The organism is Hymenobacter humi (assembly GCF_042665855.1).
Taxonomy (GTDB): Bacteria; Bacteroidota; Bacteroidia; order Cytophagales; family Hymenobacteraceae; genus Hymenobacter; species Hymenobacter humi.
The window spans coordinates 1,405,923-1,518,988 of record NZ_JBHTEK010000001.1 but is presented as its reverse complement, the minus strand read 5'-3'; the positions used below and the strand labels follow the sequence as shown (position 1 = coordinate 1,518,988).

Genomic DNA, 113,066 nt, shown 5'->3' with positions numbered 1-113,066 from the left:
CGCCCGTCTTCAGGCCGGCAGCCGAGGCGGCGCTGCTCTCGCTCAGGCCCTGCACGTACACCCCGTTCAGAGTGGGCAGTTTCTTCTCCGAAGCCAGCTTGGCGTCCACTTCCTGGATTTGCACGCCGAGCAGGGCGCGCTGCACCACCTTGTACTTCAGCAGGTCGTCGACTACTTTGCTGGCCAGCGAGCTCGGGATGGCGAAGGCATAGCCCTCAAAAGAGCCCGTGTGCGAGGCAATGGCCGAGTTGATACCAATCAGGTCGCCGTTGAGGTTCACGAGGGCGCCGCCCGAGTTGCCGGGGTTTACCACGGCGTCGGTCTGGATGAACGACTCAATGCCCATGTTGTCCTTGCGGCGCAGGATGTCAATGTTCCGGCCCTTGGCCGAGATGATACCGGCCGTCACGGTCGAGTTCAGGTTGAAGGGGTTGCCCACGGCGAGCACCCACTGGCCCACTTTCACGTCGTCGGAGTTGCCGTACTTCACAAACGGCAGGTTGTCGGCCTTCACTTTCAGCACGGCCAGGTCGGTGTTGGGGTCGGCGCCCACCAGGCTCGGCCTCGAACTTGCGCTTGTCGTCGAGCACCACCTCAATCTTGGAGGCTTTCTCGATGACGTGGTTGTTGGTCACGATGTAGCCGTTGGCGGCGATAATCACGCCCGAGCCGGAGCCCTGGCCGCCGCCCCGCCCCTCGCGCTGCGGCGACTGCCCGTGGAACTGCTCGAGCTGGTCGCCAAAGAACTGGCGCAGGAAGGGGTCCATCTGCATCTGGCGCTGGTCCACGGCCGGCGCAGCGTATTCGGTCATTACGTGCACCACGGCCGGGGTTACGGCCGCGGCGGCCGCCACGAAGTTGAGGCCCTCGGGCACGGCATACGTGCTGCTACGCATCTCGGAGGTGTACCGCACCTGGGGGTCGGCAGCTACGGCCTGGGGCACCAACGGAGCCGGCTCCAATAGCTTGTACCCCCACGGCCACGCCTCCACCGAGGATGGCGGAACCGAGCAGGCCGAGCATCATTTGTTTTGCTTGCATGGGTAAGGGAAAAATGAGAAGGATGATTTAGTTGAATGAAGAACCTAATTTAACGAGCCGGAAATAAAAATCAACCGCACAGAACCGACGTTATTTCCAGCAACGTGGGAAGGATTCAATTTCGTGTCCCGGGGTTGCTTTCCGCAGAAAATAGGCCAATTGAAGCTTCTGAAGTCTTAACAGCAACAACTGCAAAAAAGGCACCCGGTGGGGCGCCTTTTTTTGCAATGCCAGCTGCGCTTAGCGGATTTCAATGTGCTGCTTGGTCACCTTCTCCACGTCGAAGGGCAGCGTCAGGCGCAGCAGGCCGTCGGTCAGCTCGGCGCTGATGCCCTTCACGTTCACCGTATCGGGCAGGCGGAAGCTGCGGGTGAAGGAGCCAAAGTTGGTTTCTACGTGGCGGAACCGGGGCGCGGCCGGCGCTTCGGGGCTCACCACGGCCGGCTTGTTCTCGTCGGAAGTTTCGGCTTCGGTGGCGGTAGCGGCGGCTTCCTTGGCAGCGGCGGCGGGGTTGGGGCGGTCGCCGGAGATAACCAGGCGGCCGTCGAGGAATTCAATGTTGATGGCTTCTTTTTCACACCGGGCACGGCCAGGTGCAGCTCAAAGCCTTCGGCCGTTTCCAGGATGTCGGCGGCCGGGGTGAAAGCGGGCGTGGGTTGTGCAGGAGCTGCTTTCTGGTCGCGCAACATGTCGGCAAGCATCACGCTCAAAGCACGGCTGGGACGCAGGGAAGGGCGGGTGTTATACAGCAAAGTTGCCATGGTGTTGGTAAGAATTGTAAGGTTAGTAAATGAAGCGTACCGCACTGCAGCACACCAGCCCTTCCTTAAATTTTATACCAACCCACTCAGGAAATAAAATAACGACATTTTGTCTTCATTTACGGAACGAGCTATTCCGGAATCAATTACTCAAAGAAACAAAATGTCATTCCCGCTATTTCAGGACATATTTCAGCCCAATTCAGCCGCGGCCATTATGGCATTAAACAACCAAACCCCCTAGTGCTGGGTGGGCAGCTGCTGGCGCTCAAACACCTCCTGGCCCTGGAAGAGCGTGAACCTGACATCCAGCCCAACCACGGGCGCCACCACGTTGAACCGACCGCCCGGAATGGTCACCTTGCCGTTGATATCGGTTTGCTGGAGGGTGAAACTGTACTCGGTTTGGTAAGCAAACCACGGGGTGATATCGAAATGGTCGCTGACCCGGTAGCCCAACTCGCCGCGCAGGCTCGTGAACTGCACGGTCCGCTCGCGGGCGTCGGTGTCGGCTTTCAGCAGGCGCACGTGGGTGGCGGCTTCGTAGCTCAGGCGCGGGCGGAGCGCCGCCCCGCGCGGGCCAGGGGCAGCACTTTTTCCAGGTCGACGCGCAGCCGGGCCCACGTTTGGCCATCGGGGCCGGGTCCGCCCACGTAGCCGGCGTTGTTGGGAAAGGTGCGCTCCAAGCTCAGGCGCTGCCCAAAGGTGAGCGGCCCCACGGCGCTGCGGTGCCGAAGCAAAACCTCGGGCACCAGCACTAGATTTCTGTATCCCGTAGCCTCCAGCCGGGCCGTGCCGCCGCCGCTCCAGTGCTCGTTCCAGAAATGCTCGTAGCCCATCGTCAGGCGGCGCTCGTCGAAGCCCAGGCGGCGCCGGCTGGCGTCGTAGCTGTTCGTCTGGGCTTCGCGCTGCCCGCGCAAAGCCATAAAGAAATAGCCACCGCTCTTGAGCGCCAGGCTCGGCTTGCAGCTCGGGCCACAACTGCAGGTTTTGGGTGGCGCGGCGGGATTGAGCACCAGCCGGTTGAGCCAGCACCAAACCGAAGCCCAATAGCGCCGCCCCGGTCCGAGCAACAGAATACCAGTTTTTCATAATCAGGAAGAAATTAAAAGCCACTGGAGCTACTGACGCGCCAGCTCCTGAATGGCCAGCCACGCCATCAGGCCCGGGCCGGTGGCCAGTGCTTTTTCGTCGATGTCGAAGGTAGGCGTGTGCACGGAGGACGCAAAGCGCCCGTCTTCGTGCCGGGTGCCGAGGCGGTAGAAGCAGGCCGGCGCCGCCTGGGAGAAGTAAGCAAAGTCTTCGGCGGCCATCCACTGGTCGAGCTCCACCACGTTTTCGGGGCCCAGGTACGCCTCGGCGGCCGCTTTCACGCGGGCCGTCACCAGGGCTCGTTTTCGAGGTAGGGGTAGCCGTGGCGGATTTCGAGCTCGCACACCGCGCCCATGCTGTCGGCCAGGCCTTCGCAGAGGCGGCGCAGGTGCTGGTGGGCTTCGGCGCGCCACTCCTCGTTCAGGGTCCGGAAGGTGCCTTCGATATAGACCTCGTTGGGAATAACGTTGGTGGCCCCGTTGGCGATGACCTTGCCGAAGCTGAGCACCGACGGAATTTTGGGGCTGGCGCGGCGGCTCACGATTTGCTGCGCGGCCACAATGATGTGGGCAGCTACCAGCACGGGGTCGAGGTTCATTTCGGGCATGGCGCCGTGGCCGCCCTTGCCCCGCACCGTGAGGTATAGCTCGTCGGTACTGGCCATGTAGCGGCCGGCCCGCACGCCAATCTTGCCCGCCGGCAGGTGCGGAAATACGTGCTGGCCTAGCACATTGGAAACATGGGGGTTTTCCAGCACGCCTTCCTTTATCATCAGCGAGGCGCCGCCCGGCAGCCGCTCCTCCCCGGCTGAAACATCAGCTTGACGGTGCCCCGAAACTCCCCTTTCAAGTCATTGAGGATGCGCGCCGCGCCCAGCAGCGAGGCCGTGTGCACGTCGTGCCCACAGGCGTGCATCACGCCGGGGTTGGTGGATTTGTACGGAATGTCGTTAGCCTCGAGAATCGGCAGGGCGTCCATGTCGGCCCGCAAGGCGATGGTGGGCCCGCCGGGCTGCCCTTCAATCAGGGCCACCACGCCGGTCTTGGCAATGGGGCGCGGCTGCAGGCCCAGCTTCTCTAGCTCCCGTGTCACAAAAGCCGCGGTGTTGGTTTCCTCAAACGACAGCTCGGGGTGGGCGTGCAGGTGGCGACGTATAGCCACGGTATCGGCCGCGTACTGGGCAGCGAGGCGCTGAATTTGGGGAATCAGGTCGGGCATGAAATTGAGCTGAATGTTGGGTCGTAGAACAACAAACTCCCCTCCTTTTTTAAGGAGGGGATGTTCGAGCTTTAGCTCAAACGGGGGTGGTTGCCCTCGTTGAACGATGGGCGAACAACTCGCGTGTGAATCGTTCAACGATTTAACCACCCCAGTTGCCGCTTGCGCGGCAACATCCCCTCCTTAAAAAGGAGGGGAGTTTGTTGTTCTGCTTTCCTTATGGGTTCTTATTCAGGAGCACCTGGGTGGCTTCCAGCTCCAGCTTGGGCGAGAGGCCGCGGAGCTTGGCCAGGCCGCGGGCCGCTTCCAGCTTGGTGACATAATCGCCGATGTACAGCCGATAAACCGGCGATTTGAAGGTAATGTAGTCGGTTTCGTCCGGGTAGCGGCCGATGATGTTGCGGCGGATGGCCATCACCTGGTCGCGCTCCAGCCCCAGATACACCAGGATGCGGTAACCCTGGGCATACTTCACGTTCTGGTTGGTGTAGGCCTGGTCGCGCAGACGCTGCTCGACTTGCGCAGTCACGTGGTTGGTGGGCGTTACCGTGGTTTTGCTGCTTACCGCTGGCGTCGCAGGCGTCGTTTTGGGCGCGCTGAAAACGGGGCGGTACTTCGTCACGTCTTCGGCCGGCATGGTGGCCGCGCCAGTGGCCGGGGTACCGGTTTTCTTGAGCGTGGTATCGGCCGGGGCGCTGGCCCGCGGCGCTTTTGTGCTGGCGCTGCCGCAGGCAGCCAGCGTCAGCAGCAGGGAGGCCAATAGCATCTTAGGCAGCAGTCGTTTCATTGTTTTCAGCAATCAGGGCCACACTATTGGAAGAGCCGATGCGGTCGGCGCCAGCCACTACCAGGGCCAGCGCGGCCTCGCGGGTGCGGATGCCCCCGGATGCTTTGATGCGGACGTTTTCGGGCAATACGCGGCGCATGAGGGCAATGTCTTCGACCGAAGCGCCGCGGGTGGCAAAGCCGGTGGAGGTTTTTACAAAGTCGGCCTCGCCGCCCACGCACAGCTGGCAGGCCAGCTCAATTTCTTCCGCGCTGAGCAGCGCGGTTTCGATGATGACTTTCAGCAAGGCCTGATGCACGTGGCATAAATCGGCCAAATCCAGGATTTCGGCCTGAATGGCCTCGCTCTTGCCCGACTTCAGCGCCGAGATGTTGATGACCATGTCCAGCTCGGTAGCGCCGTCGTACAGCGCCACTTCGGCTTCTTTGAATTTGACGCTGCTGGCCGCGTAGCCCAACGGAAACCCAATCACCGTGCAGATGCCCACGGCCGTGGCGGCAAGCTGCTCGGTAGCAAAAGCCACGTAGCAGGGCGGCACGCACACGCTGGCAAAGCCATGGGCGGCGGCCTCCTGGCACAACTGCGCAACCTGCGCTTCGGTACAGTCGGGGCGCAAAAGAGTGTGGTCAATTCGGGCGGCAAGGGTCATGGGGCAAAGGTAGGGGGAATGAACCATGCTTACGGCGCTGCCTGCGGGGTGGTCGGGCCCGGCTGTTCATATGCTGCCAGGGATTATGAGAGCAGCGCCAAGCGTGCTTGTTTTAGCAATTGAGCTAATCAGGCTTAACCAGCTTTCGCATCGGAGTAGCAACGAGTTGTTTTTTCAAACGGGCAGCCAGACGGGCTTACATTTACTGACTTTATTATCAGAGCCATGCCCACGGTACTTTCCGATGTTTTTTCGCTCAACTACGAGCCTCAGCCCAACTTGCTGATGGGCCGCTGGCTGAAGAACGTGCCCGACCACACCCTGCACCCACCCCAACAGGAGCTGCTGAACGCGGCACTGAAGCACAACCGCTGCCGCTTCTGGCTGCTCGACATGCGCAGTCAGGACGAGTTCTCCCCGCCCTGCTGGACTGGCTCAAGGAACTGCTGGCCGAGCAGGTCGTGATGGTGCTGGGTTCGCCCGTGTTCCTGGCCTGCGTGGCCAGCGAAAGCCACCGCGCCGAAATCGAGAGCATCGGCACGGAGACGCTGTTGCGCCAACAGGCCCAGCACGAGTTCTATCCCTACTTCTTCAACGACGAAGGCGCCGCCCGCGAGTGGCTGGCCGATAGCCAAGTGCACGACCACCGCCCGCCCCGCGCCTAACGGTGTACTGCTTCTCATCGGTGATGTTTAGCAGGATTGAAAGAAAAAGCCCCTCGCTGAAAAGCAAGGGGCTTTTTCTTTATCAGTTGTGTTGCTCAGTCCCGCTTGAATACGAGAATGGCCCTACGCACTTAGTCGACCAGCACGCAGCGGTTTTCCAGCACGTCCTGCTCTACGGTCTTGTACTTCACGTCGCGCACCACGCGGCCGTCCATGTACTGCACGCTCACCTTGTCGTTGCGGTTGGCTACTTTCTGGCTGCGCACGGGGGTTTGCTTCACGGCGGGCTGGTCGTCGGGGCCCATGTCTTCGGGACCGGCGCCGAGCGAGTCGAGCATGGACTCGTGCTCCACGGTGAGCTGGGGCGCGGGCTCTTCGTCTTCGAGGTAGTACTCGGGCTCGTCGTTGGTGCCCACCATGCCTTGCTGCACGGGCACGTCGGCATGGAACAAGAACGAAGTAGTCTCCTCGTTCACCTTGCCAATCATGCGCTTGAATAGCTCAAAGCTCTCGAACTTGTACACCAACAGCGGGTCTTTCTGCTCGTACACCGCGTTTTGCACCACCTGCTTCAGGTCGTCCATCTGGCGCAGGTGCTGGGTCCAGGCCGTGTCAATCACGGAAAGCACCACCACCTTTTCCATCTGGCGCAGAATGTCGTGTCCGCCGCTGGCCTGGGCCTTGCGCAGGTTGGCGATGGCCTGCACCTGCTTCTTGCCGTCGGTGAAGGGCACGGCGATGTTTTCGTAGGGCGCGCCGTTGTTGAGCAGGTCGTTCACCAGCGGCAGGGCGTTGGTGGCAATGTGCTCGTTCTTGCTCTGGAAATAGCCCAGGGCTTCTTCGTACAGCTTCTGGGTGAGGGGAGCAACCTGCAGGCTGGTCAAGTCCTGCGCCGTGAGGTAGGTGTCGTAGCCGAATACCCGGATAACGGCCAGCTTGAAATCCTCGAAGTCGCCCGTGATTTTGTGGCCGGCGGCGATGTCCTCGCTCACGTCATAAATCATGTTGAGGATATCGACTTCCATGCGGTCGCCGTGCAGGGCGTTGCGGCGGCGCTTGTACACCACTTCGCGCTGGGCGTTCATCACGTCGTCGTACTCCAGCAGGCGCTTGCGCGTGCCGAAGTTGTTTTCCTCCACTTTCTTCTGAGCCCGCTCGATGGAGTTGGTAATCATCGAGTGCTGAATCACTTCGCCCTCTTCCATGCCCATGCGGTCCATCAGCTTCGCAATCCGGTCGGAGCCGAACAGGCGCATCAGGTTGTCCTCCAAGCTCACGAAGAACTGCGAGGTGCCCGGGTCGCCCTGGCGGCCGGCGCGGCCCCGCAGCTGGCGGTCCACGCGGCGGCTTTCGTGGCGCTCCGTGCCGATGATGGCCAGACCACCCGATTCGCGCGAGGTTTCGCGCAGCTTAATATCGGTACCACGGCCGGCCATGTTGGTGGCAATGGTCACGGTGCCGGGGAAACCAGCGGCGGCCACAATCTCAGCCTCGCGCTGGTTCTGCTTGGCGTTCAGCACCTGGTGCTGGATGCCGCGCAGCTTCAGCATGCGCGAAACCAGCCAGAAATTTCAACCGAGGTAGTACCTACCAGCACCGGGCGGCCGGCTTCCACCAGCTTCTGGATTTCCAGGGCCACGGCGTTGTATTTCTCACGCACCGTTTTGTACACCTGGTCGTCGGAGTCTTTGCGGCTTATGGCGCGGTTAGTGGGAATCACCACCACGTCGAGCTTGTAGATTTCCCAGAACTCGCCGGCTTCGGTTTCGGCCGTGCCGGTCATGCCGCACAGCTTATGGTACATGCGGAAGTAGTTCTGCAGCGTCACCGTGGCGTAGGTCTGGGTGGCGTCTTCCACGCGCACGTTCTCCTTGGCCTCGATGGCCTGGTGCAGGCCATCGGAGTAGCGGCGTCCTTCCATTACGCGGCCGGTTTGCTCGTCCACGATTTTCACCTTGCCGTCCTCGGTCAGGATGTACTGGTCGTCCTTCTCAAATAGCGTGTAGGCCTTCAGGAGCTGGTTTACGGTGTGCACCCGCTCGCTTTTCTCCTGGTAGTCGCTCATCAGTTTTTCCTTCTGATGCAGCTTCTCTTCGGCCGAAAGCGTGGCGTTTTTCTCGATGTCGGCGATGGCCATGCCGATGTCGGGCATGATGAACAGCTTGGGGTCTTCGCCCTGGGCCGTAATCAGGTCGATGCCTTTTTCGGTTAGCTCAATTTGGTTGTTCTTCTCGTCGATGGTGAAGAACAGCGGCTCGTCGGCCTTGGGCATCTGCCGGGAGTTGTCCTGCAGGTAGTGGTTCTCAGTGGCCTGGAGCACGGCGCGGATGCCGCTTTCCGAGAGGAACTTGATGAGGGCTTGCTCTTGGGCAGGCCGCGGTGGGCGCGGAACAGCATGAGGCCGCCCTCGCCGTTTTTGTCGCCTTCCTCCACACCGGTTTTGCCTTCGGCAATGAGCTTGCGGGCCTGCACGAGGTAGTTCTGCACCACCTTCTTCTGCTCGTCTACCAGGCGCTGAATGCGCGGCTTGAGCTGATAAAACTCGTGCACGTCGCCGCGGGGCACCGGGCCGGAGATGATGAGCGGCGTCCGCGCATCGTCAATGAGCACGGAGTCAACTTCGTCGACCATGGCGAAGTGGTGCTTGCGCTGCACCAGGCTCCTCGGGGTCGCGCGCCATGTTGTCGCGCAGGTAGTCGAAGCCGAATTCGTTGTTGGTGCCGTAGGTGATGTCGGCCTGATAGGCAGCGCGGCGCTCAGGCGTGTTGGGCTGGTGCTTGTCGATGCAATCCACGGTGATGCCGTGGAACTCGAACAGCGGCGCGTTCCATTCGGAGTCGCGCTTGGCCAGGTAGTCGTTGACGGTTACGAGGTGTACGCCGCGCTTCGACAGCGCGTTGAGGAACGACGGCAAAGTCGAAACCAGCGTTTTGCCTTCGCCCGTGGCCATCTCGGCAATTTTGCCCTGGTGCAGCACCACGCCGCCAATCAGCTGCACGTCGTAGTGCACCATGTCCCAGGTGATTTCGGCACCGCCGGCCAGCCACTTGTTGCTCCAGATAGCCTGGTCGCCCTGAATGGTACAGTTGGGGTGGGTGGCGGCGTATTCGCGGTCGTGGGCGTTGGCCGTAACTACCAGGCTGGCCGTTTTCCTTGTAACGGCGGGCGGTTTCCTTCACAATGGCGAAGGCCGGCGGCAATACCTCCAGCAGCACGGCTTCGAGGTCCTTGTTGCGCTGCTTTTCCAGCGCGTCAATTTGCTCAAACAACACCTCTTTTTGCGCCACATCGAGTGGGGCTGGCTGTCGATTTGCTGGTGCAAGCCGGCAATCTGCCCGTCGAGGCCGGCGAGGCGCTCGTCGATGCGGGCCCGGACACTTTGGGTCTGCTCGCGCAGCTGGTCATCGGTCAAGCCGGCCAGTTTGGCATATTCGGCATTAATCAGCGCCACGTAGGGCACGATTTCCTTTAAATCGCGCTCCGACTTGGAGCCAAATATTTTGGCGACGGTCTTGCCTAGGAATTCAAACATCAGGTAGTTTTTTAGCGAATAGCGCCGGGGCGCACCCCAAATTTACGGAGCCTTCCGCTAAAACCGTCCCAAAACAAAAATTACGACACCTTGGCAGAAGGGTAAGTGGTGTAACAGCAGCTCAACCAAGGCAGTTCGCAGCGCGAAGCGGCTTGCATTTCCTTGATAAAAACATGTAGGAACGCGCCATGGCGCGTTCAATCGTTAAACGGTCAGGCGTTGTGGGCGAACCACAAGGCGCGACCGCTGAACGCGCCAAGGCGCGTTCCTACAAATTGCCGCCGAACCATCCAACGATTGAACGCGCCATGGCGCGTTCCTACATCCTTGGTTAGCCCGCTACAATGGGGTGGTGCTCCATTTCCCGCACGCATTGGTCGAGGGCATGCTCCAGCGAGCGCAGCACTATGCCTTTCTCGCTTACCAGCACGCTTTGGCGGGGCCGGGCGGCTGCCAGGCCAAAGCCGGCCATGGGACGCGGCACTACCAAATCCGGCGACAGGCCGGCGCGCGCAATGGCCATGCGCGCCAGCTCGGCCCAGGTGCACGAGCCGTGGTTGGTCACGTGCCAGATACCAGCGGCATCATCCAGTAACAAATCCAGCGAGGCATTCACCAGGTCGGGCACGAAGGTGGGCGAAATGCGCACGTCGTCGGCTGCTTCAAACTGCTCGCCGCGGCGGGCGGCCTGCACCGCAAAGTGCACAAAGTTGAACTCGTCCCAACTGCTGAAAAACGCACTGGTGCGCACCACCAAGGCCTGGGGATGCACCGCCAATACGCGCTGCTCGGCAGCCAGCTTGCTGCGGCCGTACACGTTCAGCGGGTTGGGCTTCGACGACTCCGTGTAAGGCTCGTCCTGCTCGCCATCGAACACCAGGTCGGAAGAAAAGGTGAGAAACGGCAGCTGGCGGGCGGCGCAGGCGGTGGCCAGCACCGACGGCCCGGTAGCGTTTTCGCTGAAGCACTGCCCGGCATCGGTTTCGGCGGCATCTACCCGCACGTAGCCAGCCACATTGACGACTGCCCAGGGACGAACTTTATCCAGCACGTTTTCCACCGAAACCGGGCTGGTAATGTCCAGCTCGGCCCGGCCCATGGCCACCGCCACCAGGCCGCGGGTGTGGCAGATGCGCTCGAGGGCCCGGCCCAGCGTGCCGTGGGCGCCCGCGATGAGCAGGGGCCGAATGGCACGCTCGGAGATGTGGTCAGGAACGAAATCAGGCCGCATATTCCAGGTCTTGTTGTTGGTCATGGGGAGCAGCATAAGTTGCTTTCACTCCTGTTTTAACGGCTTTGAGTACGCGCGGTTGAGCCGGAGCGGTACTGGGCTGGAACTGCACCCGACCGGGGCGCTGCCACCAGCCCAGGCTTTGCAGCACGGGGTGCTCGAAGGGCTGGTTGTGGGCCAGGTGGCGCACCAGCTTGGCCAGCATGGTGGGCCGGAGCTGGCCGCTGCGCACATCGAAAACGCCGGTTTCGTAGCTGTCGGCGTTGCGGGTGAGCAGGCTGTCCCAGTCGAACGTGCCAAACAACGACCAGACCGTGACGGCGCGCACGTCGGCGCCTTGCTCTTGGGCGGCCCTGGCCTCGTTCCATACATAGCTCAACCAGCGCACCTGCTCCTCACGGGTACAGTTGAGATGGGCTTCCGTGATGGCCACCGGCAGGTTGTAACGCTGCCAGGCTTGCAGCAGCAGGCTGCACACGCCGGTCATTTTCAGGTTGCCTACGCGCACGGCCTCCACATCAGCGTAGCGCTGGCGGCCATTGTCGGCGACGTGACATTCCCAATAATTATTCAACCCTTCATCCAAAAACCGTTCGCTGGTGAGGTAGTGGTTCAGGCCCATGATATCGGGCGGGCAAGGGTCGTCGAGCCACGTTTGCAGCTCAGCTTCGCTGGCGCCGTGCTCGGTGAGGTAACCCCAAAATAGGTGCTCGGGCGTAACGTGGCCGCACAGCAAGTCGAAGCTGAGCCAGCGGCGCAGGTTTTCGAAGTCGGCCTGGTAGCGCAGGGCAGGTGTGCTGTGCACCTGGGCCAGGTCCTCGGTTTGCACCAGCCTGGGCGTGCGGGATGATTTCCCGGATGGCCTTCATCGAGAGCCGCGTGGCGTCGAGCTGGTTGAGCAGGGCGCGCACGAAGGTGCGGTCGTCGGCGGTGTGGGGGTACCAGTGGCCGTAGAGCGCGCTGAAGCGGGCCGTGGTTAGGGGCTCGTTTACGGGGGTGAAGTGGGTGAGCCAGGGGTAGCGGACGGCCACTTTGGCCGCGTGCTGGGCCAGGCCGGTGGCAAAGTTGTCTTCGTGCAGGGCCGTGTAGCGGGGGCCGCTGCCGTGGTGAACCAAGCCAATGATGGGGTTGATGCCCAGTTCGCGCAAACGCGGCAGGCGAATGTCGGGCCATGCCCAATCGCAGATATCCGGACTATCGGGGCAGGTGTGCTCCCACAGCAGCGGGTAGCGCAGGGTTTTCAGGCCAAGGTCGGCCAGTGCGTCCAGGTCATCGAGCCGATGCCAGTGGCCATTGCGGGTGAGCTGGTCAGAATAAGTATCGCCCACGCGGCAATGGCTGCATTCGATGCCGCCCCAGATATCTAATTGGTTCATAAATAATATAGTCGGTGGAATAATGGTCCAGCCAAGCGCGCAGCTTAACCTGGACTTAAATCAAACTGCCACCCCGACGCAGGCGCGCAAGGGTGGCAGCTGAATAGGTGACAGAAACCCGTGGGCGCTATTCCTGCTTGGGAGAGCGGCTCACCAGCTTGTCGACCAGGGCCGTGCTGCCCGTGATGGCGGGGCGGGCGGGCTTGGTGGCGTTCTCCTTTTCCGTCAGCTTTTTGTAGAGCGTCAGGGCCTGGGCCACCACCTGGTCCATGTTGTAGTACTTGTAGGTGGCGAGGCGGCCCACGAAGTGCACGTTGGGCGTTTCATCGGCCAGCTTCTTGTACTTGTTGTACAGCTCGGCGTTCTCGGGCATCGGGATGGGGTAGTACGGGTCGCCCTCGGCCTGCGGGTACTCGTACACGATGGCCGTTTTGGGGTGGTCCTGGCCGGTGAGGGCCTTAAACTCGGTGATGCGCGTGTAGGGGTGCTCGTTGGGGTAGTTTACCACGGGCGCGGCCAGGTGCTTCTCCTTGCTCAGCGTCTCGTGCTTGAACTCGAGCGAGCGGTAAGGCAGCTTGCCGAACTGGAAGTCGAAGTACTCGTCTACCGGACCCGTGAAAATCATCTCCTTGAAGGGAATGAAGTCCATCACCTCGTGGTAGTCGGTGTTGAGCATCACCTTGATGTTGGGATGGTCGAGCATCTTCTCAAACATCCGGGTGTAGCCGTGCAGGGGCATGGCCTGGTAGGTGTCGGTGAAGTAGCGGCCGTCGCGGTTGGTTCGGGTGGGCACGCGCGACGTCACGGATTTGTCGAGTTGCGAGGGGTCGAGGCCCCACTGCTTGTTGGTGTAGTTCTTAAAGAATTTATTGTACAGCTCGCGGCCCACTTTGCTCACCACCACGTCTTCCGACGTTTTGATGACATCTACTTTCTCGGCCACCGACTCAAAGAACTGCTCAACTTCAAAGCTGGTCAGGTTCAGGCCGTAGAGCTTATTGATGGTATCGAGGTTGATGGGCATGGGCACCATCTGGCCGTCGACCGAGGCCAACACGTGGTGCTCGTAGGGGCGCCAATCGGTGAAGTTGCCGAGGTAATCAAATACGTCCTTCGAATTGGTGTGGAAGATATGGGGGCCGTACTTGTGCACCAGAATGCCGTCCTCGTTATAGTGGTCGTAGGCATTGCCCGCAATGTGCTGGCGCTTATCGATAACAAGGACCTTCTTATTGCTGCGGGTGGCCAGCCGTTCGGCGAGCACGCTGCCGGCAAAACCGGCCCCAACGATGAGATAATCGAACATGGTGCGTAGGGGTATGGAAGTATGGAGACTAACGAGGATAATTAGGACTAATGGCGTGGAGCCGAATCGGGAAGGGGCACTTCCGAGACTTTGACGGCTGGTTGGGTGCCGGCGGCCGTGGCCGCATCAGGGGTTTTCGCAGCGAGGCGCTGCAGCATTAGGTCCACCATGTCCTGCCAGGTTTGGTCCCAGGAGATGGTGGCCAGGTAGTCGTCGGTACGCTGGCGCCAGTCGGCGTCTTCGCGCTGGGTGAGGGCCGTGGCAATGGCGGCGCCAAAATCAGCGGCGTTGTCGGCAATCTGCACCAGCTTCAGGTCGCCGTACGGGCGCACCACGTCGCGAATGGGGGTGCTTACCACGGGGTTGCCGGCCGCCAGGTACTCGGGCGTTTTGGTCGGCGAAATAAACTTAGTGCTTTCGTTGTCAGCGAATAGCAGCGTGGCTACCTCCCAACCCTTGAGGTAAGCAGGTAGTTCCTTGTAGTCCTTGCCGCCGAGGTAATGCACGTTGGAAGTGCGGGGCAGAATGGCCGGGTCAATCTTGACCACCGGGCCGATAATGACGAACTGCCAATTGGGGTGGTTCTGGGAAAGCTCGCGCAGCAGCTCAATATCGAGTCGCTCGTCGACCACGCCAAAAAAGCCAATCCGGGGTGCGGAATGGCGGCCTGGTCGGCCGGCTCGGCCAGCGGACCGCGGGCCTGCCCAAAGTGGGCCTTATCGATGCTGCTCGGGAAAGCGTGGGCATCGGGGTGCTGCTCCCGCTTGGCTTCGTAAAGGGTGTGCCCGCCCGTAAACACGAGGTCGGCCTTGCGGAACAGCTCCTGCTCGCGCTTCTTCAGCTCGGGATGGGCAAACTTGAAGTTGGCTAGCTCGTCCATGCAGTCGTACACGGTGAGCACGGGCTGGAAATGCCGCGATTTGGCCAGCGCCATGGGCGTGTAGTACCAGAACGCGTAATTGGTAATGCTTTGCTCGCTAAAAAATTGGCTGAGAAGCTCGAATTGGGCCTGGTCGCTGGCGGCTTCGTCGAGGCGGTGGCGCTGGGGCAGGTGCGCCACCACCACTTTTACGCCGTTGTCCCGCTCTTTTATTTCAATGTGCGGCTCAACCAGGTCATCGGCGTGATAAAAGGCATCTTCTACATAAAACACCCGGCCGACTTGCGCAAAGCGCGAAAGCAAATGCTGCGGGCGCTGCCATACGAAGTCCCAGTGTAAATGCGCAAAGCAAACCAGGTCGGGCAGGGTATATTCAGGAGTATTTTCGGCAGCTGATGCGCTGGGCCGGACAGCGGTGGCGGAGGCACGCAGAGGTACTTCCGCCGTCGACGATGGTGGCATGGATAACGGCAAGAAGATAAGGTTTCGCGCCGCATCGGGACAACACAGATAGACAACCCGGGCGCTTGGCACACTATACGGCCCCGCCTGCCGGAAGGATATGGTTGAGCTTACTCTGCTAAACAACCCAATCCAGTGCCATCTAGTAGCATCAACCGGTATGAATATTTAAATCCTTACATACCTATTAGCTCTGCTCGGCTTCGAGCAGGCATTGCCACTCCACGGCATCCTGCCAGCCGGTGGCGGTGCGCAGCCACGCCTGACGGGTGCCCACCCGCCGAAACCCCGCGGCCCGAAACAGCCTCATACTTGGGGCATTACCCATTCCCACAGTGGCATACACCTGGTGCAGCCGCAGCACGTGGCGGGCGTGGTTCTTCATCAGTTCCAGCGCCTGGCGGGCGTAGCCGTGGCGCCGCTCGCTGGCCAGAATGGTGATGCCGATGCCGGCGCGCTGGTGCAGCGGGTCGTACTCAAACAGGTCGACCACGCCCACGGGCGCGCTGCTAATTTCAGTAGTAACCACAAGCCTTAGCTGCCGAACTACGTATAAGTCGGCGCTTGCGTGCAGCAAATACTCACGCAGCGCTGTGCGCGAGACCGGAGCCAGCGTGTCGGACACGCCCCAAATGTCCGGGTCGTTCTCCAGCGCAAAAAGGAACTCCAGGTCCTCAGGCTCGAGTGCGCGCAGAAACACGGCGTTTCGTTGGGCTGGTTGCGGGGCGCTGGCGGTGGGCATAGGAAGCGAGAAACGAAGACTCCGAAGCTAGATTTTTCCTTCGAATACGCGCACGGCCGGGCCGCTCAGCCACACGTTCGTGAAGCCGCCGTCGGGCCGCGTGTCAAAGGATACTTCCAGCTCACCGCCCGGCGTGTGCAGGCGCACGGGCGAGGTGGCGCCGCGGCGGCTGGCAGCCAGGGCCACGGCCGTGACGCCAGTGCCGCAGCTCAGGGTTTCGTCTTCTACACCGCGCTCGTAGGTGCGCACGGGCCAGGGCTGCGAGAGGTCGGCGGGTACTTCCACGAAGTTGACGTTGGTGCCGGCGGGGTCGTAGGCCTGGTCGTAGCGGATGTCGTGGCCGGCGGCAAACACGTTGAACTCGGCCAGTCTGGGCGACTCCGTCGGGTCGAGGAAATGTACATGGTGGGGCGAGCCGGTGTGCAGAAATACGTCGTCCTCCCCTACCGCTGCTTCCTGCGGAGGGGCCACGTCTATCATCTTCAGGCGCACGGTGCCGTCGGCTTCCACGCGGGCATCGTGGGGGCCGTCCACAGCCAGGAAATGGGCCCGGTCCTGGATGACGCCCAGGAACTTAGCAAAGGCCACCAGGCAGCGGCCGCCGTTGCCGCACATGGAGCTGGGCCGGCCGTCGGCGTTGAAATACACCATTTCGAAATCGTAGCCGGCACGCTCGCGCAGCAGCATCAGCCCATCGGCCCCGATGCCGAAGCGGCGGTGGCAAAGGTGGGCAATGCGGGCCTGGTCGGTTTCGTCGAACTGCCGGGTTCGGTCGTCGATAATCACGAAGTCGTTGCCGGTGCCCTGGTATTTGTGGAATTGCATGAGAATAACCTGTGGCTACTAAAAGAACGTCATGTCGAGCGTAGCCGAGACATCTTGCGTGCAACACTAACTCAATCGTTGAACGATGCGAGCCAGATGTCTCGGCTACGCTCGACATGACAGACTGCAAAGAAACCGGTTTGCCAGCTCAATTTCCCTAATGCCCTTGCTCAGCCAGGTTGCCGCAGCGTAGCCACCCCTCCCAGCGCTTGCGCTTGGGGGCGATTTTGCCGCGCAGGTATTTCTCCATAATCAGGGCTGCGCAAGGGGCCGCCGACAGCCCACCGTAGCCCGCGGCTTCGATGTACACGGCCACCACAATTTTCGGCTGGTTGGCCGGCGCAAAGCCGGCGAACGTGGCGTGGTCGTCGCCCTCATCGTTTTGCACCGTCCCTGTTTTGCCGGCCACACTGATGCCTACGTCAGTCAGGCTGGCCAGGTCGGCGGTGCCGCCGCGGCCCAGTGCAGCCACCATGCCTGGAATGAGCGCGGCGAAATGCACGCTGTCGACCAGCGTGCGGTGCTTCTCCCGAAACTTGGGCAGCGGGGCGCCCGAGCTGCCCACGGCCCGCACAAAATGCGGCGTGTAGTAATAGCCGCGGTTAGCAATGGTGGCCAGTACGTTGGCGGTTTGCAGGCCGGTGAGGTTGATTTCGCCCTGCCCCACGCTCAGCGAGTAGATGTTGCCATAAGTCCAGTTGCAGGGGCCCAGGCGGCGGTCGTAGTAGGCCGCGGTGGGAATGAAACCGGGGCTCTCGCGCGGCACGTCCACGCCGAGCAGGGTGTCGAGGCCGAACGACTTCACGTGCCGCGTCCAGGCCATCAGATTCTGGCGCTGCACGGCGCAGGTATCGGCCGGCTGCGCCAGCGAGTCGGGCACTTGCTCCACCACGGTTTGCAGCACCCGGTAGAAGTACGGGTTGCAGCTGTACTTCAGGGCCTGGGTCAGGCTGCGGGCCCTGGGGTGGTGGTGCACGCAGTTCATAAGCGACTGGTCGCAGGCAAACGATGCATCGGCCCTGATGGCGCCCAGCCTGCAGGGCCACGGCTGCGTTCACCAGCTTGAACACCGAGCCCGGCGGATTGGCCTGCGTGGCGGGCCGGTTGAGCAGCGGCATGTCGGGGTTGAGCAGCAGCGCGCGGCGCTCCCGGCCACGGGTGGGGGCCATTATCACGGCGGGGTCGTAGGTCGGGGCCGATACGTAGGCCAGAATTTCGCCGGTGGCAGGCTCCAGGGCTACGATGTAGCCGCGGCGCTCGCCCAGCAGGCGCTCGGCGTAGGCTTGCAGCTTGGAATCGAGGCTCAGGTGCAGGTCCTGGCCGGGGCGGCCCGCGGTATCAGTAGCCCAGGAGCCGTGCCGCTGGCCCAGCGCATCGAGCAGGGGTGGGAGGCGCCGCGGCGACCGGTGAGCAGGCTGTTGTAGTAGCTTTCCACGCCGCCGTTGCGCAGGCGGTAAAAGCGGCCGCGGCGGAGGCGTTGGGCCTGGTACAGGAAGGGTTGGGCTGAATTGTAAGCGTAGCCCAGCACGGGCGCGGCCACGTTTTTGGGGAAGATGCGGGCCGTGTACTCGCGCACCCAGAGGTGCGGCCACTCGCGGCGGTGGCGGCGCAGGGTGTCGGCCTCCGAAAGGGTCAGCTCAATTTGCAGGGGCAGTTCCCGGCGGCGCATATCGGCCACCCGCGCCTGCAACGCACTATCGGGCCAGCCCAACAGTCGGTTGAAGCGAGTGGAGTCGAGAGGCTGACGCTTGGGCAACGTAAGCAGGTAGCGCTGCCCGGTATAAGCCAGCAGGGAATCGTGCCGGTCAAAAATCTGCCCGCGGTGTGGCCGGAATACATCCCGGCGCTGGGCATAGGTTTCGGGCGAAAGCAGCGGGCGCAGCGCGGGCGTGCGGGGCCACCACAGCACCAGCGCCAGCCCGGCCAGGAGCGCTACAATTGCGCCCGCCCACATCTTCCGGTTTGCAGTAAGCATCCGGTAAAGCTAAGTGCTAGTCTTCAGCTTAGCGGATACTCTTCGATAAACCGGACTTACTGCACCATTAAGAGCATTAATTATCTGACATTCATGCCCAAAATGCCGGCATCTACTCCTGCGTTGCCCTTAGTAATCTCCACACCTCGCAATTATGGCGGCGATGATTGCCACAGCCAATAGCGAGCCGATGCGCAGGGCCAGGAACACCCACGCTGGCAATTCTGGGTCTTTGCGAATCTTGAACATCTCACCTTATACGAGGCTGCCACTTCGCCGCTCCGGCCCGGGCGCCGGCCAAATCGGCCCTCCCTGCCGGGCACGGCCCCTACCTTTGCATTCTCTATGTACGACTTCCTCACCACCTCGCCCTGGCCCGATTACGAACTCATCGACAGCGGCAACTTCCAGAAGTTGGAGCGCTTCGGCAAGTATGTGCTGGCCCGGCCCGAGCCCCAGGCCATCTGGGACCCGCACCTTTCCCTGAAGGAATGGGAAAAGGCCGATGCCGCCTTCGCCCGCGCCCCCGGCTCCACCGAAAAAGGCCAGTGGCGCCTCAAGCCCGCCATGCCCGAACAGTGGCTGATTGCCTACGAGCGGCCCGACGGCCTCAAGCTGAAGTTTCGGCTGGGGCTCTCGTCGTTCAAGCACGTGGGCCTGTTTCCGGAGCAGGACCCCAACTGGCAGTTCATTTACAACCAGACGCGCAAGCGCCGCGCCGCCCTACCGCGCGTGCTAAACCTGTTTGCCTACACCGGCGCGGCCACGCTGGCCGCCCGCGCCGCCGGGGCCGACGTCACCCACCTCGACTCGGTGAAGCAGGTCAATTTCTGGGCCCGCGACAACATGGAAGCCAGCCAACTCGACGGCGTGCGCTGGCTGGTGGAAGACGCCATGAAGTACGTGCGGCGCGAAGTGAAGCGCGGCAGCAAGTACCAGGGCCTCATCCTCGACCCGCCCGCTTACGGCCGCGGCCCCAACGGCGAAAAGTGGCGGCTCGAAGACGAGCTCAACGAAATGCTCAAGCTCAGCCAGCAGCTGCTCGACCCCGAAGACCATTTCTTCGTGGTGAACCTGTATTCACTCGGCTTCTCGGCGCTAATCCTCGACAACCTGACCACGGCCATCTTCCCCGGCAAAAAAGCCGTGCGGGAATTGGGCGAGATTTATTTGCACGATTCCGGCCAGCGCAAGCTGCCCCTGGGCACGTTCTGCCGGTTTGCAACTTAAGTTTGATTGAACAACAACTCCCCTCCTTTTTTAAGGAGGGGATGTTCGAGCCAAGGGCTCGGACGGGGGTGGTTGCCTTCGTTGAACGATACCCGCACAACTGGCGGCAGAACGGCGCAGCAACCATCGTTCGTCCATCGTTCAACGACTTCACCACCCCAGGCTCAACTTAGCAGTTGAGCATCCCCTCCTTAAAAAAGGAGGGGAGTTTTTCCAACCTTTCCTTCTGCTTCATGCATACGCCGCACGCCCATCGCCGCCTTGCGCTCATTGACCTGGGCACCAACACCTTCCACCTGCTCATTGTAGAGATGCCCACCGCCCATGGCGAAAAGCCGCTGGTGCTGCTGCGCACCAAAGCCGGCGTGCGCCTGGGCGAAGGCGGCATCAGCCAGGGCATCATCGCGCCGGAGCCTTACGCCCGCGCCCTGCACACGCTGGCCGGCTTCAAGGAGGAAATTGAGCTGCACGAAGTGACCGAAACCCGCGCCACGGCCACCAGCGCCATGCGCGTGACCAGCAACGGCCCCGACCTGGTGCGCGACATTTATGAGCAGACCGGTATCCAGGTCGACGTCATTGCCGGCTCCCGCGAGGCGGAGCTCATTTGTGCCGGCATCCGCCAAGCTGTGCCGCTGGGCAACGAGCCGCATCTGCTAATGGACATTGGCGGCGGCTCGGTGGAGTTCATCATAGCCGACGAGGCCAGCATATTCTGGAAGCACAGCTTCGAAATCGGCGCCCAGCGCCTGCTCGACCAGTTTTTCCCCAACCCCGAAGGCATCATGCCGGCCGCTGCTGTAGCTGCCGAACAGGAGTATCTGGGCACAGTGCTGGCGCCACTCATTGCAGCCATCGACTACTACAAGCCCGTGAGTCTGGTGGGCGCGTCGGGCAGCTTCGACAGCCTAGCCGACATGCAGTTTGGCGAGATTCGCGCGGAGGCAAATTTGCCGCCTTCCACCGAATTGCCGCTGGAAAGCTTCCAGACCAGCTACCGTCACCTGCTCAGCTCCAACCACGAGCAGCGCATGGCCCTGCCGGGCATCCTGCCCATGCGCGCCGATATGCTGGTGGTAGCTGCCATCCTGATTGACTATGTGCTGGGTATCTCGGGCATTACCCGCATCCGCACTTCGGCCTACGCCCTCAAGGAAGGCCTGCTGGCCGAAATGCTCGCCGCCTAATTCAACCCCATGACGTTTACTTACACCCAGCTTTTCGCCTTCACCGAAGCCATCTTCCGCAGCATGGGCTGCCCGGAAGACGATGCTATTCTCGCCACCGAAACCCTGCTCTCGGCCGACCTGCGCGGCATCGACTCGCACGGCGTGGCCCGGCTGGTGGGCTACGTGCGGCTTTGGGAAGCCGGCCGCATCAATCCCACGCCGCGGGTGGGCGTGACCTACGAAACCCCCAGCACTGCCGTGGTAGATGGCGACGGCGGCCTGGGCCTGGTGGTGGGCCCCAAAGCCATGCGCGTAGCCATCGAAAAAGCCCAGCAAGTAGGCACCGGCTGGGTTTCGGTAAAGAACTCCAACCACTTCGGTATTGCCGGCTACCACGCCATGCTGGCCCTGGCCCACGACATGATAGGCGTGGCCATGACCAACGCCTCGCCCCTGGTGGCCCCCACTTACTCCCTGGACCGTCTGCTGGGCACCAACCCCATTGCCGTGGCCGTACCCGCCGGCGAGCAGCCCGATTTCGTAGCCGACCTGGCCACCACCACCGCCGCCAACGGCAAGCTCGAAATCGCCCAACGCAAGCAGCTGCCCGTGCCCGAAGGCTGGGTGCAGAACGCCGACGGCAGCAGCTCAACCGATGCCAATGCCGTGAAGAACGGCGGCGCGCTGCTGCCCTTGGGCGGGGCCACCGGCTCGCACAAAGGCTACGCGCTGGGCAGCATCGTTGACATATTTTCGGCAGTGCTCTCGGGCGCAAACTACGGGCCGTGGGTTCCGCCCTTTGTGGCGTTCCTGCAGCCGCCCACCGACCCCGTGGGCCAGGCTTGGGCCACTTCTTCGGGGCCATGCGCGTGGATGCCTTTCGGCCTGCCGACGAGTTCAAAGCCCACATGGACAACTGGATTACGACTTTCCGCAACGCCCACGCGGTGGAAGGCAAGAAGGTGCTGATACCGGGCGACCCGGAACGCGAAACGGCTGCCCACCGCCTGCTCGACGGTATTCCGCTACTCGAAGCCGTGGTACGGGACCTGGAAGGCGTCGGCCAGAAGTTCGGCGTGAAGCTACAGTAACCCCAGTAGCTGCCACGCACAAACTGCTGCTTAGAGCCTATCCAAAAAGGCAGTAAAATAAGAACGTCATGCTGAGCCTGTCGAAGCATCTTTATCGCAGTAGTAATTCCAATCAACAGGTTTTTGCTATTGCGGTAAAGATGCTTCGACAGGCTCAGCATGGCGTTACCTATTGGGATAGACTCTTAACCAGTGGACAGAAATTGAGCTAAACGGAAAAAGCAGAAGGCCCGAATGCATATGCATTCGGGCCTTCTGCTTTTTTATGTGATTCTGGTGCTTAGCTCTGATTTGCAGTTGCCTGGGGCACTAGCGCGGCAACGGCCGCCTCCAGGTTCAGGTACTTCGAATCGTAGCCGGCATCCGACTTGTTGATGAACAGGCAGGTGCCGCCGTTCACTGCCTCGATGATTTCATCTTTCATATCCATAGGCAGGGCGGGGCAGCCGAGGCTGCGGCCCAGGCGGCCGTTCTGCTTGATGAAGTCTTCGCTAACGTAATCAGCCCCGTGCATCACCACCGAGCGGGCGGCGGCGTTGGTGTTAAAGCCCTCATCGAGGCCTTCGAGGCGCAGGCTGCGGCCGTGCTTGCCGGTGTATTCGCTGCTGGTGGCGTAAAAGCCCAGGCTGCTCATGTTGCTCTGGTCGGTGTTTGAGAAGTTGGTGGCTTCGTTCTCGCCGGAGTTGTGGCCGTGGGCCACCAGCGTATGAAACAGCGTTTTATTGCTGGCCAAATCGAAAACCCACAGACGCTTTTCCGTCGAAGGAAGGTCGAAGTCAACTACCGTCAGTAGCTGCTTGTCTTCGGCCAGGTGGCCGCTTGCCCGCAGGTTGAGGTAGCCAGTCATGGCTTTAGCGAAGGTTTCGAAGCGCAGGCCCTGTTGCTCAGCGCCAAGAGCTGTGTAGCTGGCGTGCAGCTTCTGGTCGAATACGGCCGTGGCCGAAAAGGCTCCGGAAGGCATACGCAACTCGCTGCTCGTGCTACCGGCCATGGACTTGGTCACGGGCGCAGCCAAAGGGGTAGCCAAAAACAGGGACGCCAAAAAAGGCAGTACCCGGCGAGCTAACCGAGCCCTTTTCTGGGCTTTGCGTTTCCGCTGAACGACGCTGGGCTGATGCATATTCATATGATTTTGGCTGATGACTAGTGGAACCAAGGCTCCAAAAACAACAGTTGATTTACAAGCCTATACGGAAGTCGCTGGCTTAGTGGCTCGTTTCTGAACGACCAAAGGCCCCAAAAGATTCCTTTTAGGCCGTGCGGGTCCCGGGTAATGGTTTCAAAACAGAGGAATTAGTCCCACCCGCGCGCCAGAAACCGCCGTCCTGCCGCCCGGCCATCGAGCCAGCGCGAAGCCAGCCCCGGCCCGCTGATGAGCAGCATGCTGCCCACCCGCACGGAAGCGATAATCGCCTTAAACTGCTCGGGCGGCAGTGCCGGGCAGCCGCGGCTGTAGCCCAGGCGGCCGTGCTGCGCTATGTATTTGGGGCTGGCGTAGTCGGCGGCGTGCAGCACCACATACCGGTCGTAGGCATTGGCATTCTGGCCCTTGTCGAGGCCTTCGATGCGGCGCGAATAGCCGTGAATGCCGTCGTAGGTGTCGGCCGTGCGGTAGAAGCCCAGCGAAGTACAAGCCGACTTTTCCAGATTGGAAAACCGCGTGGCCCGTAGCCGTCCCGAGCCCTCGCCGTGCGCCACCAGGCTGTGGTGCACCACCTTGGCCTGGCGCAGGTCGAGTACCCACAGGCGGCGGCTGGTATTGGGCAGGTCCATGTCGGCAACGGCCAGCAGCCCGGCGCGCTCGATGCGGCCGGTGGGGTGCAGGGTGAGGTAGCCCACGCAGGCCTGTTCCAGCACCTCAGGGCGCAGGTCGGCCGCGGCCGGGCCCAGGGCCGTGTGCAGGCGTCGGATGGCCTGGCGCAGGGTGTCGGGAACTTCGGGTACGGCCGGCACGGGCGTGAGGGCCAGCGAGTCGGGCACCGGGGCGGCGGACGCTGAGGGAATGCTGGCGGTGTCTTCCCGCGCCGGAACGGCAACAAGGGCCTTCTGCAAGGCACTGGGCAATGAACGGGCTTCATCGGCCCGGACCTGGCAGCCGCCCAACGCAAGGGCCAACGCTGCCAGCTTAAAAAACGAGGTAAACCGCACCCCCTCAAAACCGACTTAGCCCGTGGGACTGCAGTGAACTCAACCATGCGCTGAAATTACGGCTCCAGGTAAAAATTCATATGCTTTCAACTCAATTCAGGGAAAGTATTTCCTATTTCTCGAACCTCGATGAGCTGCCGCCACGGGGGCTTTTTGGCTCAACTCCCTGAGCGCAAGCAGGCGCCTGATTCAACAAAGTCAATCTTGATAAAATCAAAATAATTTTTCTTGATTTATCTACAAACCAAGCAAAGTGAACGAATATAACATTATGTGCTTCCTACCGTATTGAGCCGAAAAAAATCTATCTTACCTCGGTATGAATTGGATGTCACGCGGGGCTGCATAGCCATTTTTTACGCACACTATTTTCTTCTTTTTTCATAAAATCCCACACATGAAACACACCCCTACCCAATCTATCTTTCACCGGGCTTCCCGTTTACTCCTGCTGCTGGTCCTATTGCTAGGACTGGGCCAGCAGGCGGCCCGCGCCCAACAAGTCGTGCTGCAAGGCTTCTGGTGGGACTACTGGAACTCCAACTACCCCAACGGCTGGGCCAACTACATTGCCGACCTGGCCCCCGCCTGAAGGCTATGGGCATCGACGCCGTGTGGATGCCGCCGAACATCAAAGGCCCCAACCAGGGCAACGGCTACTCCCCTTTGATAATTACGACCTGGGCGACAAGTACCAGAAAGGCTTCCTGAACACCCGCGTGGGCAACAAGGACGAGCTGCTGCGCGGCGTGGCCATTTTGCACGCCAACGGCATCAACGTGGTGCAGGACATTGTGCTGAACCACAACGACGGCGCCGGCTCGGCCAACGGCTCGGGCGGGCAAGACCCGGCGGCCTGGGAAGACTACTCGACGAGCAAGTACAAGAACTTTCGCTACGTGAGCTACGCCACGCCGGCCACCGACGAAACCGCCGCCAACTACCTGGCCCGCAACGGCCGCTTTTCCAAGAACTGGCAGAATTTCAACCCCAACCCGGGCAACAACTCCACCAGTGGCGACTGGAACCAGATTCTATTCGGGCCCGACATCAGCTACTACAGCGGCTCGTACGGCCAGAGCTCCAATGCCACCTTCAACCCCGCTCAGAGCGCCGACTACATGCGGAACAAGAACCGCGAGTGGCTGATTTGGTACAAGAAGCAGGTGGGCTTTGACGGCGTGCGGCTCGATGCCGTGAAGCACTTCCCGGACTTTGCCACCGAGGACTTTCTCTACAACCTGCAAAGCAGCGCCGGCTGGGCCAACGGCGGCGCCACCATGTTTGCCGTGGGCGAATGGGTGGGCTCATCGGGCCAGATGGACGGCTGGGTGGCCAACGTGCAAAACCGCGCCGGCACCTTCGACTTCTCGTTGCGCAACGGCCTCTACAGCATCGTGAGCGGCGGCGGCAACTTCGACCTGGGTAGCCTGCCCGGCTACCAGCAGGGCACGCGGGTAGTGAACATCGGCGGCACGTACGTGCACCGCACGGTGCCGTTTGTGAACAACCACGACACCTTCCGGCCCCAGGTAGACGCCACGGGCAACTACACGGGCTGGAACACCGGCTCGGAGTTGGCCCCGCACATCGACCCGTTCGACCCGCGCCTGTCGCCCACCTATGCCGCGGCCCTGGCCCTCGACGGCTCGCCCCAAATATTCTTCGAAGACCTCTTCAACGTGGGCAATACTGGCAAGCGCTACTCGCACAGCCCCAAAAGCACCGTGGACCTGCCCGTGCGCGCCGACCTCGAAAACCTGATTTGGTGCCACCAGAACCTGCACTTCAAGGACGGCGCCTACAAAGTGCGCTGGCAGGCCGCCGACCACCTCGTGATTGAGCGCAGCACCAAGGCCATCATCGGCATCAACGACAATTTCAGCGCCTGGCAGAACAGCACGGTGAGCTGCGACTTCGCGCCCGGCACCGTGCTCAAGGATTACTCCGGCGCCAACGGCACGGCCACCGTCACGGTGAGTGCCTCGCAAACGGTGGCCATCAACACGCCGCCCTGCAACGGCACCGCCGCCAGCGGCCGCCGCGGCTACTCGGTGTGGGCGCCCACGGGCATCGGTACCAACTACGTGAAAACGGCCCGCACCACCACCCAGGAGTGGGAGCTGGCCGACGACCTCGGCGACAAAGACAGCCGCTCGCTGGGCCAAGGCGGGCAATTGCCGGCGGCCTCTACGGCCGTGCGCAAGGCCGGCCGCATCTACGTAGCCTCGGGCAAGACCATTTCCTACGTCCTCTACCCCACCGACGCCACCCGCAGCCTCAGCGTGGCCGTGGTGAACAGCGCCGGCACCGTGGTGAGCAGCCTCACCGGCACGGGCACCCTCACGGGCTCTTACACCACGCCGGCCGAAGGCTGGTACACGCTGCGCGCCAACAACGCCTCGACCACCAACCCCGCCCAGCGCTGCTTCATCAAAGCCACCTACATGCCGCCCGCCGTGGTGACGGGCACCATGACCGGGCGCCGCGACGCCCTGGCCCCCGCCGCCACGCCGGAGGCTTTGGTTGATGAGGTGAGCGTATTCCCCAATCCAACCACTTCCGAACGCATCGACCTGGTCCTGCAATCGGGCCGTCAGCAGAACGCCACGGTGCGCCTCCACGACCTCACCGGCCGCCTGGTGCACGAAGAAACAGTGCGCCTCTACCCCGGCTCCAACGAGGTGCGCCTGGCGGTGAAGCGCCCCTGGTCGCGGGCATGTACCAGCTCTCGGTACCCGAGTTCAAAATCAGCCGCAAACTGGCCCTGCGATAGCATTAGCCAGCGTCCGTTGGGCTAATAAAAAGCCTCTCCAATTCTTTGGAGAGGCTTTTTTGCGCTCGTGCTTGACTGTGATTTGGGTTGAGGAAGCCAGCGGGCGGGTTCCTCTTAAGCTGGCAAGGTATTGAATGGCTCAATTTGCCGTTGGGCAAAAGGAAATAGTGGCGGGGATACGCAACAGGTTATTAATCTATTTTTTAGCCAGTCAATCCAATCGCTCTTTTCGTACAAGCGCTATTGTAATCTGGCTTTGAAACGCAGCTCAACGCTCTTCAACAAGTAGAACGCGGGGAACCTCTTTGGCTGTAAATCGGTGTTTTTACGTACCCGGGCGTGTTTAGCAGCTACTTTTGCAGGACGAGGCCGGCCGTTTTTGTATCATTTTTCCAGGCTGCTTTTAGGCGCAGCATCGAATATAAACTATGGCTACTGTAGCTATCAACCTAGCCACTGGCACGTTCCAGCAGGAAGAAATCATCGTCGGCATCGACCTGGGCACCACCAACAGTTTGGTGGCCTACGTGCACCCCGACACCCGCCAGCCCGTGGCCATCAACGACCTGGGGCGCGGCGCCATCGTGCCTTCGGTAGTGCACTTCCCGGCCGATGGCGGCGAGCCCGTGGTGGGCGAGGAAGCCCGCGAGTTCCTGCTCACCGACCCGCAGCGCACCATCTACTCGGTGAAGCGCCTGCTGGGCAAAAGCTACCGCGACCTGGGCAACCACGCCGAGCAATTGGGCTACAAGGTCATCGACGACAACTCGGAAGGCCTCATGAAAATCCGGGTTGATGACCGTTTCTACTCGCCCATTGAGCTGTCGGCCGACATTCTCAAAGAGCTGCGCGCGCGCGCAGAGCACGCCCTCAAAACGCCGGTGAACCGCGCCGTGATTACCGTGCCGGCCTACTTCAACGACTCTCAGCGCCAGGCCACCCGCGACGCCGGCCGCCTGGCCGGCCTCGAAGTACTGCGCATTGTGAACGAGCCCACGGCGGCGGCCCTGGCTTACGGAATCGGCCTCGACCCCAGCGACGAGAAAACCGTGGCCGTGTACGACCTGGGCGGCGGCACCTTCGATATCAGCATCCTGCGCATTCAGCAAGGCATTTTTGAGGTGCTGAGCACCAACGGCGACACCTACCTCGGCGGCGACGACCTTGACCGCGTGGTGGCCGAGCACTGGACCGCGGCCTTCCAGCCTGCCCGCCGCTTTCCAAACCAACCCGCACCTGCAGCAGCAGCTACGCCTGGCCGCCGAAATGGCCAAGAAGTACCTAAGCCAGCACGACGACTTCACTACCCAGCTCACCGACGAAGCCGGCCAGAATATGACCGTCACGCTCACCCGGGCACAGTTCGACGACCTGATTCGCCCGCTGGTGGAGCGCACCATCGCGGCCTGCCGCCAGGCCGTGGCCGATGCGAAGCTGGAAGCCTTTGGTTCCTCGTCTCTGGTTTCTGGTTCGGACAACAACCAGAAACCAGAGACGAGGAACCAGAAACCACCCTTGGATGCCGTGCTGCTGGTGGGTGGCTCAACCCGCGTGCCGCTGGTGTACGACTCGGTATCGGAATTCTTCGGCCAGCCGGCTAACAACTCCCTCAACCCCGACGAAGTGGTGGCATTGGGCGCGGCCATTCAGGCCGATATTCTGGCCGGCAACCGCCGCGACGTGCTGCTGCTCGACGTAACTCCGCTCACCCTAGGCATCGAAACGCTGGGCGGCCTGCTCGACCCCATCATTCCGCGCAACTCCAAGATTCCCACCAAAGCCGGTCGCCAGTATACCACCAGCGTCGACGGCCAGGTAAACCTGAAAATTGCCGTGTACCAAGGCGAGCGCGACCAGGTGAGCCAGAACCGCAAGCTGGGCGAGTTCGTGCTCAGCGGCATTCCGGCCATGCCGGCGGGCTTGCCCAAGGTCGACGTCAATTTTCTGCTCAACGCCGACGGCATCCTCAAAGTGGAAGCCATTGAGCCTGCGCTCGAACACGCGCCAGCAGGTGGAAATCAAGCCGCAGTACGGCCTCACCGACGAGCAGGTAGAGCAAATGCTCATGGACTCGCTGGTGCACGCCAAGGAAGACGTGGCTGCTCGCCTGCTGATTGAGGCGCGCACCGCCGCCGAGCAGCCTGCTCTACCAGGTGGCCAACTTCACCAGGAAAAACCGCCAGCACCTCACCACCGAAGAGCTTACCGCTACCGAAGCTCAGGTGGAGCAGGTGCGCGCGGCCCTGGCCGGCACCGAGCGCGACCCCATCCTCAAGGCGATGGATGAGCTGGACGAACTAACCCAGCCCTACGCCGAACGGGTGATGAACATTTCTATTCAACAAGCTATGGCAGGTAAAAAAATCAGCTAAGTACTCCGCACTTCCTTTCCGCATGAATCCTTCGCGCTATCGCTCGTGGCTGCTGCTGCTATTCTACAGCTCGCTGTTCAGCTTGCCACTTTCCATCAACTGGGTCTCCAGCCAGTTGCATTTCGGCATGATGCTGGTTTCCGAGCCCCTCATGGTTCTGACCGTGGGCGCGCTCGGGCTGGGCTTGCTGTTGGGCTGGGTGGCCCGGCCCGATGCCCTGCTCCGGCTCGATAAACTTATTGGGCTGCACTTTGCCACCTTGCTGGTGGCCACCGCCTTTTCGACGGACCCGCTGGTATCGGCCAAGTTTGTTATTACCCTGCTGCTGTACGTCACGTTTGGCTACGGCGTGCCCCGGGTGCTGGGCCTGAAAAAGAACGAATGGCTGCTCTCGCTAAGCGCGCTGATGCTGGGCACGGGCCTGCTGGTGGGCTACGTGCTGGTGCGCCAGGCCCTGACGGGGATTTCCTACCAGCTGTCCTATACCATTGCCAACCCCTTCCTGCACCACGGCCACACCAACCTCACCGTGATGCTGGAGCCCTTGATACTGGTCCTGAACCTGGTGCTGCTCTACCATCCGCTAGCACAGCGGTTCCGCATTCGCTTCCTGACCACGGCGGTCCTGACGGGAGTGCTCATGGTGGTGGCGTTTTCTTACTCGCGCGCTTCCTACGCCTCGCTGCTGGTGCAGGCGACGCTGCTGCTCGTGACGGCCGGCTGGACGGTGGGGCGCCGGCTGCTGCTGCCATGGGGTGTGGCGGGCCTCCTGATTCTGACGGCCTGGCAGCTGGTTGAGGGCGCGCACCCCGATGCGGCCAAGGCCAGTGAGCCCGAGCTCATGCACGAATTGAAATCGGTAGGCGACTTTTCGCCGGCCAACGAATCGAACGCCGAGCGCAAGAGCCGCTGGATGTTCAGCCTCGAGCTCTTCCAGCAGTCGCCGGTGGTGGGCGTCGGTCCCGGCACGTTTCCCGACCGCTACCTCGAGTTTGTGCGGCGCTCGCCCGACCACCCCACCTACACCACCACGCTGCGCCGCATGAATGCCCACAACCTGTACCTGAGCTGGCTGGTGGAGTCCGGCGCCCTGGGCCTGGCCACCGGGCTGCTGCTGCTGGGAACGGTGCTGTGGCAGCACGCGCGCTGGGTTTTATCCGGACCGTTCTCACCCGAGCGCGTGGGGTTCACGGTGTATTTCCTGTTCTTCCTGCTACATTCCCTCACGCAGGACTTCTGGCAGGAGCCCCGCGTGATGGTGGTGTTTTGGCTGGCGGTGGGGCTGCACCGCTTCTGCGAGCGGCCCGTGGCCCTAGCGCCGCGCCCCGTGGCGGCCTGACGCCGGCGTGGAGGCTGGCTTGGGTTTAGGCAAAGCAGAGCGCCCACCCCGCAGCCCAAACCCCAGCACCGCCCGCGCCGTGGTGTCGCGGAACGTCACTTCCAATACTGCCGGCGGCGGGACTTTGCCCGAATCCGTCGCAAACGTGAAGGAATAAAACAGCCTCGACGAGCCGCCCGCACCCAGCCGCACACCAAGCTTGTACAGCTCAATCTGCTGACCACGGCGCTGTCCGCTTCGCCACAGGGGCCGCGCCGCTTCTTCGAAGTGCGCGAGGCTGACGGCCCGCCGCACTTCCGGGGCCAGACGCGCATAAGCCGCCGTATAATCGGCGCGGAGGATGGCGCGCAAAAACTGCCAGGCCACCTGCCCTTGGCTCAACTTCACAGGTTTTGCAGGCGGACTCGGTAGTGGCTGGCTTCCTGCGCCCATCGTTGCCGCCCCCATCACCAGGAGTACCGTAAGTTTTTTCAGCCACGGCCGCTCCCCTAGCCATCGGCTGATTGTTACTCGCATAGCCAAAAATACGGCGGAGCAACTAGCCGGCCCTAGCTGCTGATACCGGCTATTCGATTACCACGCGGCGCGATGCGTTCAGGCTGGGGCCGGTGAGGCGCAGGGTGTACACGCCGGGGGCGAGGTTTTGGGTGGCTACTTCGGCTTGATTTGCCCGGGCGGCGCTCAGCGGGAGTGGCTGGGTGCGCACGCGCTGGCCCAGCGCATTGTAGAGGTCGAGCGCGCTGCGCAGGCAGCTCCGGCACCGCTGAGCTCCACTTGGAGCGGTTGGCCGCTGGCCACGGGATTGGGAGCCACGGCTACGGCATAGCCGGCGGTTTGCTCGCGGCTGGCCAAAGCCTGCGTCACCGTCACGGCCAGGGCTGCGAGGTTGTTGGCTTCGTTGGTTTCACTCAGGGCATTCAGCGGGTCGGCCACAAACAGCACGTAATACGCGCCGGCCGGCACATTGCCGGGCACGGCGGCCAGCAGCTGGCCGGTGTTGGTGAGGTTGGCCGCGAGGGCACTCCCGGTGCTGGTGCCCAGCAGCCGGTCGCTGGCGTCGAGCACCTGGTTGGTGGAGAGGTAATAGCCCACGGGCGCATTGGCGGCGGGCCCCGCGCCCTGGTTGGCCACGGTGGCGCTCAACGACAGGCTACCGCCTGCTGGCACCCGCGAGGGCGAAGCGCCAATCTGGGTAAGCAGCAAATCCGGCAGCGGGGCCGTGCCGCAGCTCACCGTGGCATCGAAACCCGCCGAGGCAATGGCAGCATCGCTGACAAACTCTACGGTGAGGGCGCCCGCGGCATTGGTGGCCTGCACGGGAAAGGGCAGCTGGTAGCCGGTATAAGAACCCAGCAATGGCGCGTTGGCGCTGGTGCCGTCGTAGATGCGCAAGTAGTCGTAGCCCGACTCCAGCGAAAACGAATTGAACACCAGCCTGCACCATGGCGCCGGGAGTGGCCGGCAAGATGGTGAGCAGGCCCTCCGAGTCGTTGGCGTAGCTGTTGAAGCCGCCGTTGTCGTATATCGTGGTGGCACAAGTCGTGACGGTAGCCGTCCCGGCGAAGGGCACAAGCGTCCCGGTAAAGGGCCCCAGCACCGTCAAGGCCTGCGCATTGAGGTTGTTATTCTCATTGGTTTCCGCAATGGCGTTCTGCGGGTCTACCATCACCAGCACGTAATGGGTACCGGCGGTAGTGCCTGCCGGAATCAGCAGACTGGCGGTGCGCCCCTGGCTGCTGCCCGCCGGTATGCCCGGGCCCGTGGTAGTGGTCAACAGCACGTCGGCGCCGTCCAGCAGTTGGTCTGTTGAGAGATAATAGTTGAGCGTGTTGCTGGGCGAAATGACGTTGCCGGTATTCTGAATGTAGGAGTAACAACTAATGGAGAAGCCAGGCGTCACGCTGGTGACCGCCAAACCCACCTGCTGCACCAGCAGGTCGATGCCCGGCGCCACGACCAGCAGCGTCTGGTAAGCCACGTTGTTGTTCTCGTCGGTTTCGGTTACGGCGTTCAGCGGGTCGGCTACTATCAACACGAAGTAGTTGCCTGGTGCCGTTCCCGGGGGCACTACCGGCATTTCGTAGCGCGATGCGTACTGCCCGGCGCCCAGGCTACCACCCGGGGTGGTTTTCAGGAGCACATCGCTGGCATCGAGCGTTTGGTTGGTCGACAGGTAATAGCCCACTGCGCTGCTGGCCGCAGTCGAGTTGCCCAGGTTGAGCACGGTGCAGTTGGCATTGAATGCCGCACCGGATGCGGCCGTGGTGGAGTACACGTAGCCCTGGTAAATGGACAGGTCGACACCCGCCGGCACCACTTGCAGCGGGGCCGTCGCGACGTTGTTGGTTTCGTTGGTTTCAGCCACCGTGTTCTGCGGGTCGGCCACAAACAGCACGTAATACGAGCCGGCCGGCGTGCCCGCGGGCACCACCGGATAGTCGTAGCGCGAGTAATACTGGTTGGCGTTGAGCTGGCTACCGGGCGAGGTCGTCATCAGCACATCGGCGGCATCCCACACTTGGTTGGTCGACAAATAATAGCCCACCGTGCTGCTAGCCGCCGCCGTGTTGCCCAGGTTCTGGATGTAGCAGCTCACGTTGACGGCGTTGCCCGCCGCTGTCGTGGCAGGCGTCACGTTGGGCTGCGAAATGGTCAGGTCGACGCCCGGCGCCACCACCTGCAGCGGGGCGCTGGCCACGTTGTTGGTTTCATTGGTCTCGCCTATTTGCTGGAGATAATCGGCCACAAACAGGACGTAATAACCGCCCAGCGCCGTTCCTGCGGGTACGGTCACGTTCAGGTAGCGCAACGAGGAATTGCCCCCACCAATGAGCCGGTGGTGTTGCCCAGGAGCACATCGCCGGCATCCCACACCTGGTTGGTCGACAAGAAGTAGCCCACCGTGGCCGGATTGGCCAGGGCATTGCCCTGGTTGTAGAGGTAGCACGTGGCCGTGGTGCTACCGCCCGCCGCTACCGAAGCCGGCATGAGTGAGGTGCTTTGCAAAACCAAATCCATGCTCGGCGCCATCAGGGTCAACGGCAGGCTGCGCACGTTGTTGGCTTCATTGGTTTCGGCCACGGCGTTCGCGGGGTCCGCCACAAACAGCACGTAGTAGCTGCCCGGCGCCGTACCAGCAGGTACGGTGGGGTACGCGTAGCGGTAGCTGCTTTGGTTACTGGGCAGGGTCCCGCCCGGCGAAGTACCCATCAGCACATCGCTGCCGTCGAGCACCTGGTTGGTGGACAGGTAAAAGCCCATGGTGCTGCTGCCGGCAGTGGTATTGCCTTGGTTAGCCATGTAGGCGTTTAGCTGCAGCGAATTGCCCGCTACCGTCGCGCTCGGATACATTTGCTCTTGCTGCACTACCAGGTCGACGCCGGGCGGCGCGACCGTGATGCTAACGGCCGCCACGTTGTTGCTCTCGTTGCTCTCGGGTACCTGCTGGAGGTAGTCGGCTACAAACAGTACGTAGTAAGTGCCCGGGGCTGTGCCCGCCGGCAGCGAGAAGTAGCCGTAGCGGTACGACGACTGCCACGCGGCCAGCGCAAAGCCCTGGGAGTAGCTCAACAGTTGGTCGGTGCCGTCCCACGTCGCATCGCTGGACAGGTAATAGCCCACGCTGCTGCTGTTGGCCAAAGCGCCCGATTGGTTGTAAATGGAGCTGTTAGCCGTGAGGGCGCCGCCAGCCGCTATGCTCAGCGCTGAGAGCGTAGCCCCTTGCACCAGCAGGTCAGCCTGGACCGGGGCGGGCACGGTCGTCACGCACTCAATGGTGGCCGCAAAGCCGCTCAGGTTCACGATGCCATCCGAAGTCAGCCGCACCGTGAGCGCACCTGAAGTTGAGCTGCCATACACCGTGGGCGGCGGGTTATTGGAGTTATAAGTACCAATCAACGGCGCCGCCACGCTGGTTCCGTCGTAGATGGACACGGCATCATAGCCCGTTTCCACCACAAACGCCGTGAACTGCAGCTTGACCTTGCTGCCCGCCGTCGCCGGCGTAATGGTCACCGCCCCGGTGGCATTGGCGGAATAGGTCCCACTGGCGCCCCCATTATCGTAGAGCGTGCCCGAGCAGGTTGTAATAGTAGAGTTGCCCGTAGCCGGCAGCAAGTAGGTTTGGGCGCGCAGTTCCCCGGGCACCGCCACTCCCAGCCATACCCACAAAATCAGAATCCCGGTAACCAGCCGCGAAGCGACAGGGTAGATGTGCTTCATAGAAGAGCAAAAACAAATAAATAGAGGCCTATGCAGATGCTTAAAACAATAAAAGCTCGCATTCCATCATCATGAAATGCGAGCTTAAAAGACCGTTAAATACTATTCAGCCGTAGCGGGCACCAGCACAAACACGTCCTCGCCAGGGCGTTTCATCAGGTACTTTTCCCGCGCAAACTTCTCCAGCAGGTCCGGCGAACTCATTAGCTCCGCCCGCTCGCGCTTCACCACCTCAATGTTGTCGAGGTAGTACTGCTTCTCGTTGCGCAGCTCTTTCCACTTCTGGTAAATGTCGAATTGCTTGCCCAAATCGTTGGCGTCGAACACCAGCATCCAGACCAGAAACCCCATCCCGGTGAGGAAATAAAAGCTGCGGACCACCCGCAGTATTGGGCTAATATAGGAAGGTAGTTGCATCAGAGTAAAGGTAATAGAAACGGCCGGTTTCGCTCACGCAAAACCGGCCGTTTCTATTCTGGCTCAAGTTAACTACATCTTCTTCCCGGGGTAGTAAGCTACTTCGCCCAGCTCTTCCTCGATGCGGAGCAGCTGGTTGTACTTGGCCATCCGGTCCGAGCGCGAAGCCGAGCCCGTCTTAATCTGGCCGGTGTTCAGGGCCACGGCCAGGTCGGCAATCGTGCTGTCCTCGGTCTCACCCGAGCGGTGGCTCATGATGCTCTTGTAGCCGTTGCGGCGGCCCAGGTTTACGGCCGCGATGGTCTCGGTCAGGGTACCAATCTGGTTTACCTTGATGAGAATGGCGTTGGCGATGTTCTCGTCGATGCCGCGCTGCAGGCGGTCCACGTTGGTCACGAACAGGTCATCGCCCACCAGCCTGGATTTTGTTGCCCAGGCTCTCGGTGTGCAGCTTCCAGCCCGTCCAGTCGTCCTCGTCCATGCCGTCCTCGATGCTGATGATGGGGTACTTGCTCACCCAATCAGCCCAATAAGCCGACATCTGGGCCGAAGTCAGCCGGTCGCCGGTGCTCTTCTTGAAGTGGTACATGCCATCCTCGTAGAACTCCGATACGGCGGCGTCCATAGCAATCATCACGTCCTCACCCGGCCGGTAGCCGGCCACTTCAATCGCCTGCAGCACCACCTTGATGGCTTCTTCATTCGATTTGATGTTCGGAGCAAAGCCGCCTTCATCGCCCACGTTGGTGCTCAGCCCTTGCTTCTTCAACACCCCTTTCAGCGTGTGGAAAATCTCCGAGCCCCAGCGCATAGCCTCCGTGAAGGACGAAGCGCCCACCGGCATAATCATGAACTCCTGAAAGTCGATGGAGTTGTCGGCGTGCGAACCGCCGTTCAGGATGTTCATCATCGGCACCGGCATAGTGGAGGCCCCTACCCCGCCCACGTAGCGGTACAGCGGCATGTTGGCGTCCAGCGCCGCCGCGCGGGCGGCCGCCAGGCTCACGCCCAGAATGGCGTTTGCACCCAGGTTGGCTTTGTTGCTGGTGCCGTCCATCTCCAGCATAATCTTGTCGAGCAGCGCCTGCTCGTACACCGAGAAGCCCACCAATTCCTCCGCAATGCGGGTATTGACATTGTCCACGGCCTTCAGCACACCCTTGCCCATGTACATGGACTTATCCTCGTCGCGCATCTCTACAGCCTCGTGTTTGCCCGTGCTGGCTCCGGAAGGAACAGCCGCACGGCCCATTACGCCTGAGTCTAGGGTCACATCTACTTCTACCGTGGGATTACCGCGGGAATCAAAAATCTGGCGGGCGTGAATTTGCGAAATGAAGCTCATAGCGTCTCGGTTTAAATCAATGTAAGTTGACACAAACCTACGGGAATCAGCCGGCATAAGCGCAATCCCACTTCAGAGCGAAGAAAAACAACGTTAGGCCAAGCGTAACCGAAGCATCCCTCGAGAACCTCGCCCCCTAACCCCCTCTCCAAAAAGAGGGGGCACCGGTCTTGCTCTAACGTCAGGCTCCCCTCTCTTTTGGAGAGGGGCCGGGGAGCGATACCCCAACTGCGCCCGGTATGACGTTCGAAAAGCCAAAACGAAAAAGGGACGCACCTCACGGCGCGTCCCTTTCAATTGCAGTGGTTAAGATTAATTAAGCACCAGCTTCGTCAGCCTTAGCTTCATCGCGGCTTTCGCCTTCCTTAACGGTTTCAGTTGCGGTATCAGCCGGAGCCGAAGTCTCAACTACAGCAGCAGGAGCAACAGCTTCGCCTTTCACTTCGGTGGCCGAAGTAGCAGCGTCGCCAGCAGCTTTCTTACCACCACGGCTGCGCGAACGACGGGTAGTGGTCGTCTTCTCAGCAGCGGCCGATTTAGCCTCGAGTAGGGTCTCGTTGAAGTCAACCAGGCTCGATGATGCACATCTCGGCGTTGTCGCCCAGACGGGTATCGCTCAGCTTCAGGATACGGGTATAGCCACCGGGACGGGTTGCAATTTTGCTCGAAATGTTACCGAACAACTCCTTGATGGATTCTTTGTCCTGCAAAGCAGCGAACACCATACGACGCGAGTGCGTGGTGTCTTCCTTCGACTTAGTCAGCATTGGCTCCACGTACTTGCGCAAGGCTTTGGCTTTGGCAACCGTAGTCGTGATGCGCTTGTGGAGGATTAGCGACGAAGCCATGTTCGACAGCATCGCGTGACGGTGGGCGGTAGTCCGGCCCAGGTGGTTGATTTTTTTCCGTGTCTCATTGGACGTTTGAAAAGATGTGCGCTTGCGGGCGGCGACCACGGCGGGCCGAAGCCTCATTAGAACCGCTGCCCCTGGGGCGCACTAGTAAAAAAGATAAAATGATATAAAAAGCGAATGGCTGAACCGTTGGCTGCCGACTGCAACACAGTCAACTTTCCGACGGTTCAGCCATTACGACTAGTCTTCTTCGAGGCGATACTTGCCCAGGTCCATGCCGAACTCCAGGCCGCGCTCCTCAACGAGGTTTTCCAGCTCGGTGAGGCTCTTCTTGCCAAAGTTGCGGAACTTCATCATGTCGGCGATTTCGAGTTGTACCAATTCGCCCATCGTCTTGATGTCGGCAGCCTTGAGGCAGTTCTTGGCGCGTACGCTGAGCTCCATGTCCTCCAAGGGAGTCTTGAGCATCTTGCGCATCTGCATGGTTTCCTCATCAATCGGCTCGTCTTCGGTCACGCGAGGACCTTCGAGGGTCATCGTGTTGTCCGAGAACAGCATGAAGTGCTGAATGAGGATGTTGGCCGCACCTTTCAGTGCTTCCTCCGGGTGAATCGAACCGTCGGTCTGAATCTCGATAACGAGCTTCTCGTAGTCGGTCTTCTGCTCCACACGGGTGTTCTCGATGCTGTACTTCACGTTCTTGATAGGCGTGTAGATAGCATCGATGGCAATCTGACCGAAAACCTGGTCAGCCGGCTTGTTCTCATCGGCGGGCACATAGCCACGGCCACGGGCAATCGTCAGCTCAAACTCCAGCTCAGTGCTCGGGTCGAGGTGTGCAATTACGTGGTCGGGGTTCAGTACCTCGAAGCCGCTGGCAAACTTGCCAATGTCGCTGCCCGAGAAGGTCTCCTGACCTTTCACGCGCACCGTAATTTTATCAGCAATGGCGTCGCTGGTCTTCTTGAAGCGGACCATTTTCAGGTTCAGGATGATTTCGGACATGTCCTCAATCACACCTTCGATGGTCGAAAACTCGTGCAGCACGCTGTTCGTGCGAACCGACGTGATGGCGAAACCCTCCAGCGACGACAACAGAATGCGACGGAGCGCATTGCCGATGGTGACGCCGTAGCCCTTCTCGAGCGGCTTAAATTCAAACGTCCCGGTGAAGTCGTCGGATTTCTCCATCACCACTTTCTCCGGCATCTGAAAAGCTAAGATTGACATATGTGGGGCGTAAAAAATTTGAAAAAATTAGGTGAAGTATAAGCACAAGAGCGGCCCGACAAACTGCCGGGCCGCTACCAGTAGCGTTACTTACTTCGAATACAATTCGACGATGAGCCTGCTCCGTGATTTTCTCCGGAATCAGCTCGCGGGCCGGGGCGTTGATGAACTTGCCAACCATCTCCTTGCCGTCCCACTCCAACCAGGAGAACTGGCGTGAGTTGCGAACAGACAGGCTAGTAGCAATGGCTTCCAACGACTTCGACTTCTCGCGAACACCCACCACGTCGCCAGCCCGGAGGTGGTACGAAGGAATGTTTACAACTTCGCCGTTAACGGTGATGTGCTTGTGGCCCACCAACTGGCGAGCAGCGCGACGCGTCGAGGCAATGCCCAAACGGTACACGGCGTTGTCCAGACGGGCTTCCAGCAGAGCCAGCAGGTTGTCACCGGTGATGCCGGGCATGGTGGCTGCTTTGTGGAACAGGTTTTCGAATTGCTTCTCCAACATGCCGTACATGTACTTCACCTTCTGCTTCTCCATCAGCTGGACAGCGTACTCCGACTGCTTCTTGCGACGGCCGCGGCCGTGCTGGCCCGGAGGATAGGCTTTCTTGTTGAGCGCTTTGTCGGGGCCGAAAATCGGCTCGTTGAAGCGACGGGCAATTTTTGAGGTAGGGCCGGTATAACGTGCCATCTTAATCTACTATCTGAAGTTAAAAACTAAACGCGACGACGCTTGGGCGGGCGGCAGCCGTTGTGGGGCAGCGGCGTTACGTCGCGGATGGTGGTCACCTCAATACCCACGTTGCCGAGGGCGCGGATGGCCGACTCACGGCCCGAACCCGGGCCCTTAACGAATACTTCGGCTTTGCGCATGCCCAAGTCGTGGGCTACTTTACCGCAGTCGCTCATCGCCATTTGGGCAGCGTAGGGCGTATTTTTCTTCGAACCACGGAAGCCCATTTTGCCGGCCGAAGCCCACGAAATAACTTGACCGTTATTATTGGTGATGGAGATGATGATGTTGTTGAACGAGGCACGGATGTGTACCTGGCCAACCTGCTCCACCACGACAACGCGCTTCTTGGCTTTGTCTTTTCTTTTTTGTGCCATTTGGTTATCGCAAAAAATGCGGGAGGTGTTGGCGCTGGCAGCGCAAGTACATTACTCGCAGCCGCCAGCGCCGATTCCCGTGTGAGATTATTTGGTTGCCTTCTTCTTGCCGGCTACCGTCTTGCGCTTGCCCTTACGGGTACGCGAGTTGTTCTTGGTGCGCTGACCGCGAACTGGTAGACCTTTGCGGTGACGCAAGCCACGGTAGCAACCAATGTCCATCAAACGCTTGATGTTGGTGGTTACTTCCGAGCGCAGAACGCCTTCCGTCTTGTGCTCAGCAGCAATGATGGCACGGATAGCACCCGACTCCTCGTCGGTCCAATCCTTTACCTTTTTGTTGATGTCAACTCCGGCTTTCACCAGAATCTTCTGAGAATTGCTCCGGCCAATGCCGAAGATGTAAGTCAGGGCGATTTCGCCGCGCTTGTTGTCCGGGATATCAACCCCTGCGATACGAGCCATTTTGTGTGGTTATGTGTTTGCGGACAGAAACCCGGCAACTGCTTGGAAGGCGGGAAGCTGGACTAACCAACTCCTCAGTACCCAAGGTTCCGGGAATCTAAAATAGGATTAACCCTGGCGCTGCTTGAAGCGGGGGTTTTTCTTGTTGATGACGTAGAGCTTGCCATTACGGCGGACCAATTTGCAGTCCACGCTACGCTTTTTCACCGAGGTTTTTACTTTCATGACCTGTGAAGGAAAACGGGTTTACTTATAACGATACTTTATTCGGCCCTTCGACAAGTCGTAGGGAGACATTTCCAGCTTTACCTTATCGCCGGGCAGAATCTTAATGTAGTGCATCCGCATCTTGCCCGAAATGTGGGCAATCAGGCTGGTGGCCGTTTTCCAGTTCCACGCGGAACATGGCGTTGGAAAGGGCTTCGAGGATGGTACCGTCCTGCTCAATCGAGGCTTGTTTTGCCATAAGGGCTACTGCAATGCTTTTTCTATGTACTCAAAGGAGGTGAGAATCTCCGCCTTATCTTTTCTAACTACTACGGTATGCTCAAAGTGAGCCGATGCTTTGCGGTCTTTGGTGCGAATGGTCCAGCCATCTGCCTCCTGCACCACATCTTTCTTGCCGAGGTTAACCATTGGCTCAATGGCTATCACCAACCCCGTTTGCAAAAGCGGCCCGGAACCCCGTTTGCCGTAATTCGGCACCTCGGGCTTCTCGTGCAGCTTGGCACCAACCCCGTGACCAACCAACTCACGCACCACCCCATAACCCAAAGGGCCTACATGGTTCTGGATTGCGAAGCTGATATCACCGACGCGGTTGCCGCTAACGGCTTGTTCAATGCCTTTGTACAGCGATGCTTTGGTTTCCCGCAGCAGCGTCAGCACTTCCGGCGCCACCTCCCCTATTGGGTAAGTGTAGGCACTATCTGAATGAAACCCATTCAGGAAAACCCCACAGTCCACTGATAAGATATCACCACTCTTCAGTGGTTCATCGGTGGCAAACCCGTGCACAACCACCGAGTTCGGCGAGAGGCACAAGCTATAGGGAAACTTATTATAGCCCTTAAAAGAAGGTACTCCACCATGGTCCCGGATGAATTCCTCCGCGCGCTTATCGAGCCTGGCGCGTTGTCACTCCTTCTTTCACCATACCCGCGACTTCGCCGTGGGCCTTGGCCAGCACTAAAGCACTGGCACGTATGAGGTCAATCTCCTCTTCGGTTTTATATTGAATGCTACCGCTGGCCATTTCTGCTTACGAGGCTATCGAAATAGGCTGTGCCGTGCGACCGCGCAACTTGCCCGATTTCATCATGCCGTCGTAATGCTGCATGAGCAAGTAACTCTGAACCTGGTTCACCGTGTCCAACACGACGCCCACCATGATGATGAGGGACGTGCCGCCATAGAAGGCAGAAAAGGGACGGGTTACGCCAAGTAACAAAGCAATAGCCGGGAAAATAGCAATCAGGGCTAGCGCAATAGCACCTGGCAAAGTCACTCGAGTCAGAATCTCATCAATAAATTCGGAGGTATCACGACCAGGCTTTACACCAGGCACGAAACCGCCACTCCGTTTCAGGTCATCAGCAATCTGATTAGGATTGACGCTAATAGCCGTATAGAAGTAAGTGAAAATGATGATGAGCAAAGCAAAAGTAAGGTTGTACTGCCACGAGGTGTAGTCCGAGAACTTCACGCCGATATAAGTAGCCAGGTCACTCTGGTTCTGCCACACAGAAGCCACAATAGCCGGCACGAACATCAAAGATTGGGCAAAGATGATGGGCATTACGCCAGCTGCATTCACTTTGAGGGGAATGAACTGACGTTGTGCGTCCAACTGAGTGGTACCACCTACCTGCTTAGCATACTGCACCGCGATGCGGCGAACCGCTTGCGTCAGCACGATAACCGCCATTACTACCAGGAACAACACTACCATTTCCAGAAGGAAGATGAGCGACTTGTTCACGCCTTTGGCCGCAGCTTCACCGATGATAGCACCAGGCAAGCGCGACACGATACCAATCATGATGAGCATTGAGATACCGTTGCCGATACCCTTATCCGTGATTTTCTCACCCAGCCACATACAGAACAAAGTACCTGCGGTGATGATAATCATCGTGGACACAGTAAAGAAAGTGCCTGGATTGATGATGGCATCCGCGTTAATCGTGGCTATGAAGCCAACAGATTGAGCCAACACAATCGGAATTGTGAGGATACGCGTGTATTGGTTGATTTTCTTGCGACCCGACTCCCCTTCTTTCTGTAGCTTTTGAAAGTAAGGAACTGCAATCGTGAGCAGCTGTAATACGATACTGGCTGAAATGTAGGGCATGATGCCCAACGCGAAGATCGACGCGTTGCTGAATGCACCACCAAGGAGCGTATCCAGAATGCCAAACAAACCCTCAGCACCCGTCTTCAGGCGCGTTGGGTCTACACCTGGCAGCACCACGTAGGAACCGAGGCGATAGATGGCAATGAAAAAGCGTATTGAGGATTCGCGTACGCAAATCCTCAATCGCAAAAATGTTCTTTATCGACGTGATAAACTTATTCATTGCCGAAGTTAGGCTTTAGAGCGTTACCGCTTTGCCGCCGGCCTTCTCGATGGCTTCAACAGCCGACTTCGAGAATGCGTGAGCGTGAACTTCCAGGGCCGTGCTTACTTCGCCGCGGCCAAGGATTTTGATTTTAGCGTTTTTCGAAACCAGACCGTTGGCGATGAAGTAGGCGGCATCCATGGTGGTGGCGCTGTTCTTCTCGAGCAGGGTGGCAAGTACATCAAGGTTGATGGCTTTGTACTCTACACGGTTGATGTTCGTGAAGCCGAACTTAGGCACACGACGCTGCAGGGGCATCTGACCACCTTCGAAGCCGGACTTGCGCTTGTAGCCCGAACGCGACTTGGCGCCTTTGTGACCACGGGTCGACGTGCCACCGCGCGTGGAGCCTTCGCCCCGGCCAATCCGCTTCTCGTTTTTTGTCGAGCCGTAGGCTGGCGATAGATTGCTGAGATTAAGCATGACGATATATAGTCTTACAGTTCGGTTACTTCTAGCAGGTGCTTCACGCTGTTCACCATGCCCATGATGGACGGGTTTACTTCGTGCTGCGCGGTGCTGTTCATTTTGTTCAGGCCCAGGGACTGAACGGTGCGCTTCTGACGCTCGGGGCGGTCAATGGCGCTGCGCACGAGCTTTACTTGAATTTGTGCCATATCAATTAACCGTTAAAAACGCGGGCAAGAGAGATACCACGTGCCTGTGCAATTTGCAACGGGTCACGCATTTTGGCCAAGGCAGCAAAGGTAGCCTTTACCACGTTGTGGGGTTCGACGAGCCTTTCGACTTCGCCAACACATCCTTGATACCAGCGCTCTCGAACACAGCGCGCATAGCACCGCCGGCGATTACGCCCGTACCAGCCGCTGCCGGCTGGATGAGCACGAAACCACCACCGTAGCGGCCTTCCATGAGGTGAGGAACGGTGTGCTTGTACATGGGTACTTTTACCACGTTCTTCTTGGCGTCGTCAATGCCTTTGGCAATGGCGTCGGTTACTTCGTTGGCTTTGCCGAGGCCGTAGCCTACGTTGCCGTTGCCATCGCCTACTACCACGATGGCAGAGAAGCTAAAGCGGCGACCGCCTTTCACCACCTTCGCTACGCGGTTGATGGCTACTACTTTTTCTTTGAAGTCGGAGTCAGCACCCATGCGGGAGTTGTCCTTGTTCCGGTCGCGGTCGTTGCTGCGCTGACGGTCTCCGCCAGGACGATTGTTGTCGCGTTCTTGCGCCATGATAGTTTAGAAATTGAGGCCGCCTTCGCGGGCTCCTTCAGCCAATGATTTTACGCGACCGTGGTAGAGGTAACCGGAGCGGTCGAACACCACCTTCGTGATGCCTTTCTCCTGGGCGACGGCGGCAATCTGCCGGCCTACGGCAGCAGCGAGAGCTACACCGTTGCCACCCTCGGCGGTTACTTTTTCGACGTGGCAGCAGCCAGCGTGCGGCCAGTGGTGTCGTCGATAATCTGAGCGTAGATGCCCGTATTGCTACGGAACACCGACAGCCGGGGCCGCTCGGAGGTGCCAGCCACCTTGGTACGGATGATGCGCTGAATCCGCTTGCGGCGAGTTGCTTTATCAAAAGCCATGATGCGAATTTATTTAGAGGCCGTTTTACCAGCTTTGCGACGGATGATTTCGCCCACGAAGCGTACACCTTTGCCTTTGTAAGGCTCGACTTTACGCAAGGAACGAATTTTAGCGGCTACCTGACCCAGGAGCTGATTGTCGATGCTATTCAGCGTAACAATCGGGTTTTTGCCTTTTTCAGTAACAGCTGTAGCAGTTACTTCTTTCGGCAGGGCAATGTAGACGTTGTGCGAGTAGCCCAGGGCCAGCTCCAGCGTACCACCAACCAGGGAGGCTTTATAACCTACACCTACCAGGCTCAAGCTGCTTGGTGAAGCCATTGCTCACGCCTTCTACCATGTTGTTGATGAGCGAGCGGTACAGGCCGTGCATGGCCTTGTGGCGCTTCTGCTCGGTGGGACGGGATACCGTGAGGGTGCCGTCTTCGATGGCAACGTTGATGTCGCGGTCCACTTGCGTGGTTAGCGTGCCCTTGGGGCCTTTCACCGTTACCACGTTGTCTTTCTCAACCGAGATAGCGACCCCAGCAGGGACGGAAATCGGGAGTTTACCAATACGTGACATAATTGAGTTAGCTAAAGCGGTTCCGGATTAGTACACGTAGCACAGCACCTCGCCGCCCACGTTCTCGGTTTTGCACTCTTTCTCCGTCATCACGCCCTTCGAGGTCGAGATAATGGCGACACCCAGGCCGCTGAGTACGCGGGGCAGGTTGTCAGAAGACACATACTGACGCAAGCCAGGCGTCGAAACGCGCTGCAGCTTGGTGATAGCAGGAGCCTTAGTGGTCGGGTTGTACTTCAGAGCAATTTTGATGGTGCCCTGAACCGATGAATCATCAAAACGGTACGACTGAATGTAGCCCTTGTGATAGAGCACCTTCGTGATTTCCTTTTTGATGTTGCTGGCCGGGATTTCTACCACCCGGTGGTTCGCCTTGATGGCGTTGCGTACCCGGGTCAGGTAGTCGGCAATGGGGTCAGTATTCATTGATTATTAAATGCGTCCGCTTTTTTCGGAGCGCAAAGATAAGAAAATTTCGCCGGGTGCCCAACGGGACCAACGAAATTTCGGTTAAGACTACTTGGCTTGCCCGGCGACGGTGCAGCCAATGGTTTCTTTTGGCAACCTGCCAAATGTCTGGGGCCTTCCCCAAGTTTTCGGAGTGCAAAGGTAACGGAAAACGTGACACTTATGCAAGCGCAGTGCGTAAATCGCGCTTAAACTTTCCGCCTTTTGCTCCTCTGCCCTATTAGGGAACGCCATTGTGGGTAACGGTCCAAGTCCTTTCCACAAAAAAGCCCCCAATTGCTTGGGGGCTTTTCTAATTTGGCGAAAGCCTGACTGGACTACCACTCGACTTTGTCACACCAGGAATCTTCCCGGCGAGAGCCATTTCGCGGAAACGCACGCGGCTGATGCCAAACTTGCGCATGTAACCACGGGGGCGGCCGTCAATCATGTCGCGGTTGTGCAGGCGCACGGGCGAAGCGTTTTTGGGCAGCTTGTCGAGACCTTCGTAGTCGCCGGCAGCTTTCAGAGCCTTGCGCTTCTCAGCGTAGCGGGCCACGGTGGCAATGCGCTTGCGCTCCCGTGCTTTGATGGATTCTTTAGCCATGAGTTCGGGAGATTAAGCTTCTTTTTAGCGTTGGCGAAAGGCATACCGAAAGCTTTAAGCAGGCTCGTAGCTCTGCTCGTCGTTTTCGGCGGTGGTCACGAACGTGATGTCCATGCCCGAGATGCCTTTGATTTTGTCAATCGAGATTTCGGGGAAGATGATTTGCTCCTTCACGCCGAGCGTGTAGTTGCCACGACCATCGAAACCTTTGTCATTGATGCCTTTGAAGTCACGTACGCGGGGCAGGGCCACCGTCAGAAGACGGTCCATGAACTCGTACATTTTCTCGCCGCGCAGGGTCACTTTCGCACCGATGGGCATGCCTTCCCGGAGCTTAAAGTTCGACACCGAACGCTTAGCGATGGTAGCAATGGCTTTCTGACCGGTGATGGTCGTGAGCTCTTCCACGCCGTTGTCCACCAACTTCTTGTCGGCAACAGCAGCACCAATACCGCGGTTGATGCAGATTTTGGTGATGCGCGGTACCTGCATGATGCTCTTGAACTGGAATTTCTCCTGGAGCGCGGGTACTACGTCTTTGTTATAAATGTCTTTGAGACGGGCCATGGTGCAGGGGGCTGATTAAGCCGTTTTCTTGGCAGTGGCACGCTTGGCTTTTGCAGGAGCAGCAGCCGGAGCTGCGGCGGCTGCGGCGCCTTTGCGCACACGCTCACCGGTGGTGGGGTTAATAGCCTGCACATTGCTCACGTGCATGGGCGCCTCCATCTTGGTGATGCCGCCCTGGGGCGATTTGGCGCTCGGCTTGTTGTGTTTCGTCACCAGGTTCAGACCTTCAACGGTTACGCGCTGGGTCACCCGGTTTACCGACTTGATAACGCCGGTCTTGCCACGCTCGTCGCCAGCAATCACCTTAACGGTGTCGCCCGACTTCACGTGCAGTTGTACGGGGGCTGCTTTCTTGATAGCCATAGCTTAGAGTACTTCGGGGGCTAAGGATACAATTTTCATGAACTGGCGCTCACGCAGTTCCCGGGCCACTGGACCGAAGATGCGCGTGCCGCGGGGCTCGTCGTTGTTGTTGAGCAACACGGCAGCGTTGTCGTCGAAGCGGATGTACGAACCGTCCTTGCGGCGTACTTCTTTCTTCACGCGAACTACTACGGCCTTGCTCACGGTGCCTTTCTTGGCGTTGCCGGAAGGGATAGCCGACTTGATGGCTACCACAATCTTGTCGCCAACGCTGGCGTATTTCTTGCCCGTGCCACCCAAAACGCGGATGCAGAGGACTTCCTTAGCGCCGCTGTTATCGGCCACCGTCAGGCGGGATTCTTGCTGTATCATCGAATTAGATTATTTAGCGCGTTCAATAATTTCCACCAGGCGCCACCGCTTGGTCTTGCTCAACGGGCGGGTGCTCATGATGCGCACCGTATCGCCTTCGCCGCACTCGTTGTTCTCGTCGTGTGCGTGGAATTTCGTGGTTTTGGTCACGAACTTGCCGTACATGGGGTGCTTTTGCTTCTGCACCACAGCCACGGTGATGGACTTGTCCATCTTCGAGCTCGTTACCGTGCCGGTGATTTCCTTGCGCATGTTGCGCGAGTCTTCAGCTACGGCCTGGTCTTGGGTTGTTACGTCGGTTGCCATCGGTTATTGAGCGGGATTAGTGGCCTGCTCGTTGTTCCGACGAGTCTGCTCGGTGAGCAAGCGGGCGACGTTTTTACGGTTGGCCTTGAGACGGGCAGGGTTCTCTAGGGGCGAAATCGCATGAGCGAAACGCGCCTGCTGGCCCTGGGCCTTCTCGGCGGTGAGTTGCTCCTTCAGCGCTTCGGCGGAAAGGCTTTTGAGGTCGGTCTTGTTCTTCATGACTTAAGCAGCGTCGGTATAGTCGCGGCGAACCACGAATGAAGTCCGTACGGGCAGCTTCTGAGCCGCCAGACGCAGCGACTCCTTGGCCACTTCCAGCGAAACACCGTCCGACTCGAACATGATTTGACCGGGCTTTACGCAGGCCACCCAATACTCGGGCGAGCCTTTGCCCTTACCCATCCGCACTTCAGCAGGCTTCTTGGTAATAGGTTTGTCGGGGAAAATGCGAATCCATACTTGCCCTTCGCGTTTCATGGCGCGGGTCATGGCGATACGAGCTGCCTCAATCTGGCGGGCCGTAATCCAAGAAACCTCAAGCGACTTGATAGCGAACGAACCGAAGTCTATGGAGCTGCCGCGGTAGGCGAGGCCTGTTACGCGACCCTTTTGCATCTTGCGATACTTGGTCCTTTTCGGTTGTAACATTTGATTTTAATAAAAGAGAGTGTTCTGTAAGAAAGGGGCGAACAGTCGGACATTTCACTTCGTTCACCGGCCGGCGAACGAAGTGAAATGCACTTGACTTGTTCTAGCGACGCGGGCCGCGGGCAGCACCACCGGCTCCACCACCAGCGGCGGGGCCATTGCGACGAGGACCGGCGTTGTCGCCGCGGGGAGCACCACCGCCGGCGTTGCCGCCACGGTCGTTGCCACCACGGCCACCAACACCACCGTCACGACGGGGGCCGCGGTCGCCTTCACGACGCTCGCCACGAGGGCCACGGTCGTCACGACGTCCACCAGCGTCGCCACCTGGGTTGGTAAGCTGCTGGTTCGGCGAGAGGTCGGGCTTGCCGAATACCTCACCGCGCATTACCCACACCTTGATGCCGATTTTGCCATACACGGTCTGAGCTTCCGACAAAGCATAGTCGATGTCAGCGCGCAACGTGTGCAGCGGCGTACGGCCTTCTTTGTACTGCTCCGAACGGGCAATCTCTGCACCGCCGAGGCGGCCACCGCACTGAATCTTGATGCCTTCGGCACCAACACGCATAGCAGCCTGAATCGACATTTTCATGGCGCGACGGAAGGAGATACGAGCGGCCGCCTGCTGGGCGATGCTCTCGCCAACCAGCTTGGCATCCAACTCCGGACGCTTGATTTCGAAGATGTTGATTTGAACGTCTTTGCTGGTGATTTGCTTCAGCTCGTCCTTAATCTTATCTACTTCCTGGCCGCCTTTACCGATTACCACACCCGGACGAGCCGTGTTGATGGTGATGGTGATGCGCTTCAGGGTGCGCTCAATCACAATGCGGCTGATGCCGCCTTTCTGAATGCGAGCGTTGATGTACTTGCGGATTTTCTCGTCCTCCACCAATTTCTCGGCGAAGTCCTTGCCGCCGTACCAGTTGGAGTCCCAGCCCTTGATAACTCCCAAGCGGAAGCCAACCGGATTTACTTTCTGTCCCATATTAACTTAGGATTTGGCGTCGGCCTTAGGTTTTTCGGTAGTACCAACTTGCTTGGCGTGCTCGGTGGTTTTCTTGCCGAGCTTCTCCACTTTCGTGTCGATTTTCAGCGTCACGTGGTTGCTGCGCTTGCGGATGCGGTGACCACGACCCTGAGGGGCGGGGCGCAGGCGCTTGGTGGCGTCCTTCGTCCACGAAGATTTCGCTGATGTAGAGGTTTGCGTCCTCAATCCGCTCTTCTTCGTTGTGCTGCTGCCAGTTGGCCAAGGCCGAAAGGAGCAGTTTCTCAATCTTCTCGGCGCCGATGTTGGCTTCGAAGCGCAACAGGCCGAGGGCCTGGGTCACTTTCTTGCCGCGCACGAGGTCGGCCACCAAACGCATCTTGCGAGGCGAGGTCGGCACATTGCGGAGTTTTGCTACTGCTTCCATCTTAGCGCTTGCCTTTATCTTTTTTGGCGACGTGACCACGGAAGTTGCGCGTCGGGGCAAATTCGCCCAACTTGTGCCCTACCATGTTCTCGGTCACATACACCGGGATGAACTTATTGCCGTTGTGAACAGCGAACGTGTGGCCAACGAAATCCGGGGAAATCATCGAGCGGCGCGACCAGGTCTTCACCACCGATTTCTTACCAGCCGTTTCGAGTGCCGTGACTTTCTTTTCCAGCCGGAAGTCAATGTACGGCCCTTTTTTGAGTGAACGTGCCATATATTACTTCTTGCCTTTGCGGCTCACAATCAGGTTCTCCGAATACTTGTTCTTGTTACGGGTCTTCTGGCCCTTAGCCAAAATACCGTTGCGGCTACGTGGGTGACCACCCGACGATTTGCCTTCGCCACCACCCATGGGGTGGTCGACAGGGTTCATGGCTACACCACGAACGCGAGGACGACGACCAGCCCACCGGTTACGGCCAGCCTTACCCATCCGGGTGTTCATGTGGTCACCATTCGAAACGGTACCAACCGTGGCCATGCAAGTCACGAGGACCATGCGCATTTCGCCGGAAGGCAATTTCAACGTGGCGTACTTCTCTTCGCGGGCTACGATTTGAGCGTAGGTGCCAGCCGAGCGAGCCATTGCCGCGCCCTGGCCGGGCTGCAGCTCAATGTTGTGGAGGATGGTACCGAGGGGAATCTCGCGCAGCGGCAAGGTATTGCCCACTTCGGGAGCCACACCCGTACCCGATACTACGGTCGTACCTACCGTCATGCCGGCAGGCGCGATGATGTAGCGCTTCTCGCCGTCAGCGTAGCTGAGCAGGGCGATGCGGGCGGTACGGTTGGGGTCGTACTCGATGGTCTTCACGGTAGCCGGAACACCGGCTTTGTCGCGCTTGAAGTCCACGATACGGTACTGGGTTTTATGACCACCGCCGATGTAGCGGTTGGACATTTTACCGGAAGAGTTCCGGCCACCCGATTTGGGAAGGGAAGTCATCAAGGACTTCTCCGGGGTCGACGTGGTAATCTCGTCGAACGCCGGCGCAACGCGGAAGCGTTGCCCTGGGCTGGTTGGTCTGAGTTTTTTAAGTGCCATTACTAGCTAGTTGTGCTTTTGCGGCGGAAAAATATGAGGCGAAGCTTGCGGCCTACAGGTTGCCGTAGAAGTCGATTACGTCGCCTTCTTTCACGGTAACAATGGCTTTCTTGCCGTGGGCGCGACGGCCGGAAACCTGGCCGCCTTTGGTGCCTTTCGACTTCATTTTGCCAATGGTGCGCATTGTGTTAATCTCGGTCACGGTCACGCCGTACAGCGTTTCAATGTCCTTCTTGATTTGCACTTTGTTGGCCGTGCGCTCCACTTCGAAAGTGTAGCGACCTTTTTCGTTGAGGCCAGTGGCCTTTTCGGTCACGATGGGGCGTTTCAGCGTGCTCATTATTCGGCGGTGCTATAGAGTTCAACCAATGAAGCCATGCCGTCTTCCGAAATCAGCAGCGTGTCCGTATTCAGCAGGTCGTGGGTGTTGAGGCCGATGGGCGTCGACACGGTCACTTTCTGCAGGTTGCGGGCGCTGAGAACAACGTTCTTGTTTACCTCACCGGTAACAAGCATGGTCTTTTTGCCATTGTTCAGCTTGAGGCCGTTCAGGATGGCGAGGAAGTCCTTGGTGCGGGGAGCATCCATGGCAATGTTCTCCACGAGGGAGATTTTGCCATCTTTCGCCAGGCTCGACAGAGCCGAGAGGCGAGCTACGCGCTTGGTCTTCTTGTTCAGCTTGAAGCTGTAGTCGCGGGGCTGAGGACCGAACATCCGGCCACCACCTACGAACACACCCGACTTCATGCTGCCGGCGCGGGCACCGCCCGTACCTTTTTGTTTCTTGAGCTTCTTCGTGGTGCCGTGCACCTCGTTGCGCTGCTTGGACTTGTGCGTGCCCTGGCGCTGGTTGGCCAGGTACTGCTTTACGTCCAGGTACATCACGTGCTCGTTTACTTCGAGACCGAAGATGGCGTCAGACAGGGTCACTTTGCGGCCGGTGTCTTCGCCTTTGAGGTTATATACTGCGAGTTCCATCGTACTAGTCTATTTCTCGATTACCACGTAAGAATTCTTCGCGCCGGGAATCGAGCCGCTCACCAGAATCAGGTTCTTGTCGCCTACTACGCGCATCACCTTCAGGTTCTGCACTTTCACGCGGTCATTGCCCATCCGGCCACCCATGCGCATTCCTTTGAATACGCGCGAAGGCCAGGAGCAGGCACCGATAGAACCAGGGTGACGCAGGCGGTTGTGCTGACCGTGGGTCTGGCCACCAACACCCTGGAAGTTGTAACGCTTTACAACACCCTGGAAACCCTTGCCTTTAGAAGTGCCAACTACGTCAACAAACTCGCCTTCCTCGAAGAGGGTAGCATCGATGGTTGCGCCAGCGGCGTAGGTCGATTCAGCATCGAGGCGGAATTCAACCAGCTTTTTCTTGGGGGTGGTACCGGCTTTAGCGAAGTGACCTACCAAAGCTTTGGTGGTGTTCTTGGCTTTTTCTCGCCGTACCCAATTTGAATGGCGGTGTAGCCGTCATTCGCGATAGTCTTAACCTGCGTCACTACGCACGGACCCGCTTCGATGAGCGTGCAGGGAATGTTTTTCCCATCCGGAGTGAAGAGGCTTGTCATACCGATTTTTTTACCGATGATGCCAGGCATTCTGTTATTGATTAAATGACACAAAAAGAAAACGACCGAATGCCGTTTTCGCTAAGGGAGTGCAAAGATAGGAAAAAAGGCTTGGGAATCACAACCGCAGGTAGAAATATTTTCTAGGTGAGGCTGTTAGCTAACCTTAAGGTTGTTTTCTGGCCTGGCTAAGCAGGTCGCCATTCAGGGTCTTCCTCAGTGGCTGGAAGTGACCCTTGTAAGGCTAATAGCAGGAAGAATACCACATACGCTAGCCCAATCTGCGTTTCCAAGGTGTATTCAACCAGGAACGACAGGGCAATGCTGATATATTGAGCCAGCAACAGTGGAGCATGTTTGCGGCGGGCCCACCACGCTGGATAGAATATGGCAATGCAGAATACCAGCAGGCCTAGCGCGCCATATGCTGCTAAGTTGTAGAGATACTGGTTGTGGGGCTGGATATAAAATTCTGGCGTTAGCTCAGGATACAAAATGGCGTATTGCTTTGCCATCTCCGTTTTCAGGTCTGGCTTGCCCACTCCTATTAGCTTGTTTTCCTTCCAGACCGCAACAGCGGCTTTGTACGAATACACGCGGGATGAAATAGAGTACGTTTTACCAATGGAGCTCCGGTCGACGCTACTCACATCGTCCTGTGTATTAAAAATCTTGTTTCGGAATGTGGGTAAGGCTATAAAGCTAATGGCAGGAAGAGCAAGCAGTAATACTGCCAGCGCCGCTGCGCGCTTCCACTGCTTCGCCCGGGTTATCAGCCGCAGCACCGCCAGCCCACCCAAGACGTAAAAGGTCATCTCCCCGCTCCGTACCGCTAGCAAGTGCAGAAAAAGTGCGAGCAACACAATAGTTGCCATAAGCCAAGGGCGCCAAAGGGTACGCACGGCCTGATGCACCAGCAACAGCACTCCTGCTGCTATCGCCAAGGTAATAATCAGGCTAAAGCGGATATGGTCCGGCTCAGTGGGCATCACCTTCGAGTGCAGGTACATCTCGTTGATTTCACCAACATTCATCAGGTAGTTCACCGTCGCACCTAGGGCGGCTGTCAGTGTTACTGCTATGAGAAGAAGCCACAAAGCCCGCAGGTAGCGACCAGGCAAGGCGGGCAATAACCAAAAGCCGACCACCAACGCCAGGAAGGGCAATTGCAAAACGATGTCTTTCCAGTACTCCCCGTAATTCGCAGCATCCGTGTTCAACCCCTGGACGACGTGCAGCATAAACACGAGAAACAGGCTACCAAACACTGGCCATTCGTCCCAATTAGCTACGCGACCATGCACCCAAGCATAAATCAATCCGGTAAGGGCAATGCCAGCCATGCCAATACTGGGCAAAACGCGAAACCAGTGGGCGATGAAAATGCCAACGATAATGCAAATGCAGAAGAACATAGCTGCCCGGTGCAAGCGGGCGAGGGTGAAAACAGATTGCATGAATAGGTAGTAGTGGGGCAGCAAGTTCCAAAGAAAAAGCCCCACCGCGACGAATCACGGTGGGGCTTTCCTCAATTAAGATTGAAATCGAATCCTCAGACTTTGATTTCTACGTCAACGCCGCTGGGCAATTCCAGCTTCATCAGGGCATCTACGGTCTTAGACGAAGTCGAGAAAATGTCCACAAGGCGCTTGTAGGTGCAAAGTTGGAACTGCTCCCGGCTCTTCTTGTTCACGTGGGGCGAGCGCAACACGGTGAACTTCTCTTTGGGTCGGCAAAGGAATCGGGCCGCTTACGATGGCACCGGTGGCCTTCACAGCTTTCACGATTTTCTCGGCCGATTTGTCCACGAGGTTGTGGTCGTATGACTTCAGCTTAATGCGAATTTTCTGGTTCATTGGGGGTTTTGGTCCGATTGACCAAGTTAGTGACCGGTATTATTTATTTCCTTTTACTTTGGCGATGATGCCTTCGGCCAGGTTCTGGGGCACTTGCTCGTAGTGCGAGAACGTGAGCGAAGCCGAGGCGCGACCCGACGAAATCGTGCGGAGCGCGGTTACGTAGCCGAACAGCTCCGACAGCGGAACGTCGGCCTTAATCAGCTGAGCACCGCCTTTTGTGTCCATGCCTTTCATCAAACCGCGACGACGGTTCAAGTCACCGGTTACGGGACCTGTGTACTCGTCGGGGCAAACAACTTCCACGCTCATGATGGGCTCGAGCAATTTCGGGCCTGCCTGGCGGGCAGCTTCGCGGAAACCACCACGGGCGGCGAGTTCAAACGACAGGGCGTCCGAGTCAACGTCGTGGAAGGAACCGTGGTACAAACGCACCTTCATGCCTTCCACCGGGAAGCCGGCCAGCGGACCTTGCTTCATGGCCTCTTCGAAGCCTTTCTGGATGGGCTGGATGAATTCGCGGGGAATAACACCGCCCACGATGGCGTTGTCAAACTCGAAGCCGGGCTTTTCGGGCTCGGTCTCTTTCGGGCCGAGTTCGAACACGATGTCGCCGAATTTACCGCGGCCACCGGTCTGCTTCTTGTAGGTTTCGCGGTGGTCGACTTTCTTGGTGAGAATCTCCTTGTAGGCCACCATAGGGGCGCCCTGGTTGATTTCCACTTTGAATTCGCGACGCATGCGGTCGATGATGATTTCCAAGTGCAGCTCACCCATGCCACGGAGAACGGTCTGGCCCGTTTCGGGGTCGGTGTTCACTTTCAGCGTGGGGTCTTCCTCGATGAGCTTGGCGATGGCCATGCCCATTTTATCAACGTCGGCCTGCGTCTTTGGCTCGATAGCGTAGCCGATTACTGGCTCAGGGAAGCTCATCGACTCGAGGACGATAGGATGCTTCTCTTCGCTCAGCGTATCGCCGGTTTTGATGTCTTTGAAACCAACACCTGCAGCAATGTCGCCCGCCTGAATTTTGTCAATTGGGTTCTGCTTGTTGGAGTGCATCTGCATGAGGCGCGAGATACGCTCCTTTTGCCGGTGCGGTTGTTGAGCACGTACGAACCAGCGTCCAGCACGCCGCTGTAGCAGCGGAAGAAGCACAGACGGCCTACGAACGGGTCAGTAGCAATTTTGAACGCCAGCGCGGTGAAAGGCTCCGAGTTGTCGGGGTGACGCTCGATTTCTGCGCCGCTCTCCGGGTCGGTGCCCATGATAGCAGGCATGTCGAGGGGCGACGGCAGGTAAGCCATAACGGCATCCAGCATGGTCTGTACACCCTTGTTTTTGAAGGCTGAACCGCACAATACGGGCGAGAACTTCATGTCGATAACCGCCTGGCGGATAACAACCATCATTTCCTCTTTCGTAATGGAATCGGGGTTGTCGAAGAATTTCTCCAGCAACGCGTCATCGTACTCGGCTACGCTCTCAACGAGCTTCTGACGCCATTCGGCAACGGTCTCAACCAAGTCCTCGGGAACGGGGATTTCGTCATACGACTTGCCTTCGGTTTTGTCATCCCATACGATGGCTTTGCCAGTCAATAGGTCAACTACGCCTTTGAAGGTGTCTTCAGCACCAATCGGAATCTGCAACGGAATTGGGTTAGCACCCAATTTGTCTTTGATTTCGGTAACAGCTTTGAAGAAGTCAGCACCGGCACGGTCCATCTTGTTGACGAAGCAGATGCGGGGCACTTTGTACTTGTCAGCCTGACGCCATACGGTCTCCGACTGCGGCTCAACGCCCGAAACCGCGCAGAACAGGGCAACGGCACCGTCCAGTACGCGGAGCGAGCGCTCCACTTCCACCGTAAAGTCTACGTGGCCGGGGGTGTCAATCAGGTTGATTTTGTACTGCTTGGTGTCCGGAGTCGGGTCACCCTTGATGTCGGTGGGGTAGTTCCAGAACGTAGTCGTGGCAGCCGAAGTAATCGTGATGCCGCGCTCCTGCTCCTGCTCCATCCAGTCCATCGTGGCGGCACCGTCGTGCACTTCCCCGATTTTGTGGGTTTTACCCGTGTAATACAGAATACGCTCCGACGTCGTGGTCTTACCGGCGTCGATGTGCGCCATAATCCCGATGTTGCGGAGGTAATAAAGTTCTTTGTTAACGGCCATTTTACAATGAGTGAATTAGTGAATAAGCGAATGAGTGAATCAGTGATTAGGTTCCGTTAAGGTTAAATCACTCATTCACTCATTCACTCATTCGCACTTGTTTAGAAACGGAAGTGCGAGAAGGCCTTGTTGGCCTCAGCCATGCGGTGGGTGTCGTCTTTCTTTTTAACGGCAGCACCTTCGCCTTTGGCAGCAGCAATAATTTCGCCAGCTAGCTTGTCCTTCATGGTCTTCTCACCACGACGACGAGCGTACTGAATCATCCATTTAGCACCAACCGAAATGCGGCGGTCGGCGCGCACTTCAATCGGAACCTGGAAGGTGGCACCACCTACACGGCGGCTCTTTACTTCCACGGTGGGCATCACGTTGTTCAACGCTTTGCGCCACATTTCGAGGCCGCTCTCCTTGGTGCGCTGCTCCACGAGGTCGCAGGCGTCATAGAAGATGGTGTACGCTAGGTTTTTCTTACCGTCGTACATCATGTAGTTCACGAAACGGGTTACCAGCGTCTCCTTGTACTTAGGGTCCGGCAGCAAGATGCGCTTCTTTGGTTTAGACTTTCTCATTTTGAATATAGTTTCTGGTTTCTGGTTGCTAGTTTCTGGTTGCTGGCTTCGTTGATGAACAAGAAACCAGCAACTAGAAACCAGAAACCTTACTATTTACTTTTTCTTAGCGGGTGCGCCTTTGCCACCCTTGCCAGCTGCTGCTGCGGGTTGACCGGGCTTCGGACGCTTGGCACCGTACTTCGAACGACGCTGGGTCCGGCCGCTTACACCGGCGGTGTCCAGGGCGCCACGGATAATGTGGTAGCGAACACCTGGCAAGTCTTTAACCCGGCCACCACGAATCAGCACAATGCTGTGTTCCTGGAGGTTGTGGCCTTCACCGGGGATGTATGCGTTTACTTCCTTACCGTTGGTAAGGCGCACACGGGCCACTTTGCGCATAGCCGAGTTCGGCTTCTTAGGCGTGGTGGTGTACACACGGGTGCACACGCCCCGACGCTGCGGGCACGAATCAAGGGCGGGCGACTTCGACTTGGTAGTCAAAGCCTCACGGCCTTTCCGTACTAACTGATTGATGGTTGGCATTTAGCGAATGGTTTGTTTGGAGCCGTTTGCCCCTAAAATTTGGCTTGCAAAGGTAAGATTATTTCGGCGCAATAGCAAACAGACTGAGGATGTTAATTTTTAGACAGCTGGATTGAGCAAAAAAAGAAAGCGCCTCTTTGGTTATGGAGACGCTTTCGCAAGTTGAGCTGAATAAAAGCCTTAGGCCTCCCCTACTGCACCACCAAAGTTCATCGGGTAGCTCGGGGCTTCGTTCTGCATTTTGATGGGGCCGAAGGCAGCTTCGAACCGTTCGATGTTTTCCGTAAGGGCCTGTAGGAGGCGCTTGGCGTGCTCGGGGGTAACAACAATGCGTGCCTTCACCTTGGCCTTGGGCAGGCCGGGCATCATGCGGATGAAGTCAATCACGAACTCGCTGTTGCTATGCGCAATCATAGCAAGGTTTGCGTATTCGCCCTCGGCCATGGCTTCGGAAAGCTCGATGTTGATGGCGTTAGGGTCTGGGTTTTGGTCGGTTGGTTGCATGTAAATAGATTAATAGTACATTAAATCAGAACGTCATGCTGAGCTTGCCGAAGCATCTTTACCGCTTCGTTGTTAGCCCTGCCACGTTTCTAAATCAATCTCAATCCAGTCAGGATTGAAGGTATTGATTAACGCATCTTTCTTAGCTCGGGTCCATCTTTTTGAATTGCTTTTCGCGGGCAATGGCTTGGGTAGCATCGGGCAGAACCTCAAAGTAAACCAGTAAATCGGCTTGGTAGCGACCAGTGAACTTGCTGGCATCTCCATTGCTGGAACGGTGCTCGTACAAGCGTCGGGTGAGGTCGTTGGTTACACCGATGTATAGTACGGTACGGCCGGTGTTGGTGAGAATACCGTGTGGACATTCCTTCAACGAAGCGGTAAAGATGCTTCGGCAAGCTCAGCATCACGTTCTGATGAGTTCAGTCTCATCCAAGGAAAACAAAAAAGCCGACCGGGTTACCCCAGTCGGCTTTTCGATTACAAACCTACGGCGGATTACTCTGCCGATACTTCACGCTTGCCAGCGCGGCTGGGCCGCTTGGCGGGAACGGCTTCTTCGGCGGCTTTGGCGGCTTGTGCAGCCTCCATTTCCTCTTTCGAGCCTACTACCTGACGCGTGTACTCGCGCAAGCCAGTACCGGCCGGGATGAGGTGACCAACGATTACGTTCTCCTTCAAGCCCAGGAGCTGGTCGGCTTTGCCACGGATGGCGGCTTCGCTCAGCACCTTGGTCGTCTCCTGGAAGGAAGCGGCCGAGATGAACGAGGCCGTACCCAACGAAGCCTGCGTGATGCCTTGCAGCGTCGGACGCGAAACGGCAGGTTGGGCATCGCGCACTTGCACGAGGGCAAGGTCACGGCGCTTCAGGCTGCTGTTCTCGTCGCGAAGCTTGCGGGCGTTCACAATCTGACCAGGCTTCATGTTGGTCGAATCACCGGCTTCGGTCACGACTTTCATGTCGATAATCATGTCGTTCTCGGCCATGAAGATGATTTTATCAATCACCTGATTTTCGAGGAACGACGTGTCACCGGCATCCAGAATCACAACTTTCTGCATCATCTGGCGAACTACCACCTCGATGTGCTTATCGTTGATTTTCACACCCTGCAAGCGGTACACTTCCTGAATCTCGTTCACGAGGTATTCCTGCACGGCGCCGGGGCCCTGAATGCTCAGGATGTCCGAAGGCGTGATGGCACCATCCGACAGCGGCATGCCGGCGCGGATGAAGTCGTTGTCCTGCACCAGAATGTGCTTCGACAGCGGCACCATGTACTTCTTCTTGACACCGTCTTTCGACTCCACGTAGATTTCGCGGTTACCACGCTTCACGGTACCGTAGGTTACTACGCCATCGATTTCCGATACCACGGCGGGGTTCGACGGGTTACGGGCTTCGAATAGTTCGGTAACACGCGGCAGACCACCGGTGATGTCACGGGTTTTGCCAACGGAGCGAGGAATCTTAGCCAGGATGTGACCCGCCTTGATTTTGTCGTTGTTCTCCACGTTCAAGTGCGAACCCACCGGAATGCTGTACGCCTTCTGGCCTTCGGCATCGCCCTTCTTACCGGGGCGGATGATGATGGAGGGGTTCTGATCCTTGGCCTTCGATTCGATGATTACCTTCTCGCGGTGACCGGTCTGTTCGTCCGACTCCTCACGATACGTAATGCCTTCGGTGATGGCATCAAACTGAACGGTACCGTCGAACTCGGCCAAAATAACGGCGTTGTAGGGGTCCCAGTTGTTCAGTTCCTGGCCTTTCTCCACCTCCTGACCTTCCTCTACCAGCATGAAAGAGCCGTAGGGAACGTGGTTGGTGGTAAATACTTTGCCAGTGCCTTTCTCCACGATGCGAATCTCGCCCGAGCGACCCATTACCACGGCACCCTTCACGCCTTCTGGCGTGGTGGTAGCCACGGTACGTACGTCTTCGAACTCAACCACACCGGCGAACTTCGACTTGATGTTGGCTTCCACTGCAATGTTGGAAGCCGTACCACCTACGTGGAAGGTACGCAGGGTCAGCTGCGTGCCGGGCTCACCAATCGACTGAGCGGCGATAACACCAACGGCCTCGCCACGCTGCACCATACGGCCCGAAGCCAGGTTACGGCCGTAGCACTTGGCGCAGATACCGCGCTTGCTTTCGCAAGTCAGCACCGAGCGAATCTCCACCGACTCGATGCCGGTGGCATCGATACGACGGGTCGTGTCTTCCTTGATTTCCGAACCGGAAGTCAGGATTACTTCGTCCGTGATGGGGTCAACAATGTCGTGAACCGTTACGCGGCCGAGGATACGCTCGGACAGTGGCTCAACGATGTCCTCGTTGTCTTTCAACGCGAAGGTCTCGATGCCACGCAAGGTACCGCAATCCGGCTCGTTCACGATTACGTCCTGCGAAACGTCTACCAGACGACGGGTCAGGTAGCCGGCGTCAGCCGTCTTCAGAGCCGTGTCGGCGAGACCTTTCCGGGCACCGTGGGTCGAGATGAAGTACTCGATTACGTCCAGGCCTTCTTTGAAGTTAGACAGAATCGGGTTTTCGATAATCTCACCAATCGAGCCCTGCAGCGACTTCTGCGGCTTGGCCATCAGACCACGCATACCGCCCAGCTGACGAATCTGCTCGCGCGAGCCACGGGCTCCCGAGTGCATCATCATGTAGATGGAGTTGAAGCCCTGGTTTTCGCGCTCCAAACGACCCATCAGCGTTTCCGTGATTTGGTTGTTGATACGCGTCCAGATGTCGATAACCTGGTTGTAACGCTCGTTGTCGGTAATCAGACCCATCTGGTAGTTCTGAGTTACGGCCTTCACGTCGTTCTGGGCTTGCAGGACCAGCTCGTCCTTCTCTTTCGGAATCTGGATGTCGCCCAGACCCATGCTCAAGCCGCCTTTGTAGGCCGACTGGAAACCAAGAGTCTTGATGTCGTCCAGGAATTGAGCCGTACGAGCCATGCCCGTGCGCTTGAATACCGTCGAGATGATTTGCTGCAGCTTCTTCTTGGTCAGAAGCTCGTCGATAAAGCCAACTTCCTCAGGAATCATCTGGTTGAACAGCACGCGGCCAGCCACGGTGTCCACGATTTTGGTTACCAAGTCGTCGTTCTCGTCGCGCACCTGCGTACGGACCTTGATGTAGGCGTGCTTCGAGAGCTGGCCTTCATTGAGGGCAATCACGACCTCTTCATCCGAGTAGAACACACGGCCTTCGCCCTGAATCGTCTCGTTTTCGGTGCTGCGCTTGCCTTTGGTTACGTAGTACAGACCAAGAACCATGTCCTGCGACGGTACCGCGATGGGCGCGCCGTTGGCCGGGTTCAGGATGTTGTGCGAGGCCAACATGAGCATGGAGGCTTCCAAGATAGCGGCCGGTCCAAGGGGAACGTGCACAGCCATCTGGTCACCGTCAAAGTCAGCGTTGAAGGCCGTACAAACGAGTGGGTGCAGTTGGATAGCCTTGCCCTCAATGAGGCGCGGCTGGAATGCCTGGATACCCAAGCGGTGCAGCGTAGGAGCACGGTTGAGCAATACTGGGTGGCCTTTCAGCACATTTTCCAGGATGTCCCACACCACAGCGTCCTTACGGTCCACGATTTTCTTAGCCGACTTCACCGTCTTCACAATGCCGCGCTCGATGAGCTTGCGGATGATGAACGGCTTGAACAGCTCGGCCGCCATGTTCTTGGGCAGACCGCACTCGTGCAGTTTCAGCTCAGGACCCACCACGATTACCGAACGACCCGAGTAGTCGACACGCTTACCGAGCAGGTTCTGACGGAAGCGGCCCTGCTTGCCTTTCAGCATGTCGGACAGCGACTTCAGGGCACGGTTGCCTTCGGCGCGCACGGCGTTCACCTTACGCGAGTTGTCGAACAAGGAGTCAACAGCTTCCTGCAGCATGCGCTTCTCGTTCCGCAGAATCACCTCGGGCGCTTTGATTTCAATCAGGCGCTTGAGGCGGTTGTTGCGGATGATAACGCGACGGTACAGATCGTTCAAGTCGGAAGTAGCGAAACGGCCACCATCCAACGGAACAAGGGGACGCAGTTCCGGCGGAATCACCGGTACCATGCGGATGACCATCCACTCGGGGCGGTTCTCCACGCGGGTAGCGGCATCACGGAAAGCTTCTACTACGCGCAGACGCTTCAAGGCCTCAGCCTTACGCTGCTGCGAAGTTTCGTGAGCAGCCGAGTCACGCAGCGAGTAGCTCAACTCGTCCAAGTTGATGCGCTCCAGCAACATGTGCAGGGCATCAGCACCCATGCGGGCGATAAACTTGTTGGGGTCCTCGTTGGGCAGCATCTGGTTCTCCCGGGGAGTTTGTCGATGATGTCCAGGTACTCGTCCTCGGTGAGGAAGTCGAGAATCTGCACGCCTTCTTCCGCCAGAGTACCGGGCTGAACAACGACGTACCGCTCGTAATAAATAATCTGGTCGAGCTTCTTGGTGGGCAAGCCCAGCAGGTAGCCGATTTTGTTGGGGAGCGACTTGAAGTACCAGATGTGAGCAACGGGCACCACCAGTTCGATGTGGCCCATGCGCTCACGCCGCACTTTCTTCTCGGTCACCTCCACGCCGCAACGGTCGCAGATGATGCCCTTGTAGCGAATGCGCTTGTATTTGCCGCAATGGCATTCCCAGTCCTTAACCGGACCGAAAATCCGCTCACAGAACAAGCCACCCATTTCGGGCTTGTAGGTGCGGTAATTGATGGTTTCAGGCTTCACTACTTCGCCGGTGCTGCGCTCCAGAATTGCTTCGGGCGAGGCCAGGGAAATGGTGACTTTGGAGAAGTCCTGTACCAGTTTCTTGTTTTTTGCGAAAGCCATTTGATTGGTTTTAAGCTGTTAGCTGTTGGCTTTGAGCTGTTGGGCGCCTCATCCTTCGCCAGAAGAATGCAAGAGTTCCCAACAGTTTGACTCTTAGAAAAGTGCCGCTACGGACCAGATAGGTATGATGCGCAAAAGCCTTTTAGAAAGTCGGGTAATCCAATTGCCGGGTTAGCGGACGGATGGGAAGGCCTTCGGTTAGGAAACTCAGAGAGTGAATTGCTGTCCTGACCATATCTCGGAACAACCTCTCCTTTATCTGTCACCGAAGCGTTTTCGCACCCTTCGTTACATGAGCTGCTCTAGTAGCCGCTCGTATGGCTTGCCGGCGAGTTGGTTTCTAGTTGCTGGTTGCTCATTTCCAGTAATCTTAACAAGACCAGAAACAAGCAACCGGCAACTAAAAACCTATTTACTATTCCAGGGTGATTTCCAGTGCCAGACCACGGAGTTCGTGGAGCAACACGTTGAACGACTCGGGGATGTTCGGCTTGGGCAGAACGTCGCCTTTTACAATGGCTTCGTAAGCTTTAGCACGGCCCACCACGTCGTCCGACTTCACCGTCAGGATTTCCTGGAGAACGTTGGAAGCACCGAAGGCCTCCAATGCCCACACCTCCATCTCGCCGAAGCGCTGGCCACCGAACTGCGCCTTACCACCCAGCGGCTGCTGCGTGATGAGCGAGTACGGCCCGATGGAACGAGCGTGCATCTTGTCGTCAACCAAGTGACCCAACTTGAGCATATAAATCACGCCCACGGTTACCGGCTGGTCGAAACGGTCGCCCGTCAAACCATCGTGCAGGTAAGCACGTCCCCAGTCGGGCAAGCCAGCCTCGGTCAGCTCACGAGCAACTTCGTCTTCGGTAGCTCCGTCGAAAATGGGGGTAGCATAGGTGCGACCCATTTTCAGACCAGCCCAACCAAGTACGGTCTCGTAAATCTGACCGATGTTCATCCGGCTTGGTACACCGAGCGGGTTCAGCACGATGTCCATCGGCGTGCCGTCGGGCAGGAAGGGCATGTCCTCATCGCGCACGATGCGGGCTACCACACCCTTGTTACCGTGGCGGCCGGCCATTTTATCACCCACCTTCAGCTTGCGCTTCTTGGCGATGTAAACTTTGGCAAGCTGCACGATGCCAGCGGGCAGTTCGTCACCTACTTCCAGGGTAAAGCGCTGACGCTTGAATTTCGCGGTGATGGTGTTGCGGCGCTTGGCGTAGTTACGCACCAGCTCCAGTACCAGGCCATTCACGCGGGCATCAGCCGTCCAGCCTTCCAGAATCAGGTCCTTAAACAGGTTCACTTCTTCCGGAACGGCGTAGTTGCTTTCGTCCTTGTAAGGATTCTTCTCGGGGAACATCCCCTCGTTGATGTTCTTACGGTTGAACTTCACGCCCTTGGCAATCATCTCCTCGCCAAAGCGGTGTTTGATGCCCTGCGACGTTTTGCCTTCCAGCAATTGCACCAGCTTGTCAATCATGATGGCTTTCACACCACGCAGTTCCTGCGCGTAGGTCGCCTTCAGGTCTTCCACTTCCTTCTTCGACTTAGCCCGGAGGTTTTTGTCTTTCTTAGGGCGCGAGAACAGTTTGGTGCCGATAACCACACCCTGCAGGGAGGGCGGCGCCTTAAGCGAAGCATCTTTCACATCGCCGGCCTTGTCGCCGAAGATGGCCCGGAGCAGCTTCTCTTCCGGAGTGGGGTCCGTCTCGCCTTTCGGCGTGATTTTACCAATCAGAATGTCGCCTTCTTTCACCTCCGCACCGAGGCGAATGATGCCGTTGTCGTCGAGGTTGCGCACGGCTTCTTCGCTCACGTTCGGAATTTCCGAGGTCAGCTCTTCTTCGCCGCGCTTGGTCTCGCGCACTTCCAGCTCAAACTCCTCAATGTGAATCGAGGTAAAGATGTCATCGCGAACCACACGCTCCGAGATGACGATGGCATCCTCGAAGTTGTAGCCCTGCCACGGCATAAAGGCCACCTGCATGTTACGGCCCAGGGCGAGTTCGCCCTGGTTCGTGCCGTAACCTTCGCAAAGCGCCTGGCCCTTGGTCACCCGCTCGCCACGCTTCACGAGCGGCGTTAGGTTGAGGCAGGTGTCCTGGTTGGTGCGACGGAACTTGATGAGGTCGTAGGTAATACGCTCGGCGTCGAAGCTCACCATGATGTCGTCCTCCGTGAGGTCGTACTTCACCACGATTTTATTGGCGTCAACGTAGTCAATCACGCCTTCACCTTCCGACATAATCAGGGTACGCGAGTCGCTGGCAATGCGGCCTTCCAGACCCGTGCCCACAATCGGAGCCTCGGGACGGAGAAGGGGAACTGCCTGGCGCTGCATGTTCGAGCCCATCAGTGCACGGTTGGCGTCGTCGTGTTCCAGGAACGGAATCAACGAAGCAGCAACCGATACAATCTGGTTCGGAGCCACGTCCATGTAGGAGTACTCCGAAGGATTTACTACGGGGAAGTCGCCTTCGAAACGACCTTTCACCAGCTCCTGAGTCAGGTTACCGTTGGCATCGAGCAGGGAGTTGGCCTGGGCGATGTGGTGGGTATCTTCTTCCTCAGCAGTCAGAAACTTCACGTTCTCGCTCATGTCCACCTTGCCGGCTTTCACGTCGCGGTAAGGCGTCTCGATGAAGCCCATGGCGTTCACGCGAGCATGCACGCACAGCGACGAAATAAGACCAATGTTTGGTCCTTCCGGCGTTTCGATGGTGCACAGACGGCCATAGTGGGTGTAGTGTACGTCACGTACTTCGAAACCAGCGCGCTCACGCGACAGACCTCCTGGCCCCAGAGCCGATACGCGACGCTTGTGCGTTACCTCGGCCAGCGGGTTGGTTTGGTCCATGAACTGCGACAGCTGGTTCGTACCGAAGAACGAGTTGATAACGCTGGACAAAGTCCGGGCATTAATCAAATCAACCGGCTTGAAGTCCTCGTTGTCGCGCACGTTCATGCGCTCCTTGATGGTACGCGCCATACGGGCCAGACCCACGCCAAACTGAGCGTAGAGCTGCTCCCCTACCGTGCGCACACGACGGTTGCTCAAGTGGTCAATATCATCGACAATGGCCTTCGAGTTGCTCAAACCAATCAGGTACTTCACAATCAGAACAATGTCCTGGTTGGTCAATACCCGCGACTCCTGGTCCATGCCAATCTGGAGCTTCTTGTTAATCCGGTAGCGGCCCACTTCCCCGAGGTCGTAGCGCTTGTCCGAGAAAAACAGCTTCTGGATGATGTCACGAGCGGTTTCTTCGTCAGGAGCCTCCGTGTTCCGGAGCTGGCGGTAAATCTGCTCAACGGCTTCCTTTTCCGAGTTGGAGTTGTCCTTCTGCAGCGTGTTGTAGATAATTGCGAAGTCCGCAATGTTCACGTTCTCACGGTGCAGGATTACCGACTTGGCGCCGGCCTCCAGAATCACGTCAATGTCAGCTTCCTCAATGGTAGCGTCACGCTCGAGCAACACTTCGTTGCGGTCGATGGATACTACTTCGCCGGTGTCTTCGTCCACGAAGTCTTCCGTCCAGGTGCGGAGCACCCGGGCAGCCAGCTTGCGACCAACGGCTTTCTTGAGGTTTTTCTTGTCAGCCTTCACTTCCTCCGACAAACCAAACAGGTCGAGAATGTCTTTGTCGGTGCCGTAGCCGATGGCGCGAAGCAGCGTCGTCACCGGGAATTTCTTCTTCCGGTCGATGTACGCGTACATCACGTTGTTCACGTCCGTGGCAAATTCAATCCACGAGCCTTTGAACGGGATAATCCGGGCCGAATACAGCTTGGTGCCGTTAGTGTGCTTACTCTGGGCGAAGAATACGCCCGGCGAGCGGTGCAGGCTGCGATACGATAACCCGCTCGGCGCCGTTGATAACGAACGAACCCTTTACGGTCATGTAAGGGATGTTCCCGAGGAACACCTCCTGCTCAATCGTCTCGAAGTCCTCGTTGTCCTTATCATTGCAAATCAACCGGAGCTTGGCCTTCAGGGGAACCGAGTAGGTCAGGCCGCGGTCGATGCACTCGTCAACCGAATATTTCGGCGGGTCGACGTGATAGTCGATAAAGTTGAGCACGAAATTTTCGCGCGAATCCGAAATCGGAAAGTTCTCGGCAAACACTTTGAACAATCCTTCGTTAGAACGACGCTCAGCAGCGGTTTCCAACTGAAAGAATTCCTGGAACGAGCGAACCTGCACGTCCAGGAAGTCCGGATATTCAATAACCTTCTTAATCTTGGCGAAATTGATTCGCTCGGCGGCCGTTTTCTTCAGGGCGGCCGTCTTTGCTTTCGGTGTAGCCAATGCGATGGGGATTAAAAGATGGACACAGAAGCGTAAATAAAGGAAGCCATGAAAGTGGCTGGCCAGCGGTGCGAGGCAGAACCTGGCACTCCCTAAAGCACACATTTATAGTGGCATTAGCTGACGCAAAGAAGCGCGAACTAGAAAGCTCGCGCTTTTGACACACTACAAACAGGAAAAGACCTGGCTAAGTTGCCAGGTCTAATCCTTATTCGAAGCGGGTCCGGAGATGCTTCAGGAGCAGAAATTACTTAACCTCTACTTCAGCACCGGCTTCCTCGAGCCTGCTTCTTCAGCGACTCAGCCTCGTCTTTGGTTACGCCTTCTTTCAGGGGCTTGGGAGCACCATCAACCAGTTCTTTGGCTTCTTTCAAGCCGAGACCGGTCAGGTCCTTCACCAGCTTAACTACAGCCAGCTTGGCACCACCGGCAGCCTTCAGGATAACGTCGAACGACGTCTTCTCCTCGGGAGCCTCGTCAGCGGCAGCAGCGCCACCACCGGCCATCATTACGGGAGCAGCAGCAGCGGGCTCGATGCCGTACTCGTCCTTCAGGATGGTTGCCAATTCGTTTACTTCTTTCACCGTCAGGTTTACGAGCTGCTCAGCGAATGCTTTCAAATCTGCCATTTCTGTAGATTGTTAAAAAAATGTGTTGTTGAAAATTTATTGTTGAAGTCGAAAAAGGAGCGTGGCGCTTAGGCGGCCTCTTTTTCGGAAAGCGTTTTGAGGATACCGGCCAGTTTGTTACCACCGCTCTGAAGAGCCGAGATAACATTTTTGGCTGGCGATTGCAGCAGGCCGATGAGTTCACCGAGCAGTTCCTGCTTGCCTTTGATAGTGGTCAAACCTTCGAGCCTGGTTCGAGCCAATGTAGATGCTGGCATCAACATAAGCGCCTTTCAGCACGGGCTTGGGCTCAACACCGCGGGGATAAGCCTGCGCTTTGTAGAAGTCGCGCAGCAGCTTTGCGGGAGCCGAGCCGCTCTCCGTAGAGAACAACACGCCCGAAGAGCCTTTCAGCGCAGCATCCATCTCCGAAGTATCGTGGCCGAGGGTGTCCAGCGCCTTACGGATAAAGGTGTTTTTATACACCTTGTATTCCATACCGCGGTTGAAGCACAGACGACGGAAATCGTTGATTTTCGCTACCGACATTACCGAAGCATCGACAATGTAGAACGAGTTGTGCGATTGGAATTTTCCGCTCAACTCATCCACGAGGGCTTGTTTTTCTTCCCTGGTCATGTTTGGTTGGGTTAATTAGTTAGCGGAGTTTACTTGGCTGTCCACCGGAACGGCAGGCGACATCGTGCTGCTGAGCGTGATGCTCTTGATGTAGGTGCCTTTCGAAGAAGAAGGCTTCAGGCGACCCAACGTCTGGATAATCTCCAGGGCGTTTTCGGCCAGCATCTTCTCGTCGAACGATACTTTACCCACCGAGCAGTGAATGATACCGGTTTTGTCAACTTTGAAGTCGATTTTACCAGCTTTCACTTCCTGCACAGCCTTAGCTACGTCGGTCGTAACGGTACCAGACTTCGGGTTCGGCATCAGACCACGGGGACCGAGCACACGGCCCAGGCGACCTACCTTAGCCATTACAGCGGGCATAGTGATGATTACGTCGATGTCGGTCCAGCCTTTCTCGATTTTCGAGATATAGTCGTCCAGACCCACGAAGTCGGCGCCGGCGGCCAGAGCTTCGGCCTCCTTGTCGGGAGTAACCAGAGCCAGAACACGAACGGTTTTGCCGGTGCCGTGGGGCAGGGTGGCCACGCCACGAACCATCTGGTCCGCTTTGCGGGGTCCACGCCGAGGCGAACGTCGATATCTACCGAGGCGTCAAATTTGGTGTAGGTAATGTCCTTCACCACTTTGGCCGCCTCCAGGAGGGTGCGCACTTCCGTGAGGTCGTGCTTGGCAAGGGCTTCCTTGCGCTTTTTGCTAATTTTTGCCATCTGTCGTTTTTCCTTTTAATTATTCAGCAAAAGGAGAGTCGCCCTTGATGGTAATACCCATGCTGCGGGCCGTACCTGCCACCTGCTTCATAGCTGCTTCCACCTTGAAGGCGTTCAGGTCAGCCATTTTGGTTTCGGCGATGGTGCGGACTTGGTCCCACGTCACGGAGCCCACCTTGTTGCGGTTAGGCTCTTTCGAGCCGCTCTGCAGCTTGGCAGCTTCCATGAGCAGCACCGGAGCCGGTGCCGTTTTCACCACGAAGTCAAACGACTTGTCGGTGTACATGGTGATGAGTACAGGACAAACTTGGCCGGCTTTATCTTGGGTGCGAGCATTGAACTGCTTGCAAAATTCCATGATGTTCAAGCCTTTGCTACCAAGTGCAGGTCCTACCGGCGGCGAAGGATTCGCGGCGCCTCCTTTATCTGCAGACGCAGATAACCTCTGATTTCTTTGGCCATTTGATTGTGTTGGCTGTGGCTCCTGCGTCGTAACTCGCGCTTGCCTCAGTACATATAAACTCCTGTTTGGAAGCCCCGCCGACCCGGAGCAATTAGCCGGCGTGGTATAATCGAGAGAGGGTTACACCTCTTTTTCTACTTGGGTATAGCTGAGTTCTACCGGCTGCGAACGGCCGAAAATCTTCACGACTACATTGAGCTTCTTACGCTCTTCAAATACCTCGTCCACATTACCGGAGAAGCCATTGAACGGACCGTCTACCACTTTCACGAGTTCGCCTACTACGTAAGGCTTGTCTAGGGTAGCGGTGGTCTGCTGCTCGGCTTCGTCCACGATGCCGAGGATGCGGTTTACTTCGGAGATGTGCAGCGGTACGGGCTTGTTGTTAGCCGCGTCCTTCTTGTCTTTATCGCCGAGGAAGCCAATTACGCCAGGCGTGCTGGTGATGATGTGGTCAACTTCACCGTGGCCGAGGTCGGCGTGGATGATGATGTAGCCGGGGTACAGGTTGCGCTCGCGCACGCGCTTCTTGCCGTTGCGCATCTCGAATACCTTCTCTACCGGAATCAGCACCTGCGGCACCACTCGGTCAGGTTATGCCGGCCGAGCTCCGTTTCGAGGTAGTTTTTGGCTTTTTTCCTGGCCGCTCACAGAGCGTACCACGTACCATTTCAATTCGCCCATCTTAGTTGTTGATTAGCGAAACGAGTTGTAAAAGGCTTTGAGTATCGACTCGAAGCTTACGTCCATGACGCCTACCACGATGGCAAACACGAGCGAACCAATCAGCACGAGACCGGCGCTTTTTTGCAGTTCCGTCGTCGAAGGCCACGTTACGTTGTAGCGCATTTCCTCGATGGTAGTGCGGAAATAATTGCTCAGTTTGTCCATTGGTTGAGGAAAAAACAGCGTTGCCGCTGAAACGACATGGAGCGGGCCAACTGGCCCAAATTGCACGAGTGGAGAGATTCGAACTCCCATCAAAGGTTTTGGAGACCTCTATTCTACCCTTGAACTACACTCGTTTATTGGCATTCCCGCTTAGCGCATTTCGCCAAAGGGAGTGCAAAGGTAAGAGAAACAGCGGACAAAACAAATATGCCCTTCTGTTTCAGCGTAAAAAAGCCGCCCCCGAGTTGTCGGAAGCGGCTTTTTTACTGTTAAGCCGGAGCTTAGTCAAGAACTTCGGTTACCTGACCAGCACCTACCGTACGGCCACCCTCACGGATAGCAAAACGGAGGCCTTTCTCCATTGCCACCTTGTTGATGAGCTCAACCGTGATGGTGATGTTGTCGCCGGGCATTACCATTTCAACACCTTCTGGGAGGGTGATGATGCCGGTAACGTCGGTGGTGCGCAGGTAGAACTGCGGACGGTAGTTGTTGAAGAACGGCGTGTGACGGCCACCTTCCTCTTTCGAGAGAACGTAAACTTCAGCCTTGAACTTCTGGTGAGGAGTTACCGAGCCGGGCTTGCAGATAACCATGCCGCGACGGATGGCTTCTTTTTCAATACCGCGGAGCAGCAAACCTACGTTGTCACCAGCTTCGCCACGGTCGAGGATTTTGCGGAACATTTCCACACCCGTAACCGTCGACTTCAGGCCGGCAGCAGCACCCATACCCAGGATGTCAACTTGCTCACCCGAGTTGATGATGCCGCGCTCGATACGACCGGTAGCAACAGTGCCACGGCCAGTAATCGAGAACACGTCCTCAACAGGCATCAGAAAGGGCAGGTCGGTCAGACGAGCAGGAATCGGAATGAACGAGTCAACCGCGTCCATCAGCTCTTCGATTTTGGGGACCCAGTTGGCATCGCCGTTGAGGCCGCCGAGGGCCGAACCCTGGATAACCGGAATGTTGTCGCCGTCGAAGTCGTAGAACGAGAGAAGCTCGCGGATTTCCATTTCCACCAGGCTCGAGGAGCTCGGGGTCATCCACCATGTCTACTTTGTTCATGAATACCACCAGTTGGGGAACACCTACCTGACGGGCGAGCAGGATGTGCTCACGGGTCTGGGGCATCGGGCCGTCGGTAGCAGCTACCACGAGGATAGCACCGTCCATCTGGGCAGCACCGGTTACCATGTTCTTCACATAGTCGGCGTGACCGGGGCAGTCAACGTGAGCGTAGTGACGGTTAACCGTCGAGTACTCTACGTGCGAGGTGTTGATGGTGATACCACGCTCTTTCTCTTCGGGGGCGTTGTCAATCGAACCGAAATCGCGCTTTTCGGCCAGGCCCTTGTTGGCCAGCACCTGCGTGATAGCAGCGGTCAGGGTCGTTTTGCCGTGGTCGACGTGGCCGATGGTACCGATGTTTACGTGCGGCTTGGACCGGTCGAAATTTTCTTTAGCCATTGTAAAGAGTAAAAAAGAGGTGGTGAAGTGAATTTGAGGATAAATCGGACCCTACAACAAGAAAGCGAGACTCAGCCCCTACGAAATAGAAAACTGTGCGTCGCTTACCTGAGAGAACCGTGCCCGCAGCCCGGAAATATGGGCCGAAGGACTTGTAATGTAATCTGAGCCATTTATGGGATTTGAACCCATGACCTCTTCCTTACCAAGGAAGTGCTCTACCACTGAGCTAAAACGGCTTATGCTATAAAATGAGCGGGAGACGAGGTTCGAACCCGCGACCTGCAGCTTGGAAGGCTGCCGCTCTACCCTGAGCTACTCCCGCAGTTGGCCTCAAAAAAGTGGGGAGAGAAGGATTCGAACCTTCGAAAGTTTACACTAACAGAGTTACAGTCTGTCCCATTTGGCCGCTCTGGAACCTCCCCAATTTGTGGCTTGCCGGCCGATTGCCAGAAAGCGAATCCCTTTCGTTTCACCGGCTACCGAAGTAGTAGTGTTTCGTAAGGAGTCGCAAAATTAGGGCTTTTCTGACACCAGGCAAGCACTCAGGCAAAAAAAGGTGTGACTTTTTTCTAAAAACTGCCTTTGGAGGCTGCTACATAAGGTTATAGAATGCCTTGAGGCGGTCGTCGGTTTCTTTGTCGCGGATGTTTTGCAGCACCGCCTTCAAGGTGGGGGTAGTGGGTACCAGTAGGGCCAGGCCCCGGTAGGCACCCAGCCGGACCTCATAGCGCGGGGCATTCCGAGCGTAGTCTTCCAGCACTTTGAGGCCCTTGTCGCGCTCTACGGGCGGGATGTGCGTCATGAGGGTTCCGAAAGACTGGAAGTAGGCGTACAGGTCGTTTTCGGGAACATCGGGCAGGCGGCGCAGAAACCAGGTGTATTGCTCCAGCCCCCGTTGGTGCTGTAGTAGCTGGCCAGGGCCAGAATAAGCGGACTGCTGGTAGTGTTATCCAACGTCGCTATCTGCTGCCCCGTGGTTACGTCGGGCTTCTTGGCTAGGGCCTGGATGGCGGCGGCGGCTACCAGGGCGGAGCTGTCGCCAATGGCCGCCGCGTAAATGGGGCCAAAGGTGCCGTCGGGGAAGGTGGCGAGGGTGGTGATGGCCTGGGCCCGGACGCGGGGGTTGGGGTCGGTGGTGGCGAGGCGCTGGATGTCTTTGCGCATGCCCTCAGGCTCGGGGCCGCGGTAGCGACGGAGGTGGTCGAGGGCGGCGCGGCGCACGGCCCAGAATTTATCGTTCAGGGCATTGCGCAGCATACTGCTCACCGGCATCTCGGCGGCTTTGTTGTGAAGCAGCTCCATGGCTTCGGCTTTCTGCTGGTAGCCGCGGGCATGGTAGAACTGAAATATCAGCTCGTCCTGGGTGCGCTCCTCGTCAAATTGAGCCAGCAACTGCACCTGGCTATCGAGCTTAACCAAGTTGGGCTTCTGGCTGGCGGGCAGCACGAAGGTCTGGCTGGCTTTGGTGACGACGATGCGGTGTTCGGTGGGCTGGTTGTTATTGGTCCACACGTCGACGGTGACGGGCAGGCGGAAAACGGGCTGGAACAGGGTATCCTGCACCTGCTGCACGCGCAGCGTCACCTGGCCGTTGGCGTACGAATGGGTAATGCGCAGCTCCGGATGGCCACGCTGCATAAACCACTGGTTGAAAAACCACGTGAGGTCTTCGCCGGTGGTTTCCTCAAAAGCCGTGCGCAGCTTGGACACTTCCACCGCGGTCTGCTTATTCTGGACCAGGTAGCGGTTCAGGGAAGCGAAGAAGGCTTCGTCGCCCACGTACTTGCGCAGCATATGCAGCACGCGCCCGCCCTTGTCGTAGGAATGGCGGTCGAACATGTCCTCCCGGTTGGCGTAGCGGTAGCGAATGAGGGGCTCACGCTTGCTTTGGGCTTCCTCGAGGTAGTTGTTGATTTTGATTTCCTGCACGAGGCCGGCTTCATCGGCGCCCAGCTTATACTCGGCCCAGAGGAATTCGGAATAGTCCGCGAAGGACTCGTTCAGGGGCAGGTTAGCCCAAGACTCGCTGGTGACGTAGTCGCCGAACCAGTGGTGGAACAGCTCGTGGGCAATGGTCGACTCGCCGGATTGGTAATTGGCGTCAATCAATTCCCGGCGGGTGGCCTGGATGCTGGAGCCGTGGGTAGTGGCGGTGGTGTTTTCCATGGCGCCGCTCACGTAGTCGCGCACCGCTACCTGGGCATATTTCTCCCAAGGGTATTCGATGCCCAGCCGCTTGGAAAAGAAGTCCATCATTTCGGGCGTGCGGCCGAAAATGGTGCGGGCCGTGGTGGCATACTGCGGCTCCACGTAGTAATCGACGGGCTTGCCGTGCCAGGAGTCGTTTACCACGGCAAATTCGCCGACCACCATGGTGGCCAGATAGGGCGCGTGGGGCTCTTTGAGCTTCCACGTGTCGGTGCGGGTGCCGTCGGCGTTGGCTTTGGAAGCGGTCAGGGTGCCGTTGGAAAGCGTTTTGAACTGCTTTTCCACCGTCATGCTGATTTCCTGGGTCATCCGCTGGTTGGGCTTGTCAATGGTTGGGAACCAGCAGGAGTTGGCCTCGGTCTCGCCCTGCGTCCAGATTTGGCGGGGCTTGTTCTTCTCCAGGCCCAGGGGGTTGATGAAGTACAGGCCCTTGTCGGAGGTGATGGCGGCCGAGCCGCCCTGGGGCAGCTCGTTGGGCTTGGCCACGTACACGATGCGCACCTGGTAGGGCGTGGTGCGCGGGTACGGGTGGTCGAGGGCAACGACGAGCTTGCGTTTGTTGTAGTTGTAAGAAAGGGTCTTGTTTTTCTTGTCCCCAACCAGGCTCAACTTTTTGAATATCGAAACCCTTGGCATCGAGCGCTACTTCGGACTGTGGGTAGAAATGCGAGCGCAGCGTGAGCACGGCCGTGCCCAGCAACTGCTGCTTCTTGTAGTCGAAGCGGACGTCGAGTTTGGTGTCCACCACATCGGTCAGGATGGTGGCCGCGGGCTGCAGGGGGCTTCGGCGGGCAGCCAGGAAGGCACCACCAGGCCGGCGGGCGCCGTCGCGGCGGGCGGTGCGACTTTCTTATCCACGGCCCCCTTGGTGGCGGGCTTGCGCACACCCGACCTCGGAACTTGGGCTACTGCCAGTAAATGAATCAATAACAGCAGGCTGGTGAAGCCCGGAACCAAATACCTCATGCCAATGATAACGGGCGAAAAACGCCTCAATTTCTGAATTAATTTGAGATTTGGGCTACCTTTAACCCCCGCTTCCATCCCACCCTATCCGCTTCAGATGCTTCAAATCAGCACCGGCCCCGAACAACTCTGGGAAGTTGACTACCGCGCCGCCGACAATGTTACGCTCAACGGACAGGCTTTTGCCTGGGACATAGCGGATTTGGGCGACGGCCGGTTTCACGTGCTGCACGAAGGTCGTTCCTATAATGCGGAAGTAGTATCGGCCGATTACGCCGCGAAGAATATTGTACTAAAGATAAACGGGCAGCGAATTGAGCTAAATGCCAAAGACCGGTTCGACCTGCTGCTGGAGCGGCTGGGCATGAGCAACGCGGCCGCGGCCAAAGTAAACGAGTTGAAGGCGCCCATGCCGGGTCTTATCGTAGACATCCGGGTGGAGCCCGGCCAAACCGTGCAAAAGGGCGACCCGCTGCTGGTGCTGGAAGCCATGAAAATGGAAAACATCCTGAAAGCGCCGGCCGACGGCATCGTGAGCACCCTCAAGGTCGCCCTGCGCGACAACGTGCAGAAAGGCCAGGTGCTGGTGAAGTTCGCCTAGCTCCTCGCTATCAATTATTCCGAATTATTCAACCCATCCAACTTGAAATACCACCGCATCCTTCTCAAGCTCAGCGGCGAAGCGCTGATGGGCCAGCAGCAGTACGGCATCGATGCCGAGCGGCTGATGCAATACGCTTCCGAAATTAAGGAAGTAGCCGCCACGGGCGTGCAAGTGGCCGTCGTGATTGGCGGCGGCAACATTTACCGCGGGGTGCAGGCCGAAGCCTTCGGGCTTGACCGCGTGCAGGGCGACTACATGGGCATGCTGGCCACGGTCATCAACTCCATGGCCCTGCAAAGCGCCCTCGAGAAGCTGGAAGTAAGCACGCGCCTGCTCTCGGGCCTCACCATTCAGCGCGTGTGCGAGCCCTACATCAGGCGGCGCGCCGTGCGGCACCTGGAAAAAGGCCGCGTGGTGATTTTTGGGGCTGGCATCGGCTCGCCTTACTTCACCACCGACTCGGCCGCCTCGCTGCGCGCCATCGAGATTGAAGCCGACGTGGTCCTGAAAGGCACCCGCGTAGACGGCATCTACACGGCCGACCCCGAGAAGGACCCCACCGCCACGCGCTACCACGAAATCACCTTCGACGAGGTGCTCAACAAGAACCTGAACGTGATGGACATGACGGCCTTCACGCTGTGCAAGGAAAATAACCTGCCCATTATTGTGTTCGACATGAACACGCCCGGCAACCTGCAGCGCTTGCTAGACGGCGAGTCCATGGGCACGCTGGTGAGCGACGGCGGCCCCGGCATTCGCAACGGCCGCAAGCCGGTGCTGGACCCCAAGCGCAGCCTGCTGCAGCCCTTGGTGGGCAACCAGCCGGAGCAAGCGTAAGAAATTTTGAATGTTGAGTTTTGAGGGTTGAATTACCCTTGCCTCAACTTAACGTCATTCAACATTCAACCCTTAAAATTCAGCACTTCCAAAAAGATGGACGAAGAAATTCAGTTTTACCTTGATGAACTAGCCGAGTCGATGAGCAAGGCCCTGGCACACGTAAACGTGGAAATGAGCCGCATCCGGGCCGGCAAGGCCTCGCCGGCCATGCTCGACGGCCTGCGCGTGGACTACTACGGTACCTCCACCCCGGTTAGCCAGATTGCTACTATTACCGCGCCCGACGCCCGCTCGCTCCTCATCAAGCCCTGGGAGAAGAACATGGTGAGCGAGGTAGCCAAGGCCATCAAAAACAGCGACCTGGGCCTGAACCCGGTGACCGACGCCGACGGCGTCCGGCTCAACATCCCGGCCATGACCGAGGAGCGCCGCCGCGAACTGGTGAAGCAGGCCAAGAACGAATCGGAAGCCGGCAAGGTGCGGGTTCGGGGCATCCGCAAGGACGTGAACGAGTCCCTGCGCAAGCTGCTGAAGGAAGGCGCTTCGGAAGATGCCATCAAAAGCGCCGAAGAGAAAGTACAGAAGACGACCGACAACTACATTGCCGAAGTCGACAGAACGCTCAGCAAGAAAGAAAGCGAGATTATGACCATCTGATTTTGGTGGCATGAAAGCAAAAAGCCCCGGCTGCCAGTTGCAGCTGGGGCTTTTTTATGACCGAACGGATGGTGCTAATGAGGCTTGGCGGGGGAAACAGCTCCACAAGCGCTTCCTCAATGACAGCCGGCACCAGGTAACGGATGCTTTGCCCCGTGCGCAGGCTTTCGCGAATGTAGGTGGCCGAGATGTCCAGCAAGGGTGCCGTCATCACTTTCGCCCGGGGAAAAGGCGACAGCTCGGGCAGCTCAATGCCCGGACGCGGGTAGATGTAGATGTCTACCTCGGAGAGCAGGCGGGGCGCTTCGTGCCAGCGCGGGAGGCCGGCAAGGTTATCGGCCCCCATCAGCAGCACGAAATCGTGGGCGGGGTGGCGCCTGCGTAACGCGTCGAGTGTGGCAACGGTGTAGCTGGGGCGTGGCAGGCTAAACTCGATGTCCTCAGCGCGCAGGCGCGGGTTGCCGGCCAGGGCCAGCTCAACTAAGCGCAGGCGCTCGGTGTCGGGCAGCAGGTCGGCTACTTCCTTAAACGGGCTATGGGGCGAAACCACCAGCCACACCTCGCTCAGGTCGGTGCGGGTGGCAAAGTGCTCGGCCAGGATGAGGTGACCGACGTGCACCGGGTTGAACGAGCCAAACAGCAGGCCTACCCGCGAACGGCCCCGGCGGCTCATACGATGGCCGGTTCGGCGCTGATGAACTGGCGCACCAGCCGCTCGGCGTGGTCGGTGGCCTCGTCCAAGTCATCGTTGACCACGGTTACGTCAAACCGGTCTTCGAACGCCAGCTCAAAATTGGCCTTGTATACCCGCGAAGAAATGCTGGATTGCGAATCCGTGGCGCGCGCCTGCAGGCGCTGCTCCAGGACTTCGATGGACGGAGGACGGACGAAAATCGCCAGGGCCCGGTCCTTGTAAAATTCTTTGATGCTGAGGCCGCCTTTCACGTCAACGTCCAGGATAGCGTGCTTGCCGCTGTCCCAGATGCGCTCAATTTCGGATTTCAGCGTGCCGTAGAAGGCACCTTCGTACACTTCTTCCCACTCCACAAACTCGTCGTGACGAATTTTGTCCTGGAAGTCCTGTACGGAAATGAAATGGTAGTCTTTCCCATTGGCCTCGGTGCGACCGCGGCGGTCGCGGGTGCAAGCCGAGATGGAGAAGCTGAGCTCGGGCACCCGCTCCATGAGCCGATGCACGATGGTGGTTTTCCCGGCGCCCGACGGCGCCGAAAACACAATGATTTTGCCTTGCATCGCGCAAAGCTAGCCAGTAACGACCGGTATTAGGCCATTTCGGCGTGCACGCGGGCCAAGATTGAGTCGTGCAGACTCACGGGGCTGGACCGGCGCGACACGCCTTGGTTCAGAAAATTGATGAAGGTGCGCTGCTTCTGGATGTCGTCGAAGCAGGGCGAGCAGTCGTTGGCGTGGTCGTAGAGGTAGTCCTCGTCTTCCGCCGTCACGGGCTGGCCTTCGATGAGTTGGTCGAGTACAGTATTCACGCGTTCACAGTCGGGGCCGTTGTCGATGGTAGCAGCAACGGGGGCCGACATATTGGTTTTTGTAGTAGCGGATTGGTCCATAATTGAAAATGCGTGTGAATGCGCGAAAAGGGTGATAGACAATGACCTGCAGAGCTGCCCCACGGTAGCATGCTCTTGCTGGGGAGGTTAATTATTTTCAGGCTCGGTTAGTTCCGCGTCGTCGTCCATCGCATCATTACCATATCCCATTGACTGCGCATATTTCTCCAGCTTATCCTTGAGGAAATTGCGGGCCCGGTGCAGGCGCGAGCGTACCGTACCGATTGGAATATCAAGCACTTTGGCCATTTCCTCATATGTGAATCCCTCTAGGTCACACAGGATGATTACGGTGCGAAAATCGACCGGCAAAGAATTTAGCGCACTGGCCACTTCGTCGCCAATTAAGTCGCGGGCCGACTGCTGGCGCATGTCGGACGAGGACGCGCCGATTTCGCCCTCGGCCTCTACGTCGTCGGGATTGTAATAGCCCTCAATCTCGCTGTAGTCGACTTTGGCGGGCTGCTTGCTCTTTTTCCGGAAGTCGTTTATGAACGAATTCTTGAGAATGCGGAAAAGCCACGCCTTGGCGTTGGTGCCGGGCTCGAAATATTCGAAAAAGCGGTACGCCTTGAGGTAGGTTTCCTGCACCAGGTCGTTGGCGTCATCCTCGTCGAGGGTGAGGCGGTAGGCAAAGTTGTAGAGCGGGTCAAGCACGGGCATCAGGCTCGGCCTGAAAGCGCCGGTCCTTTTCCTCTTTGCTTAGTTTAACCCGTTCGGGAGAATCGCTCATACAGGTGGGCGGGGGAATTGTAGACCGAAACCTACGAAATAATGGGGAATAAGGACATATCAGGCGCCATTGGCGGCGCGGCCGGGGTGCCGGGCGCAGGTAAACCCGCTGCCAGACCACCACGGCCGAACCCCTTGCAGAAGTGCCACTTCACGGGCCCAACGGCCCGGTGTCGCGGCGCTTCGCATGCCAGGCGCTGCCCGATGTACGGATTACGGCGCCGGGTAGGTTGCGCCCCGCTCATCGGGAAAGACCCAAACGCGACAGAATAGCTATTGTTTGTTGCTTGGCAGCACTTACTCCGTTCCTAAAGATAATGGCTGCCACGCCAGCACGTGCGCCGCTACCGCCACGGGCTCGATAGCGCGAATGCAGCGGCAGGCCGCCGGCTCGGTTCGGCAGTCTTCGCAGCTGGGCTTGTCGAAGACCATGAAGCCGGCACGCGGGCCCAGCGGGGCCCAGCGGCCGGGGTGCATGGGCCGGATGGGCGGGTATAGCCCCAGCGCGTGGCGGCCCAGCGCCGCCGCCAGGTGCAGCGGGCCAGTGCTGCCGGCGACGAGCCCATCGGCCGCTGCAATAAAGGCCAGGAACTGCGGCAGGTCGAGCCTGGCCGGTGAGGTCGGCGGACAGAAAGGGGGCGTGCTCCTGCAGCCAGTCGGCCAGCTCCTCCCCTTCAGCGGCGGTGCCGGTCACAAACACGCGGTGCCCGGCCTGGTGCAATAGCCGGGCGAGCCTGGCCGAAGTTGTCGAGGCCCCACTCGCGGGCGCTGCCGCGGCTGCGCGGGTGCAGGATGATGTTGAGCCTGATTGAGCTGGCGCGCTTGCAATAGCTGCTGGAATGGTTCCGACAAGGCTTCGACGGGCCGCAGGCGTACCAACTTGGCTACGTCAAGAAGGTCCGGCACCTGCGGGAGGCCCAGGGGCTGGAGCAGCTGTAAGTTGAGCCTGGGCTTCGTGTAGGGGCGAATGGCGGCGGCTGAGGGCCACCAGCCGGTTGCAAGTGAGCCAGTGCCGCCAGCGGTTGCGCGTGCCAATGCGCACGGGAATGTTGGCTTTTGAGCCAGCCGGGCCAGGCGCTGGTTGGGAAATACGTGAATGATGGCGGCGGCCTGGTAGGCTTGCAGAGCAGCTACTTGGGCGGCTTCCGGCTCTTTTGCCAGCTCGTCTATATTCAAAAAGCATCGACCCAGGGGCAGGCCGCCGCCACGGGCGCGGTGTAGGTGCGGCCAATGAGCACCACCCGGCAGCCGGGAAACAGGCGCTTGAGTGGCCCGCAACCGGCAGGGTGAGCACCACGTCGCCGATGGCGTCGGTGCGGGACACGAGGAAGGTCTGGCTCATGCTTCGGCGCGTTCGGTGCGGGTTTTCAACTTCGCGAACTTCAGGAAGACGCCCCAGGCCGAGATGCCGGCAATGCAGAGGCCGGCAAAGCCATCGAGGAAGCCGAGCCGGAAAAAGTAGCCGTGCACGAATTTCCATAGCGGCTTGAGCAGCAGGTGAAACAGGGTGACATTAGTGGTGCCGCGCAGGGCTCGCTCCTGGGCCGTGATGCTGGTGAACTTATTGAGCTGGCTGACGTGCTGCGCAATGGAATGGTAGCTGTAGTGCAGGGCGTCGCCGGCGAGCCTGGCCGGTGGTGTGGCCGGGATGCACTTCGTAGCGCTCGTGCAGGAGCAGGCCGGTCCAGCGGCCCAGGCGGCGGTCGTAGAGGCGCAGCTTGCGGTCGGGGTACCAGCCGCCGTGGCGCACCCAGTGGCCGCAGTAATTGGTGAGGCGGGCTAGGCTGTAGGCCGCGTGCTGCCAGTTTTGCTTGGCCGCCCGGATGGACTGGCGCAGTTCGTCGGTCAGCACTTCGTCGGCATCGAGCCTGCAGCACGTGGTCGAATTGAGCTTGGGCCGTGGCGTAGTTTTTCTGCTCGACGTAGCCGGCAAAAGCGTGCTGAATGACCCGGGCGCCGTGCTGCCGACAGATTTCCACGGTGGTGTCGGTGGAAAAAGAATCTACTACCACCACGTCGTCGGCCACGTCGCCCAGCGCCTGGAGGCAGCGGGCAATGTTGGCCGCTTCGTTGAAGGTGATGACGACGACGGAAAGAGAAACCACGCGGAAAAAGCCAAATAAGCGGCCAGGTGCAGGCAAAGGTAAGCGGGCGGCGAAGCGTAGCGGCCTCCTGCGCCAGCCTGGGGCGTGCCATCAGTAACATTGGCGAATCGGGCCTGTTAGCAATGGCCGTCGCGGCGGATAGCAGAAGCTGCCTCTTCCGTTAATTTTCCGGCCAGCCCAACGGCAGTCCAAAATTCGCCGTAGGAAAGGGCCCGATTCTTCGCGCCGCAACCCGGTCTCCGTGCGTAACTTGCGCCCCTATTCGTTTTCCCACACATGAAAAAACGCTTCTCCCCGGCCTGCTGGCCGCTGCTTTGCTTTCCCTCACGCTGCCCTCCTGCGGCCCTTCGACGGGTGAAACCAACGACGACGTCCCCACCGCCACGCTGCCGCCCCTGCCCGCAGCCCCCGACACCACGGCCGGCGCCAAGCAGCCCGAGCAATACCGGGAATTGAACTCGGTGAATGCCACCGAGGACATCAAGAAGATGCAGCCGCAGATGTAATTCGCGGGTTACCGCCCGTATTCAGGTTTAATTTAGTTGGGCCGTTGCTGCTGAGGCGGTGGCGGCTCAATTTCTTTTAGCGCGGCTTGGCCGGTGCATTTTTTATGGAAAACAACATCGTGTTGCGCCGCGGCGTCGAAACCGATTTACCCCAGGTACTGGCGCTTATTCAGGAGCTGGCCGTGTACGAGCGCGCCCCGGAGGCCGTGACCAACACGCTGGTCGCCATGCAGCGCGACGGCTTTGGCCCGGCGCCCATCTTCGGCTTTTTCGTGCTGGAGAATACCGCGGCCGAAATCGTTGGCATCGCCCTGTTCTATACCGCTTATTCTACCTGGAAAGGCCGCATGCTGTACCTGGAAGACTTGGTGGTGACTGAGCCGGCGCGGCGCGGCGGCCTGGGACGGCTGCTGTTCGATGCCGTGGTGGCCGAGGCCCGCGCCACCGGCGCGGTGCGCATGAAGTGGCAGGTGCTGGACTGGAACGAGCCCGCCATCGCCTTCTACAAAAAACTGGGGGCTACCATCGAGAACGAATGGCTCAACGGCAACCTCGACGCGGCCCAGCCTGGCCAGCTACGCCGTGGCTCCCGCCGCAGCCGTGGCGGCCGAGCCCGCCGGACGCAGCTTATAGCGCCGGTTTACTGCCTACCCCAACAGGCCGTCATGCTGAGCGAAGTCGAAGCATGACGGCCTGTTTTATTTCCTATTCGGATACGCTCTTACTGCCGGATAAACTTGCGGGTGCCTATTTTGCCCTGGGTGTCCTGCCAGCTAAGCACGTAGAAGCCCGGGGCCAGGCTGGCGATGTTTAAGGCCAGTTTGTTGAGACCTGCTGCTGTAGGGATGCTTTGGGTACGCACCCGGCGGCCCACGCCGTCAAAAAGCGGAACACGACGGCCCCTTCCACTGCGGCCGGATACAGCAAGCCCAGGTCAGGACCAGTTGCCGGATTGGGGAAAACAGTGACGCTGGCGCTGGTTTCCTGAGTGGTGAGGAGCACGGGGGCCACGCTGTCGAAGGAGCCATCGGGCCGCGACAGGCGCAGGCGGTAGTAGAACAAGCCGCCGGGAACCTGCGCGTCGAAAAATCATACGTGGACCCGGGAGGCTTCGGCGCCACCGTGCCCACCCGCGTCCAGGTAGTGGTATCGCTGCTCGTGCTGCGCTCGATAATGAAATTATTGAGGAAACATTCTTCCTTCGTGGCCCAACTCACCGTCACGCCGAGGCCGTTGGTAAACTGCGCGCTGAAGCTGGTGAGCGGCGCTGGCAGCATGGGCGCGGGGCCGCAGGCTAATTTCTTGAAGCTGCGCACCCGCAGCACTTGGCGCCCGCCGATGATGTCGCTGGCTGGATTGAGCGAGCGGGTGTTCTGGCCGCGCCCAATGGCGTAGTGCATCACCGCGCCGGGCAGAATGAGGTGGCCAAGCTGGTGCGCGTGGCCTAGCTCGTGCACGACCACCGTTTCAAAGTCAATCTCATTGCGCGACCCCACGGCATTGGCGGGCCCGAACTGGAAAATGGCCGCGTCGTCGTACTGCATGTCCACTTCCTTTACGTAGAACACCACCTCGCCCCCGTAGGCAGGCAGCCGCGGTAATAGGAAATGGTGCGGCCGAGCACGCGGTCGGGCAGTTCGGCGCCGTTGTCGAAGGCAATCACGTTCTGGTTGTCCTCGGCAATGGTATTGGCCGTGACCGGGGTTCCTATTTCCCAGTTGATGCCCGTCTGGCAGCGCCACGACGTCATGGCCCGCTCGAAGGCGGCCATAGCAGTTGGTTTGGCGGTAAAGTTGGGGGCGTAGCGGAAGGTGATGCCGCCCGACGCGTTTTGTGCCGTGTGATTGGGCCGCTGCAGGTACACGCCATCGGTGCTTTCCACGTTTGTAAGCGCATAGTTTACCGTAACGGCGGTCAGGGTTTCACTGCTCTGCTGGTCGCTGGTGGTTACGCGCACGTTGCCGGAGCCCGCTGGGCCTCCCCGCCTGTAGCCGACGGCACCCGCACCTGAATACGGGTATTGGTCCAGGACACGTAGTCCCGGTCGGGCACCTTCACGCGGGTGGCGCCGCCGTCGTCGCCGTTGCGAAACTCCACAAAGCCACTGCCCCGGCTGGCCCCAAAATCGTTGCCGTTGAGCGTCAGGATTGCTCCGGCTCCGGCGGGCAGCGTTTGGGGCGAGAAACTGCTGATGCTGGGCGCCAGCGTGCCCCGCTGCAAGGCGGGCGCGGCGGGGGCCGCCAGGGCCGCGTTGGCTTGCAGTACCCGGCGCGCCTGCCCGGTGAAGCGGCTCAACTCTTTATAAAAAGCCCCATCGAGCGCCGGATAAGTCCGGAAAGGCTCCGAGGCCGTGCGCTCGGCCAGGTTGTACTCGATAAAGCCCTGCTCGCTACCGTAGGGCGTCCAGGCCCGGCCAACGCTGCCCGGCAGTCCTGCCCAAGGCGCACGCGCCAGGAAGAATACGCCTTGTTGGCCGGGAGCCAGGTGCAGCGTGTTGGTGAGCACCTGCTGGTCGAGGCCCAGCCGGCCGCCTTCGGTGATAAGGGCCAGCTCCGTGGTGTCAGCTACTTGGCCCTTGAGCAGGGAAAACACCCGCAACCGGTGCCGGGTGAAGAGCCGCGCATGATTTGCGTCCCAAAAGCTGCGGGCATCCAGCACCTGCGCTTCGACCACCAGGGCCGATTGCTGGGCGCGCCGGGCCGGCTCAAGCGGAAGCATCAGGCACTGCATTTCGGGCAAAGAGGCCTGCGCCAAAGCGGAGCCGGCGCAAGCCAAACCCAAAACGAACATCGCCCCCAGGCGACAGCCAACAAAGCGAACAAACGGTACTGCAAACAGCATAGAAAGGGAAGAAATACGCGTGGTGCCGAAGTTACGAAAAACAGCCAGCCAACGGCTTAAGCAAACTGATTTTCGCTCACTATATATTATATCCAAAGTTATTATAATCTATGACACAGCCTGGTAAGCTGCTCAACTCGCGCCGGGCGCTACTGCGCTACGGGGCCGGGCTGGGGCTGCCACGAGGGCGAATGGTGCTTTACCACGGGCCAGCCGTCGGCATATTCCAGCTTGTCGAGCAACAGCACGCGGCGTGAGTAGCCCTCCGAATCGTCGATGGCATCGAAGGTGGGCTGGCGCACGTCGATGGCGTGGTACGCCAGCCAGTCCTGCCCGGCGGCGTCGGTCACCACGGAGTTGTTGCCGGGGGCGCGCCAGTGGTCATTAGCCACGAGCAGCGCGGCGTGCGGGTTGGCCGTGGCGGCGGCGTAGGTTTCGTAGGGGCCGGTAGCGTGCCGGGCGCGGGCCACCAGCACGGCGTAATGAGCGTGGGGCCCGCAGCAGTTATCCCCTGAGAAAAATAAGTAGTACCAGCCGTCGCGCAAGTGCACCCAGGACGCTTCGATGAGGCGGTGGTAATCATCGGGGTCGTCGGTCCCACTAGGGTAGATAATGGCCTGCGCCGTACTGCCCGCCCGAAAATTGAGCCGGTCGTCGGCCAGGCTCGCGCACCCAGATGGGCCCAAAGCCCGAGCCCCAATATAGCAGCGACCGGCCCGTGGCCGGGTCGTCGAACGCCATGGGGTCGATGCAAGTAAAGCCCGGGCCGGGGAGCAGCGGCCGGCCACTGTCGGCAAACGGGCCCGCGGGCGCATCGGCCACCGCCACGGCCAGGCTGAGGTAGTCGGCCCCATCGGGTCGGGCCGAGTAGTAGAGAAAGTAGCGCCCGCCGTGCTCGCTCACGTGCGGGGCCCAGATTTTCTGGCTGGCCGTGGCCCACCCCGGCTTTTGGGGCAAAGCCTCGCCCAGGTATTCCCAAGTCACCAAGTCCCGGGAGCGGGCTACCTGCAGGTTGATGATGACGCCGGCCCGTTTGGTTTGGGTGCCGTAGGCGTAGTACCAGCCATCGGCGGCCCGAATGATGGTGGGGTCCGGGAAATTTTCGTCGATGATGGGGTTGACGTACATAAGCAACGGGTAGCTATCAGTGAACAGGCAAAGCCCGCTACGATAATCCCCAGGCCCGGCTAAGTGTTCACGGACACCGGTTGCTGCTGCAGCCAGATGTAGGCCGAAGCCACGTCGTCGAAGGTGCCCACCCGCGGGGTGGAGATGGCGTGCACAATGGTTTCGACGGCCTGGCGGGCCATCAGGTGCCGGGGCAGCACCCAGGCGATGTACTGCAGGCCGGCCGTCCGCATTTGCTCCAGCCACCGCGCGGTCCACTGGTTGAGCTGCATGGTGGTTTGGGTAATGCTCGAATTATCGTTCAGAATTTTGTGGCACGGCCACGCCTGCAGGGTCGTGAGCATGAGCCCGCAGGTGGCCTGCGAGGACTGCTGGTCGTGCTCGCCTTTCCAATCCACGTAGAGCCAATCGTTTTCCGCGTCGTAGCTGATAAATACACCGGGGGAATCGACAATGGTTTGCAGCTGCATATGGGGCTCGGGGAGTGCGTTCGATTTACGAAGGCAAATGAGCGGCCAAATCTACAGTATTGCCCTGCTTATGCCGCAAGATTTTGCAATGGCCGTTTCCCCGCCACTCACTTTGGTGCCCCGGGTGCCAACCAGCGCCTGGCAGCCCTAGCTTTGTGGTCCTGCCATTGGGCAGCCAGCTCAATTTACCGGCAGCTTTGTTCGCTCACCTCTCCCCTTCCACCATTCCTCTATGTTCAGAAAATGTATTGCCCTGCTTGCGCTTACCTGCGCGCCGTTTAGCCTGCTGGCGTGGGGCACCATGGGCCACCGCGCCGTGGCCCGGATTGCCGAAAACCACCTCACCTCCAAGGCCAAGCGCGAAATAGCCCGCCTGCTGGGCGCCGAAACCCTGCCCCTGGTGAGCACCTGGCCCGACGAAATCCGCTCCGACCCGCAGTACAGCAGCACCGGTCCCTGGCATTACCTCAACGTGGTGCCGGGCCTGGATTTCCCGGCCTTCGCGGCCCTCAACGCCACGCCATGCTGCGGCGCCCACCAATGCCTACACCGCCCTGCAGCAGGTGCGCAAAGACCTAAGGGACCCCGCCAAAACGGCCGCCGAAAAGCTATTTGCGCTCAAGTTTGTGGTGCACCTGGTGGGCGATGTGCACCAGCCGCTGCACGTGGGACGCGGCGAAGACCGCGGCGGCAACAGCATTCAGGTGAACTGGCGCGGGCGCGACTCCAACCTGCACAGCATCTGGGACGGCGACCTGGTAGAATACCCGGGCTTCACCTACTCGGAGATGGCCGCGGCCTACGACCATGCCACGTCGGCTCAAGTCAAGCAATGGCAGAAGGACGACGTGGCCACCTGGCTGTTTGAGTCGTACCAGCTGTGCACCCCGGTTTACGCCGCGGCCGCTACCAGCCCCAAGTTCGATTACCGTTTCTACCCCAGCTTCGGCCCCGCCGTGCAGCAGCAGATTCTCAAAGCCGGCATCCGGCTGGCCGGGGTACTGAATGAGGTCTACAAGAAGTAGGTAGCTGCCGATGGAGCTTGAAGGTCTGGGCGACTGTCTCACAGCCTTCCTGCTGCATCAACTGCTTCCAGGGATAGCCCACTAAACTGAGCTTGCCTTGCGCACCTGAGCTGCGCGTTTCACGTCATTTTCTTGCCGCCAATGTCAATCAATCGGATTGATGTTGGCGGCATTTTTTATTAAATTTTGCTCAAATCGAAGTCGAAGTCAATATATGAATATTGTATGTTAATCATGCGAATTACAGCTGCTACGAATATTGTTGAATTATGAGAAAACGCTGGTTGAGCAAGTTCCACTAAGGTTCAGCTTGCCAAACGTAGCTCAGACTTTTCCAGCTGGTCATTATTTTGATAAAGATGGTTAAAAACAGTTTTTTAGCGGATGGTTTCAATTTTCAGACAGGTTGCTCGCAAAGGCGCGCGCTGTTTTGCTGTGAGCCAGGAAGTCATTTGCAACGAATACTTCAAGTAGCTCGGATTTGACATTAAATAGAGATTAAAGGGCGCAATGGTTTGCGATAAATTCAAGATATTGTAGCTCCAAATATTAAAAATAAAATTCAGCCCAATTGCTATCGATTAGGCTTGACTTATCCCTCGCTTTCTTTTTTCCTCTTTCATTTCTTCATGGTAAATAATTACACGCGTAAAACCCTGGGCCGTTACCTGCAAACGTTCGGCCTGGCGGCATTGCTGGTGAGCGGTGCTGCCGGCGCCGCGCAAGCCCAGGTCCTCAATTACCCCTTTCGGGAACCACCAACGTTACCAGCACCTACACCGATTTGGCGGCCACAGGCACGGCCATCGCCACCGCCAACACGGACGACGCCAACTCCTCCGCCCAGGCCATTGGCTTTACCTTCAGCTACAACGGCCAAAATTTCACGCAGTTCGTGCTCAATACCAACGGCTTTATTAAGCTGGGCAGCACCGCTCCCACGGCGGCGGCCATGTTTCTCGACGAGACTGCCAACTCCGGCGTCACTGACCCTTTCCAGAGCGCCGATGCCAACATCATTGCGCCTTTTAACATTGACCTGCAGGCGGGCGCAGCCGGCAGCACCGAGTACCGCGTGGCTACTACCGGCACGGCCGGCGCGCGGGTCTGCACCATTCAGTGGAAGAACGTGCAGGACAAGCCCGGCACCAACCCCACGCAGTACACCAACATGAGCTTCCAGGTGCGCCTCTTTGAAGGCACCAACGTAGTTGAGCCTGGTGTATGACGCGGCCACGCCCGGGCCTACCTCGGCGCTGCGTTTTACGCAGGTGGGCCTCAAGGGCACTTCATTTGCCGATGGACGCATTCTGCAGGTCACCAAGCAGTCCAATGCGGCCTGGAGCACTGCCGTCTTTGCCGACTTCAGCAACGTAGCGGCCAACAATACGCTGAACACCCTGAACGTCCGTTCCAACGCGGCCCCCGATGCCGGGCGCACGTTCCGCTTTGAGCCCATCTCGCCCATTGCGAACGACATCGCGGTGCAGGCCATTTATACGCTGGGCAAGATTGCCACGCCCAGCGCCCTGCCCCAGACGGTGCGGGTGTACCTGGCCAACGTGGGCACGGCCGCCCAAGCCAGTGTGGCGGTCACGCTCTCCATTACGGGTGCCAACACCATCAGCGAAACCAAAAACGTGGCACTGCCGGTGGGCGCCAAAGGCACGGTCACCTTCACGGCCCTGCCCGCCACCATGGCGCTGGGCACCAACACCGTGACGGTAAGCGTGGTGGGCGACGACAACAACACGAACAACTCGATGACGGTGTCGCGCCGTCACGCCCGACCGCCTGAGCTACATCGACGCCGGCAAGCCGGCCAATGCCGGCTCCCTGAGCTACAGCAGCTCGGCAGCCGGGGGCGTATTCAGCACCAAATACACCGTGACCAACCCGGTGGTGCTGGCCGATGCCCTGATTACGTTTGGCACGACCACCAACCTCACCACCTCGTTTCAGGTAGTGGTGTACGATGCCACCGGCGCCAACGGCACCCCCGGCAACCTGCTCTACGCCTCGCAGCCGCAGGACCGCCCCTCCACCGGCGGCGATGTGACCGTGGCCCTGCCCGGGCTGCAGTTCTCCGGCACGTTCTTCGTGGGCGTGAAGGAGCTGGGCACTACCGGCATGGGCCTGGCCACGCAAATTGAGGCCCCGCTGCGGAGCACCACTTTTACTTTTCCGCCGACGGCTCGGCTCCCTGGAGCGATTTGGCGGCTACCACCCTCACGCGCCGCCTGGCCATTGAGGTAGGCGTGGCTCCGGTTCCGGCCTGCGGCGCCACCACCACGATTGCCAGCTTCCCCTACACCGAAAGCTTTGATATCGTACCAACGGGGCAGGCGCGGCCGTGCGGGGTAACGGTGTTAGATGCCAACGGCGACGGCGCCACCTGGGCCATCTCCAAGATTAACCCCAACTCGGGCGCCAACAGCATCCGCTACGCCGGCCTTACCCTGAACAACGTGGCGGCCGACGACTGGTTCTTCACCCCAGCGCTCAACCTGAATGCTGCTACGCGCTACCAGGTGGCTTTCCGCTACCGGGGCGAGGGCATTGCAAACAGCCCCTCTTCGTACACCGAGCGCCTGGACGTAACGTCGGGCACGGCCGCTACCGTAGCCGCCCAGACCAACGTGCTCTACACCAACGCGGCCATCACCAACACGTCGTACGCGCTGGCCAATGGCACCTCGGCACCCGTGGTGGCCTTGCTGCCCGCCAGCGCCACCACCCAGTACGTGGGCTTCCACATCAGGAGCGCGGCCAACCAGGGCAACCTGTACATCGACGACCTGACCATCTCGGCTGTCGCCGTCAGCGCCACTTCGGAGGCCTTGCTGCGCGCCGTGAGCGTGTTCCCCAATCCTTCGACCACGGGCCTCTTCGACCTCGAAATCCACGGCGCCAACGCCAAAGGCCGCCTCGACGTGCTGGTAACCAATGCCCTCGGCCAGCGGGTGTACACGGGCTCGGCCCGCGACAACTACACCAACAAGGTAGACCTGAGCAGCCTGGCTCCCGGCATCTACCACCTGCAGGTGCGCAACGGCAGCGAAAACATGATTAGCCGAATCAGCATTCTGAAGTAAGGCTTATATTTAAGGTAAAAGTTTGGTGCCGAATGCATTTGGGAGTCTTGATTCGGCCTTCGCCTGCCGTTTGGCTCAACTCAAGAAAAGGCCTCAGCGGGGCTCTTGGGCATCGGCGCCAAACTTTTTCCCTGGGCTAATAATGCCGCTGCGGCATCGCCGGAATTTTTTCTGGCCTTTCCGTCTTCACACACAGCCCCCAAGAAGCGATTGTGTTTCAAGCTTTTTTGATTTTTCACTCCTGTTGATATATGACATTACGTTCTACTCCCTTGGGCTACCGGGCGCTGGCCCTGGCCATTGCCCTGGCGGTGCCGGGCTTGGCAGTTGCCCAGCAAACGCCGGTAGCTCAGGCCCTGGCTTCCTTTTCCATTAAGGCCAAGGGCCAAAACCGCCTCAGCGCTGCCGATGTAGCCGACCCGTACGTAACCAGGCTCCTATTACGACGCCAGCACGGGCCTTACCCACACGTACCTGCAGCAGCGGGTGAACGGCCTGGCGGTGTTCAACGCCAACGGCGCCGTGCACACCGACAAGAGCGGCAAGGTGGTGTTCTTCTCGCAGGACTTCGTGCCGGGTGCCGCCGCGATTGCGCCGTCGGCCACACCGGCCTTCACGCCCGAGCAAGCCGTGGGAGCCGCGGCCAAAAGCCTGGCCCTGCCCCACCCCGTCGCGCTGCAGCGCGTGGTGGAAGGCCGGTCTGCCGATGGCATCGTCTTCAACCGGGGTGGCATTTCGGAAGAGAACATTCCGGTGCGCCTCATGTATGTCCGCGTCGACGACAAGCTGGTGCTGGTCTGGAACGTGACCATTGCCCAGGCTCGACCAACAGCACACCTGGAATGCCCGCGTTGATGCCCAAACCGGCCGTTTGGTAGACCGCAACGACTACGTGGTGAGCGAGCACGCCACTTTCCGCCAGCACGTGGTGGAGAACAAGGCGCGCCGACAGCCGCTGGCAACAGCGGCCGCCGCCGCGGCCGATTCGAAGCGCACGGTGCTGGGTGCCAAAGGCACTTTGGGCGCTCCCAATAGCCTGACCGTGATTCCGGTGCCGTTCGAGAGCCCCGACCTTACTCCGCGCGTTGTAGTGCCGTTTAGCTCGGCCAATCCGCTGTACTCGCCCTACGGCTGGCAGGTGGGCGAGGAAAAGCCCCGGCCGGCTTCTTTGCCGATTCGTACTCCCTGATTTCGAGCGGGAAACAGCTCACGCGCGGCAACAACGTGGCCGCCTACGACGACAATTCGAGCACGACTTCCCGCAGTGGCAGCGTCACGTCGAGCACCAATTCACCCGATGGCGGGGCCAACCTGGACTTCGACTTTCCTTTTGACCAGACCAAGGGCGCCCGCGACCCCAGCAACCTGTCGGCAGGCATCACCAACCTGTTCTACTGGAACAACATGCTCCACGATGTGATGATGAGCAAGGGGTTCGACGAAGCATCGGGCAACTTTCAGTACAAGAACATCACGGGGGCCGGCCAGGGCGGCGACTACGTACGCGCCGAGTCGCAGGACGGCAGCGGGCGCAACAATGCCAACTTCTCGACTCCCGCAGATGGCAGCTCCGGCCGTATGCAGATGTTCCTGTTCGACAACACGGCTGCTAATTCCCTGGTTGTGACGGGCGCTGCCAGTGCGGCCGGCAGCTACAAGTTTACCACGGTGGCCTTCGGCCCCAGCCTGAACAAGAAGCCATTGGCGGGCAAGCTGGTGCTCGTCAACGATGGGGTGTCGGCCGATGGCGGCGACCACGCCTGCGCCACGCCCTTCGTGAACGCCGCCGACGTAGCGGGCAACATTGCCTTTATTCAGCGCGGCGGCTGCCCCCACTCACCAACCTCAACCCCCGCTCTACCAATGCCTTTGCCACCAAGGTGCAGCGGGCCCAGGCCAACGGCGCGACCGGCGTTATCGTGTTTGACTCCCTGGCTACGAATACCTTGACCAATTTTGGTGGCACGGATACCGTGGGCATTCGCATCCCGGCCATCTTCATCAGCGGCGCCGACGGCTTCAAGCTGCGGGCGGCTATTTTGGCCGGCGGCACCTTGAACGCTTCGGCCCGGCTCGGCCCCGACTTCGACGGCTCGTTTGACAACGGCGTGGTGTCGCACGAGTTTGGCCACGGCATTTCCAACCGCCTCACGGGCGGGCCGGCTAACTCAAGCTGCCTCAACTCGGCTGCTGGCAACCAAACCATGGGCGAAGGCTGGAGCGACTTTTTCGCGCTATGGATGACGACGCGCCCTGGCGACGACGGCAAAGCCAGCCGCTACGTGGCCACCTACGACAACAACGACCCCTACACCGTGGGCCCCGGCTTCCGCCGCAAGCCTTACAGCACCGATTTCTCCAAAAACAACTACACCTACTCCCAACTCGGCACTACGACTGGCAAATTCCAGGAAACCCACGATGTGGGCGAGGTGTGGGCCACGGTGCTGTGGGACCTGAACTGGCAGTTCATCTACAAGTATGGCTACAACGCCGATTTCTTCAGCAACTCCGGCGGCAACAACAGCATGCTGAAGCTCGTGCTCGACGGCTGCAAGCTGCAGGTGTGCAACCCCGGCTTCCTCGACGGGCGCGATGCCCTGCTGCGGGCCGACTCGCTGACCAACCGCGCTGCCAACGCTGACTTAATCTGGAACGTGTTTGCGCGCCGGGGCATGGGCTTCAGTGCCGTGCAGGGCGACCGGGTGAATGGTGCGGCTCGCGTAACGGGCATCCAGGAAGGCTTCGACCTGCCTCCCCAGGCCAAGGTTATCGTCCTGTCCAACAAGAAGGCCGCCACTTCCGGCAACGCCCTGGAAGCTTACCCCAACCCGGCGCAGGACCTGCTCACCGTACGCACGCAGCTCAACAGTGCCGCGCCCATGCAGGTAGCAGTACTTGACCTGGTAGGCAAAACTGTATTGCGCGCCGTACCCGTTTCGGCCGCTAAAATGCAGCAAACCGGCGTGGAGCTGAACACCAGCCGCCTCACTTCGGGCGTCTACGTGGTGCGCGTAACGACCAGCGAAGGTATTTTCACGACCAAGGTGATTATTCAGCACTAACCAGTCGAGAGAAATTGAGCTGAAAAAGCCCGGCTTCGGCCGGGCTTTTTTGTGCCCGTTTCAGTCAGCTTCCTGCAGCCCTTAGACCGAAATAGAACCTGGAGCTTGAGCCAGGAAAGTAGTCCGTCCTAAGAAACTATCCGGATAGGCCGCAAAATGGAACGTCATGCTGAGCTTGCCGAAGCATCTCGCTCGGGGTAGTAACTCATTCGATTGGATTACTAGCACACGCGAGATGCTTCGGCAAGCTCAGCATGACGTTCAATAAAGTACGCTTATTAAGGCACGAATACCTATTTGCCGCGTTTCGGCGCTGGAGCGGTGCTTTTCACTGCCTGGCTAACCAAGCTATTGAGGTAGCTTTCGAGGTTGGTGTAGCCGTCGGTGGCGCGCAGGGCGCGGTCGGCGGCGCTGGCGGGGTTCAGGCCATTGCCCCGCTCCCAGGCATCGGGCATGCCGTCGTGGTCGGTGTCGGTGGGGGCAGGAGTGGATTTCAGCACCGGCCACGCCCGCTGCGTCTTGGTGTAGGGCGTGCCGTGCGGGTAATGGCCCTGCACGTCGATGAGGGTGCCGGTGCCGCTGCGCACCTCCCGCACGATGCGCTGGTCGAGCGTGTCGCGCCGGGGGCGGATGGCGCCGGCTCCCAGCAGCACGGCTTCGTAAGCCTCGGCAGCGGTTTGCAGGGTGAAGGGAGCAATCGGGAAAGGCTGGTTGACCTTCGATAGCACGGTATCGGCTGCGGTGCCGCCGTTCATCACCGCGCCGCGCCAGTTGTGGGCCGTCACGGCGGGCGAGCCCACCAGGTAGTTGCCGGTCAGGTAGAATTTGCCGTAGGGCAAGGGGTTGGGCTGCTTGTCAATCTTGTATGGGTTCAGCACCTGCGTGCGCACCTTGGGCTCGGTGCTGGGGCCGGGCTTGTAGTAATTGTTCACCACGTTGTAGTTGCCACCCTCGCCGGCGTACACGTTGTTTTCGCCCCAGTTATAAATCACGTTGTTGCTGAAATCGCAGTTTTCGTAACCCGCCGGGTGGGTATAGCGGCTGCCGTTGAAGCGGGGCGTTCGGCTTTTGCAGTGCGCAAACAGGTTGTGGTGAAACGAGGCGTGCTGCCCGCCCCAGATGCCGCCGAAGCCGTGGCGCTCAAAGTCCTTATCGCCCTTTTCGAAGTGGTAGGAGTAGTTCAGGGGCTCAGCAATGAGGTTCCATTGCAGGGTGGTGCTGTCGCCTTCGTACACGGAGAGGGCCTCGTCGGTGCTCCAGCTCATTGAGCAATGGTCCACGATGAGGCGGTTGTTGCGCTGCCCGCCGAAGGCATCGTCGCCGCCCGCGCCGTGCACAAAGCCCTGGTTCTGGTTTTTGTCGCCCATCCGAAACCGCACAAAGCGAACGATGACGTTGTTGGCCCGCACTGCCACCGGAAAGTCGGCCAGGCAGATGCCGTCGCCCGGGGCCGTCTGGCCGGCGATGGTGGTGTTGGGCTTTTTAATGTCGAGCGGCGCCGTGAGGTGGATGGTGCCCGACACCCGAAACACCACAGTGCGGGCCGCAGCCGGGGCACTCAGCGCGTGACGCAGGCTGCCAGGCTGGCCGTCGTCCTTCAGGTTGGTGACTTCAAACACCATAGTAGGCACCGCCACCGAGCCCCGGCCGCCGGTGGTGAAGCGGCCCGCGCCCTCGGCGCCCGGAAACGCAACGAGGCCTTGCGCGTGGCTCCGCCCCGGCGCCAGCAGCAGGCCCAGCCCAAGCAGGTAATGCGCACCAAATGAATAAAACCGGGAAGCGAGCCAAGTAGGGATAGGTAGCATGCAGCAGGATTGAAGGGGCAACTTACTGCCCGCGGGGTAAATACATGGATAAAGCCAGGGATTCAGCTCAACTAAAAACCGCGCCAGTTCGACCCGGCAGCGTGGCAATTCGTCTTGTCTGCGCCTTTAGCGGCAACCTGTGCCCTGCTCCGTTCGTGTTAGGGGCATTCGCTCCTATTGATACCGGACTTTTACGAGCCACGCAGCTCCCGCTCTCCCTCTATCGGCATCTTACTTTATGCGCCTATTTCTTCTCGCTACTGCTTTTTCCTTGCTCTGGAGTGCCGGCCCTGCGGCTGCGCAACGGGCCAGCGCTTCTTCCAAAACCAACAACGCGCGGAAACGCATTGCGCTGGCAAGGCGGTCTGATGCCGACGCCGAGGCCGGCCCGATGCGGCTGGCGTGCGCGCCCCTCATCAGCAAAGTGTATGAGCCCAACGGCCAGCCCCTGATGGGGGCCACGGTGCTCATCAAAGGCACGCATCAGGTGTACGTCACCGACTCGGAAGGCAAATTCCGGTTCACCGACCCGGTGTACGAAGGGCAGGTGCTCACCATTGACGCCGCCGGCTATACCTCGCTGGAGGTGCCACTGGCCGACTGCACGCTGCCGCGCCTGGTGCTGGCCAAGGCCCCCACCGCGCGCATCAAGCGCAAAGGCAAGCGGGCCGGCCAGGTGGTGCGCCTGCATAACCGCAGCACCAACATGCGCTAAGCGGGGCACATTCTGCCCAGGGCAACATTAGGGTTTATTGCTGGCGGCCGCGCGGCGCATGGCTTCCAGCCACTCCATGGCCGCGTGCTCGTCGGTGAAGCGCTCGATGCGGTAGGGCAGGTCGTTGAAGTAAGAGAGCGGCGGCACAGCGGCATCGCGCTCTATTTCCTGTAGGTGCCTGGGCATGAACAGGTAGGCAATGTGCACGGCGCTCCCCAGGCGCTGGGGCAGCAGCGGCAGGAATTGTTCGGTCATCCATTGCGTGCCCTGCTGGTTGGCGGTGCTGCGGCGGCGCGCGTCCACCAGCCACAGGCGGGCCCCGCATGCTTCGGCTACGGCCAGCAGGCGGTGGTAGCCCTCATGCAATTCGGCATCGGTGGGCTGCCGCAGCCACCGGCCCACCAGCGTCAGCAAATCGGGCCGATACTGGCACTCCAGATACTCGAGGGCGGGCAAATCTTGCTGCATAATGCGCGGCGAATGGGACGAATGCCCTGAAGATACGTCGGCAGGCCACAATAACGGATAAACCGAACGGTAGAAAACTTCGACGCCGCGAGGACCGGACTTTTCCAGGGATAAGCAATTGTGGGCCGCAACCATCGGCCCGTGCCGCGCGACTTTTTGCCGGCTCTTTTCGCAAACGGCCGCCAGCCGGTACCCCGATGCCCTTTTAGTGCCGGCTAATCCAGGTCTGCATTTGCTGAAATCGCCAGTTCGATTCCGAACACCTGTCCGCTTCCGAACACAATCAGCCAGTGAAATCCGACCATAGCCAGAAACAAATCGCTGTTTTTCAGCAGGTAGCAAAAATGGCATATCACTTGGCTCCAGATATCCTAACCACCTTTTTCCCTGCACAAAAATGGACACCCTTTTACACTCAGCAGCTTTACCGGGCCCGGCACCGGCTTTGGCCGGTCGGCCGTCACTCATTCCACAAAACGCGGCCCTTGCTTTACCAGATGCCAAGTCCAATCACCTAAATCGCCAGCAGTTGGGCTGGCGCCGGGCGGGGATGGTACTGACGTTGGTGCTGGCTCAAGTTGGGCTGGCCAGGGCCCAGGGGCCAACGGGAGTAACCGGCAGTGTGCAGAGCGCAACAGGCGGTGCGGTGGAATTTGCAACCGTCACGCTGCACCGCGCCACCGACTCCACCGTTGTCAAATCGGAGTTTAGCGATGGCAAAGGCGCCTTTCGCTTCGAGCAGACGGCCGCCGGTAATTACCTGGTGTCGGCAGCCCAGGTGGGCTTTGTGCGCGCGTGGAGCAAGGCGATTGCGGTGGGTGCCGAAAGCCTGGCCCTGCCGCCGCTCACGCTGCAGGTAAGCCAGGCTACGGCCCTGAAAGAAGTGACTGTAGTGGGCCAGAAACCGCTATTCGAACGCCAGGCCGACCGCACGGTGGTGAACGTGGAAGGCTCTACCCTGGCCGCCGGCAACACCTCGCTGGACGTACTAGCCCGTTCGCCGGGCGTAACCGTGGATGGCAACGACAACATTGGCCTGCGCGGCCGCCAGGGCGTGCTGGTGCTCATCGACGGCAAACGCCAGCCCATGACCGGTACGGAGCTGGCCGACTACCTGCGCGCCCTGCCCGCCGACCAGCTCAAGAGCATTGAGCTGATTACCAACCCGCCGGCCAAGTACGACGCCCAGGGCGGCGCGGGCATCATCGCCATCAACCTCAAAAAGGACCAGCGCGTGGGCACGAACGGCACCGCCAACGCCAGCTACGGCCAGGGCCGCTACGGGAAATTCACCACCGGCGCGACCATGAACCACCGCACCCTCAAGACCAACACCTTCGGCTCGTACACCTACGGCAACCGCGAAAACTTCGGGGCGCTCACCATTCACCGGGACTTTTTCAGCCCAACTGAAACCGGCAAAGCCTTCATCGGCAGCACCGACCAGGAAAACTTTGGCAAAGGCCACGGCCAGATGCATAGCTGGAAGGCGGGCATCGACTACAACCTCAGCGAACGCACCGTGCTGGGCGCGGTAGCGAACGGCCTGGCCAGAAACAATGAGCAGAGGGGCACCAACTTCACCGACCCGCGCGACCCGCAGCGGCAACTCCTCCGGAGCTACAATTCCACCAACAACCAGTCGGTCAACGCGCCCAACTACGCCGGCAACCTCAACCTTAAGCACACCTTCGCCGACAGCCTGGGCAAGCGCGAGCTGACCGCCGACGCCGACTATGCGCACTATGAGAACAGTCGCCTGCAGTCCCTGACCACCTACTTCGACCGGGTGCGCGCCGAGCGGTTCGACCGGCTCGACGGCGACCAGCAGGGCAGCCTGACCATTCAGTCCATCAAGGCCGACTACACCCACCCGCTCAGCAAGCAAACCAAGCTGGAGCTGGGCGGCAAGGCGAGCTGGGTGCATTCCGACAACGACGTGGTGTTCACCATCCCCTTCGTCGACCCCACCACCCAGCAGCGCGACCTCAACATCCTGGTGCGCGACCAGAACCGCTCCAACCGCTTCCGCTACGACGAGAACATCAACGCCGCCTACGTCAACTTCAACCACACTCTGCCCAAGTGGACGCTGCAAGCCGGCCTGCGCGCCGAGCAAACCCAGGCCGACGGCAAGCAGGACGTGGAGCAGGCGGGCGTGGCCTCCGGCTTCAGCCGCAATTACTACCAGTTGTTTCCGAGCGCAGCCATCAAGCACACCCTCACCGACAAGCACGAAGTGGACCTGTCGTTGAGCCGGCGCATCGACCGGCCCGGCTACGGCCACTCAACCCCTTCCGCTCCTATATCGACGCCACCACCTACGGCGCCGGCAACCCCAACCTCCTCCCCCAAACCAGCTACAACGTGGAGCTCACCCACACCTACCGCCAGAAATACAGCGCGGGCCTGAGCTACAGCCGCACCACCAACCCCATTGTGGGCACCGTGCAGCCCGAGAATGCCACCAGCCGCATTGTGGTTTCCACTTCCCAAAACCTCAGTTCGCTGCACTACTACGCCCTCACCCTCACTGCGCCCGTGGAGCCCGTAAAATGGTGGAGCATCTACAACAACGTGGTGGCCTACTACAGCCGCTACGTGGGCACCCTGGCCGGCACCACTCTCGGGTCCAAAAACGCCCGCCCCGCCTTCTCGCTCAGCAGCAACAGCACCTTCACCTTCGGCAAAGGCTGGAGCGCCGAGCTCAACGGCAGCTACCAGTCGCGCGAGCTTTCCTCGTTCTTCAACACCGACCCCTACGGTCAGGTCACGGCCGGCATCCAGAAGAGCCTCTGGGAGCGCAAAGCCACCCTCAAGCTCAATGTGACGGACATTTTCTACACGAGCCCCCTCCACGCCACCTCTACCTACACCAACTACATCGAGCGCTTCTATCAGCGCGGCGATTCGCGCGTGGGCACACTGTCCTTCTCCTACCGCTTCGGCAACGACAAGCTGGCCCCCTCGCGCCGCCGCAGCGGTGGCGCCGAAGACGAGAAGCGCCGCGCCGGTGGCGGAGCATAATGCTACCTTTTTCTGCAAAGAGAACGGCCCCGCTTCTGGTTAGAAACGGGGCCGTTTTCAATTTATGCCAAGCCTAAAAACAAAGAAGCCCGCCAGTTATCGGCGGGCTTCTTTTGCTGTAGCGCTCCCTCCTGGGCTCGAACCAGGGACCCTCTGATTAACAGTCAGATGCTCTAACCGGCTGAGCTAAGGAAGCAATTTCTTGCCCGAAACCCGGTTGTTGTTGTTTCGGACTGCAAACTTACGACCTTCTCTAAAAAAGCACAAGCTGTAACCGCTTTTTTCTAAAAATTTGCCAGCCGCTTCAGTTCGTAATGTTGAGCAGGGTGCCTTGCAAGCTCGTACTGTACTGTTTTAGAGGCCGTGGCGCTGGGCCACCCGTGATTTGTCCCCGCAAATCAAATTGCGAATTGCAGCAAGAATCGCGCATAAACAGACGAGAATTCCGGTCCAGGCTCACCAGCGCGCACGCATCGTAGGGCCGATACGGGCAATTGCGCTCGAAAGCGAGGAAGGTACTGGCGTTTTGCCGCACCACAATCACGCCCTTCACGCCCCCGTCGCCGGCGGGTCCTTTGACGGGCAGCGTCACCGCGCCGTTGTCCATGCGCAGGTTGGCGTACTGTTGGTTGGTGATGTTGATGCTCAGGTTCACCGGCGCGTAAGGAATCAGCGGCTGGGCATCGTTATTATTGCCACAGGCGGCCAGGGTGCCCAACGAGGCCAGCCCAACGAACATCAAGAACCGGCTCAACCCGAAGCTTAGCTGAGAAATCTTCATTTCGAGTAATCGTAAAATCCGCGGCCGGCTTTGCGGCCGTGGTGGCCAGCGTCCACCTTCTGCTGCTGAATGCGGCTGGGCCGGAACTTGGCGTCCTGGTGAAAGGAGGCGTACATGGCGCTGGTCACCGAGAAATTGGTATCCACGCCAATCAGGTCCATCAACCGAAATGGGCCCATTTTGAATCCACTGGCTTCGAGCAAGTCGTCCACCACTTCAAACTGAGCCACGTTCTCTTCCACCACCTTCAGGCTCTCCACGTAGTAGTGCCGCGCCACGCGGTTCACGATGAAGCCGGGCGCATCGGCAGCCCGCACGGTGGTTTTGCCCAGGCGTTGGGCCAGCGCTTCCACGGCATCGGCCACCTCAGGGGCCGTGGCCACCCCGCTGATTACTTCCACCAGCGGCATCAGCGGGGCCGGGTTGAAGAAGTGCAGGCCCACTACCCGCTCCGGGTTGGGCACCGGGGCGGCGAGCTGGGTGATGGGCAGCGACGACGTGTTGGACGCCAGAATGGTATCGGGCCCGTTGAGAACCGCCAGCTCCCGAAACAGCTGGTGCTTCACGTCGAGTCGCTCCACCACGGCTTCAATCACGAGGTCGGCCTGCGCCAGCCCCATGTCGGTGGCCATGGTGAGGCGCGCCAGGGCCGCGTCGCGGGCTTCGGCGGTGAGCTTGTTTTTCTCCACCAGCTTGCCCAGGCCGGCGGCAATGGCCGTCTGGGCTTTCTCCAGGGCCGTGGGACTGAGGTCGAATAACACGGTGGGCAGGCCGTGCTGAATGCCGAGCTGCGCGATGCCCTGGCCCATGGTGCCGGCCCCAACGACGGCGAGCGTTTGAATGTCCTTCATAGTGCGAAGGTAAACGGCCCGCCCCACCAAGTATTGCTTGGCAGCGCGGGCCGCAGGGACTTCGCTTGGTTCGGAAGCCTATTTCTTAAACAGCGAATTGACAAACGTGTGCCGGTCGAATAGCTGCAAGTCGGTCATCTTCTCTCCCACCCCAATGTAGCGCACCGGAATGCTGAATTGGTCGGAGATGCCAATGACCACGCCGCCGCGGGCCGTGCCGTCGAGCTTGGTGATGGCCAGGGCCGTGACTTCGGTGGCTTTGGTAAACTCCTTGGCTTGCAGGAAGGCGTTCTGGCCCGTGCTGCCGTCCAGCACCAGCAGCACCTCGTGGGGCGCGTCGGGAATCACCTTCTGCATCACGCGCTTGATTTTGCTCAGCTCGTTCATCAGGTTCACCTTGTTGTGCAGGCGGCCGGCCGTGTCGATGATAACCACATCGGCGCCCATCTCCACGCCCTTGCGCACGGCGTCGTAGGCCACGGAGGCCGGGTCGGTATTCATGCCGTGGCTCACCACGGGCACACCCACCCGCTCGCCCCAGATGATGAGCTGGTCAACAGCAGCGGCCCGGAACGTGTCGGCCGCCCCCAGCACCACCTTCTTGCCCGCCGAATGAAAGCGGTGAGCCAGCTTGCCGATGGTGGTGGTTTTGCCCACCCCGTTCACGCCCACGACCATGATGACGTAAGGCTGGCCGGTGGTGCCGGCACTGTCAAGCACTGCGGTTGAGCCGGAATTGTTGTCTTCCAGGAGGCCGGCGATTTCCTCGCGCAGGATGCGGTCCAGCTCCGAGGTGTTCACGTACTTGTCGCGGGCTACGCGGGCTTCGATGCGGTCGATGACCTTCACCGTGGTTTCGATGCCCACGTCGGCGTGCACCAGCAGGCCCTCCAAATCGTCGAGCACGGCTTCGTCCACGGTGCTTTTGCCCACCACGGCCTTGCTCAGCTGCTCGAAGAAATTGGTCTTGGTCTTTTCCAGGCCCGCATCCAGCGAGGCTTGCTGCGTGGTGCTTTCCTTGTCTTTCTTAAAAAAATCGAAGAGGCCCATGGGGGTTCTGTCATGCTGAGCTTGCGAAGCATCTTATCACGTTCGCGGCGCTCGGGGGTAATAAGTGGCGCTGACGAAAGCGGCCGTGATAAGATGCTTCCTTCGTCAGCATGACAGGTGGCTTACACGCAAAAAGTCCCACGAAGGTGGGACTTTTTAAACTTTTACAAAGCCGAAGCCAGGGGCTTACTTGTTGCCGGTGGCCAAGTACTCCTGTACTTTGTCGAGGAGAACCATTTCCTCGCGGAAGGTGTAAGCGCCGGTCTTTTCCGATTTCACGGCCCGAATCACTTTAGCCCAGTTCTTGGCGTTCTCTGTGGTTTTCAGAGTTGCTACTACTTTCTTAGCCATTGCTCAGGTTATTTAATTTCCTTGTGAACAGTCATTTTCTTGAGGATGGGGTTGAATTTCTTCAACTCGATGCGCTCAGGGGTGTTCTTGCGGTTCTTGGTGGTGATGTAGCGCGAGGTGCCCGGCATCCCCGAGTTTTTATGCTCGGTGCATTCCATGATAACCTGCACCCGGTTTCCTTTCTTGGCCATCTCGACGGGGGTGTGTTTTAAATTTAGGACTGCAAAGGTACGGGGCTTTTTGGAAACGACCAAGGAAAAGTAACGTCAACTTTCAGTTGGCGAAGCAGAAGCACGTTTTCAACGGTTAAACCTGATGAAAGCGACCGTCATGCTCATCTGGCGTCCGCTTGTCGAACCCCAGGTCGGGGTAGCCAAGCATCTCGCACGCTCCTCTTGTCATGCTCATCTAGCGTCCGCCTGCGAAGCATCTTCTCATGGCTCAACGACTCGTGCTGACCTGAGAAGATGTTTCCTTAATCAGCATGACAGGCGATTTGGTTGGTACTGCGGTAAAGATGCTTCGCTGCGCTCTGCATGACCCTGTTTTGGACACCTGAACGCACTACGCTTGCTACTTCAGTGCCGGCAGTTTCCAGGCTTCCAGCGCGCTGGGCTCGGCCATCAGCTTCTCAATATCGGCCACGGTGCGCGGGGCTTCGGCCGATAAGTTCTCGTAGCCGGTGGCCGTAATCAGCACGTCGTCTTCGATGCGCACGCCGATGTTCCACCACTTGGGGTCGCAGGGCGAGCCGGCCGGAATGTAGATGCCTGGCTCAACGGTGATAACGTTGCCGGCCCGCAGCGCGCCGTAGCTGCCCCGGTCGTGCACGTCGAGGCCGAGGTAGTGGCTGGCGCCGTGGGGATAGTACTTGCGGAATTCTTCCTTCTTTTTGATGATGCCGAGCTTGAGCAAGCCATTGGCCACCACTTCCTGGGTCGCTTGGTTGGGAGCGTCGAAGCTGACCCCGGGGCGGCAGGCGGCAAAGCCGGCTTCCTGAGCCGCGAGCACCAACTCGTAAATCTGGCACTGGGTTGAGCTGAACGTGCCGCTGGGCGGCGCCGTGCGCGTGACGTCGGCCGAGTAGCCGTGGTATTCGGCGCCGCAGTCCATCAGCACGAGGTCGTTGTCGAGGCGCTGGCGGTCGTTGGTTTCGTAGTGCAGAATGCAGCCGTTGGCCCCGCCGCCAACGATGCTGGGGTAGCCCTGAAACTCTGAGCCGTAGCGGCGGTACACGTATTCGTGCAGGCCCTGCACTTCCATCTCGCCCATGTCGGGGCGCAGCAGCTTCATCACCTCGCGCTGGCCCTGGGCGCTGATGCGGACGGCCCGGCGCAGCAAGGCCAGCTCTTCGGCGGTTTTCACGGCCCGGAGCTCGTCGAGGTGCTCGTTGAGGGACGCGCCGTCGTAGCGGGAGCCGGCATTGGGATTGATTGCGCGCTGACGGGCAGCGTCCGTAGTAGCGGCCAGATACGCCTGTATCGAGGGCTCGGTGGCCATGGCGGGCCGCTCCTGCACCAGCTTGGTCAGGTAGGCCTTGGCCTCGGCAGAATTGCTGTTGCTGAAACGCCTGAGTATCCGGTCGGCTATGGTGCGGTTGGGGTTGTAGTCGGCGGGCAGGCCGATTTGCTTCCGGAACGTGGCTATCAGGCTGGCCAGGTCAGCCGGAGCCTGGGGGTCGTCGCGGGCATCGGCGGGCAGTTCCGTGAAGAGAATCTTATCAAAATCGGCCCAGGAAATCCCGGCAGTGACAAACGTTTTGTTGTCGGCCGCGAACTGCAGGCCCTGGCCTTTGGCACCGGCAGCGCCCAGGCGGCGGCCGGTCCACTGCTCGCGGGCGGGGTCGCGGGGCTGGGTAAACAAGGCCTCGGTAACGCCTAGCTGCCCGCCCACGGTGCGCGGCTCCTTGAACAGGAGCAGCACGGCATCGGGCTCCTCGTAGCCGGTGAGGTAATAAAAATCGGGGTTTTGATGGTAGACGTAGTTCACGTCATTGGCCCGGTTGCGAACCGGCGCGGCAAACACCACCCCCACGCCATGCGGCGGCAATTGGGCCCGCAGCAGCTCGCGGCGCTGCTTGTGGAATGCCGGCGAGAGGAAGTCGGTGGGCCGGGCGGGAGCCGTAGCGGCCGACAGCGGCTCAGGGATAGAAGTTGGTTGTTGGGCCGCAGCCGCGAATCCCGCCAGCGCCAGCCAGCTTCCCAGCATCAGTTGAGCCGGGCGCTGCCCAGATGAGAACGAAGACCGGCGAGCGCGGGAAAGAAACGGCATGTAATACAGAGGTTAAAAGCAAACGAAAGCGACGGCACAAGATACCGCAAACAGACAAAGCCAGCGCCGATACAGTTGCCTCGAGGGCAAGCGTATCGGCGCTGGCTTTAACAAGCAACCCGGGCGGAGCCAGCAGAAAGGACTTCTGCTCAACTACTCCCGATGGCCTACTCGGTACTGAAATCTAGTAAACGATGAAGCCCTGCTCCTTGGCCTTCTTCAAGGTGGCCATGATGCCGTTCTTGTTGATGGTGCGGATGGTGGACGTAGCTACTTTCAAGGTTACCCAGGCATCCTGCTCGGGGATGTAGAAGCGCTTTTTCTGCAGGTTCGGATAGAACTTGCGCTTGGTCTTGTTGTTAGCGTGCGAAACGTTGTTACCAACGCGGGTACGCTTGCCGGTCAAATCACAAACACGGGCCATAATATCGGAGGGTTAAAAATTACAATGCAGGGAAACGGGCCGCAAATATCGGCAAAAGTCTGGCATTCACCAAGCACCCCACCGTTATTTCTGCCCGGATGCGCCCTGGGAGCCTGCTTTCGCCGGAAATTTCCAGGGACAATGGCGGCAACCACTCTGGCAACAGCTGCCCCGGCGCCGGTGGTACTGCTCGGTGAAGACGAGGTAGCCCTCGGGCGTGTAGTAGAAATCGCCGGGCTGAAGCGGCTGGGGAACAGGGGCAGGCATGGGCGCCGCAAAGGTACAAACGCTTGCCTGGGCAACTTTCTGAGCCAGGCACCAGCCGCCCAGCACAGGAAAGGATACCATTTGGGCTGGCGGCCCGATACCTTGCGCCGGCCTTCGCGTATGTCCCTGCTCTACCCTATGGTTTCGACTCTGCAGGCCGGAACAACGTATTTTCGTGCGCTCACTTAAACCTCCCACCCGCCTTATGCAAACCTCCTCCCCCACTGCCACCGCCAGCCGCGCCGAGCAGCTCATGCAGCTCGAAGACCAGTACGGCGCCCACAACTACCACCCCCTGCCCGTGGTGCTGAATCGCGGCGAAGGCGTACACCTCTGGGACGTGGACGGCAAGCACTACTTCGATTTTCTATCAGCCTACTCGGCCGTAAACCAGGGGCATTGCCATCCGCGCATCATCGGGGCACTCACAAAGCAGGCCCAGCAGCTCACGCTCACGTCGCGGGCCTTCTTCAACGACCAGCTGGGCGCGGCCGAAAAGCAGCTGTGCGAGCTGTTTGGCTACGACAAGGCCCTGCTGATGAACTCCGGCGCCGAAGCCGTGGAAACCGCCCTGAAGCTGGCCCGCAAGTGGGGCTACCAGGAGAAAGGCATCGCGCCGAACATGGCCCGCATCCTCGTGGCCGAGCACAACTTCCACGGCCGCACCACCGGCATCATCTCCTTTAGCACCGACCCCGACAGCACCGGCGGCTTCGGGCCCTACATGCCCGGCTACGAAGTAGTGGCCTACGACGACCTCGCCGACCTGGAAGAAGCCCTGAAGGACCCGCACGTGTGCGGCTTTCTGGTGGAGCCCATTCAGGGCGAAGCCGGCGTAATGGTGCCCTCGGAAGGCTATCTGCAGAAAGCCTATGCGCTGTGCCGCGAGCACAACGTGCTGTTCATCGCCGATGAAATCCAGACCGGCCTGGGCCGCACCGGGCGCCGCCTGGCCTGCGACTATGAGGATGTGCACTCCGACATCCTGGTGCTGGGCAAGGCCCTGAGCGGCGGGGTGCTGCCGGTGTCGGCCGTGCTGGCCAACGACCAGATTATGCTCACCATTCAGCCCGGGCAGCACGGCTCCACCTTCGGCGGCAACCCGCTGGCCTGCGCCGTGATGCGCGCCGCCCTGGATGTGCTCCACGACGAAAAGCTCATTGATAACTCCTTCCGACTAGGCAATATATTCCGCGAGCGGATGCGTGCGGTGCAAGCCAAGCGCCCCGAAGTAGTGGAGCCTGGTGCGCGGCAAAGGCCTGCTCAACGCAGTGGTCATTCGGCCCCACGCCGACGGCCGCACCGCCTGGGACGTGTGCGTAACCCTGATGGAGCGCGGCCTGCTGGCCAAGCCCACGCACGGCGACATCATCCGCTTTGCCCCGCCCCTGGTGATTACCGAGCAGCAGCTGCACGAAGCCTGCGACGTTATTGAAGACGTGATTATGGCCTTCTAAGCGCAAAGTCCCGCAAGGTTTTAAACGTAAAGTTTCGCGAAGTTTGTTGGTCTTGAAATTCGCCCTGGCGAAACTTTACGTTTAAAACTTTGCGGGACTTTGCGCTATCGTACTGGGAACACCAGTCCTTCTTCGGGCCGGCCGACGTGGCCATTATCGGCGCGGGACTGGTGGGCCTCACCACTGCGTTGTACCTGAAGCAGCGCCGGCCCAACTGGCGGGTGGTGGTGCTGGAACGCGGCTCTTTGCCCAGCGGTGCCTCCACCAAGAATGCGGGGTTTGCCTGCTTTGGCTCAATTTCCGAGTTAATTGAGCAGGAAAAGCGCGGCGACCTTGAAGCCGTGGTGGCCGCACGGTGGGAAGGCCTGGCCCGCTTGCGCGCACTGGTGGGCGATGCCGAGCTGGACTACCAGCCCGTGGGCGGCTACGAGCTGTTTCGCCACGAAGAAGCCGCGCTGGCCACGGAATGCCGCCAGAAAATCGGCTATTTCAACGACTTACTGGCGCCCATAATCGGCCACGCCCGCACCTTCCGCGATGCCAGCGACGAGGCTGGGCGCCTCAATTTTGGGGGCGTGGAGACGCTTCTCAAGAACGAGTCCGAAGGCAGCCTCGACACCGGGCGTATGATGCGCGCCCTGCTGGCCCGCACCTGGGCCGCCGACGTGCCTGTGCTCACCAACTGTGCGGTGGAGGCCATCGAAACCCTGGGCACCCGGCAGGTGCGCCTGGCCAACGGAGTGGTCATCAAAGCCGGGCAGGTAGTCGTGGCCACCAACGCCTTTGCCGCCGAGTTGCTGCCCGACTTGGCCGTGGTACCCGGCCGCGGCCAGGTGCTGGTAACCGAGCCACTGCCGGAGCTGACACTGCCAGGCACCTTTCACTACGACCACGGCTACGCTTATTTTCGCCAGCTGCCTGACCACCGCCTGCTGCTGGGCGGCGGCCGCAACCTCGATTTTGCGGCCGAAACCACGACGGCCCCGGGCCTCACCGGGCCAGTGCAGCGGTACCTGGAAAACCTGCTGCACGATGTCATAGTACCGGGCCAGCGGCCCCGCATCGACTACCGCTGGAGCGGCGTAATGGGCTTTGGTCCGGCCCTGGCGCCCATCATCGACTGGGTGCAACCGGGCGTGCTGGCCGCCGTGCGCTGCAACGGCATGGGCGTGGCCCTGAGTGCCGGCACGGGCTGGCTGGCCGCCGAAAAGCTGGCCAACAGTTGAGCAACCCCATATCTGAGTTAGTCGCGACCTTTGCTCAGTTTTATTTGTTGAGCTAAAGTGTTCATCACTATCCACCCTGTTTTTAAGTAGAGAATGCTTCCCACCCACCGCCCCCGCCGCAACCGCAAATCCGAAGTTATCCGTGACATGGTGCAGGAAACCCGCCTCACCACCCACGATTTTATTTTTCCGCTGTTCCTGATTGAAGGCCAGAATCAGGCGCTGGAGGTAAAGTCCATGCCCGGCATCTACCGTTATTCCGCCGATAAAATCATCGACGAAGTAGGCCAGTGCGTGGAGCTGGGCATTAAAACCTTCGCCCCGTTCCCCAGCATCAGCGACTCGCTGAAAGACCGGCTGGCCAAGGAATCGGCCAATCCGGAAGGCCTGTACCTGAAAACCGTGGCCGACATCAAGCGGCAGTTCCCCGACGTGGTGCTGATGACGGACGTGGCCATGGACCCCTACAGCAGCGACGGCCACGACGGCGTAGTCGACGCTGACTCCGGTGAAATCCTGAACGACGCCACCCTGGAAGTACTCGGCCAGATGGCCCTGGCTCAGGCCCGCGCCGGCGCCGACATCATCGGCCCCAGCGACATGATGGACGGCCGCGTGGCCTGGATTCGGCGGGTGCTCGATGAGAACGCCTTCCAGCACGTGAGCATCATGAGCTACACGGCCAAATACGCCTCGGCCTTCTACGGCCCGTTCCGGGACGCCCTGGACTCGGCCCCCAAGAAAGGCGACAAGAAAAGCTACCAGATGAACCCCGCCAACAAGCGCGAGGCCCTGCGCGAGCTGGCCCTGGATGAAGCCGAAGGCGCCGATATGGTGATGATAAAGCCCGCGTTGAGCTACCTAGACGTGATTCATGCCGTGAAGGAGAACACCCACCTGCCCGTGACGGCCTACAACGTGAGCGGCGAGTACGCCATGGTGAAAGCCGCCGCCCAAAACGGCTGGCTCGACGGCGAGAAGACCATGATGGAAGTCCTGACCAGCATCAAGCGCGCCGGCGCTGACGCCATTCTGACCTACTTCGCCAAGGAAGCGGCTGCCGTGCTGCGCCGCGGCTGGCTGGTTGGTAGACGCTGCCGTACCAAGCTAGGCGGTACGGCAGCGTCTATCTTTGCGCTTTGGAGTCGGCTGCCTTTAATGGTGCCGCGAATTGCTTCGGCCTCGCTGCTATTTTATTCTTGTGCGCATTTTATTTATTACCCCTTACCCGGCCGGCCGGGCTCCCTCCCAACGGTTTCGCTTTGAGCAGTATCTACCCGCGCTAACCGCCAATGGGCATAAGTATCAAGAGGAGGCTTTTCTGTCCGAAGAAACCTGGGCCATTCTCTACAAGCCGGGGCATAGCCTGAGCAAGGCGCTAGGCATTTTGGGTGGAATGCTGCGGCGCACGGCGCTGCTGGCACGGGTGTCGGCGTTCGACTTTGTATTTGTGCATCGCGAAGCGGCCCCAGTGGGGCCACCCGTGTTTGAGTGGCTCCTTGCCAAGGTGCTGCGCAAGAAAATAATCTACGATTTCGACGATGCCATCTGGCTGCCCAACACCTCGGAAAACAACAAGATTGCGGCTGGGGTGAAGTGGCACCACAAGGTGGCCAGCGTTTGTAGCTGGGCCTACAAAAACAGCTGCGGCAACAGCTACCTGGCAGCTTATGCCCGGCAGTTCAACCCGAATACCGTGGTGAACCCCACCACCATCGACACAGTGCACCTGCACAACCAGGTACGCGACCAGGCCCGCCCCGGCCGCTTGGTCATTGGCTGGACGGGCACGCACTCGACCCTGAAATACCTGGAGCAAATCGTGCCCGTGCTGGCCCGCCTCGAAGCGGAGGGACTGGATTTTGAATTCCGGGTGATTTCCAACCAGCCCCCGAATTGCCGCTGCGCTCACTAGTGTATGTGCCGTGGAACAAGGCCACAGAAATTGCCGATTTGCTGGCTTTTCATGTTGGGCTGATGCCGCTGGAAGATGATGTGTGGGCGAAGGGCAAATGCGCCTTTAAGGCCTTACAATACATGGCTCTGGGCGTACCGCCGCTCGTGTCGCCGGTGGGGATGAACACAGAAGTAGTGGAACACGGACGCAATGGCTTTATCTGCGCCACGGCGACGGAATGGGAAGCCGGCCTGCGCCAGCTACTGGCAGACCCTGCCCTACGGCAGCAGCTAGGCCAAGCGGCCCGGCACACAATTGAGCAGCGCTACTCAGTGCAGTCAAACACGGCTAATTTCCTGGCGCTGTTTTCGTAATCACACAAGAGGCCAAACAGGTAATGTCCACACACAGCCCTTCGATTCGCCGCGCTACCCTGGCCGATGTGCCAGCCGTGCTCGCCCTCATCCGGCGCGTGGTGCCGCTGATGAACGCCAGCGGCAACTTCCAGTGGTCGGCTGACTACCCGAATGAAGCTGTATTCACCGCCGACGTCGAGCGCGGTCACCTTTGGGTGGCCGAGGCTCGACGGCGCTGTCGTCGGAGTGGCCGCCCTTACCATGGACCAGGACGAGGAATACGCCCAGGCCGACTGGGACGTGACCGAGCTGGCGCTGGTGACGCACCGCCTCGCCGTAGACCCGGCAGCCCAAGGGAAAGGCGTGGCACTGGCTTTGATGGAGCAAGCCGAGAAACAGGCTGTGGCGCAGGGCCTACACACTTTGCGCGTAGACACCAACTCGGAGAATGCGGCTACACAACGGCTGTTCCCGAAGTTAGGCTACCGCTTTGCCGGTGAAATCACGCTGGGGTTTCGGCCGGGGCTGCGGTTCTTCTGCTACGAGAAGCGGTTGAGCTAATCGGGCACTGCATAGGCAGCCAGCTCCAGTAGCTCCTGGCGGAGCTGAGCTTCCCAGGCTGCTTGCTTGTCCAGAAACAGCCCGTATTTGGTTTCATCGGCATACTGGAACTGCCGTTTATTGGCAGCCTCGAAGGCAGTTCTGAACACCTCATCAATGTCTGGCTTACCAATGAGAATGATGCGTTTCGCACCGGCCCTCAGCTCCTGGCGTAGGCGCCGAGCGGCCACCTCATTGATATCCCACAGGGTTTGCATGTACCGGAGGTGTAATTCCAGGCCCGATTGGTCGGCTGAATCCAGATAGGAGCCCGAGCCACTGAACAGGTTTTGCACGACGCGGTTGCCGTTTTTACCTAACAGGTCGTAGGCATTCCCATTCAGCTGCAGGCCCAGATTCGCCACGCTTTGGTTTAGGTTGTTTTGTGGGCGCATTCGCAGCTGGAAGTCTCGGGCCTGCAAACGGCGCGTGGCGCTCCACTGCAGATAGCCGGGCGGGAGCGGCTTTCCGGGTTGGGCAAAGCCTGAAGTACCCAGCAGAAACAGCCCAACAAACAGTAGCAAGCGCATGGCCATGTTTCTATTCAGCTTGCTGTTTTTGCTCAAACGGCCACCGTTTCAGCCGCCGGCTCCAAATCAGGAACACGCCCACGCCCAGCACAATTACGGTGAGGCCCGAGAGCATAAACTGCGGGCCGGTGCTCCAGAACACCAGTAGCCACACGGCAATGGCAATAAGCACGGGCAGCGGATACAGCGGCATTTTGAACGGCAGCGTCGCCGTGCCGCGCCGACGCCGGAGCAGCATCAGCCCCACGGCCTGGCCCACGAACTGCACCAGGATGCGCATGGCCAGGATGGCCGTGATGACCTCTCCCAGCCGGAACAGCAGGCTGAACACAAAGCCGATACCGCCCAGAATGAGCAGCGACACGTGGGGGAAGTTTTTGGTGGGGTGCAGGCGGGCGAAAATCGGCAGGAACTCGCCATCGGCCGCGGCGGCGTAGGGAATACGTGAGTAGCCCAGCAGCACCGCAAACAGCGAGGCAAACGCCACTAAGAGCACCAGCGCCGTGGCGGCCTGGGCCGCGCCTGCGCCGTAGAGCCGCTCCACAAACACGCTCACAATGAACTGCGACTTGTCGGCAACGCTGGTGGCGCCTGCGGCCTGCCAGGCTTTCACTTCCTGCCAGGGAATGACGGTGCCCACGCTCCAGTTCAGCAGCAGGTACAAGGCCATGATGCCCAGGATGCTCAGGAAAATGCTGCGCGGAATCACGCGCTGCGGGTTCACGATTTCGCCGCCCAGGTGGCACACGTTGTAGTAGCCCAGGTAGGAGTAAATGGTTTTGATGGCGGCCTGGCCCATGGCGGCCGAAAGCAGCACTCCCGGCAGCGCTTCCATGCCGCCCTGAGGCAGCCAGGCCACTTCGTGGTTGGCGTGCGTCAGGCCGCCGAAAATCAGCCAGCCCATGAGGCCCAGCACGCCCACCCAGAGCAGCACGCCCAGCTTGCCAATGTCTTCGATGCGGCGGTAGAGCAGCACAATGAGCAGCAGCACCACCGCGCCCGATACCAGCTTGGGCTGCCACCACTCGGTCATGGGCACGAGGTAGCCGAAATACTGGGCAAAGCCGATGGCGCCCGAGGCCAGCACCAGCGGCGACTGCAC

106 protein-coding genes, 5 tRNA genes and 35 pseudogenes (2 of these 146 cut by a window edge) are annotated in these 113,066 nt (G+C 59.4%); 33 read left to right on the top strand and 113 right to left on the bottom strand.

From position 1 onward, the window contains the following. The 9 genes and pseudogenes from ACFQT0_RS08640 to deoC all read right to left on the bottom strand — a co-directional run. On the bottom strand, positions 1-553 hold the 5' portion of the coding sequence (locus tag ACFQT0_RS08640; RefSeq protein ID WP_380201978.1) for a S1C family serine protease. Its footprint begins 92 nt before the window's first position; the window shows 553 of its 645 coding nt (coding positions 1-553); its start codon is at positions 551-553; the stop codon falls past the left edge of the window. A gap of 58 nt (positions 554-611) precedes the next feature. After that, positions 612-767: pseudogene (locus ACFQT0_RS08635) on the bottom strand (hypothetical protein); the annotation flags it as partial. A 514-nt stretch (positions 768-1,281) separates the two neighbouring features. After that, a complete protein-coding gene (locus tag ACFQT0_RS08630) occupies positions 1,282-1,479 on the bottom strand; it encodes an Hsp20/alpha crystallin family protein (protein ID WP_380201976.1) in 198 nt (65 codons plus the stop codon). Then, the gene (locus ACFQT0_RS08625) at positions 1,473-1,802 is read right to left on the bottom strand and encodes a hypothetical protein (protein ID WP_380201974.1); all 330 of its coding nucleotides are present in this window, start codon (positions 1,800-1,802) and stop codon (positions 1,473-1,475) included. Before ACFQT0_RS08625 ends, ACFQT0_RS08630 begins: the two co-directional genes overlap by 7 nt. Positions 1,803-2,042: 240 nt before the next feature. Then, positions 2,043-2,330, bottom strand: coding sequence for a hypothetical protein (locus tag ACFQT0_RS08620; RefSeq protein ID WP_380201972.1), 288 nt, complete (start codon positions 2,328-2,330; stop codon positions 2,043-2,045). Positions 2,331-2,350: 20 nt separating this feature from the next. After that, positions 2,351-2,875, bottom strand: a complete 525-nt coding sequence (locus ACFQT0_RS08615) for a hypothetical protein (protein ID WP_380201970.1) — start codon at positions 2,873-2,875, stop codon at positions 2,351-2,353. 48 nt (positions 2,876-2,923) lie between these two features. Beyond that, a pseudogene (locus tag ACFQT0_RS08610) lies at positions 2,924-4,112 on the bottom strand (M20 metallopeptidase family protein). A gap of 217 nt (positions 4,113-4,329) precedes the next feature. After that, positions 4,330-4,899, bottom strand: a complete 570-nt coding sequence (locus ACFQT0_RS08605) for a hypothetical protein (RefSeq protein ID WP_380201968.1) — start codon at positions 4,897-4,899, stop codon at positions 4,330-4,332. Then, complete coding sequence (deoC, locus tag ACFQT0_RS08600) at positions 4,880-5,548, bottom strand: deoxyribose-phosphate aldolase (RefSeq protein WP_380201966.1); 669 nt, start codon at positions 5,546-5,548, stop codon at positions 4,880-4,882. The genes ACFQT0_RS08605 and deoC overlap by 20 nt, the downstream gene beginning before the upstream one ends. 225 nt (positions 5,549-5,773) lie before the next feature. On the opposite strand from deoC, the gene ACFQT0_RS08595 reads away from it, so the two are divergent. Further along, positions 5,774-6,013: a hypothetical protein gene (locus tag ACFQT0_RS08595; protein ID WP_380201964.1), complete on the top strand. Its 240-nt coding sequence runs from the start codon at positions 5,774-5,776 to the stop codon at positions 6,011-6,013. Continuing rightward, positions 6,010-6,213: a hypothetical protein gene (locus ACFQT0_RS08590; protein ID WP_380201962.1), complete on the top strand. Its 204-nt coding sequence runs from the start codon at positions 6,010-6,012 to the stop codon at positions 6,211-6,213. The genes ACFQT0_RS08595 and ACFQT0_RS08590 overlap by 4 nt, the downstream gene beginning before the upstream one ends. Before the next feature lie 131 nt (positions 6,214-6,344). Here ACFQT0_RS08590 and secA read toward each other — a convergent pair. The 11 genes and pseudogenes from secA to ACFQT0_RS08535 form a co-directional block, all read right to left on the bottom strand. Continuing rightward, a pseudogene (gene secA, locus ACFQT0_RS08585) lies at positions 6,345-9,745 on the bottom strand (preprotein translocase subunit SecA). Between the two features lie 331 nt (positions 9,746-10,076). After that, a complete protein-coding gene (locus ACFQT0_RS08580) occupies positions 10,077-11,012 on the bottom strand; it encodes an SDR family oxidoreductase (protein ID WP_380201960.1) in 936 nt (311 codons plus the stop codon). Beyond that, complete coding sequence (locus tag ACFQT0_RS08575; RefSeq protein ID WP_380201958.1) at positions 10,966-11,805, bottom strand: hypothetical protein; 840 nt, start codon at positions 11,803-11,805, stop codon at positions 10,966-10,968. Before ACFQT0_RS08575 ends, ACFQT0_RS08580 begins: the two co-directional genes overlap by 47 nt. A gap of 674 nt (positions 11,806-12,479) precedes the next feature. Then, complete coding sequence (glf, locus tag ACFQT0_RS08570) at positions 12,480-13,658, bottom strand: UDP-galactopyranose mutase (protein ID WP_380201956.1); 1,179 nt, start codon at positions 13,656-13,658, stop codon at positions 12,480-12,482. A gap of 47 nt (positions 13,659-13,705) precedes the next feature. Further along, positions 13,706-14,206 (bottom strand): hypothetical protein, encoded by a 501-nt coding sequence (locus tag ACFQT0_RS08565; RefSeq protein WP_380201954.1) that lies wholly within the window; start codon positions 14,204-14,206, stop codon positions 13,706-13,708. Then, positions 14,101-15,012: a hypothetical protein gene (locus tag ACFQT0_RS08560; protein WP_380201952.1), complete on the bottom strand. Its 912-nt coding sequence runs from the start codon at positions 15,010-15,012 to the stop codon at positions 14,101-14,103. The genes ACFQT0_RS08565 and ACFQT0_RS08560 overlap by 106 nt, the downstream gene beginning before the upstream one ends. A gap of 175 nt (positions 15,013-15,187) precedes the next feature. Beyond that, complete coding sequence (locus ACFQT0_RS08555) at positions 15,188-15,742, bottom strand: GNAT family N-acetyltransferase (protein WP_380201950.1); 555 nt, start codon at positions 15,740-15,742, stop codon at positions 15,188-15,190. A gap of 27 nt (positions 15,743-15,769) precedes the next feature. Further along, positions 15,770-16,567: a diaminopimelate epimerase gene (gene dapF / locus ACFQT0_RS08550; RefSeq protein WP_380201948.1), complete on the bottom strand. Its 798-nt coding sequence runs from the start codon at positions 16,565-16,567 to the stop codon at positions 15,770-15,772. A 157-nt stretch (positions 16,568-16,724) separates the two neighbouring features. Continuing rightward, complete coding sequence (locus ACFQT0_RS08545; protein WP_380201946.1) at positions 16,725-17,552, bottom strand: penicillin-binding transpeptidase domain-containing protein; 828 nt, start codon at positions 17,550-17,552, stop codon at positions 16,725-16,727. Between the two features lie 103 nt (positions 17,553-17,655). Continuing rightward, positions 17,656-17,778 (bottom strand): annotated as a pseudogene (locus ACFQT0_RS08540) (hypothetical protein); the annotation flags it as partial. A gap of 92 nt (positions 17,779-17,870) precedes the next feature. Further along, positions 17,871-18,521, bottom strand: coding sequence for a hypothetical protein (locus ACFQT0_RS08535; RefSeq protein WP_380201944.1), 651 nt, complete (start codon positions 18,519-18,521; stop codon positions 17,871-17,873). A gap of 366 nt (positions 18,522-18,887) precedes the next feature. Between ACFQT0_RS08535 and ACFQT0_RS08530 the strand changes: the two genes are divergently transcribed. The 3 genes and pseudogenes from ACFQT0_RS08530 (at position 18,888) to ACFQT0_RS08520 (ending at position 22,032) form a co-directional block, all read left to right on the top strand. Further along, positions 18,888-19,772, top strand: coding sequence for a class I SAM-dependent methyltransferase (locus tag ACFQT0_RS08530; RefSeq protein WP_380201942.1), 885 nt, complete (start codon positions 18,888-18,890; stop codon positions 19,770-19,772). Positions 19,773-20,005: 233 nt separating this feature from the next. Next, positions 20,006-20,959: a Ppx/GppA phosphatase family protein gene (locus tag ACFQT0_RS08525; RefSeq protein WP_380201940.1), complete on the top strand. Its 954-nt coding sequence runs from the start codon at positions 20,006-20,008 to the stop codon at positions 20,957-20,959. 9 nt (positions 20,960-20,968) lie between these two features. After that, a pseudogene (locus ACFQT0_RS08520) lies at positions 20,969-22,032 on the top strand (Ldh family oxidoreductase). A 280-nt stretch (positions 22,033-22,312) separates the two neighbouring features. Here ACFQT0_RS08520 and ACFQT0_RS08515 read toward each other — a convergent pair. Together ACFQT0_RS08515 and ACFQT0_RS08510 are read right to left on the bottom strand one after the other, a co-directional pair. Beyond that, complete coding sequence (locus ACFQT0_RS08515; RefSeq protein ID WP_380201938.1) at positions 22,313-23,059, bottom strand: murein L,D-transpeptidase catalytic domain family protein; 747 nt, start codon at positions 23,057-23,059, stop codon at positions 22,313-22,315. Between the two features lie 266 nt (positions 23,060-23,325). After that, positions 23,326-24,147 carry a murein L,D-transpeptidase catalytic domain family protein gene (locus tag ACFQT0_RS08510; RefSeq protein ID WP_380201936.1) on the bottom strand — a complete coding sequence of 274 codons (822 nt, stop codon included), beginning with the start codon at positions 24,145-24,147 and terminating at the stop codon, positions 23,326-23,328. A 496-nt stretch (positions 24,148-24,643) separates the two neighbouring features. Here ACFQT0_RS08510 and ACFQT0_RS08505 point away from each other — a divergent pair, with 496 nt between their 5' ends. From ACFQT0_RS08505 to ACFQT0_RS08480, 6 genes and pseudogenes are all read left to right on the top strand, one after another. Then, complete coding sequence (locus tag ACFQT0_RS08505) at positions 24,644-24,772, top strand: hypothetical protein (protein ID WP_380201934.1); 129 nt, start codon at positions 24,644-24,646, stop codon at positions 24,770-24,772. A gap of 22 nt (positions 24,773-24,794) precedes the next feature. Further along, positions 24,795-26,981, top strand: a complete 2,187-nt coding sequence (locus ACFQT0_RS08500) for a hypothetical protein (protein WP_380201932.1) — start codon at positions 24,795-24,797, stop codon at positions 26,979-26,981. Between the two features lie 403 nt (positions 26,982-27,384). Continuing rightward, positions 27,385-28,152 (top strand): annotated as a pseudogene (locus ACFQT0_RS08495) (Hsp70 family protein); the annotation flags it as partial. 70 nt (positions 28,153-28,222) lie between these two features. Beyond that, positions 28,223-29,074 (top strand): Hsp70 family protein, encoded by an 852-nt coding sequence (locus ACFQT0_RS08490; protein ID WP_380201930.1) that lies wholly within the window; start codon positions 28,223-28,225, stop codon positions 29,072-29,074. Positions 29,075-29,109: 35 nt separating this feature from the next. Continuing rightward, positions 29,110-29,328 carry a hypothetical protein gene (locus ACFQT0_RS08485; RefSeq protein WP_380201928.1) on the top strand — a complete coding sequence of 73 codons (219 nt, stop codon included), beginning with the start codon at positions 29,110-29,112 and terminating at the stop codon, positions 29,326-29,328. Positions 29,329-29,350: 22 nt separating this feature from the next. Next, a complete protein-coding gene (locus ACFQT0_RS08480) occupies positions 29,351-30,667 on the top strand; it encodes an O-antigen ligase family protein (protein WP_380201926.1) in 1,317 nt (438 codons plus the stop codon). On the opposite strand, the gene ACFQT0_RS08475 is transcribed toward ACFQT0_RS08480, so the two are convergent. The 62 genes and pseudogenes from ACFQT0_RS08475 to ACFQT0_RS08175 form a co-directional block, all read right to left on the bottom strand. Continuing rightward, entirely contained in the window at positions 30,641-31,048 is a 408-nt protein-coding gene (locus ACFQT0_RS08475) for a hypothetical protein (RefSeq protein WP_380201924.1), read from the bottom strand. The two genes, ACFQT0_RS08480 and ACFQT0_RS08475, sit on opposite strands and share 27 nt — an antisense overlap. Positions 31,049-31,232: 184 nt before the next feature. After that, positions 31,233-31,373, bottom strand: coding sequence for a T9SS type A sorting domain-containing protein (locus ACFQT0_RS08470; RefSeq protein ID WP_380201923.1), 141 nt, complete (start codon positions 31,371-31,373; stop codon positions 31,233-31,235). Then, on the bottom strand, positions 31,349-31,870 hold the full coding sequence (locus tag ACFQT0_RS08465) for a CARDB domain-containing protein (protein WP_380205950.1): 522 nt from the start codon (positions 31,868-31,870) through the stop codon (positions 31,349-31,351). Before ACFQT0_RS08465 ends, ACFQT0_RS08470 begins: the two co-directional genes overlap by 25 nt. Positions 31,871-31,960: 90 nt before the next feature. Then, a pseudogene (locus tag ACFQT0_RS08460) lies at positions 31,961-32,098 on the bottom strand (CUB domain-containing protein); the annotation flags it as partial. Between the two features lie 193 nt (positions 32,099-32,291). Beyond that, positions 32,292-33,341 (bottom strand): annotated as a pseudogene (locus tag ACFQT0_RS08455) (CARDB domain-containing protein); the annotation flags it as partial. Positions 33,342-33,463: 122 nt separating this feature from the next. Then, a complete protein-coding gene (locus ACFQT0_RS08450) occupies positions 33,464-34,888 on the bottom strand; it encodes a CARDB domain-containing protein (protein WP_380201922.1) in 1,425 nt (474 codons plus the stop codon). Positions 34,889-34,990: 102 nt separating this feature from the next. Beyond that, complete coding sequence (locus ACFQT0_RS08445; RefSeq protein WP_380201920.1) at positions 34,991-35,239, bottom strand: FtsB family cell division protein; 249 nt, start codon at positions 35,237-35,239, stop codon at positions 34,991-34,993. A gap of 138 nt (positions 35,240-35,377) precedes the next feature. Beyond that, a pseudogene (gene eno / locus ACFQT0_RS08440) lies at positions 35,378-36,650 on the bottom strand (phosphopyruvate hydratase). A gap of 316 nt (positions 36,651-36,966) precedes the next feature. After that, the gene (locus ACFQT0_RS08435) at positions 36,967-37,092 is read right to left on the bottom strand and encodes a hypothetical protein (RefSeq protein WP_380201918.1); all 126 of its coding nucleotides are present in this window, start codon (positions 37,090-37,092) and stop codon (positions 36,967-36,969) included. Between the two features lie 121 nt (positions 37,093-37,213). After that, positions 37,214-37,498: a 50S ribosomal protein L17 gene (gene rplQ, locus ACFQT0_RS08430; RefSeq protein ID WP_380201916.1), complete on the bottom strand. Its 285-nt coding sequence runs from the start codon at positions 37,496-37,498 to the stop codon at positions 37,214-37,216. Positions 37,499-37,744: 246 nt separating this feature from the next. Continuing rightward, positions 37,745-38,734, bottom strand: coding sequence for a DNA-directed RNA polymerase subunit alpha (locus tag ACFQT0_RS08425; protein WP_380201914.1), 990 nt, complete (start codon positions 38,732-38,734; stop codon positions 37,745-37,747). Between the two features lie 90 nt (positions 38,735-38,824). After that, positions 38,825-39,431, bottom strand: a pseudogene (rpsD, locus tag ACFQT0_RS08420) (30S ribosomal protein S4). Between the two features lie 26 nt (positions 39,432-39,457). Beyond that, positions 39,458-39,850: a 30S ribosomal protein S11 gene (gene rpsK, locus ACFQT0_RS08415; RefSeq protein WP_035567868.1), complete on the bottom strand. Its 393-nt coding sequence runs from the start codon at positions 39,848-39,850 to the stop codon at positions 39,458-39,460. A gap of 87 nt (positions 39,851-39,937) precedes the next feature. Then, positions 39,938-40,315, bottom strand: a complete 378-nt coding sequence (rpsM, locus tag ACFQT0_RS08410; protein WP_046246596.1) for a 30S ribosomal protein S13 — start codon at positions 40,313-40,315, stop codon at positions 39,938-39,940. Between the two features lie 108 nt (positions 40,316-40,423). Then, on the bottom strand, positions 40,424-40,540 hold the full coding sequence (rpmJ, locus tag ACFQT0_RS08405; RefSeq protein ID WP_046246595.1) for a 50S ribosomal protein L36: 117 nt from the start codon (positions 40,538-40,540) through the stop codon (positions 40,424-40,426). A gap of 21 nt (positions 40,541-40,561) precedes the next feature. After that, positions 40,562-40,781: pseudogene (gene infA / locus ACFQT0_RS08400) on the bottom strand (translation initiation factor IF-1). A gap of 5 nt (positions 40,782-40,786) precedes the next feature. After that, positions 40,787-41,570, bottom strand: a pseudogene (gene map, locus ACFQT0_RS08395) (type I methionyl aminopeptidase). A 6-nt stretch (positions 41,571-41,576) separates the two neighbouring features. After that, positions 41,577-42,894: pseudogene (secY, locus tag ACFQT0_RS08390) on the bottom strand (preprotein translocase subunit SecY). Between the two features lie 15 nt (positions 42,895-42,909). Beyond that, a complete protein-coding gene (gene rplO, locus ACFQT0_RS08385; protein ID WP_380201911.1) occupies positions 42,910-43,359 on the bottom strand; it encodes a 50S ribosomal protein L15 in 450 nt (149 codons plus the stop codon). A gap of 14 nt (positions 43,360-43,373) precedes the next feature. Next, positions 43,374-43,553 (bottom strand): 50S ribosomal protein L30, encoded by a 180-nt coding sequence (gene rpmD / locus ACFQT0_RS08380; RefSeq protein WP_092676456.1) that lies wholly within the window; start codon positions 43,551-43,553, stop codon positions 43,374-43,376. A gap of 5 nt (positions 43,554-43,558) precedes the next feature. Beyond that, positions 43,559-44,049, bottom strand: a pseudogene (gene rpsE, locus ACFQT0_RS08375) (30S ribosomal protein S5). 90 nt (positions 44,050-44,139) lie between these two features. Beyond that, positions 44,140-44,489: pseudogene (rplR, locus tag ACFQT0_RS08370) on the bottom strand (50S ribosomal protein L18). Between the two features lie 9 nt (positions 44,490-44,498). Beyond that, a pseudogene (rplF, locus tag ACFQT0_RS08365) lies at positions 44,499-45,054 on the bottom strand (50S ribosomal protein L6). Positions 45,055-45,081: 27 nt separating this feature from the next. Further along, complete coding sequence (rpsH, locus tag ACFQT0_RS08360) at positions 45,082-45,480, bottom strand: 30S ribosomal protein S8 (RefSeq protein ID WP_380201909.1); 399 nt, start codon at positions 45,478-45,480, stop codon at positions 45,082-45,084. Between the two features lie 334 nt (positions 45,481-45,814). Next, positions 45,815-46,108 (bottom strand): 30S ribosomal protein S14, encoded by a 294-nt coding sequence (gene rpsN / locus ACFQT0_RS08355; RefSeq protein ID WP_380201907.1) that lies wholly within the window; start codon positions 46,106-46,108, stop codon positions 45,815-45,817. 20 nt (positions 46,109-46,128) lie between these two features. Further along, positions 46,129-46,675: pseudogene (gene rplE / locus ACFQT0_RS08350) on the bottom strand (50S ribosomal protein L5); the annotation flags it as partial. A gap of 15 nt (positions 46,676-46,690) precedes the next feature. Beyond that, positions 46,691-47,038 (bottom strand): 50S ribosomal protein L24, encoded by a 348-nt coding sequence (gene rplX, locus ACFQT0_RS08345; protein WP_380201905.1) that lies wholly within the window; start codon positions 47,036-47,038, stop codon positions 46,691-46,693. 3 nt (positions 47,039-47,041) lie between these two features. Then, positions 47,042-47,410: a 50S ribosomal protein L14 gene (gene rplN / locus ACFQT0_RS08340; protein WP_035567895.1), complete on the bottom strand. Its 369-nt coding sequence runs from the start codon at positions 47,408-47,410 to the stop codon at positions 47,042-47,044. A gap of 9 nt (positions 47,411-47,419) precedes the next feature. Further along, complete coding sequence (gene rpsQ / locus ACFQT0_RS08335) at positions 47,420-47,716, bottom strand: 30S ribosomal protein S17 (RefSeq protein WP_068191738.1); 297 nt, start codon at positions 47,714-47,716, stop codon at positions 47,420-47,422. A 3-nt stretch (positions 47,717-47,719) separates the two neighbouring features. Beyond that, entirely contained in the window at positions 47,720-47,935 is a 216-nt protein-coding gene (gene rpmC / locus ACFQT0_RS08330; RefSeq protein ID WP_380201902.1) for a 50S ribosomal protein L29, read from the bottom strand. Between the two features lie 3 nt (positions 47,936-47,938). Next, positions 47,939-48,364: a 50S ribosomal protein L16 gene (gene rplP / locus ACFQT0_RS08325; protein ID WP_035567899.1), complete on the bottom strand. Its 426-nt coding sequence runs from the start codon at positions 48,362-48,364 to the stop codon at positions 47,939-47,941. A gap of 103 nt (positions 48,365-48,467) precedes the next feature. Then, positions 48,468-49,355, bottom strand: coding sequence for a 30S ribosomal protein S3 (rpsC, locus tag ACFQT0_RS08320; RefSeq protein WP_380201899.1), 888 nt, complete (start codon positions 49,353-49,355; stop codon positions 48,468-48,470). Between the two features lie 6 nt (positions 49,356-49,361). After that, positions 49,362-49,782 (bottom strand): annotated as a pseudogene (rplV, locus tag ACFQT0_RS08315) (50S ribosomal protein L22). 1 nt (position 49,783) lies between these two features. Then, entirely contained in the window at positions 49,784-50,062 is a 279-nt protein-coding gene (gene rpsS, locus ACFQT0_RS08310) for a 30S ribosomal protein S19 (protein ID WP_068191730.1), read from the bottom strand. 3 nt (positions 50,063-50,065) lie between these two features. Then, positions 50,066-50,893 carry a 50S ribosomal protein L2 gene (rplB, locus tag ACFQT0_RS08305; RefSeq protein ID WP_380201896.1) on the bottom strand — a complete coding sequence of 276 codons (828 nt, stop codon included), beginning with the start codon at positions 50,891-50,893 and terminating at the stop codon, positions 50,066-50,068. A 52-nt stretch (positions 50,894-50,945) separates the two neighbouring features. Then, a complete protein-coding gene (rplW, locus tag ACFQT0_RS08300) occupies positions 50,946-51,233 on the bottom strand; it encodes a 50S ribosomal protein L23 (protein WP_380201894.1) in 288 nt (95 codons plus the stop codon). Then, entirely contained in the window at positions 51,233-51,871 is a 639-nt protein-coding gene (gene rplD, locus ACFQT0_RS08295) for a 50S ribosomal protein L4 (protein WP_380201892.1), read from the bottom strand. Before rplD ends, rplW begins: the two co-directional genes overlap by 1 nt. A gap of 9 nt (positions 51,872-51,880) precedes the next feature. Beyond that, positions 51,881-52,500 (bottom strand): annotated as a pseudogene (rplC, locus tag ACFQT0_RS08290) (50S ribosomal protein L3). Positions 52,501-52,658: 158 nt separating this feature from the next. Beyond that, the gene (locus tag ACFQT0_RS08285) at positions 52,659-53,927 is read right to left on the bottom strand and encodes an O-antigen ligase family protein (protein ID WP_380201890.1); all 1,269 of its coding nucleotides are present in this window, start codon (positions 53,925-53,927) and stop codon (positions 52,659-52,661) included. Between the two features lie 95 nt (positions 53,928-54,022). Further along, a pseudogene (rpsJ, locus tag ACFQT0_RS08280) lies at positions 54,023-54,326 on the bottom strand (30S ribosomal protein S10). 39 nt (positions 54,327-54,365) lie between these two features. Beyond that, positions 54,366-56,503 (bottom strand): annotated as a pseudogene (gene fusA / locus ACFQT0_RS08275) (elongation factor G). 101 nt (positions 56,504-56,604) lie between these two features. Next, positions 56,605-57,072 (bottom strand): 30S ribosomal protein S7, encoded by a 468-nt coding sequence (gene rpsG, locus ACFQT0_RS08270; RefSeq protein ID WP_035567919.1) that lies wholly within the window; start codon positions 57,070-57,072, stop codon positions 56,605-56,607. Between the two features lie 96 nt (positions 57,073-57,168). Further along, positions 57,169-57,600 (bottom strand): 30S ribosomal protein S12, encoded by a 432-nt coding sequence (gene rpsL, locus ACFQT0_RS08265; RefSeq protein WP_068191715.1) that lies wholly within the window; start codon positions 57,598-57,600, stop codon positions 57,169-57,171. Between the two features lie 180 nt (positions 57,601-57,780). Then, positions 57,781-58,104 carry a DUF3467 domain-containing protein gene (locus tag ACFQT0_RS08260; RefSeq protein WP_035567389.1) on the bottom strand — a complete coding sequence of 108 codons (324 nt, stop codon included), beginning with the start codon at positions 58,102-58,104 and terminating at the stop codon, positions 57,781-57,783. 142 nt (positions 58,105-58,246) lie between these two features. Further along, positions 58,247-58,477 (bottom strand): GIY-YIG nuclease family protein, encoded by a 231-nt coding sequence (locus ACFQT0_RS08255; protein ID WP_380201887.1) that lies wholly within the window; start codon positions 58,475-58,477, stop codon positions 58,247-58,249. Between the two features lie 125 nt (positions 58,478-58,602). Beyond that, complete coding sequence (rpoC, locus tag ACFQT0_RS08250; protein ID WP_449272089.1) at positions 58,603-62,367, bottom strand: DNA-directed RNA polymerase subunit beta'; 3,765 nt, start codon at positions 62,365-62,367, stop codon at positions 58,603-58,605. After that, a complete protein-coding gene (locus ACFQT0_RS31595) occupies positions 62,334-62,954 on the bottom strand; it encodes a hypothetical protein (RefSeq protein ID WP_449272052.1) in 621 nt (206 codons plus the stop codon). The genes rpoC and ACFQT0_RS31595 overlap by 34 nt, the downstream gene beginning before the upstream one ends. A gap of 415 nt (positions 62,955-63,369) precedes the next feature. Continuing rightward, positions 63,370-67,240, bottom strand: a pseudogene (gene rpoB / locus ACFQT0_RS08245) (DNA-directed RNA polymerase subunit beta). Positions 67,241-67,517: 277 nt separating this feature from the next. Beyond that, positions 67,518-67,899: pseudogene (gene rplL, locus ACFQT0_RS08240) on the bottom strand (50S ribosomal protein L7/L12). A gap of 68 nt (positions 67,900-67,967) precedes the next feature. Next, a pseudogene (gene rplJ, locus ACFQT0_RS08235) lies at positions 67,968-68,517 on the bottom strand (50S ribosomal protein L10). Between the two features lie 15 nt (positions 68,518-68,532). Then, positions 68,533-69,230 (bottom strand): annotated as a pseudogene (rplA, locus tag ACFQT0_RS08230) (50S ribosomal protein L1). Positions 69,231-69,249: 19 nt separating this feature from the next. Further along, positions 69,250-69,692 (bottom strand): annotated as a pseudogene (gene rplK, locus ACFQT0_RS08225) (50S ribosomal protein L11). Between the two features lie 121 nt (positions 69,693-69,813). Beyond that, positions 69,814-70,377: pseudogene (gene nusG, locus ACFQT0_RS08220) on the bottom strand (transcription termination/antitermination protein NusG). A gap of 12 nt (positions 70,378-70,389) precedes the next feature. Next, positions 70,390-70,584, bottom strand: coding sequence for a preprotein translocase subunit SecE (gene secE, locus ACFQT0_RS08215; RefSeq protein WP_380201885.1), 195 nt, complete (start codon positions 70,582-70,584; stop codon positions 70,390-70,392). Between the two features lie 63 nt (positions 70,585-70,647). Further along, positions 70,648-70,718, bottom strand: a tRNA-Trp gene (locus tag ACFQT0_RS08210). Between the two features lie 147 nt (positions 70,719-70,865). Beyond that, positions 70,866-72,057 (bottom strand): annotated as a pseudogene (gene tuf / locus ACFQT0_RS08205) (elongation factor Tu). Between the two features lie 167 nt (positions 72,058-72,224). Continuing rightward, positions 72,225-72,296 (bottom strand) — tRNA-Thr (locus tag ACFQT0_RS08200). A gap of 15 nt (positions 72,297-72,311) precedes the next feature. After that, positions 72,312-72,382 (bottom strand) — tRNA-Gly (locus tag ACFQT0_RS08195). 17 nt (positions 72,383-72,399) lie between these two features. Beyond that, positions 72,400-72,482 (bottom strand) — tRNA-Tyr (locus ACFQT0_RS08190). 170 nt (positions 72,483-72,652) lie between these two features. Beyond that, on the bottom strand, positions 72,653-72,862 hold the full coding sequence (locus ACFQT0_RS08185) for a hypothetical protein (RefSeq protein ID WP_380201883.1): 210 nt from the start codon (positions 72,860-72,862) through the stop codon (positions 72,653-72,655). Beyond that, complete coding sequence (locus tag ACFQT0_RS08180; RefSeq protein ID WP_380201881.1) at positions 72,859-74,877, bottom strand: M1 family aminopeptidase; 2,019 nt, start codon at positions 74,875-74,877, stop codon at positions 72,859-72,861. Before ACFQT0_RS08180 ends, ACFQT0_RS08185 begins: the two co-directional genes overlap by 4 nt. 144 nt (positions 74,878-75,021) lie before the next feature. Continuing rightward, entirely contained in the window at positions 75,022-75,234 is a 213-nt protein-coding gene (locus ACFQT0_RS08175; protein WP_380201879.1) for a hypothetical protein, read from the bottom strand. A gap of 97 nt (positions 75,235-75,331) precedes the next feature. Here ACFQT0_RS08175 and ACFQT0_RS08170 point away from each other — a divergent pair, with 97 nt between their 5' ends. The 3 genes from ACFQT0_RS08170 (at position 75,332) to frr (ending at position 77,338) form a co-directional block, all read left to right on the top strand. Beyond that, complete coding sequence (locus tag ACFQT0_RS08170; protein ID WP_380201877.1) at positions 75,332-75,835, top strand: biotin/lipoyl-containing protein; 504 nt, start codon at positions 75,332-75,334, stop codon at positions 75,833-75,835. A gap of 42 nt (positions 75,836-75,877) precedes the next feature. Next, a complete protein-coding gene (gene pyrH, locus ACFQT0_RS08165) occupies positions 75,878-76,678 on the top strand; it encodes a UMP kinase (protein ID WP_380201875.1) in 801 nt (266 codons plus the stop codon). Positions 76,679-76,774: 96 nt separating this feature from the next. Beyond that, positions 76,775-77,338, top strand: coding sequence for a ribosome recycling factor (gene frr, locus ACFQT0_RS08160; protein ID WP_380201873.1), 564 nt, complete (start codon positions 76,775-76,777; stop codon positions 77,336-77,338). Here frr and nadD read toward each other — a convergent pair. The 9 genes and pseudogenes from nadD to ACFQT0_RS08115 all read right to left on the bottom strand — a co-directional run. Further along, positions 77,325-78,011, bottom strand: a complete 687-nt coding sequence (gene nadD, locus ACFQT0_RS08155) for a nicotinate (nicotinamide) nucleotide adenylyltransferase (protein WP_380201871.1) — start codon at positions 78,009-78,011, stop codon at positions 77,325-77,327. The genes frr and nadD overlap by 14 nt on opposite strands. After that, a complete protein-coding gene (gene gmk / locus ACFQT0_RS08150; RefSeq protein WP_380201869.1) occupies positions 78,008-78,592 on the bottom strand; it encodes a guanylate kinase in 585 nt (194 codons plus the stop codon). The genes nadD and gmk overlap by 4 nt, the downstream gene beginning before the upstream one ends. Before the next feature lie 29 nt (positions 78,593-78,621). Next, positions 78,622-78,921, bottom strand: a complete 300-nt coding sequence (locus ACFQT0_RS08145; protein WP_380201866.1) for a hypothetical protein — start codon at positions 78,919-78,921, stop codon at positions 78,622-78,624. Positions 78,922-79,008: 87 nt separating this feature from the next. Then, positions 79,009-79,599 (bottom strand): annotated as a pseudogene (locus ACFQT0_RS08140) (sigma-70 family RNA polymerase sigma factor); the annotation flags it as partial. Between the two features lie 351 nt (positions 79,600-79,950). Beyond that, positions 79,951-80,232, bottom strand: coding sequence for a glycosyltransferase family 9 protein (locus ACFQT0_RS08135; RefSeq protein ID WP_380205949.1), 282 nt, complete (start codon positions 80,230-80,232; stop codon positions 79,951-79,953). Between the two features lie 111 nt (positions 80,233-80,343). Continuing rightward, positions 80,344-80,829, bottom strand: a complete 486-nt coding sequence (locus ACFQT0_RS08130; protein WP_380201864.1) for a hypothetical protein — start codon at positions 80,827-80,829, stop codon at positions 80,344-80,346. 162 nt (positions 80,830-80,991) lie between these two features. Continuing rightward, positions 80,992-81,123 carry a hypothetical protein gene (locus ACFQT0_RS08125; RefSeq protein ID WP_380206159.1) on the bottom strand — a complete coding sequence of 44 codons (132 nt, stop codon included), beginning with the start codon at positions 81,121-81,123 and terminating at the stop codon, positions 80,992-80,994. A 91-nt stretch (positions 81,124-81,214) separates the two neighbouring features. Beyond that, complete coding sequence (locus ACFQT0_RS08120) at positions 81,215-81,505, bottom strand: hypothetical protein (protein WP_380206158.1); 291 nt, start codon at positions 81,503-81,505, stop codon at positions 81,215-81,217. An 85-nt stretch (positions 81,506-81,590) separates the two neighbouring features. Further along, positions 81,591-81,758 (bottom strand): annotated as a pseudogene (locus ACFQT0_RS08115) (glycosyltransferase); the annotation flags it as partial. A gap of 314 nt (positions 81,759-82,072) precedes the next feature. Between ACFQT0_RS08115 and ACFQT0_RS08110 the strand changes: the two are divergent. Together ACFQT0_RS08110 and ACFQT0_RS08105 are read left to right on the top strand one after the other, a co-directional pair. Continuing rightward, a complete protein-coding gene (locus tag ACFQT0_RS08110) occupies positions 82,073-82,264 on the top strand; it encodes a hypothetical protein (protein ID WP_380201862.1) in 192 nt (63 codons plus the stop codon). 104 nt (positions 82,265-82,368) lie between these two features. Continuing rightward, positions 82,369-82,953, top strand: a complete 585-nt coding sequence (locus ACFQT0_RS08105) for a GNAT family N-acetyltransferase (protein ID WP_380201860.1) — start codon at positions 82,369-82,371, stop codon at positions 82,951-82,953. A gap of 32 nt (positions 82,954-82,985) precedes the next feature. Here the strand turns inward: ACFQT0_RS08105 and ACFQT0_RS08100 are convergent, their stop codons facing one another. The 7 genes from ACFQT0_RS08100 to ACFQT0_RS08070 form a co-directional block, all read right to left on the bottom strand. After that, a complete protein-coding gene (locus ACFQT0_RS08100; protein WP_380201858.1) occupies positions 82,986-83,138 on the bottom strand; it encodes a hypothetical protein in 153 nt (50 codons plus the stop codon). Positions 83,139-83,142: 4 nt separating this feature from the next. Beyond that, positions 83,143-83,835 (bottom strand): matrixin family metalloprotease, encoded by a 693-nt coding sequence (locus ACFQT0_RS08095; RefSeq protein WP_380201856.1) that lies wholly within the window; start codon positions 83,833-83,835, stop codon positions 83,143-83,145. After that, complete coding sequence (locus ACFQT0_RS08090; protein ID WP_380201854.1) at positions 83,820-84,221, bottom strand: hypothetical protein; 402 nt, start codon at positions 84,219-84,221, stop codon at positions 83,820-83,822. The genes ACFQT0_RS08095 and ACFQT0_RS08090 overlap by 16 nt, the downstream gene beginning before the upstream one ends. Then, positions 84,212-84,982, bottom strand: a complete 771-nt coding sequence (locus tag ACFQT0_RS08085) for an IPT/TIG domain-containing protein (protein WP_380201852.1) — start codon at positions 84,980-84,982, stop codon at positions 84,212-84,214. The genes ACFQT0_RS08090 and ACFQT0_RS08085 overlap by 10 nt, the downstream gene beginning before the upstream one ends. A gap of 272 nt (positions 84,983-85,254) precedes the next feature. Then, positions 85,255-85,791 (bottom strand): family 43 glycosylhydrolase, encoded by a 537-nt coding sequence (locus tag ACFQT0_RS08080; RefSeq protein WP_380201850.1) that lies wholly within the window; start codon positions 85,789-85,791, stop codon positions 85,255-85,257. Further along, a complete protein-coding gene (locus ACFQT0_RS08075) occupies positions 85,706-86,233 on the bottom strand; it encodes a family 43 glycosylhydrolase (RefSeq protein ID WP_380201848.1) in 528 nt (175 codons plus the stop codon). Before ACFQT0_RS08075 ends, ACFQT0_RS08080 begins: the two co-directional genes overlap by 86 nt. A gap of 59 nt (positions 86,234-86,292) precedes the next feature. Then, positions 86,293-86,703, bottom strand: coding sequence for a hypothetical protein (locus tag ACFQT0_RS08070; RefSeq protein ID WP_380201846.1), 411 nt, complete (start codon positions 86,701-86,703; stop codon positions 86,293-86,295). A 232-nt stretch (positions 86,704-86,935) separates the two neighbouring features. On the opposite strand from ACFQT0_RS08070, the pseudogene ACFQT0_RS08065 reads away from it, so the two are divergent. The 9 genes and pseudogenes from ACFQT0_RS08065 to ACFQT0_RS08025 all read left to right on the top strand — a co-directional run. Beyond that, positions 86,936-87,166: pseudogene (locus ACFQT0_RS08065) on the top strand (S1/P1 nuclease); the annotation flags it as partial. 100 nt (positions 87,167-87,266) lie between these two features. Further along, positions 87,267-87,728, top strand: coding sequence for a S1/P1 nuclease (locus ACFQT0_RS08060; RefSeq protein ID WP_449272051.1), 462 nt, complete (start codon positions 87,267-87,269; stop codon positions 87,726-87,728). A gap of 784 nt (positions 87,729-88,512) precedes the next feature. Next, on the top strand, positions 88,513-88,956 hold the full coding sequence (locus ACFQT0_RS08055; RefSeq protein WP_380201844.1) for a hypothetical protein: 444 nt from the start codon (positions 88,513-88,515) through the stop codon (positions 88,954-88,956). Then, positions 88,949-89,881, top strand: coding sequence for a hypothetical protein (locus ACFQT0_RS08050; protein ID WP_380201842.1), 933 nt, complete (start codon positions 88,949-88,951; stop codon positions 89,879-89,881). Before ACFQT0_RS08055 ends, ACFQT0_RS08050 begins: the two co-directional genes overlap by 8 nt. 60 nt (positions 89,882-89,941) lie before the next feature. Further along, on the top strand, positions 89,942-90,823 hold the full coding sequence (locus tag ACFQT0_RS08045) for a choice-of-anchor J domain-containing protein (protein ID WP_380201840.1): 882 nt from the start codon (positions 89,942-89,944) through the stop codon (positions 90,821-90,823). 447 nt (positions 90,824-91,270) lie between these two features. After that, positions 91,271-91,678 (top strand): annotated as a pseudogene (locus ACFQT0_RS08040) (hypothetical protein); the annotation flags it as partial. Further along, positions 91,635-92,012 carry a hypothetical protein gene (locus tag ACFQT0_RS08035; RefSeq protein ID WP_380201838.1) on the top strand — a complete coding sequence of 126 codons (378 nt, stop codon included), beginning with the start codon at positions 91,635-91,637 and terminating at the stop codon, positions 92,010-92,012. The pseudogene ACFQT0_RS08040 and the gene ACFQT0_RS08035, both read left to right, overlap by 44 nt. Further along, the gene (locus ACFQT0_RS08030; protein ID WP_380205947.1) at positions 91,955-92,773 is read left to right on the top strand and encodes a M36 family metallopeptidase; all 819 of its coding nucleotides are present in this window, start codon (positions 91,955-91,957) and stop codon (positions 92,771-92,773) included. The genes ACFQT0_RS08035 and ACFQT0_RS08030 overlap by 58 nt, the downstream gene beginning before the upstream one ends. After that, the gene (locus ACFQT0_RS08025; RefSeq protein WP_380201836.1) at positions 92,704-93,888 is read left to right on the top strand and encodes a M36 family metallopeptidase; all 1,185 of its coding nucleotides are present in this window, start codon (positions 92,704-92,706) and stop codon (positions 93,886-93,888) included. Before ACFQT0_RS08030 ends, ACFQT0_RS08025 begins: the two co-directional genes overlap by 70 nt. 293 nt (positions 93,889-94,181) lie before the next feature. On the opposite strand, the gene ACFQT0_RS08020 is transcribed toward ACFQT0_RS08025, so the two are convergent. Beyond that, entirely contained in the window at positions 94,182-95,693 is a 1,512-nt protein-coding gene (locus tag ACFQT0_RS08020) for a pectate lyase family protein (protein ID WP_380201834.1), read from the bottom strand. 238 nt (positions 95,694-95,931) lie between these two features. On the opposite strand from ACFQT0_RS08020, the gene ACFQT0_RS08015 reads away from it, so the two are divergent. Next, entirely contained in the window at positions 95,932-96,408 is a 477-nt protein-coding gene (locus ACFQT0_RS08015; protein WP_380201832.1) for a carboxypeptidase-like regulatory domain-containing protein, read from the top strand. Positions 96,409-96,435: 27 nt separating this feature from the next. Here the strand turns inward: ACFQT0_RS08015 and ACFQT0_RS08010 are convergent, their stop codons facing one another. Then, a complete protein-coding gene (locus ACFQT0_RS08010) occupies positions 96,436-96,876 on the bottom strand; it encodes a hypothetical protein (RefSeq protein ID WP_380201830.1) in 441 nt (146 codons plus the stop codon). Between the two features lie 397 nt (positions 96,877-97,273). On the opposite strand from ACFQT0_RS08010, the pseudogene ACFQT0_RS08005 reads away from it, so the two are divergent. Beyond that, a pseudogene (locus ACFQT0_RS08005) lies at positions 97,274-99,903 on the top strand (outer membrane beta-barrel protein). 122 nt (positions 99,904-100,025) lie between these two features. Here the strand turns inward: ACFQT0_RS08005 and ACFQT0_RS08000 are convergent. The 9 genes from ACFQT0_RS08000 to ACFQT0_RS07960 all read right to left on the bottom strand — a co-directional run bounded on the left by ACFQT0_RS08000 (position 100,026) and on the right by ACFQT0_RS07960 (position 105,898). Further along, positions 100,026-100,099 (bottom strand) — tRNA-Asn (locus ACFQT0_RS08000). A gap of 108 nt (positions 100,100-100,207) precedes the next feature. Next, entirely contained in the window at positions 100,208-100,684 is a 477-nt protein-coding gene (locus ACFQT0_RS07995; RefSeq protein WP_380201828.1) for a hypothetical protein, read from the bottom strand. Then, positions 100,681-101,535 (bottom strand): 3-hydroxyacyl-CoA dehydrogenase NAD-binding domain-containing protein, encoded by an 855-nt coding sequence (locus tag ACFQT0_RS07990; protein WP_380201826.1) that lies wholly within the window; start codon positions 101,533-101,535, stop codon positions 100,681-100,683. Before ACFQT0_RS07990 ends, ACFQT0_RS07995 begins: the two co-directional genes overlap by 4 nt. A 78-nt stretch (positions 101,536-101,613) precedes the next feature. Next, positions 101,614-102,585, bottom strand: a complete 972-nt coding sequence (gene ftsY / locus ACFQT0_RS07985; protein WP_380201824.1) for a signal recognition particle-docking protein FtsY — start codon at positions 102,583-102,585, stop codon at positions 101,614-101,616. A gap of 186 nt (positions 102,586-102,771) precedes the next feature. After that, complete coding sequence (locus ACFQT0_RS07980; protein ID WP_083322258.1) at positions 102,772-102,936, bottom strand: DUF4295 domain-containing protein; 165 nt, start codon at positions 102,934-102,936, stop codon at positions 102,772-102,774. An 8-nt stretch (positions 102,937-102,944) separates the two neighbouring features. Further along, positions 102,945-103,127, bottom strand: a complete 183-nt coding sequence (gene rpmG / locus ACFQT0_RS07975; protein WP_046245291.1) for a 50S ribosomal protein L33 — start codon at positions 103,125-103,127, stop codon at positions 102,945-102,947. 382 nt (positions 103,128-103,509) lie between these two features. Then, the gene (locus ACFQT0_RS07970; protein WP_380201821.1) at positions 103,510-105,207 is read right to left on the bottom strand and encodes an aminopeptidase P family protein; all 1,698 of its coding nucleotides are present in this window, start codon (positions 105,205-105,207) and stop codon (positions 103,510-103,512) included. Positions 105,208-105,391: 184 nt separating this feature from the next. Beyond that, a complete protein-coding gene (gene rpmB, locus ACFQT0_RS07965) occupies positions 105,392-105,631 on the bottom strand; it encodes a 50S ribosomal protein L28 (RefSeq protein WP_305009768.1) in 240 nt (79 codons plus the stop codon). 84 nt (positions 105,632-105,715) lie between these two features. Continuing rightward, positions 105,716-105,898 carry a DUF5522 domain-containing protein gene (locus tag ACFQT0_RS07960; RefSeq protein WP_380201819.1) on the bottom strand — a complete coding sequence of 61 codons (183 nt, stop codon included), beginning with the start codon at positions 105,896-105,898 and terminating at the stop codon, positions 105,716-105,718. A gap of 205 nt (positions 105,899-106,103) precedes the next feature. Here ACFQT0_RS07960 and rocD point away from each other — a divergent pair. From rocD to ACFQT0_RS07930, 6 genes and pseudogenes are all read left to right on the top strand, one after another. Next, positions 106,104-107,355 (top strand): annotated as a pseudogene (gene rocD, locus ACFQT0_RS07955) (ornithine--oxo-acid transaminase). Positions 107,356-107,444: 89 nt separating this feature from the next. Beyond that, a complete protein-coding gene (locus ACFQT0_RS07950) occupies positions 107,445-108,581 on the top strand; it encodes an NAD(P)/FAD-dependent oxidoreductase (protein WP_380201817.1) in 1,137 nt (378 codons plus the stop codon). A 93-nt stretch (positions 108,582-108,674) separates the two neighbouring features. Then, positions 108,675-109,649: pseudogene (gene hemB, locus ACFQT0_RS07945) on the top strand (porphobilinogen synthase); the annotation flags it as partial. A gap of 133 nt (positions 109,650-109,782) precedes the next feature. After that, on the top strand, positions 109,783-110,496 hold the full coding sequence (locus ACFQT0_RS07940) for a hypothetical protein (RefSeq protein ID WP_380201815.1): 714 nt from the start codon (positions 109,783-109,785) through the stop codon (positions 110,494-110,496). After that, positions 110,478-110,852, top strand: a complete 375-nt coding sequence (locus tag ACFQT0_RS07935) for a glycosyltransferase (RefSeq protein ID WP_380201813.1) — start codon at positions 110,478-110,480, stop codon at positions 110,850-110,852. The genes ACFQT0_RS07940 and ACFQT0_RS07935 overlap by 19 nt, the downstream gene beginning before the upstream one ends. 153 nt (positions 110,853-111,005) lie before the next feature. After that, positions 111,006-111,395, top strand: a complete 390-nt coding sequence (locus tag ACFQT0_RS07930) for a GNAT family N-acetyltransferase (RefSeq protein WP_380201811.1) — start codon at positions 111,006-111,008, stop codon at positions 111,393-111,395. Here ACFQT0_RS07930 and ACFQT0_RS07925 read toward each other — a convergent pair. Then, complete coding sequence (locus tag ACFQT0_RS07925) at positions 111,392-111,970, bottom strand: hypothetical protein (RefSeq protein ID WP_380201809.1); 579 nt, start codon at positions 111,968-111,970, stop codon at positions 111,392-111,394. The two genes, ACFQT0_RS07930 and ACFQT0_RS07925, sit on opposite strands and share 4 nt — an antisense overlap. Before the next feature lie 4 nt (positions 111,971-111,974). After that, positions 111,975-113,066: the 3' portion of an APC family permease gene (locus ACFQT0_RS07920; RefSeq protein WP_380201807.1), read on the bottom strand. The gene runs 300 nt beyond the window's last position; only the last 1,092 of its 1,392 coding nucleotides appear in the window; its start codon lies off the right edge, out of view; its stop codon occupies positions 111,975-111,977.

Coding starts and splice junctions, on each gene's coding strand:
- ACFQT0_RS08625 (WP_380201974.1), bottom strand. CDS start 1,802: ATGGCAACTTTGCTGTATAACACCCGCCCTTCCCTGCGTCCCAGCCGT.
- ACFQT0_RS08605 (WP_380201968.1), bottom strand. CDS start 4,899: ATGAAACGACTGCTGCCTAAGATGCTATTGGCCTCCCTGCTGCTGACG.
- deoC (WP_380201966.1), bottom strand. CDS start 5,548: ATGACCCTTGCCGCCCGAATTGACCACACTCTTTTGCGCCCCGACTGT.
- ACFQT0_RS08595 (WP_380201964.1), top strand. CDS start 5,774: ATGCCCACGGTACTTTCCGATGTTTTTTCGCTCAACTACGAGCCTCAG.
- ACFQT0_RS08580 (WP_380201960.1), bottom strand. CDS start 11,012: ATGCTGCTCCCCATGACCAACAACAAGACCTGGAATATGCGGCCTGAT.
- glf (WP_380201956.1), bottom strand. CDS start 13,658: ATGTTCGATTATCTCATCGTTGGGGCCGGTTTTGCCGGCAGCGTGCTC.
- ACFQT0_RS08555 (WP_380201950.1), bottom strand. CDS start 15,742: ATGCCCACCGCCAGCGCCCCGCAACCAGCCCAACGAAACGCCGTGTTT.
- dapF (WP_380201948.1), bottom strand. CDS start 16,567: ATGCAATTCCACAAATACCAGGGCACCGGCAACGACTTCGTGATTATC.
- ACFQT0_RS08545 (WP_380201946.1), bottom strand. CDS start 17,552: ATGAACTGCGTGCACCACCACCCCAGGGCCCGCAGCCTGACCCAGGCC.
- ACFQT0_RS08535 (WP_380201944.1), bottom strand. CDS start 18,521: ATGTGGGCGGGCGCAATTGTAGCGCTCCTGGCCGGGCTGGCGCTGGTG.
- ACFQT0_RS08530 (WP_380201942.1), top strand. CDS start 18,888: ATGTACGACTTCCTCACCACCTCGCCCTGGCCCGATTACGAACTCATC.
- ACFQT0_RS08525 (WP_380201940.1), top strand. CDS start 20,006: ATGCATACGCCGCACGCCCATCGCCGCCTTGCGCTCATTGACCTGGGC.
- ACFQT0_RS08490 (WP_380201930.1), top strand. CDS start 28,223: ATGGCCAAGAAGTACCTAAGCCAGCACGACGACTTCACTACCCAGCTC.
- ACFQT0_RS08480 (WP_380201926.1), top strand. CDS start 29,351: ATGAATCCTTCGCGCTATCGCTCGTGGCTGCTGCTGCTATTCTACAGC.
- ACFQT0_RS08450 (WP_380201922.1), bottom strand. CDS start 34,888: ATGAAGCACATCTACCCTGTCGCTTCGCGGCTGGTTACCGGGATTCTG.
- ACFQT0_RS08445 (WP_380201920.1), bottom strand. CDS start 35,239: ATGGGGTTTCTGGTCTGGATGCTGGTGTTCGACGCCAACGATTTGGGC.
- rplQ (WP_380201916.1), bottom strand. CDS start 37,498: ATGGCTTCGTCGCTAATCCTCCACAAGCGCATCACGACTACGGTTGCC.
- ACFQT0_RS08425 (WP_380201914.1), bottom strand. CDS start 38,734: ATGTCAATCTTAGCTTTTCAGATGCCGGAGAAAGTGGTGATGGAGAAA.
- rpsK (WP_035567868.1), bottom strand. CDS start 39,850: ATGGCACAAAAAAGAAAAGACAAAGCCAAGAAGCGCGTTGTCGTGGTG.
- rpsM (WP_046246596.1), bottom strand. CDS start 40,315: ATGGCTCGTATCGCAGGGGTTGATATCCCGGACAACAAGCGCGGCGAA.
- rpmJ (WP_046246595.1), bottom strand. CDS start 40,540: ATGAAAGTAAAAACCTCGGTGAAAAAGCGTAGCGTGGACTGCAAATTG.
- rplO (WP_380201911.1), bottom strand. CDS start 43,359: ATGCTTAATCTCAGCAATCTATCGCCAGCCTACGGCTCGACAAAAAAC.
- rpmD (WP_092676456.1), bottom strand. CDS start 43,553: ATGGCACAAATTCAAGTAAAGCTCGTGCGCAGCGCCATTGACCGCCCC.
- rpsH (WP_380201909.1), bottom strand. CDS start 45,480: ATGAATACTGACCCCATTGCCGACTACCTGACCCGGGTACGCAACGCC.
- rpsN (WP_380201907.1), bottom strand. CDS start 46,108: ATGGCTAAAGAATCCATCAAAGCACGGGAGCGCAAGCGCATTGCCACC.
- rplX (WP_380201905.1), bottom strand. CDS start 47,038: ATGGCTATCAAGAAAGCAGCCCCCGTACAACTGCACGTGAAGTCGGGC.
- rplN (WP_035567895.1), bottom strand. CDS start 47,410: ATGATACAGCAAGAATCCCGCCTGACGGTGGCCGATAACAGCGGCGCT.
- rpsQ (WP_068191738.1), bottom strand. CDS start 47,716: ATGGCAACCGACGTAACAACCCAAGACCAGGCCGTAGCTGAAGACTCG.
- rpmC (WP_380201902.1), bottom strand. CDS start 47,935: ATGAAGAACAAGACCGACCTCAAAAGCCTTTCCGCCGAAGCGCTGAAG.
- rplP (WP_035567899.1), bottom strand. CDS start 48,364: ATGTTACAACCGAAAAGGACCAAGTATCGCAAGATGCAAAAGGGTCGC.
- rpsC (WP_380201899.1), bottom strand. CDS start 49,355: ATGGGACAGAAAGTAAATCCGGTTGGCTTCCGCTTGGGAGTTATCAAG.
- rpsS (WP_068191730.1), bottom strand. CDS start 50,062: ATGGCACGTTCACTCAAAAAAGGGCCGTACATTGACTTCCGGCTGGAA.
- rplB (WP_380201896.1), bottom strand. CDS start 50,893: ATGGCACTTAAAAAACTCAGACCAACCAGCCCAGGGCAACGCTTCCGC.
- rplW (WP_380201894.1), bottom strand. CDS start 51,233: ATGAGCACGCTGAAACGCCCCATCGTGACCGAAAAGGCCACTGGCCTC.
- rplD (WP_380201892.1), bottom strand. CDS start 51,871: ATGGAACTCGCAGTATATAACCTCAAAGGCGAAGACACCGGCCGCAAA.
- ACFQT0_RS08285 (WP_380201890.1), bottom strand. CDS start 53,927: ATGCAATCTGTTTTCACCCTCGCCCGCTTGCACCGGGCAGCTATGTTC.
- rpsG (WP_035567919.1), bottom strand. CDS start 57,072: ATGAGAAAGTCTAAACCAAAGAAGCGCATCTTGCTGCCGGACCCTAAG.
- rpsL (WP_068191715.1), bottom strand. CDS start 57,600: ATGCCAACCATCAATCAGTTAGTACGGAAAGGCCGTGAGGCTTTGACT.
- ACFQT0_RS08260 (WP_035567389.1), bottom strand. CDS start 58,104: ATGCAACCAACCGACCAAAACCCAGACCCTAACGCCATCAACATCGAG.
- rpoC (WP_449272089.1), bottom strand. CDS start 62,367: ATGTTGCTGGAGCGCATCAACTTGGACGAGTTGAGCTACTCGCTGCGT.
- ACFQT0_RS31595 (WP_449272052.1), bottom strand. CDS start 62,954: ATGGCTTTCGCAAAAAACAAGAAACTGGTACAGGACTTCTCCAAAGTC.
- secE (WP_380201885.1), bottom strand. CDS start 70,584: ATGGACAAACTGAGCAATTATTTCCGCACTACCATCGAGGAAATGCGC.
- ACFQT0_RS08185 (WP_380201883.1), bottom strand. CDS start 72,862: ATGACGCACATCCCGCCCGTAGAGCGCGACAAGGGCCTCAAAGTGCTG.
- ACFQT0_RS08175 (WP_380201879.1), bottom strand. CDS start 75,234: ATGAGGTATTTGGTTCCGGGCTTCACCAGCCTGCTGTTATTGATTCAT.
- ACFQT0_RS08170 (WP_380201877.1), top strand. CDS start 75,332: ATGCTTCAAATCAGCACCGGCCCCGAACAACTCTGGGAAGTTGACTAC.
- frr (WP_380201873.1), top strand. CDS start 76,775: ATGGACGAAGAAATTCAGTTTTACCTTGATGAACTAGCCGAGTCGATG.
- nadD (WP_380201871.1), bottom strand. CDS start 78,011: ATGAGCCGCCGGGGCCGTTCGCGGGTAGGCCTGCTGTTTGGCTCGTTC.
- gmk (WP_380201869.1), bottom strand. CDS start 78,592: ATGCAAGGCAAAATCATTGTGTTTTCGGCGCCGTCGGGCGCCGGGAAA.
- ACFQT0_RS08145 (WP_380201866.1), bottom strand. CDS start 78,921: ATGGACCAATCCGCTACTACAAAAACCAATATGTCGGCCCCCGTTGCT.
- ACFQT0_RS08105 (WP_380201860.1), top strand. CDS start 82,369: ATGGAAAACAACATCGTGTTGCGCCGCGGCGTCGAAACCGATTTACCC.
- ACFQT0_RS08085 (WP_380201852.1), bottom strand. CDS start 84,982: ATGCTTCCGCTTGAGCCGGCCCGGCGCGCCCAGCAATCGGCCCTGGTG.
- ACFQT0_RS08075 (WP_380201848.1), bottom strand. CDS start 86,233: ATGTACGTCAACCCCATCATCGACGAAAATTTCCCGGACCCCACCATC.
- ACFQT0_RS08070 (WP_380201846.1), bottom strand. CDS start 86,703: ATGCAGCTGCAAACCATTGTCGATTCCCCCGGTGTATTTATCAGCTAC.
- ACFQT0_RS08020 (WP_380201834.1), bottom strand. CDS start 95,693: ATGCTACCTATCCCTACTTGGCTCGCTTCCCGGTTTTATTCATTTGGT.
- ACFQT0_RS08015 (WP_380201832.1), top strand. CDS start 95,932: ATGCGCCTATTTCTTCTCGCTACTGCTTTTTCCTTGCTCTGGAGTGCC.
- ACFQT0_RS08010 (WP_380201830.1), bottom strand. CDS start 96,876: ATGCAGCAAGATTTGCCCGCCCTCGAGTATCTGGAGTGCCAGTATCGG.
- ACFQT0_RS07995 (WP_380201828.1), bottom strand. CDS start 100,684: ATGAAGATTTCTCAGCTAAGCTTCGGGTTGAGCCGGTTCTTGATGTTC.
- ACFQT0_RS07990 (WP_380201826.1), bottom strand. CDS start 101,535: ATGAAGGACATTCAAACGCTCGCCGTCGTTGGGGCCGGCACCATGGGC.
- ftsY (WP_380201824.1), bottom strand. CDS start 102,585: ATGGGCCTCTTCGATTTTTTTAAGAAAGACAAGGAAAGCACCACGCAG.
- ACFQT0_RS07980 (WP_083322258.1), bottom strand. CDS start 102,936: ATGGCTAAGAAAGTAGTAGCAACTCTGAAAACCACAGAGAACGCCAAG.
- rpmG (WP_046245291.1), bottom strand. CDS start 103,127: ATGGCCAAGAAAGGAAACCGGGTGCAGGTTATCATGGAATGCACCGAG.
- ACFQT0_RS07970 (WP_380201821.1), bottom strand. CDS start 105,207: ATGCCGTTTCTTTCCCGCGCTCGCCGGTCTTCGTTCTCATCTGGGCAG.
- rpmB (WP_305009768.1), bottom strand. CDS start 105,631: ATGGCCCGTGTTTGTGATTTGACCGGCAAGCGTACCCGCGTTGGTAAC.
- ACFQT0_RS07960 (WP_380201819.1), bottom strand. CDS start 105,898: ATGCCTGCCCCTGTTCCCCAGCCGCTTCAGCCCGGCGATTTCTACTAC.
- ACFQT0_RS07930 (WP_380201811.1), top strand. CDS start 111,006: ATGAAGCTGTATTCACCGCCGACGTCGAGCGCGGTCACCTTTGGGTGG.
- ACFQT0_RS07925 (WP_380201809.1), bottom strand. CDS start 111,970: ATGGCCATGCGCTTGCTACTGTTTGTTGGGCTGTTTCTGCTGGGTACT.